Raw genomic sequence first — 101,083 nt, 5'->3', positions numbered from 1 at the left:
CCCCCCCCCCCCCCCCCCCTCCCACATTTGGATCTTCTTTGTCACTTAACCAGCACATGGCCTGACTGGTTTACTTCTCGACGAACGCACGCTCGATCAAGTAATCACCCGGCTCACGCATGCGTGGCGAAACTTTCAGGCCGAAGCTGTTCAACACTTCGCTGGTCTCGTCCAACATGCTTGGGCTGCCGCACAGCATGGCGCGGTCGTCCTCGGGGTTGATCGGTGGCAGGCCGATGTCGCTGAACAGCTTGCCGCTGCGCATCAGGTCGGTCAGGCGGCCTTCGTTTTCGAACGGCTCGCGGGTCACGGTTGGGTAGTAGATCAACTTTTCACGCAGGGCCTCGCCGAAGAATTCGTTCTGCGGCAGGTGCTCGGTGATGAATTCGCGGTAGGCGACTTCGTTGACGTAACGCACGCCGTGGCACAGGATCACTTTTTCGAAACGCTCGTAGGTCTCGGGATCCTGGATCACGCTCATAAATGGCGCCAGGCCAGTACCGGTGCTGAGCAAGTACAGGTGTTTGCCGGGCTTCAAATCGTCAAGCACCAGGGTGCCTGTCGGTTTTTTGCTGATGATGATCTCGTCGCCTTCCTTCAAATGCTGCAATTGGGAAGTCAGCGGGCCATCCGGCACCTTGATACTGAAGAACTCCAGATGCTCTTCCCAGTTCGGGCTGGCAATGGAGTAAGCGCGCATGAGCGGGCGGCCGTTAGGCTGTTGCAGGCCGATCATCACGAACTGACCGTTCTCGAAGCGCAGGCCCGGATCGCGGGTGCACTTGAAGCTGAACAGAGTGTCGTTCCAGTGATGAACACTGAGGACACGCTCGTGGTTCATGTTGCTCATGTACGGGGAACTCCTGGAAATGGGTCTGCGCCAGAGATGAAGCGCGCAATTGCACAACATTCTAATGGCGACGACAATATCTGTTAACTGGATTATTAAGATAAGGGTTATCGGTTATATCGATATGCGATTTACTCTCCGTCAACTGCAAGTCTTCGTCGCCGTCGCCCAGCAGGAAAGCGTCTCACGCGCTGCTGGCCTTCTGGCCTTATCTCAATCCGCCGCCAGTACGTCGATTACCGAACTGGAGCGCCAATCCAGCTGCCAATTGTTCGACCGCGCCGGTAAACGCCTGAGCCTCAACGCCCTCGGACATCAGCTATTACCCCAGGCCGTGGCGCTGCTGGACCAGGCCAAGGAGATCGAAGATCTGCTCAACGGCAAGTCCGGCTTCGGCTCCCTGGCGGTGGGCGCCACCCTGACCATCGGCAATTACCTGGCCACCCTGCTGATCGGCAGTTTCATGCAGCAGCACCCCGAAAGCCAAGTGAAGCTGCATGTGCAGAACACTGCCAATATCGTGCACCAGGTTGCACATTACGAAATTGACCTGGGTCTAATCGAAGGCGACTGCAGCCACCCGGACATCGAAGTACAGACCTGGGTGGAAGATGAACTGGTGGTGTTTTGCGCGCCCCAGCATCATTTGGCCAAGCGTGGCGTGGCAACGATGGAAGAGCTGACCCATGAGGCGTGGATCCTGCGCGAACAAGGCTCAGGCACGCGCCTGACCTTCGACCAGGCCATGCGCCATCACCGCAGTGCGCTGAATATCCGCCTGGAACTGGAACACACCGAGGCGATCAAGCGCGCCGTGGAGTCGGGATTGGGGATTGGTTGCATCTCGCGCCTGGCGCTGCGCGACGCGTTTCGTCGGGGCAGCCTGGTGCCGGTGGAAACCCCAGACCTGGACCTGGCGCGGCAGTTCTACTTCATCTGGCATAAACAGAAGTACCAGACCTCGGCGATGCGCGAGTTTCTGGAGTTGTGCCGCGCTTTCACCGCAGGGGTTCAGCGCAGCGACGAGATCGTGCTGCCGAGTATCGCCTGAGGCTTAGATAAGGATCACGGCCCACACCAGGGTGATCATGGTCAGCGCGACGAATTGCGCGGCGCTGCCCATGTCCTTGGCATTTTTTGACAGCGGGTGGCGGTCCAGAGAGATTCGGTCGATCGCCGCCTCCACCGCCGAGTTGAGCAACTCGACGATCAAGGCCAACAGGCAAACGGCGATCAACAAAGCCCGCTCGACCCGGCTGACGTTCAGGAAAAAACTCAGCGGGATAAGGATGACATTGAGCAGCACCAACTGACGGAAAGCCGCCTCGCCCGTGAAAGCCGCGCGCAGACCATCCAGGGAATAGCCCCCCGCATTGAAGATACGTTTGATACCGGTTTGACCCTTGAAAGGCGACATAGACGTAGGCAACTGAACCAAAGAAGTGGGGAAACTAGATCACGCCAAGTCAAAAAAGCGTGAATCGCTATCAGCTTAATGCTGTGAAATTGACTCAAGTTGTTGCAACAGCAGCGCAGCCTGGGTGCGCGTACGCACGCCCAGCTTGCGGAAGATTGCGGTCACGTGAGCTTTGATGGTCGCTTCCGACACGCTCAACTCGTAGGCAATCTGTTTGTTCAGCAGCCCTTCGCAGACCATGGTCAGCACCCGAAACTGCTGGGGTGTCAAACTGGCGAGGCCATCACGGGCAGCCTTGGCTTCATCGGACACGTTGATTTCTTCGAACGCCTGCGGCGGCCAGGACACATCGCCATCGAGCACTTTGCGCACGGCGCTCTGAATATCTTCCATGGCGCTGGACTTGGGAATGAAACCGCTGGCGCCAAACTCTTTGGAGCGCACCACCACGTCGGCTTCTTCCTGGGCCGAGACCATCACCACGGGGATCTGCGGGTATTGCCCGCGTAACAACACCAGCCCCGAGAAACCGTAAGCACCGGGCATGTTCAGGTCGAGCAGCACCAGGTCCCAGTCGGACTTTTCGGTGAGGCGGGCCTCCAGCTCGGCAATGCTGGCCACCTCGACCAAGCGGACATCCGAGCCAAGGCCCAGGGTCACCGCCTGATGCAGCGCACTGCGAAACAGCGGATGGTCATCGGCTATCAGGATTTCGTATGTGGCCATTGATTAAATGATCCTGTTTTTATGGCAGCCCCGATGGGTTCAGGGTTCGCCAGTACACACGGCAACGACCAGGCGGCCATCGCCACAGGGCAAGCTCGACGTCAAAAGCGCCTGGAACGACGTCGAAAATACGAGGTTGCGCCCCAATCGGCGCCCAGCATGCCCAGCGTAGCCTGGGGGGTCAAGCACTACGCCCGGTGGGCATTTTAGCGGCGACTGGGTTTACAGTGCCATCATGCAAACGTCGTCTGGCTATACGCTCGGTATATAGGGCGCCAGTCGAGTATGAACGACATCTGTCGGATCCAAGGGCATCTGGAACTTGGCGGCCAGGTAATGGGTGCTGAAGACGTCGAGGTAGGCATCCAGTACTTCGCTGGCGGCACCGTCGGCGGCCAATTCCAGACACAAGGCGGCGACTTCGGCGGTGCAGAAATGATCATCGCGCTTGGACCGGCGCAGCTTGTAACGCGACAGTTGCTCAGGCGCCAGACTCAGGACCGGCAAATGCTCCAGGTAAGGGCTCTTGCGAAACATCTTGCGCGCTTCACTCCAAGTGCCGTCCAGCAGGATAAACAAGGGGCGTTTGCCCTCGTTCACCATGACCTCACCCACCACCCGCTCAGGCGCCACGAACTCACCGGGGAACACGATATAAGGCTGCCATTGCGGGTCAGCGAGCAAGGTAAGCAACTGCGGATCGACTTCAGTGCGCGACCACGCGAACGCCAGGGTGTCATCGATGACATCGGCGATCAGCCAACCCGTGTTGCTGGGCTTCATCGGTTCGACATCGTGCATCAACAGGCACATGGCGGACCTGGCCTGGACCTTGGGCCGCCAGGCGCACAGGCAGTACTCGGGGATCACCCGGCAACCGGGGCAACGTTCGGCACGGGAGCCCCGGTTGACGAACGGCTTGACAGCGCGCGCCAGGCGCAGGGTGCGCAGGCGAGAAACGGCGTGGCTCATCGGGTACGCCGCGGGAAAAGGTCAATCGACACGGAAAAAACTCGTGGAGGGCTGAAGTGCTCGCAGTTTACCAGCGATACGCCTGGCTGTAGTGGCAAGGGGTCACCTATAATCGCGCGCCACTGAACGCACGGCGCAGTGGTTGGTCTATGCACCAGTAACCGAATCAGGAGAATTTCATGCTGCGTTCCATGCTGCGTCTTGTCGCCCCATCCATCGCGCTTGCGCTGGTCTTGCCTGTGGGCGCCCAGGCGGCCTCGCTGCTGGAGGCGCAAATGAACAGGAAGCTGCAAAGCGTCGCGGCTGAAAGCAACAAGGACCTGCCCCGGGAAATCGACGAAAAAACCCTGGAAGTGGCCTACACGGTTGAAGGCATGCAACTGATCGATCACCTCAGCGTGCTGCCCGACCGCGCCGAACAGATGCGCGCCAATCCCAAAGCAGTGTATTTTCAACTGGGCCGCAGCGTGTGCACCAACCCAGGCTACCGCGAACTGATGGCCAAGGGCGCAGTCATGCGCTACGAAATCACCGAGAACAAGACCAACCGTCCTGTGGCATCGGTAAAGTTCGTGGAAGCCGATTGCCCGGCGCCTGCGAAGAAGAAAAAGTAACCTCTGCCTGCCCCCGGCGCGCCGCTGTCCACTGGCGCGCCCTCCCGCGCGTCAATCCCCACCAGCGTCTTGGACTGCACCCGGCAAATCCAATAAGCGGTTGCCAGCCAAGGGTTTTTCGGCCCATGATCAAGTCATCCCAACCGCTTGTTCACAACCTTTTTCAGGTTGTTTTGTAATATTTTCAGGGCAAAAGAAGGTTGCCCCCTGCGGCAAGCAGCGACACATGCAGTGTCGTCGCCTCCGGCGAATCATTCGTCGGCTACCCGGGCCCTGCAAAAAGGAGACGCTGAATGCCTTACGAACCGAATGACAGCCTGCTCAAGCATTTTGCAGAAAAAGACGTCGATCTCACGCAACAGGTCGATACTCAACTTCAGTTGATCGCCCCCAATAGCCCGAATATTCCCCTGTATCGCGACATGATTCTCACCGTGCTGCGCATGGCCGAGGAAGACCGTGATCGCTGGAATGCCAAGATCACTCTGCGTGCCATCCGAGAACTGGACCATGCCTTTCGCGTGCTTGAACAATTCAAGGGGCGGCGCAAGGTCACCGTCTTCGGCTCGGCACGTACACCGGTGGAAAGCCCCTTGTACGCCTTGGCCCGTGAAGTGGGCGCCGCGCTGGCACGCTCGGACTTGATGGTGATCACTGGCGGTGGCGGCGGCATCATGGCTGCGGCGCACGAGGGCGCGGGCCTGGAGCACAGCCTGGGATTCAATATCACCCTGCCATTTGAACAGCACGCCAACCCGACCATTGATGGCACCGAGAACCTGCTGTCCTTTCACTTCTTCTTTACGCGCAAGCTGTTTTTCGTCAAGGAAGCGGATGCATTGGTGTTGTGCCCAGGCGGTTTCGGCACCCTGGATGAAGCACTGGAAGTGCTGACGCTGATCCAGACCGGCAAGAGTCCCTTGGTGCCTGTGGTGTTACTGGATGCTCCGGGGGGTGGCTTCTGGCAAGGCGCCCTGGACTTTATCCGCAGCCAACTGGAAGCCAATCGCTATATCTTGCCTACCGACCTCAAGTTGGTTCGACTGGTGCATAGCGCTGAAGAAGCGGTGGAAGACATCAACCAGTTTTATGCCAATTTCCATTCCACGCGCTGGTTGAAGCGTGAGTTTGTGGTACGCATGAATCACCCGCTTAGTGATCAAGCGCTTAAGCATCTACAGAGTGAATTTGCCAGCCTGCGATTGAGTGGAGAGTTCCAGCAACTTGCCTATACAGGCGAGGAACATGATGAGCCACGGTTCAGCCATTTGACACGACTGGTGTTCAACTTCAATGGGCGGGATCAGGGCCGGTTACGGGAGCTGGTGGATTACATCAACTTGCCGGCGAACTGGGCGCAGGCTCAAGGGAAGACACAGCAGCGGGTGTCGCCGCAGACGGCTTGATTTTTTGAGCGCAAAAAAAAAGACCCACTATTTTCATAGTGGGTCTTTTTTGTGGTCGGTGAGTCAGGCGAAAGGGTGATGGGACATTTGGGCCTGCTGCGCAGCCCAGCGGGAACAAGCTCCCTCGCCACAGTCAACTTAGTCGTCCACATCTCGGCCACTTAATAAGCGGCTGATCATCTCCATCGAAAAGCCGCGATAACTCAGAAAGCGGCCCTGTTTCGCTCGTTCCTTCGCATCGATAGGCAGATGGCCAGAAAATTTGCGACGCCAGGTGTCTTCCAACTGCGATTGCCAACTGATGCCGCACTCACGCAGGGCGAGGTCGATGTCGGCGCGTTGCAGGCCACGCTGGCTCAGTTCCTCACGAATGCGTGCGGGGCCATAACCGGATCGGGCTCGGTAGGAGACAAAGCTTTCTAGGTAACGGGATTCCGACAGCAGCCCTTCTTCCGTTAACCGGTCGAGGGCTGTGTCGATCATCTCGGGATCTGCGCCGCGCTGACGCAGTTTACGCGTCAGCTCGACCCGACCGTGCTCGCGACGAGCGAGCAGGTCCATCGCAGTGCGCCGAACGGCGACGAGTGTATCCAGTACAACAGTCATCGTGTGCTTCAGATGTCAGTGTCAGCTTCTTCCACTTCTTCAACCGGCTCGCGGTTGGCGGCAGCTTTCACGTCTGGCGCAGGGGTCAGCAGTTTATCGCGGATCTGCTTTTCAAGCGTGGCAGCAATGTCCGGGTTGTCTGCCAGGAACTTGGCAGAGTTCGCCTTGCCCTGACCAATTTTGCTGCCGTTGTAGGCATACCATGCACCGGATTTCTCGACGAAACCGTGCAGCACACCCAAATCGATCATTTCGCCGTTCAGGTAGATACCTTTGCCGTAGAGAATCTGGAACTCGGCCTGACGGAATGGCGGAGCCACTTTGTTCTTCACAACCTTGACGCGGGTTTCGCTACCCACCACTTCGTCACCTTCCTTCACCGCGCCGGTACGGCGGATGTCCAGGCGGACCGAAGCGTAGAACTTCAGCGCGTTACCACCGGTGGTGGTTTCCGGGCTGCCGAACATCACGCCGATCTTCATACGGATCTGGTTGATGAAGATCACCAGGCAGTTGGCGTTCTTGATGTTACCGGTGATTTTACGCAGCGCCTGGGACATCAGACGAGCTTGGAGGCCCACGTGCATATCACCCATTTCGCCTTCGATTTCAGCCTTGGGTACCAGGGCTGCCACGGAGTCGACCACGATCACGTCGATGGCATTGGAACGCACCAGCATGTCGGTGATTTCCAGGGCTTGCTCGCCGGTGTCCGGCTGGGAAACCAGCAGGTCATCAACGTTGACACCCAGCTTGCCGGCGTACTCAGGGTCCAGGGCGTGTTCAGCATCGACGAACGCACAGGTAGCGCCCATTTTTTGCGCCTGGGCAATCACCGACAGGGTCAGGGTGGTTTTACCGGAAGATTCCGGACCGTAGATTTCAACAATACGGCCTTTTGGCAGGCCGCCAATGCCGAGCGCGATGTCCAGCCCCAGAGAGCCAGTGGAAATAGCCGGGATCGCCTGACGGTCGTGATCGCCCATACGCATTACGGCACCCTTGCCGAATTGACGTTCGATCTGACCCAGGGCCGCAGCCAAGGCTTTCTTCTTGTTGTCGTCCATTAAAGTCCTCACGTAATCAATAAGGCCTGACGGCCAACACCTGTATAAGTAGACAGTATTGTTCCACAAAGATCGGAGATCGCCTACCCCTGATTTTCTATTTCTGCTGCAGCTCGTCGCAACAGACCCTCCAGCGCGGCCTTTACCGTTTGTCGGCGGACCTCGTCGCGGTTGCCGGAAAAGTGCGCAAGCTCGGCGGTGACCTCATCGCCCACGCCGAACGCGAGCCATACAGTGCCCACCGGTTTGTCCGGCGAACCGCCGTCCGGCCCCGCCACACCACTGACCGCCACGGCAAATCGCGCCAGGCTTTTTTCCTGGGCGCCACGAACCATTGCTTCCACCACTTCCCGACTGACCGCGCCCACTTTTGCAAACAAATCCTCCGGCACGTTCAACTGCCGGGTCTTCTGCCGATTGGAGTAGGTGACATACCCCGCTTCGAACCAGGCCGAACTGCCCGGTATCCGTGTAACCGCCTCGGCAATCCCGCCGCCGGTACAGGACTCGGCAGTGGTGACGTGGGCATTGAGCACCTGTAAACGTCGGCCTAATTCAGCAGCAAGTGGGGTAATGTCTTTCACGGTCGTCTCCTGGAGTGGGCGGGCGTTCGACTACCCTACAGGAGCAAATCGCTCATGCAAGCGACAGACTGGAACAAGAGATTAGCGGGCGACCGCGCGCGCATACGCCTGGCAAGCGCGCAAGGCGATCAGTCCCTGGTCGCCGGCATCGGTGATGTCGATAATTCGTTGAGCATGCGCCGGGTCAAGTCGGGCTCGCGCGGCTGCATGAACCACGCCGCCGGAGGTGGCGGTGGCTGGCATTGAACAGCCACGGGTGGGCTCGGTGGCGTCGAAAAGGACTGACAACCGCACATCAGCAGTGGCAAGACGGTCGCGCAAAGCAGCCTGATGACGCTGGACATCGCTCAACTCCCTGGCATGTTGTTGATCGCTGACATTGAGCTGCTGCTCCAGGGCCAGTCGTTTGTCCTGTTCAGCCTGCAGCTGATGCAAGCCCGCCAGGTATTGTTGGCTCAATACCTGCGCATGGGCTGAGGATTGTTGCTCAAGCTGCGCGGTATATCGCCATGCCTGCACTTGCCACACCACTGCGGCCAGCAGGCAGGCACCGATTACGCCTGGGAAGCGCATAGCACCGCCTTCGCCCGCGCCCACAACTGCAGACGATCCTCCAGACCATTAAGCCCACCATTGATGCGCCGAGTGATGGTGGTGAACCGCTCCTGGTCGGCCAGTTCGTTCAGGCCATTGCGCTGCCAGAACCAGGCAGCCGATTCACAGGCCCATTGCGGTTGCTCCAGCAAAGCCGGTTCGCGCAACAAACGATCATCGCCGAACAAGACGTGGCTGCACGCCAGGTAGTTGCGGCGGCCGGTAATCTGGATCAGCCCCCTGCCCCGGTATTTCTGGCCATCGCCGTCGGCGTCAGGGGTGTTGCCCAGGCGAGCGGCCAGCACGCCCGTGTCATATTTGCTCAAGTACGGGTCGCTGCCCAGTTCACGCACGTAGCGCAGTTCACCGGACTCGTGGCCGATTTGGGCAAGAAAGGCGGCAGCACGCGGCACGCTGTTAATTTCATGCCGCGCAAACGCCGCATTCAAGGCGTGCAAAAAGAGGCCTGCTGAAGAGCGGGCTTGCGGCATGATTTGAATCAGTTGGGACAGTGTGATGACCATCGGTTTCATCCTGAAAAACACGCAATACGGACAGCCCACCCGTCGTGATCGAACTGCGATAGCCCGTACCGTATCCCCCACATTCACCACCTTAGTAATCGACCGGAGCCCCTGCATGCAGGAAGGCCTGCTTTCCTCCAGGCTACGTCATTGATCAGGAAACTTACTCAAGCATGCCAATTCGCCAGGTCGTTCTTATTCCACCGACTAGTGACAATTGCGCCTATCAGAACGGCGAATAGCCACGCGTTTGCAGAGCTCCCAGCTCGAAGCAATGGACGTGGTGGGGTCGAAAATAAAAAAGCCCTGCACAATCGCAGGGCTTCATTTGCTACAAGATCAACTACCGATCAGGGCAGTAAGTCATAAGTTACATAAAGGCTCGAATCGCTGTTACCCGGGCCATACCAAAGACCTTGGCCGGCAGGGATCAGAATCTCAAACGGAACCTGCCCCTGAACCGCGCAAACCACCGGAGAGGTCTTGAGCGTCGCATAAACTGGCGCGACAGTACCCGTGAACAGTCGGCCACCGTTATTGATGCATGTGCGGATCACTATGCCCGTGGTGTTCTGTGCTGGCAAAATCATGGGCCGAACGTAGTCGTCGAAGCCGATGAGGTTGATGAATTTTGCGCCTGCTTTTACTTGATCCATATCTATCTACCTTGAGTCGAATGATTTATCGCGGAGAATTCCGCATTCATGTCGCTCAAAGGCGATTGCACGAGGCGCGTGGCCTTCACATGATTCAACGTCCCACATCGGGAACACTTGATCTGGAGTTCTGTAAGCCCACCCGTACGGGCGAGGAGCCTTTTGCAGTTACCGCATCTGAATTCGTTCAACATCCGCAACCCCCTTTTTTCTGAATGGCCTACTCCGTAAGCAAAAACCAGCGCGAAAGCTGGGTATCCGTGTTTTGCCGAACTTGTTGCGGATCGCTCAGGCAGTACGCCGCCGACGCGGTGACAGCAGAGAGGGAAGCGGCCGAAACCGAAGATGACGTGAATGGCAACCTACATGGACTACTTCTGCATGGGCCGATATTGGTCCGGATCGTCGATGTTTGAGACGTCCCAAGTGCAAGCAAACAGTGGTGTGCCTGTGGGATCTTCGAGCAACGACGGGCCGAGATAGAGTATTTGGGTGAAGGAAACGGTCCAGGTGTCGTAGTCAGTTTCGGCGCTGGAAAGTCCGGAGGGTGCCGCGACGACGGCCGTGGGCAAATCGCACTGATCCAACGGCAGGCCCCAGCGGTTATCCAGGGCGAGATCCATCAATTGGCTGGCCAGGTCGCACGCATCAAAAGGTGCCGCCCCGCTGGCGACCGTAGCCCTGAGTGAAACCGACAAAACATGTGCCTTGCGCCCTTCAGGGGAACGAACGCCGGGGCCGTTGCGTTCGACACTGATCAGCACGCCGGTGTGATCACCGACGCCGGCAAAGTCCTGGTGATTGCCTACCCGTAATTGTGGGAAAGCACTCTTCAGCGCCTCCCCAATCGCGACAGGCAGTTGGGATGGTTTTTCGATAAGTGTCATTTCGTTGCGTCCTTGCAGCGGCTATTGCTGATCCGGTCGGGAGGGTGGACCCTCGTTGACCCCGATGCGCTTGGCCGCCCAGCGTTCATAAAGGCCGATGGCAACGTCGGCCCCCGCCATGGCGGTGAGGCAGCCGATCGCGCCGGCGGTCCAGATCGACATGCCGGCGGCGTAGCACAGCATCAATGCCGAGACCCCGCAGACCATGCATGCCCCGGAGCGCAGCGCCAGGCGCCGTACCAGTGACCAACCCCGCGCCCCCTCTTTGTCGGCGCGCCACATTTCGCCGGATACACCGCCGATCAGCGCCAGTACGATCACCAGCCAGATAGGCATTTCCGCTAACGCTTGCTGCTCGTTTGTCATGTCACGCCTCCTGGCTGAGCAATGCCGGCAACGTGCCGGTGCCTGATTTATTCCGTTTGTCGGTAGGCATTCCAAAAAGCCCGGTCACCCAGGCTTTTCAGTAATGCGGTCCTTCGGCGCTACTGGCGCGTTACGGATTGTTCCTTGATGTTTTTCCGACCACGATCCCTGTCCGCCGGATAACTGCTTCTGGTGTTTTACGCTGCACACCCGGGTCAGTTGCCAACCCTCTGAACCATATAAGGCCGGTTCATCGCTGCCTGTTTCTGAAGCGGTATCACTAAAGAGCGTCGGCATCCTTGCCAGTGTTGCCTGGCGTCCTTGCCATCGCTCGGATGGCGTCCTTGCCAATGTTGCGTGCCTTCCTTGTCTTCCTTGGCAGCATCCTTGCCGCCTCCACCAGGCCTTGTTGGCTGGCTTGAGATGAAGAGTATTACTGGATACATATACAGTCAATGCACAAATGCATTTATTTTTTCGCGATAAAATGCACAAACGCATTTAAAGCCAGGCAGGCCTAGGGTTTGGCGATTTTTTACAGGTGAAAAAAAGCCCGCACGTTGGCGGGCTTCGTCTGACAGAAAAGAGTTAGCGAGCGTACATGCCCCACCAGAACACGTGGCCCAGGATGCTGATCTGCTCATCCTGGATGTCCTGGAAGCTGTAATCCTCATCGGGGTGTTCATCGCGGTTGAAACTGCGCAGGCGAATACCCGAAGGCAGACGGTAGAGCTGTTTGACCCGCAGTTGGCCATTGTGATTGATGGCGTACAGGTCGCCATCGACGATGTCGCCAATCGCGCTTTTGCCCGCGTTCACACCGACCGTCGCACCGTCGCGCAGCACCGGCAACATGCTGTTGCCGCGCACCGTCACACACTTGGCCTGGTCGAACTGCACACCGTTGTGCCGCAGGCTGCGCTTTCCAAAACGCAGGCTGGCCTTCTCGCTTTCCTCGATGACGAATCTTCCTGATCCAGCAGCCAATTCAACCTCACGCAGAAAGGGGATCGACACCTCGTCATCATTAACGGGCGTGTCGTCATCCCACAGGCTTATGTCCTTGAGCTCCGAATGCATGGGGTCGCGCCCCTCCTCGCGCAAGACACCCAGCGCCACGCGGCCGCGCAGTTGGTCGGTGCTGACGCGGAAATACTCGGCAACGCGGGAAATGTGCTTGTCCGACGGATCAACGATCTTGCCGCTGAGGATCCGGGACAGAGTGGATTGAGGCACGCCAGTACGTCGGTGAAGCTCCGTGGGGGAGATCCGGTCGCGGTCCAGCAGTTCTCTTAAGACGATAGAAACGTTGCGTTTTTGCATAATGGGGATAGTGACGGGAGTTTTTGGGGTTGGCAAATGCTAAATCGCATAAAAATGCATCATTTATGCATTTTACAGGCCCCAAGCGGCTCTGCGAAGAGTAAACCCTGCATGTTAACCTTGCCGTCATCGCAATAACGGCCGAGGTGGAGATGTCTGCCTCCAAATAAATGCTGCGGTAGGAAGAGCACGGATGACTCAATGGCGAACCTATAGCTTTTGGACCAAGGCATGGATGCTCGCAGTGCTTTCGCTCCTGGTCTTGGTGTCCGATGACGCAGACCCAAGCTGGCTGGGCGAAGGTCCATCCCAGCGCAAACGCGTCTTCAGTCCCGGTTTCATTGTGCTCTGCATTTTTGTCGCTGTGTGTGAGCTGATCCTGCTAAGCCACTTTTATGGTGCACGCGGCTGAGTACCCAGGCCCCCATACAAACGGGGATGCCTCAGCGCTTGCGTTGCACACAAGCAGCGAGGGACGTTTCCTTTTGCGTTTTACCCCGGCGCTTGCGACCTGCGAACCTCCGACCTCGCGTGTTAACCTTGCCGCCATCGCAAAAAATGCTGGGCCAAGCGCCCCCTTTGCCCCATCACTTTCAACGAATTTGCCTACTACCCAATGAGTAAGAACACTTCAGACCTGTCCTCCCACACCCCGATGATGCAGCAGTACTGGCGCTTGAAAAACCAGCACCCTGATCAGTTGATGTTCTATCGCATGGGCGACTTCTACGAGATCTTCTACGAAGACGCGAAGAAGGCCGCCAAGCTGCTCGACATCACGCTGACCGCGCGCGGGCAGTCGGCGGGGCAGGCGATTCCGATGTGTGGGATTCCTTACCATTCGTTGGAAGGCTACTTGGTCAAGCTGGTGAAGCTGGGCGAGTCGGTGGTGATCTGTGAGCAGATCGGCGATCCGGCCACCAGCAAAGGCCCGGTGGAGCGTCAGGTGGTGCGCATTATTACGCCGGGGACGGTCAGTGATGAGGCGCTGCTGGATGAGCGTCGCGATAACCTGATCGCGGCGGTGTTGGGCGATGAGCGCTTGTTCGGGCTTTCGGTACTGGACATCACCAGCGGTAATTTCAGTGTGCTGGAGATCAAGGGCTGGGAGAACCTGCTGGCGGAGCTGGAGCGTATCAACCCGGTGGAGTTGTTGATCCCGGATGATTGGCCCAAAGACCTGCCAGCAGAAAAACGCCGTGGGACCAAGCGTCGCGCACCGTGGGATTTCGAGCGTGACTCGGCGCTGAAAAGCCTATGCCAACAGTTCTCGGTGCAGGACCTTAAAGGCTTCGGTTGCGAAACCCTGACCCTGGCCATCGGTGCCGCCGGTTGCCTGCTCAGCTACGCCAAGGAAACCCAACGCACCGCCCTGCCGCATTTGCGCAGCCTGCGCCATGAGCGCCTGGATGACACAGTGGTGCTCGATGGCGCGAGCCGTCGCAACCTGGAACTGGACACCAACCTGTCCGGCGGGCGTGACAACACCCTGCAGTCGGTGGTCGACCGCTGCCAAACCGCCATGGGCAGCCGTTTGTTGACCCGCTGGCTGAACCGTCCGTTGCGGGATTTGACGGTGCTGCAAGCGCGTCAGACGTCGATTACCTGCCTGCTGGACGGTTATCGCTTTGAAAAGCTGCAGCCGCAGTTGAAGGAAATCGGCGATATCGAGCGTATCCTGGCGCGGATCGGCCTGCGCAATGCACGGCCCCGTGACCTGGCGCGTCTGCGCGACGCCCTTGGCGCACTGCCGCAGCTGCAAGTGGCGATGACCGAACTGGATACGCCGCACCTGCAACAACTCGCCGTCACGACCGGTACCTACCCGGAACTGGCAGCGCTGCTTGAAAAGGCCATCATCGACAACCCGCCGGCGATCATCCGCGACGGCGGCGTACTCAAGACCGGCTACGACAGCGAACTGGACGAATTGCAGTCCCTGAGCGAAAACGCCGGGCAGTTCCTGATAGACCTGGAAGCCCGCGAAAAAGCCCGCACCGGTCTGGCCAACCTGAAGGTGGGCTACAACCGCGTGCATGGCTACTTTATCGAGTTGCCGAGCAAGCAAGCCGAGTCGGCGCCCATCGACTATCAACGCCGTCAGACACTCAAAGGTGCCGAGCGCTTTATCACCCCCGAGCTGAAGGCGTTTGAAGACAAGGCGCTGTCGGCCAAGAGTCGTGCCCTGGCTCGGGAAAAGATGCTCTACGAGGCCTTGCTGGAGGACTTGATCAGCCAATTGGCGCCGCTGCAGGACACCGCCGCCGCCCTGGCGGAACTGGATGTGCTGAGCAACCTCGCCGAACGGGCGCTGAATCTTGACCTGAACTGCCCGCGTTTTGTCAGCGAGCCGTGCATGCGCATCGTGCAGGGGCGCCATCCGGTGGTGGAGCAGGTGTTGACTACGCCGTTCGTCGCCAACGACCTGTCGCTGGACGACGACACCCGCATGCTGGTGATCACCGGCCCGAACATGGGCGGTAAATCCACTTACATGCGTCAGACCGCATTGATTGTGTTGCTGGCGCATATCGGCAGCTTTGTGCCGGCGGCCAGTTGCGAGTTGTCCCTGGTCGACCGCATTTTCACCCGGATCGGCTCCAGCGATGACCTGGCGGGTGGCCGTTCGACCTTTATGGTGGAAATGAGCGAAACCGCGAACATCCTGCACAACGCCACCGAGCGCAGCCTGGTGCTAATGGACGAAGTCGGCCGCGGCACCAGCACCTTCGACGGCCTGTCGCTGGCGTGGGCGGCGGCCGAGCGTTTGGCGCACTTGCGCGCGTATACGCTGTTTGCCACGCATTACTTTGAACTGACCGTGCTGCCGGAAAGCGAGCCGCTGGTGGCCAACGTGCACCTCAATGCCACCGAGCACAACGAGCGCATCGTGTTCCTGCATCATGTGCTGCCAGGGCCGGCCAGCCAAAGCTACGGCCTGGCCGTGGCACAACTGGCCGGCGTGCCGAACGACGTAATCCTGCGCGCCCGCGAGCACCTCAGCCGCCTGGAAACCACGGCGCTACCCCACGAAACCGTGGTCGCCAGCCCCGCCAAGGCCGCCCGCAAGCCCGCCGCGCCGCATCAGAGCGATCTGTTCGCCAGCCTGCCCCACCCGGTGCTGGATGAGTTGGCAAAGCTTGACCTGGATGATTTGACGCCGCGTAAAGCGCTCGAAATGTTATATGCACTGAAGACTCGGATATAACGCTGACGCTTGCAAGCTGGTAGACTCTCGCGCGGTTTGGGATGCTGCAGGCTTTTTAGCCTGGCCTGCAGACTATCGCTCCCGAACCTCGCGAGCCCTGCCATAAAGGGTTTCGCTGCCGCCGCCTGAGGAGAAAATTAGAAATGACCTTCGTCGTCACCGACAACTGCATCAAGTGCAAGTACACCGACTGCGTAGAAGTGTGTCCGGTGGACTGCTTTTACGAAGGCCCGAATTTCCTGGTTATCCACCCGGATGAGTGCATTGACTGCGCCCTGTGTGAGCCGGAATGCCCGGCCGTTGCGATTTTCTCCGAGGACGAAGTGCCTGCGGGTATGGAACAGTTCATCCAGTTGAACGTCGAGCTGGCAGAAGTGTGGCCGAACATCACCGAGCGCAAAGATCCGATGCCGGATGCCGCTGAGTGGGATGGCAAACCCAACAAGATTGAGCAACTAGAGCGCTAAAACACCGCTGCCCAACAAAAAAGGCCTTGAGGGCCTTTTTTTGTGCTCGGAGGAACGCATTCACTTTTCTACAGGCAAAAAAAGGGGCGGTATGACCCGCCCACATTTTTTCCTTAGTCCCTGTATTCCTTTTCATCATCCTGATGAATCGCATCCTGCGACGTTCCCTGAGCCATCGTTCCTTAATGGCTGTGTCAATCCGTGGACACAGGGCTGATATTAGAGAGTTCCAAGGGAAGTTCAACGGGATGCTACCGCCGCACCGCCGGGCCTAACCCGTTACCCATTCAGAAATAATATTTATATTTCAATAGCATAGAAAACACTTGCGCAATTTCGAGACGGTCATGGCCGATAAAAACCCCAAACACTTACGAAAAAGTAAGCCAATGCTTACACGAGCAATTGCGTAAAGGGGTAACCAGCGCGCATTGACCGCCTGCCAGCCGTAAAAAAGCCCCGACACTGTCGAGGCCTTTTATCTTCAATCGTTTCAGTCGTCGCTGACGGTAATCGTCGGCATCGCCGGGGCCACGGCTTCCTGTAACACAATCCGCGCACCCACGTGGCGAGCCAGTTCCTGATAGATCATGGCGATCTGGCTGTCGGGCTCCGCCATTACCGTTGGCTTGCCGCCGTCGGCCTGTTCACGAATCAGCATCGACAGCGGCAACGAGGCCAGCAGCTCCACGCCGTACTGGGTGGCGAGCTTCTCGCCGCCGCCTTCACCGAACAGGTGCTCGGCGTGACCGCAGTTTGAACAGATATGCACGGCCATGTTTTCCACGACGCCCAGTACAGGAATGTTGACCTTGCGGAACATCTCCACGCCTTTTTTCGCGTCGAGCAGTGCCAGGTCCTGGGGAGTGGTGACGATCACCGCGCCGGCCACCGGGACTTTCTGCGCCAGGGTCAGCTGGATATCGCCGGTGCCTGGCGGCATGTCGATCACCAGATAATCCAGGTCGCCCCAGGCGGTCTGGGTGACCAGTTGCAGCAAGGCACCGGACACCATCGGCCCGCGCCACACCATCGGTGTGTTGTCGTCGGTGAGGAAGGCCATGGACATGACTTCGACACCCAGGGACTCGATCGGCACGAACCACTTCTGGTCCTTGACCTTTGGCCGCGTGCCTTCGGCGATGCCAAACATCACGCCCTGGCTGGGGCCGTAGATGTCAGCGTCGAGAATACCCACGCGCGCGCCTTCGCGGGCCAGTGCCAGCGCCAGGTTGGCCGCCGTGGTGGACTTGCCCACGCCGCCCTTGCCGGAGGCTACGGCGACCACATTCTTGACGTTGGCCAGGCCCGGGATCTGCGCCTGGGCCTTGTGCGGGGCGATCACGCACTGGATGTCGACCTTGGCCGAACGCACACCGTCCAGCCCCTCAATGGCCATCTGCAGCATTTGCGCCCAGCCATTCTTGAACAAGCCGGCGGCATAGCCCAGCTCCAGCTGGACCGACACCTGATCACCCTGGACCTCGATGGTACGCACACAACCGGCACTGACCGGGTCCTGGTTCAAATAGGGGTCGGTGTACTGGCGAAGAACGGCTTCCACCGCTGCGCGATTCACGGCGCTCATGGGCTACTCCCGAAAAAGACTGACTGAAACAGGCGGCTATCCTAACCGTTCCAGCAGCTTAACGGCATGCTTTCGAAGGTTCGGAAGATTCGGAAACAGCGCCACGGGGTGAAATAAATTCGCCGGCGCTTTATAGTGGCCGACCTCCGTTTCATCAAGTAGCCGAGCCCCATGTCCGAGCCACGCAAGATCCTCGTCACCAGCGCCCTGCCCTATGCCAATGGTTCCATCCATCTAGGCCATATGCTTGAGTACATCCAGACCGATATGTGGGTGCGCTTCCAGAAGCATCGCGGCAACCAATGCATCTATGTCTGCGCGGACGACGCCCACGGTTCGGCCATCATGTTGCGCGCCGAAAAGGAAGGCATCACCCCGGAACAACTGATCGCCAATGTGCAGGCTGAACACAGCGCCGACTTTGCCGAGTTCCTGGTGGATTTCGACAATTTCCATTCGACCCACTGCGAAGAAAACCGCGAGCTGTCGAGCCAGATCTACCTGCGATTGAAGGAAGCCGGGCACATCGACCAGCGTTCGGTGACCCAGTATTTCGACCCGGAAAAGAAAATGTTCCTGGCCGACCGCTTCATCAAGGGCACCTGCCCGAAATGCGGCACCGAAGACCAGTACGGCGACAACTGCGAAAAATGCGGCGCCACCTACGCACCGACTGACTTGAAGGATCCGAAGTCGGCGATTTCCGGCGCCACGCCGGTGCTCAAGGACTCCCAGCACTTCTTCTTCAAGCTCCCGGATTTCCAGCAGATGCTGCAAACCTGGACCCGCAGCGGCACCTTGCAGGACGCCGTGGCCAACAAACTCTCGGAATGGCTCGACAGTGGCCTGCAGCAGTGGGACATCTCCCGCGATGCGCCCTACTTCGGCTTCGAGATTCCGGGCGAGCCGGGCAAGTATTTCTATGTATGGCTGGATGCGCCGATTGGCTACATGGCCAGTTTCAAGAACCTGTGCGACCGCACACCTGAGCTGGACTTCGACGCGTTCTGGGGCAAGGACTCCACCGCCGAGTTGTACCACTTCATCGGCAAGGACATCGTCAACTTCCACGCACTGTTCTGGCCCGCGATGCTCGAAGGCTCGGGCTACCGCAAGCCGACCGGCATCAACGTACACGGCTACCTGACGGTCAACGGCCAGAAGATGTCCAAGTCCCGGGGCACCTTTATCAAGGCGCGCACCTACCTGGACCACCTGGCGCCGGAATACCTGCGCTACTACTATGCGTCCAAGCTGGGCCGTGGCGTCGATGACCTGGACCTGAACCTGGAAGATTTCGTACAGAAGGTCAACTCGGACCTGGTGGGCAAAGTCGTCAACATCGCCAGCCGTTGCGCCGGTTTTATCCACAAGGGCAATGCCGGCGTGCTGGTGGCTGAAAATGCCGCGCCGGAACTGACCGACGCCTTCCTGGCCGCTGCGCCAAGCATCGCCGACGCCTATGAAGCCCGCGATTTCGCGCGCGCCATGCGCGAGATCATGGGCCTGGCCGACCGCGCCAACGCCTGGATCGCCGACAAGGCACCCTGGTCGCTGAACAAGCAGGAAGGCAAGCAGGCTGAAGTCCAGGCGATCTGCGCCACCGGCGTCAACCTGTTCCGCCAGTTGGTGATCTTCCTCAAGCCGGTGCTGCCGTTGCTGGCCGCCGACGCCGAAGCGTTCCTCAATGTGCCGCCACTGACCTGGAACGACCACGCCACGTTGCTCAGCAATCATCAACTGAACGAGTTCAAGCCGTTGATGACCCGTATCGACCCGGTAAAAGTCCAGGCCATGACCGATGCTTCGAAAGAAGACCTGGTCGCCAGCCAGACCGATACCGGCTCGGCTGCGTCAGCGGGCAATGGTGAGTTGGCCAAGGACCCCATTTCAGCGGAAATCGACTTCGACGCCTTTGCCGCCGTGGACCTGCGCGTGGCGCTGATCGTCAAGGCCGAAGCGGTTGAAGGTGCCGACAAACTGCTGCGCCTGACTCTGGATCTGGGTGGCGAGCAACGTAACGTGTTCTCCGGGATCAAGAGCGCCTATCCGGACCCGTCCAAGCTCGACGGTCGCCTGACCATGATGATCGCCAACCTCAAGCCGCGCAAAATGAAGTTCGGTATATCCGAAGGTATGGTGATGGCAGCCGGCCCTGGCGGTGAGGAGATCTACCTGCTGAGCCCTGACACTGGCGCCAAGCCGGGCCAGCGCATCAAGTAAGCCCTGCCCGACAGCCCTGTCGTTTCGGCGACAGGGCTTTTGCGCTAGCCCCCCTCTCTTGCTTGCCGGATAATCAGCTTTCTGTTTGTTTAACCGGCCTGCCCTGGGGCTTGTCATCACACGGGTGACGCTCCTGGGTTTCAACGCAATGATCAACGCATGAACCTTATTCAACGTATCGACGCGCTGCTGCCACAGACCCAATGCGGCAAATGCGGGCATCCGGGCTGCAAGCCCTACGCCGAAGGCATTGCCGCGGGCGAGGCGATCAACAAGTGCCCGCCGGGTGGGCAGGAAACCATTATCGGCTTGTCGCAGTTACTGCGTGTGCCAGTGCTGGAACTGGACATGACTCGCGGCGAGGCGCCTGCGCAAGTGGCATATATCCGTGAGGCTGAATGCATCGGCTGCACCAAGTGCATCCAGGCATGCCCAGTGGATGCCATCGTCGGCGCGGCCAAATTGATGCACACGGTGATTAGCGACGAATGCACGGGCTGCGACCTGTGCGTCGCGCCTTGCCCGGTGGACTGCATCGAAATGCGCCCGCCCACATCAGTGCTGCCGATTGTGGGCGGCCTGGCGGCGAGCGACGAGCAGCGCCGTGAACGCAACGTCAAACGCAACCGGGCACGCCGGCGCTTCGAGCAACGTAACGGGCGCCTGCAACGGGAAGAAGCACACAGACTGGCCGAGCGCCTGGCCAGGGCCAAGCGTCCGACGGCGCTGGAGCCGGTTCAACACGATGCGGTAGAGGCGGCACAGGACGCTGCGGTGAAAAAAGCCAAGATCAACGTCGCGATGAGTCGTGCCCAGTTGCACAAATCGCTAAAGGCATTTGGACATCCACCGACGTTTGAGCAACAGTCGCAATTGATCGTGTTGCAACTGCAGTTTGAAGCGGCGGAGCAGGCGCTGGCGGCCATTGAGGCTGGCAGCACACCCGCCATGCCGCTACCAGCTCGCAACAGTGCCGAGCTCAAACGCGCCAAGATCCAGCTGGCAATGCGGCGCGCCGAACTGAAAAAAGCCCAGGACCAGCAAGCCGACACGCAGCAGTTGGCCGACGCGCTGCAACGCCTGGATGAAGCGCAACGCCAGGTAGACGCCCATGGCGCTTGAACCACGACTCGAAACGACGCTGAACGCCTGCAAGGAACCCACCGCCGTATGAACGCCGCCAAACGCCTGGAAATTTTCCGCCGGTTTCACGAAGACAATCCGGAGCCCAAGACCGAACTGGCCTATACCTCACCGTTCGAGTTGCTGATTGCGGTGATCCTGTCTGCTCAGTCCACCGACGTTGGCGTCAACAAGGCCACCGCCAAGCTGTACCCCGTGGCCAACACCCCGGAGGCCATCTATGCCCTGGGTGTGGACGGTTTGTCGGAATACATCAAGACCATCGGCCTGTACAACAGTAAGGCCAAGAATGTCATCGAAACCTGCCGCCTGTTGATCGAACAGCATGGCAGTGAAGTGCCGCAAACGCGTGAGGCGCTGGAAGCGTTGCCGGGGGTGGGCCGCAAAACCGCCAACGTGGTGCTCAATACCGCGTTTCGGCAACTGACCATGGCCGTGGACACGCACATTTTCCGGGTCAGCAATCGCACCGGCATTGCTCGCGGCAAAAACGTGGTGGAAGTGGAAAAACAGCTGATGAAGTTTGTACCCAAGCCCTATCTACTGGACTCCCACCATTGGCTCATCCTTCACGGACGCTACGTGTGCCAGGCTCGTAAGCCGCGCTGTGGCAGTTGCCGTATCGAGGACCTGTGCGAATACAAAGACAAAACTTCCGACGATTGAGGTTCCATAGCTTTTTTCGATCTCTCGATTGAAAAAATCTTTTTTACCCATCCCCGAATTATCGTTATAAGGAGCGCCAACGGCAGTCTTAGCCTGGAGTTAACCTTATGAGCACTGGCAAGGAACAACTGGAAGTAGACGACGGCGTCGAGTCGGAAGAGGATGAGGTGGTAGAGCCTGTCGTAGTGGAAGTCGCCAAAACCAATCTAAGCAAACGCCGCACCATCGACAATCTGCTGGAAGAGCGACGCTTGCAAAAACAATTGGCCGAATACGACTTCGATCTCTGATCAGTCAGTCGACGGCCGGAAGCCTCCCTCACGGAGGCTTTTTCTGCCGGGTACCCTGGATAGGCGTTGAGCGCCTCTAAACCAACCCGTTGCGCTGGGCCAGCTCGATCAGGTCCACCAGGGATCGCGCATTGAGTTTAAGCAGCAGTCGAGTCTTGTAGGTGCTCACGGTTTTGTTACTGAGGAACATACCGTCGGCGATCTCCTTGTTGGTCTTGCCCCGCGCCAATTGCTGCAACACCATCATCTCGCGACCCGAAAGACGCTCGACCATATCGGCCTCACTGGCATTGCCCATGGTGGAGCGCACTGAGTTGAGCGCCTGGTTCGGGAAGTAGCTGTAGCCCGACAGGACAGCCTTGATCGCACTCAGCAACTCCGTCAGGTCCTGTTGCTTGCACACATAGCCCGCCGCCCCCGCCTGCATGCAGCGCATGGAAAAATGTCCAGGGGCCTGGGACGTGAGCACCAGCACCTTGAACGGTGCAGGTTGCTTTGTAGACGACAACCGGCAAATAACTTCCAGACCGTCAAGTTGGGGGATCCCAATATCCAGTATGACAATATCCGGCATATGCTCCCGTGCAAGCTGCAACGCATCGACACCGTTATCAGTCTCGGCAACGACCTCATAACCATGACGTTCCATTAGCATACGCACAGCAAGACGAATGACAGGATGATCATCCACGATCAGCACTTTATTCATGAGAAAGTCCAATTTCGCTGTTCGAATTATTTAGAGCAAGCACAATAGCCTAGTCGTTTCCTAGTTGGCATAGCGCTCCCCCCCGAGCAACAGCAAGCAGAGACATGAGCCACAGAGATAAAGGAATTGCCCTACAAAAAACCGCCTGACTGGATGTATCCAGTTTTATGGGGCCTTTCAGACCTTTCCGGGACTCTACATATTTTGAGTGAAATCTATAGGTACTGAGGGGCAGCAGGTAAACGTACCGCACAGTACTTTCAGGAAATGCCCCTTGCCCACCCCTGCCGTACGTTAAGAGCGGCCATGAAAGATTGATAGTTTCAGTTCCATTTAACATATTTATTTACTTCCTTATTTCCTACAGAATTTTCACAAAACTACACACTTACTCCCCTGCATGAGTGAACTTTCTGTAAGACTAGTTCCTACATAGGTGTAAACAATTCATTCAATCCTACACATATCAATGGCTACGGATTTAAATAAACCCAATAAACGTTTATCGACTCGAAAGCCGGTGCACTGTTAAACAAACCTAAACATTGCGCATCCATCTGAATTTTCTGCAAAAAAAATGGCCCCTTGAACAAGGGGCCATTTTTTACAGCGGGTGCGGCACTCAGAACAACGAACGACCTTTGTTGGCCGCGATGCGCATGCGCAGTGCGTTCAACTTGATAAAGCCCGCTGCGTCAGCCTGGTTGTAGGCACCACCGTCTTCTTCGAAAGTAGCGATGTTGGCATCGAACAGCGAATCATCCGACTTGCGACCGGTGACGATCACGTTGCCTTTGTAGAGTTTCAGGCGCACAACGCCGTTCACGTGAGCCTGGGAGGCGTCGATCATCTGCTGCAGCATCAGACGCTCAGGGCTCCACCAGTAGCCGGTGTAGATCAGGCTGGCATACTTGGGCATCAGCTCGTCTTTGAGGTGAGCGACTTCGCGGTCCAGAGTGATGGACTCGATGGCGCGGTGAGCGCGCAGCATGATGGTGCCGCCTGGGGTTTCGTAGCAACCACGGGACTTCATGCCCACGTAACGGTTCTCGACGATGTCGAGGCGACCGATACCGTGTTCGCCGCCGATACGGTTCAGGGTCGCCAGCACGGTGGCCGGGGTCATGTCGACGCCATCCAGCGCGACGATGTCGCCGTTGCGGTAGGTCAGTTCCAGGTACTGTGGCTTGTCTGGCGCGTTCTCCGGGGAGACGGTCCATTTCCACATGTCTTCTTCGTGCTCGGTCCAGGTGTCTTCCAGCACGCCGCCTTCATAGGAGATGTGCAGCAGGTTGGCGTCCATCGAGTACGGGGACTTCTTCTTGCCATGGCGCTCGATCGGAATCGCGTGCTTCTCGGCGTAATCCATCAGTTTTTCACGGGACAGCAGGTCCCATTCACGCCAGGGCGCAATCACTTTCACGCCTGGTTTGAGGGCGTAGGCACCCAGTTCGAAACGCACCTGGTCGTTGCCTTTACCGGTCGCGCCATGGGAAATGGCGTCAGCGCCGGTTTCGTTGGCGATTTCGATCAGGCGCTTGGCGATCAGTGGACGTGCGATGGAGGTACCCAGCAGGTACTCGCCTTCGTAGACGGTGTTGGCGCGAAACATCGGGAAGACGAAATCGCGGACGAACTCTTCGCGCAGGTCATCAATGTAGATCTCTTTCACGCCCATGGCTTGCGCCTTGGCACGTGCAGGTTCGACCTCTTCGCCCTGACCCAGGTCAGCGGTGAAGGTCACCACTTCACAGTTATAAGTATCCTGCAGCCACTTGAGGATCACCGAAGTGTCCAGGCCGCCGGAATACGCGAGAACGACCTTGTTTACGTCGGCCATGCCATCACTCCACGGGGTTGTACGGAAAGGCGTCGATTCTACCGACCAAAACCGCGAATTTACAGGGGCGCGACAGCAAATGAAGATAAAGCGACAGATTATGTCGAGCGAGCGACCGATGGCCGCACGTCAGGACGTGTGCGCAGGGTTGCTCGGAACCGCGGCCCGGGGGGCCGGTTTCTCGGGGGCAGCCACACGCTCAAGCTGAATATTAACCCGGCGGTTGCGGGCCCGGTTGGCGGCATTGGTGTTGGGTACCAAGGGGTAGCTCTCGCCATGGAAACGCAGAGTGATCTGCGATTCCTGGATGCCATTGGCCTTGAAGTAGTCCATCACCGCCAACGCGCGACGGCGCGAGACATCACGGTTGCTCAGGCGATTGCCGCTGTTGTCCGAGTGGCCGTTCAACTCGATATGATTGACGGTCGGATCAGCCTTCATGAACTCGATAATCACCGCCAGTTTCTGCTTGGCGGCTGCGTCCAGCTCGATGCCACCACCGGGGAAACCGACTTCGGTCTGCTTGACCTGATCGTAATTCATCGGCAACAGCTTGGCGGTGCACAACTGATAATCGCTGTAGGCCTTGTTGAATTTGACCGGCAACAGGCGAATTTCCGAATAGCCGCCGTCACGCCCGTAATGTCGGACGGTCGGCGAGCGCCCGTCGAGCAAGCCATTGAACAGGCGCCCGGCCTGGGCCTGGGAACTGTTGAAGAGCACATCGCCGCTGCCGGCACGCACGGCCCCGAGGTTGATATCGCCACGCCCTGGCTGCCACGGCGCGGCGGCGGCCAACAAGGTGGCCGACCCGCCGCCCAGCGAGCCGTTATAGGCTTTAAGGCGAAACGTCGCCTGCTCACCGGCCCGGCGCACGAACTCACCCGAACCGAAGTCGGTGATCGGCTGGGTCAGGCGGCACTCGAATTGGTCACCTTCCACCTTCCACTCAATGTTCTCCAGACGTGTCTGGAACGTGAGTGCCATCGCAGGCAGGCTGGCGAACACACTGAGCAGGGCTAGATAATGCTGGCGCACGGGAGGCTCCACTGGTTTCTACAACACTTCAAAGCGTCATACATCGTTAAGGCATACCCACCGCTATCGGTCGCATCCTGCAAAACTTGATAGCGAGTGCCTGCAAGAGTCTTTTCCGGTAGCATTCCCACCAGATTGACCCGCCTGGAATCCCCAATGTCCGACCGCCTGACCCTGCTGCGTCCCGACGACTGGCATATTCATCTTCGCGATGGTGCTGCGTTACCCCAAACCGTGGCCGATGTTGCGCGTACGTTCGGCCGCGCCATCATCATGCCAAACCTGGTACCACCGGTCCGTAATGCCGCGCAAGCCGACGCCTATCGCCAGCGTATCCTCGCTGCGCGACCGGCCGGCAGCCGCTTCGAGCCGTTGATGGTGCTCTACCTGACCGACCGCACCCAGCCCGAAGAAATTCGTGAGGCCATGGCCAGCGGTTTCGTGCACGCCGCCAAGCTGTACCCGGCCGGCGCGACCACCAACTCCGATTCCGGCGTGACCAGTATCGACAAGATCCTGCCGGCCATCGAAGCCATGGCGCACGTTGGCATGCCGCTGTTGATCCACGGTGAAGTCACCCGTGGCGACGTGGACGTGTTCGATCGCGAGAAAATCTTCATCGACGAGCACATGCGCCGCGTGGTCGAGCTGTTTCCGACTCTCAAGGTGGTGTTCGAGCACATCACCACGGCCGATGCCGTGCAGTTCGTCACCGAGGCTTCGGCCAACGTCGGCGCGACCATCACCGCGCATCACCTGCTCTATAACCGCAACCACATGCTGGTGGGCGGGATTCGGCCGCATTTCTATTGCCTGCCGATCCTCAAGCGCAACACCCATCAGGTGGCGCTGCTGGATGCCGCAACCAGCGGCAATCCGAAGTTCTTCCTCGGTACCGATTCCGCGCCCCACGCCCAGCACGCCAAGGAAGCCGCGTGCGGTTGCGCCGGCTGCTACACCGCGTTTGCCGCCATCGAGCTGTACGCCGAAGCGTTCGAACAGCGCAACGCCCTGGACAAACTTGAAGGTTTCGCCAGCCTCAACGGCCCGCGCTTCTATGGCCTGCCGGCGAATACAGACCGCATTACCCTGGTCCGCGAAGACTGGACCGCCCCCGCCAGCCTGCCCTTTGGCGAGCTGACTGTTATCCCGCTGCGCGCCGGTGAAACACTGCGCTGGCGCCTGCTGGAGGAAAGCAAGTGAGTGAAGACCATTACGATGACGACCAGGAACACGGCGGCGGCGGCGGTGGCTCGCGCCACCCGATGGCCGAACGTTTCCGAGGCTACCTGCCTGTCGTTATCGACGTAGAAACCGGCGGCTTCAATTGCGCCACCGATGCATTGCTGGAAATTGCCGCCACGACCATTGGCATGGATGAACAGGGTTTTGTGTATCCAGAACATACCCACTTCTTCCGCGTCGAGCCGTTCGAAGGCGCCAACATCGAAGCCGCCGCCCTTGAATTCACCGGGATCAAGCTCGATCACCCGCTGCGCATGGCAGTCAGTGAAGAAACGGCTCTGACCGATATCTTCCGTGGCGTGCGCAAGGCATTGAAGGCCAATGGCTGCAAGCGCGCGATCCTGGTAGGGCACAACAGCAGCTTCGACCTGGGTTTCCTGAATGCCGCCGTGGCGCGCCTGGACATGAAACGCAACCCGTTCCACCCGTTCTCCAGCTTCGACACCGCGACCCTCGCCGGCCTCGCCTACGGTCAGACCGTACTGGCCAAAGCCTGCCAGGCAGCCGGAATCGATTTTGACGGGCGTGAGGCCCACTCGGCGCGCTACGACACCGAGAAGACCGCCGAGTTGTTCTGCGGCATCGTCAATCGCTGGAAGCAGATGGGCGGATGGGAAGATTTCGGCGACTGAGCGTCTCCTGAACGCGCCGCGCGCTCCCATAAAAAAACCGGCCCTCTCAGGCCGGTTTTTTTGTACCTCGATTCCGGCTTACAGCTTGCCGGCATTCTCGGTCAGGTAAGCCGCAACACCTTCTGGCGAAGCGTTCATGCCCTTGTCGCCTTTCTTCCAGTTGGCAGGGCAGACTTCACCGTGCTCTTCGTGGAATTGCAGCGCGTCGACCAGGCGGATCAACTCTTCCATGTTACGGCCCAGTGGCAGGTCGTTGATGATCTGCGAGCGCACAACGCCCTTGTCATCGATCAGGAACGCGCCACGGAAGGCCACGCCGCCTTCGGACTCAACGTCGTAGGCCTTGGCGATGTCGTGCTTCATGTCGGCAGCCATGGTGTATTTGACTTTGCCGATGCCGCCATCATTGATGGCGGTGTTGCGCCAGGCGTTGTGGGTGAAATGGGAGTCGATGGAAACGGCGACCACTTCAACGTTACGCGCCTTGAAATCGTCCATGCGGTGGTCCAGTGCGATCAGCTCCGAAGGGCACACGAAAGTGAAATCCAGCGGGTAGAAGAACACCAGGCCGTATTTGCCTTTGATGGCTTCGGACAGTTTGAAGCTGTCAACGATTTCGCCATTGCCGAGGACGGCAGGTACGTCGAAATCCGGGGCTTGTTTGCCGACGAGTACGCTCATTGGGTATCTCCTGATGTAAGGGTGACGATTGAAGTAAAAGGACTGGCCTTGAGTATGCCGCGTTTAAGCGACAGGCCTGTGACGCAGTCACGCTTCGTGAAGACCGATCATCATACACGGAAAAAACCGTTCGTCAGCGCGTGGGCGAGGCCGGCAAATAACGACGAATCTACTTTGACAATCATTCTCGTTAACATTAAGATCCATCGCACTTAAGCCTTAACCCGCGACGGTTCTCCCTTATGTATGTGTGCCTGTGTACTGGCGTCACCGACGGACAAATCCGCGAAGCAATCTATGAAGGTTGCTGCAGCTACAAGGAAGTGCGCGAAACCACCGGCGTTGCCAGCCAGTGCGGAAAATGCGCATGCCTCGCCAAGCAAGTGGTACGGGAAACCCTGACGCAGCTGCAGACAGCACAGGCCTCCCTTCCCTACACGACAGAATTTACACACGCCTGAATAGGCATGTTTTAAAGAACCGGACTTCGTGTCCGGTTTTTTTATGCCTTTAATTCAATTAGTTAGCGCCAAGACGCGGAACACAAACATTCTTATTCCGATTAATTTTCATTTATTATTCAATAACTTAGGTTTGACACTGGAGTTTTCGCCGCTCAAACTCCGCCCTATACACAGCGATTACAGGGCAGGACCCCAGTCATGAAAGGCGACATCTCAGTCATCCAGCAACTCAACAAAATCCTTGCCAATGAACTGGTCGCGATCAATCAGTACTTCCTGCATGCGCGCATGTACGACGATTGGGGCCTGGAAAAGCTCGGCAAGCGTGAATACAAGGAATCGATCAAGGCCATGAAGGACGCGGATGCGCTGATCAAGCGCATCCTGTTCCTGGAAGGCCTGCCGAACGTACAGGACCTGGGCAAGCTGAACATCGGCGAGCACACCCAGGAAATGATCGGCAGCGATCTGGGCTTTGAACGCAAGAGCCATAGCGACCTCAAGGCCGCCATCGCTCACTGCGAAGCCCAGGGCGACTTCGGCAGCCGCGAGCTGCTGGAAGATATCCTGGAAGACCAGGAAGAGCACATCGACTGGCTGGAAACCCAACTGGGCCTGATCGACAAGGTCAGCCTGGAAAACTACCTGCAGTCGCAGATGGGCGAATAACCCCTCGCCAACAAGTACAAAAAAGCCCCGCTCTCTTATGAGAAGCGGGGCTTTTTATTGCATGGCCTTTTACAAAAGCATCACGCTTCGGTCTTGGCTGCCGCTTTTTCCGCTGCTTCTTTGATCAGCGCCTGCAACGAACCATCAGCCGCCATTTCGGTGATGATGTCGCTGCCACCAATCAGCTCACCGGCCACCCACAGTTGCGGGAAAGTCGGCCAGTTGGCGTACTTGGGCAGGTTGGCGCGGATTTCAGGGTTTTGCAGGATATCCACGTAAGCGAACTTCTCGCCGCACGCCATCACCGCTTGGGACGCCTTCGCGGAGAAACCGCACTGAGGCGCGTTAGGAGCGCCCTTCATGTAAAGCAGAATGGTGTTGTTGGCAATCTGCTCTTTGATCGTTTCGATGATATCCATGGAACACCTCTGCAGGAACTTTTGCGACTCACAGGTCGGCACGGTGGCGCATTGTAACGCAAAATTCCAGCACCGTGCTGGCGCCCTAAGCTGCAGCCACCTGCACCGGCACGCCGTTCAACGCGGCGTTGCCGGATAACTCATCCAATTGCCGTTCGTCGGTCAAGTCATTGGCGCTCGCCCCCGGCTGCCCGCTGGCAATCGCCATCTGCACACCCGGGCGGCTATGGCCCCAACCGTGGGGCAGGCTGACCACGCCGGGCATCATGTCCAAACTTGCCGATACTTCCACCTCGACCATGCCGATGCGCGAGCTGACACGCACCCGCTGGCCATCGCTCAACTGGCGGCTGGCGAGGTCGTCGGGGTGCATCAGCAATTGATGCCGCGGCTTGCCTTTCACCAAGCGGTGATAGTTATGCATCCAGGAATTGTTGCTGCGCACGTGGCGCCGGCCAATCAGCAGCAACTCATCGGCCACCGGCACCGGCTGTGCCGCAAACCGCGCCAGGTCGGCCAGAATCACCGTCGGCGCCGCCTGCACCTTGCCATCTTGCGTTTTCAAACGCGCAGCGAGGTTGGGACGCAGTGGCCCCAGGTCCACGCCATGAGGATGATCAGCCAGCATGGCGACCGACAACTTGTGATCGGAGGCGTCACCGTAAGCCCCGGCCCGCAGCCCGAAGTCGATCATCTGCGCCGGCGGCAGGGTTGGCTTGAGCGCCACCCCGGTCTGCGTCGCGAAGGCGCGGGCCAGGCCGACGAAAATCTCCCAGTCATGCAGCGCGCCCTCGGGTTTGGGCAGGATTGCGCGATTGAAGCGCGTGACATTGCGCACCGCAAACATGTTGAAGGTGGTGTCGTAGTGATCGTTTTCCAGCGCCGAGGTGGACGGCAAAATCAGATCGGCATAACGCGTTGTTTCATTGATGTAGAGGTCGACACTGACCATGAACTCCAACCCATCCAGAGCCTGCTCTAACTGCCGACCGTTCGGCGTGGACAGCACCGGGTTGCCCGCCACCGTCACCAGCGCGCGGATCTGCCCTTCGCCTTCGGTGAGCATTTCTTCAGCCAGCGCCGACACCGGCAACTCGCCGCCGTACTCGGGGCGTCCGGACACACGGCTTTGCCAGCGATTGAAATGCCCGCCGCCGGTCGAAGCCACGAGGTCAACGGCCGGAGAGGTGCACAATGCACCGCCAACCCGATCCAGATTCCCGGTGACCAGGTTGATCAACTGCACCAGCCAATGGCACAAGGTGCCGAACGCCTGCGTCGAGACGCCCATGCGCCCGTAGCACACGGCCTTGTCCGCTGCGGCAAAGTCCCGCGCCAATTGGCGTATCTGCTCGGCCGGCACCGCGCACTGGCGGCTCATCTTCTCGGCGGTAAAGCCGGCGATCGCACGGCGTACAGCGTCCAGCCCGTCGACAGGCAAATGACTCTCACGCGTCAGGTTTTCGCTGAATAAGGTGTTGAGCAACCCGAACAACAGCGCCGCGTCGCCCCCTGGGCGCACAAAAAGATGCTGGTCGGCGATCGCTGCCGTTTCACTGCGCCGAGGATCAACCACCACCACCTTGCCGCCCCGCGCCTGGATGGCCTTGAGGCGCTTTTCCACATCCGGCACGGTCATGATGCTGCCGTTGGACGCCAGCGGGTTGCCGCCCAGGATCAGCATGAAGTCGGTGTGGTCGATGTCCGGAATCGGCAACAACAGGCCATGTCCATACATCAAATGACTGGTGAGGTGATGAGGCAACTGGTCCACGGAAGTCGCAGAAAACCGACTGCGCGTCTTGAGCAGGCCGAGGAAGTAGTTGCTGTGGGTCATCAGCCCGTAGTTGTGCACGCTGGGGTTGCCTTGATACACCGCCACTGCATTCTGCCCGTGTCGGGACTGAATGCCCGCCAGCCGCTCGGCCACCAGGGCAAACGCCTCGTCCCAGGGAATGGGCTGCCATTCACTGCCCACCCGCAGCATGGGCTGCTGCAGGCGGTCCGGGTCGTTCTGAATATCCTGCAGCGCTACCGCCTTTGGGCAGATGTGACCACGGCTGAACGTGTCCAGAGGGTCACCCTTGATCGAGGTGATCGCCAGACGGCCGTCTTCGTCCTGGGTGGTTTCCAGGGTCAGGCCACAGATGGCTTCGCACAGATGGCAGGCACGGTGGTGGAGAGTCTTGGTCATGGCCAGTCTCTTATAGGGGCTTTGATCTCACTATGGGCCGCGCCCCTGAAAGGCACCACCAACGTTCGTCGCGTGAATCGACCGGCATCAGGCCAGGCCATGGGCCAAGCGTGAGCAAATGTTACAGAACCCTGCGCACGGCCTTTGAAACCGACACAGCCTGGCGCAGGACCGCCGCCGCACATTGCAAAAGGTTGCAGCGCCAGTGTACAAATGGGCCGCTGCTGTCCGGAAATCGTCTGCAAAAGCGTTCTAGCGCCTGTCTGAAATCCCTTAAAAACCGTAGCCCTATTGGTAAGACGCGACATTTAATTATAAGATCGCGCCTTCCCCTATTTCGTCGCCCCGTGCGGCTTTCGCCGCAGGTCTCGCCCGTTGTCACAATAAACAAGGCTTTGAGTATCTGCGGTCTGTTGCAAAAGGTAGTTAATGATGAGCGCAAGGCACTTTCTCTCCCTGATGGATTGCACGCCCGAAGAGCTGGTCAGCGTGATCCGTCGAGGCATTGAGCTTAAAGACCTGCGTAACCGCGGCGTACTGTTCGAGCCTTTGAAAAACCGCGTACTCGGGATGATTTTCGAGAAGTCCTCGACACGCACGCGCCTGTCCTTTGAAGCCGGCATGATCCAGCTCGGCGGCCAGGCCATCTTCCTGTCGCCGCGGGACACCCAACTGGGCCGTGGTGAACCGATCAGCGATTGCGCCATCGTCATGTCGCGCATGCTTGACGCGGTGATGATCCGTACCTTCGCCCACAGCACCCTCACCGAATTTGCCGCCAACTCGCGTGTGCCGGTGATCAACGGCCTGTCCGATGACCTGCACCCATGCCAGTTGCTGGCCGACATGCAAACCTTCCTAGAACACCGTGGCTCCATCCAGGGCAAGACCGTGGCCTGGATCGGCGATGGCAACAATATGTGCAACAGCTATATAGAAGCGGCGATCCAGTTCGACTTCCACCTGCGCATCGCCTGCCCTGAAGGCTACGAGCCAAGCGCCGAATTCCTCGCCAAGGCCGATGGCCGCGTGCAGTTGCTGCGCGATCCAAAAGACGCCGTGGTCGGTGCGCACCTGGTGAGCACCGATGTGTGGACCTCCATGGGCCAGGAAGACGAAACCGCCAAGCGCCTGGCACTGTTCGCGCCCTACCAGGTGACCCGCGCCTTGCTCGATACAGCCGCGCCGGATGTGCTGTTCATGCACTGCCTGCCCGCCCACCGTGGCGAAGAAATCAGCCTCGACCTGCTCGACGACCCGCGTTCTGTTGCGTGGGACCAGGCCGAAAACCGCCTGCACGCGCAAAAGGCCCTGCTCGAGTTCCTCGTCGAACCGGCCTACCACCACGCATGAGCCATCCACTACTGCTGAACCTGCGCAATCTGGCATGCGGTTATCAAGATCAACGCGTGGTGCAAAACCTCAATCTGCATCTCAACGCGGGCGATATCGGTTGCCTGCTCGGGTCTTCAGGCTGTGGCAAGACCACCACCCTGCGCGCGATCGCCGGCTTCGAGCCGGTACACGAAGGCGAAATCAGCCTGGCGGGCGAAGTGATCTCCAGCGCCGGTTTTACCCTGGCTCCCGAGAAGCGTCGCATCGGCATGGTGTTCCAGGACTACGCGCTGTTTCCCCACCTCAGCGTGGCCGACAACATCGCGTTCGGCATCCGCAAGCATCCGCAAAAGGACCGCGTGGTCGCCGAGTTGCTGGAGCTGGTCAACCTGAAGAACCTGGGCAAGCGCTTCCCCCATGAACTCTCGGGCGGCCAGCAACAACGTGTCGCCCTCGCCCGTGCCCTGGCGCCGGAACCACAACTGCTGCTGCTCGATGAGCCGTTCTCCAACCTCGACGGTGAACTGCGGCGCAAGCTCAGCCATGAAGTGCGCGACATTCTCAAGGCGCGCGGCACCAGTGCGATCCTGGTCACCCACGATCAGGAAGAAGCGTTCGCGGTCAGCGATCAGGTGGGTGTCTTCAAGGAAGGCCGGCTGGAACAGTGGGACACTCCCTACAACCTCTATCACGAACCGCAGACGCCTTACGTCGCCAGTTTTATCGGGCAGGGCTACTTCATTCGTGGGCAGTTGAGCTCGCCCGAGTCGGTCAGCACCGAACTGGGCGACCTGCGCGGCAACCGCGCCTACACCTGGCCAATCGGCGGTGCCGTGGATGTGCTGCTGCGCCCGGATGACATCGTTTATGCGCCGGACAGTACCTTGAAAGCGCGGATCGTCGGCAAGACCTTCCTTGGCGCATCGACCTTGTACCGCTTGCAGCTGGCGACAGGTGCGCAACTGGAATCGATCTTCCCCAGCCATGCCGATCACCAGGTGGGCGCCGATGTCGGGATTCGCGTGGCGGCTGAACATCTGGTGCTGTTCCAGGCGTCAGGCAGCGTCGCGGCACAAGTGCCTCGATCCGAGTCAGGCGTACGCCGCTACAGCCCGGCCAGTTGAGTATTTGAAGAATAATGTGGGAGCGGGCTTGCTCCCTCCCACATTGGATTTCACTCAGGTCGAAGTCGATTTCAAACCCGGCCAATCGGCGCGAATTGAGCCCGGGTATGTTCAGCCAGCACCTGCGCCGACAGCTCCACTTCCAACCCCCTTCTCCCCGCGCTCACAAAAATCGTCGCAAACGGCTCTGCCGTCACATCGATAAACGTGCGCAACCGCTTCTTCTGTCCCAACGGACTGATCCCGCCCAGCAGGTAACCGGTCGAACGTTGCGCCGCCGCAGGGTCTGCCATTTCGACTTTTTTTACGCCCGCCGCATGAGCCAGCGCTTTCAAATCCAGACTTCCGACGACCGGCACTACAGCCACCAACAATTCGCCCTTCTCACTGCTCGCCAGCAGCGTCTTGAACACCTGTGCAGGGTCGAGGCCCAATTTTTCCGCGGCCTCCAAGCCATAAGAGGCCGCCTTGGGGTCATGTTCGTAACTGTGGATACGATGTTCGGCGCGAACTTTCTTCAACAAATCCAATGCAGGTGTCATGAGGGCTCCCAGGCGTGGCAGACAGACCGCCAATTCTAGGCCAAGCCCACGTAAAACGCTCTAGTGCGGCGTTCTATCCCATTCCGCCGGTTGACGAAAAGCATGATCATTCATCAAACCAATAGTTTGAAAGTGACCGACAGTTCACTTTCGACCTTTGACAGCCGCCATTCTTGTCTATATTTTTTCGTTTCCGAATACTGTAGGAATATATCCACAGCATTCCAGCAGTAAGCCGTGGCGCGGATGGGGATCTTCGTCACGGTGAAAATCGCGCAACCGCCCATTGAGGCAGTGCGCCAGACAAGAACAACAACTGAGGTTTTCCATGACAACTGCTCTTCAACAGCCTTCACTTTCGAGCCAATGCATGGCCGAATTCCTGGGGACTGCGCTGCTGATCTTTTTCGGTACAGGATGCGTGGCTGCGCTCAAGGTCGCGGGTGCCAGCTTTGGCTTATGGGAAATCAGCATCATCTGGGGGGTGGGCGTCAGCATGGCGATCTACCTGAGCGCCGGCATTTCCGGGGCTCACCTCAACCCTGCCGTCAGTATCGCGCTGTGCCTCTTCGCCGATTTCGACAAACGCAAACTGCCCTTCTATATCCTCGCCCAGGTCGCCGGCGCCTTCTGCTCGGCGGCCCTGGTGTATACCCTCTACAGCAACCTATTTTTCGATTACGAACAAACTCATCACATGGTTCGCGGCACCCAGGCCAGCCTGGAGTTGGCTTCGGTGTTCTCCACCTACCCTCACGCGTTGCTGAGCACCGCTCAGGCGTTCCTGGTGGAAATGATCATCACGGCGATCCTGATGGGCGTGATCATGGCCTTGACCGATGACAACAACGGCCTGCCACGCGGCCCATTGGCCCCACTGCTGATCGGTCTGTTGATCGCGGTGATTGGCAGCGCCATGGGCCCACTGACCGGCTTTGCGATGAACCCGGCGCGGGATTTCGGTCCCAAGCTGATGACCTTTTTCGCCGGTTGGGGTGAAATGGCCTTTACTGGTGGCCGCGATATTCCTTACTTCCTGGTACCGATTTTCGCACCGATCCTGGGCGCATGCCTCGGTGCTGCCGCCTATCGCGGGCTGATTGCCCGTCATCTGCCCAGCGCCGCACCGGCTATCGCTGAAACACCTGACACGGCTGTCAACGGTAATACCCGTATTTCCTGATCGCGCCAGCCTGGTCGCCCTGCCCCTTGAGGCCCAGGCTGATTTCTGACTTCCTTATTTTCGTGCAAGGCAATCGACATGACCGACCTTCAGAATAAGAACTACATCATCGCCCTCGACCAAGGCACCACCAGTTCCCGGGCGATCATCTTTGATCGTGACGCCAACGTGGTGTGCACCGCCCAGCGCGAGTTCGCCCAGCATTACCCGCAGGCAGGCTGGGTCGAGCACGATCCCATGGAAATCTTCGCCACCCAGAGCGCGGTGATGGTCGAAGCCCTGGCCCAGGCCGGCCTGCACCATGACCAGGTCGCCGCCATCGGCATCACCAACCAGCGTGAAACCACCGTGGTATGGGACAAGGTCACTGGCCGCCCGATCTACAACGCGATTGTCTGGCAGTGCCGCCGCAGCACCGAGATCTGCCAGCAGCTCAAGCGTGACGGCCATGAACAGTACATCAGCGACACCACCGGCCTGGTCACCGACCCGTACTTCTCCGGGACCAAGCTCAAGTGGATCCTCGACAACGTCGAAGGCAGCCGCGAGCGCGCGCGCAACGGCGAGCTGCTGTTCGGCACCGTCGACAGCTGGTTGATCTGGAAATTTACCGGCGGCAAGACCCACGTCACCGATTACACCAACGCCTCGCGCACCATGCTCTTCAACATCCACACCCTGGAGTGGGATACGAAGATGCTGGAGATCCTCGACATTCCGCGGGAAATGCTGCCGCAAGTGAAGTCCTCCTCGGAAATTTACGGCCGCACCAAAAGCGGCATTGCCATCGGCGGTATCGCCGGTGATCAGCAAGCGGCGCTGTTCGGCCAGATGTGCGTGGAAGCCGGCCAAGCCAAGAACACCTACGGCACCGGCTGCTTCCTGCTGATGAACACCGGTGACAAAGCGGTGAAATCCAAGCACGGTATGCTCACCACCATCGCCTGCGGCCCGCGCGGCGAAGTGGCCTATGCCCTGGAAGGCGCGGTGTTCAACGGCGGTTCCACCGTGCAGTGGTTGCGCGACGAGCTGAAGATCATCAACGACGCCCACGACACCGAGTACTTTGCCAGCAAGGTCAAGGACAGTAACGGTGTGTATCTGGTCCCGGCCTTCACCGGACTGGGCGCTCCGTACTGGGACCCCTACGCCCGTGGCGCACTGTTCGGCCTGACCCGTGGTGTACGCGTGGATCACATTATTCGCGCAGCCCTGGAGTCGATTGCCTACCAGACCCGCGACGTGCTCGACGCCATGCAACAGGATTCCGGCGAACGCCTCAAAGCCCTGCGCGTGGACGGTGGCGCGGTGGCCAACAACTTCCTGATGCAATTCCAGGCCGACATCCTTGGCACCCAGGTCGAGCGTCCGCAAATGCGCGAAACCACCGCACTCGGCGCCGCCTACCTGGCCGGCCTGGCCTGCGGCTTCTGGGGCAGCCTGGATGAACTGCGCGGCAAGGCGGTGATCGAGCGCGAATTCGAACCGCAACTGGATGAAGCCGCCAAAGAAAAACTCTACGCCGGCTGGCAGAAAGCAGTCAGCCGCACCCGCGACTGGGAGCCCCACGAAGGCGCTGAATAAGCCAAGCGCAAAACACGCTTAGGGTTGTAACTGGCAGGGAGTCGATTCGTACGTCATCATGGGCCACTTTTGTATGGCAGCCCAAAGGACGCCCCATGAATCTGCCTCCCCGCCAGCAACAAATCCTCGAGCTGGTCCGCGAACGCGGCTATGTCAGCATCGAGGAAATGGCGCAGCTGTTCGTTGTCACCCCGCAAACCATCCGCCGCGATATCAACCAACTGGCGGATGCCAATCTGCTGCGCCGCTACCATGGCGGCGCCGCCTATGACTCCAGTGTCGAAAACACCGCGTATGCCATGCGGGCCGACCAGATGCGCGACGAGAAACAGCGCATCGGCGAAGCCATTGCCGCGCAGATCCCCGATCACGCCTCGCTGTTCATCAATATCGGTACGACCACCGAGTCCATTGCGCGCGCGTTGCTGAATCACCACCACCTGAAAATCATCACCAACAACCTCAATGTCGCCAGCATGCTCAGTGCCAAGGATGACTTCGACGTGCTGCTCACCGGCGGTAATGTGCGGCGTGACGGTGGCGTGGTGGGCCAGGCCAGTGTCGACTTCATCAACCAGTTCAAGGTCGACTTTGCCCTGGTGGGCATCAGCGGCATCGACGAAGACGGCAGCCTGCTCGACTTCGACTATCAGGAAGTGCGGGTTTCCCAGGCCATTATCGCCAACGCGCGCAAGGTGATTCTGGCGGCGGACTCGAGCAAATTCGGGCGCAATGCCATGATTCGCCTGGGGCCGATCAGTCTGGTGGATTGCCTGGTGACTGATCAGGAGCCGGTGCCGGCGTTGGTGCAGTTGCTCAATGAGCATAAGGTTCGGCTGGAAGTCGTATAGCGTCTGCAATGACGCCATCGGGGGCAAGCCCCCGATCGCGATTTATCCAGCGCCTTTTTCTCAAGCCTTCCCCAGGCTCATGTTCACAATTCTTCCTTTTCCCGCCCTTCGATGAGTTTTTTCAATCGAATTCGAGTGGCTGTGTCTGCGTTTATCAGCTACCATTTTCGCAAATGAACATTAATGTTCGAATTCCAATACGAAAAAGATCGCGAGGCCAGCCGATGAACCCTTCTACCTTGCCTGCTCCACCGCTTGCCGAAGTCTATGACGTCGCCGTTATCGGCGGCGGGATCAATGGCGTCGGCATTGCAGCAGACGCAGCCGGGCGCGGTTTGTCGGTATTCCTTTGCGAAAAGGATGACCTGGCCAGCCACACATCCTCCGCCAGCAGCAAGCTGATCCACGGCGGCCTGCGCTACCTGGAACATTACGAATTCCGCCTGGTGCGCGAAGCCCTGGCCGAACGTGAAGTGTTACTGGCCAAGGCCCCGCACATCGTCAAACAGATGCGTTTTGTATTGCCGCACCGCCCGCACCTGCGTCCGGCGTGGATGATTCGCGCCGGCCTGTTCCTGTACGACCACTTGGGCAAGCGTGAAAAGCTCGCCGGGTCCAAAAGCCTCAAGTTCGGTGCCGACAGCCCGCTGAAAAGCGAAATCACCAAAGGCTTCGAATACTCCGATTGCTGGGTCGATGACGCCCGCCTGGTGGTACTCAATGCCATGGCGGCCCGCGAAAAAGGCGCGCACATCCACACGCAGACCCGCTGCATCAGCGCACACCGCAGCAATGGCCTGTGGGAAATGAACATGGAACGCACCGACGGCAGCCTGTTTTCGATCCGTGCCCGCGCGCTGGTAAACGCGGCGGGCCCGTGGGTCGCCAAGTTCATCAAGGACGACCTCAAGCTGGACTCGCCCTACGGCATCCGCCTGATCCAGGGCAGCCACCTGATCGTGCCGAAGCTGTACGAAGGCGCCCACGCGCACATTCTGCAAAACGAAGACCAGCGCATCGTGTTCACCATCCCGTACCTGAACCACCTGACCATCATCGGCACCACCGACCGCGAATACACCGGCGACCCGGCGAAAGTGGCAATTACCGAAGGTGAAACCGACTACATGCTCAACGTGGTCAATGCGCACTTCAAGAAGCAACTGAGCCGCGACGACATCGTCCACACCTATTCCGGCGTACGCCCACTGTGCAACGACGAGTCGGACAACCCCTCGGCGATCACCCGTGACTACACGCTGTCGCTGTCCGGAGGCACGGGCGAGGCGCCGATCCTGTCGGTGTTCGGTGGCAAGCTGACGACCTACCGCAAGCTCGCCGAGTCGGCGATGGCGCAACTGGCACCGTATTTCACCCAGATGCGCCCGAGCTGGACCGCCAAGGCCAGCCTGCCGGGCGGCGAAGACATGACCACGCCAGAGGCCCTGGCCGACGCCATTCGCAGCAAATTCGACTGGCTGCCGAGCGAAATCGCACGCCGCTGGTCCACCACCTACGGCAGCCGCACCTGGCGCCTGCTCGAAGGCGTGCAGTCGCTCGCCGACCTGGGCGATCACCTGGGTGGCGGCCTGTACACCCGCGAAGTCGACTACCTGTGCGCCGAAGAATGGGTCACTCAACCTCAAGATGTACTGTGGCGGCGTACCAAGCTGGGCCTGTTCACCACCGCGCAGGAACAGGACAACCTGCAACGCTACCTGTCCAAGGTTGAACAAAACCGCAGCAAGACCCAGGCGGCCTGACAGCCCCGTCCTGCAAAAGCCCCTGCGCCGTGAGGCCCAGGGGCTTTTTTATGCCCGGCTGAATATTCGGTTTTCCGAACGCGATGCCTCAACCTATTCGGTTTGCCGGACTATCAGGTTGATTATTTCTCGTCATATAAAGTTAATTATCATATAAATCATACGTTTAATCTTTTATCACTGGCCTGGCACGACTCATGCTCTACACTCTTCGACGATTGCCTGAGGACGCCTCAGGAGCCGTCATGGCATTCGCTGTACAAGAGAGCCGCTCAGCCGGCTTCATAAAAAAAACAAATGTCGAGGAAGTATTGATGCGCATCGTTCCCCATATCCTGGGCGCAGCTATCGCTGCCGCTTTGATCAGCACGCCAGTCTTTGCCGCCGAACTCACCGGCACACTGAAGAAAATCAATGACTCCGGCACCATCACCCTCGCTCACCGCGACAGCTCCATTCCGTTTTCCTACATCGCGGATGGTTCGGGCAAACCGGTTGGCTACTCCCACGACATTCAAGTGGCTGTCGTCGACCAACTGAAAAAAGACCTGAACAAGCCCGACCTGAAGGTCAAGTACAACCTGGTGACCTCGCAAACGCGTATTCCGCTGATCCAGAACGGCACCGCGGACCTGGAATGCGGCTCCACCACCAACAACGCCGAACGCGCCCAGCAAGTCGACTTCACCACCAACATCTTCGAAATCGGCACACGTCTGCTGGTCAAGAAAGACAAGGATGGCAAGCCAAGCTACGCTGACTTCGCCGACCTGAAAGGCAAAAACGTCGTGACCACCGCCGGCACCACGTCCGAGCGCATCATCAAGGCGATGAACGCTGACAAGCAGATGGGCATGAACGTCATCTCCGCCAAGGACCACGGCGAGTCCTTCCAGATGCTCGAAAGCGGCCGCGCCGTTGCGTTCATGATGGACGACGCCCTGCTGGCCGGCGAAGAAGCCAAGGCCAAGAAGCCGGATGACTGGGTCATCACCGGTACTCCGCAGTCCTTCGAAGCGTACGCGTGCATGGTTCGCAAAGGCGATCCGGACTTCAAGAAAGCCGTGGATGACGCCATCGTCGCCCTGTACAAATCCGGCGAGATCAACAAGATCTACAGCAAATGGTTCGAAAGCCCGATCCCACCGAAAGGCCTGAACCTGAACTTCCCGATGAGCGACAAGGTCAAGGAACTGATCAAGAACCCGACCGACAAGCCGGCTCCGGAAGTAAAAATCTGATTCCTGACTAACCTTATCTCCTGGGGGAGCTCACCCTCCCCCAGGCGTCTGTTACTACCTGCTGGCTATAACTTGGAACACTCGACCTGGCGGTTTTCGAGCCGATCGTGTGTGCCTGACGTTCTCCGTCAGGCGGGAATGGATGTTCCCCAAGCGGGTGCTTGTACATCGATCGATCTCGAGGGGAGACCCTAATGAATTACAACTGGGACTGGGGCGTGTTCTTCAAGTCCACCGGCGTGGGCAGCGAGACTTATCTCGACTGGTACATCGCCGGCCTGGGCTGGACCATCGCCATCGCTGTCGTGGCATGGATTATCGCCTTGCTGCTGGGCTCCATTCTGGGGGTCATGCGCACCGTGCCAAACCGTCTCGTATCGGGTATCGCGACCTGCTACGTGGAACTGTTTCGTAACGTGCCGCTGCTGGTTCAGCTGTTCATCTGGTATTTCCTGATACCCGACCTGCTGCCGCAGAACCTGCAGGACTGGTACAAACAAGACCTGAACCCGACCACCTCGGCCTACCTGAGCGTTGTCGTGTGCCTGGGCCTGTTCACCGCCGCTCGTGTGTGCGAACAAGTGCGTACCGGTATCCAGGCGCTGCCACGTGGCCAGGAATCCGCGGCGCGCGCCATGGGCTTCAAGCTGCCGCAGATCTACTGGAACGTGCTGCTGCCCCAGGCCTACCGCATCATCATTCCGCCGCTCACCTCGGAATTCCTCAACGTGTTCAAGAACTCCTCCGTGGCGTCCTTGATCGGCTTGATGGAACTGCTGGCGCAAACCAAGCAGACCGCCGAGTTCTCGGCCAACCTGTTTGAAGCCTTCACCCTGGCCACGCTGATCTACTTCACCCTGAACATGAGCCTGATGCTGCTGATGCGCGTGGTCGAGAAGAAAGTCGCCGTGCCCGGCCTGATCTCCGTGGGGGGTAAATAATGGACTTCGATTTCAGCGGCATCATCCCCGCGATCCCAGGCCTGTGGAACGGCATGGTCATGACCTTGCAGTTGATGGTCATGGGCGTGGTCGGCGGCATCATCCTCGGCACCATCCTGGCCCTGATGCGCCTGTCGTCCAGCAAACTGCTGTCGCGCGTGGCCGGCGCCTACGTGAACTACTTCCGCTCGATCCCGCTGCTGCTGGTGATCACCTGGTTCTACCTGGCGGTGCCGTTCGTGCTGCGCTGGATCACCGGCGAAGACACCCCGATCGGTGCGTTCACCTCCTGCGTCGTGGCCTTCATGATGTTCGAAGCCGCGTACTTCTGCGAAATCGTGCGGGCCGGCGTGCAGTCGATCCCCAAGGGCCAGATGAGCGCAGCACAGGCGATGGGCATGACCTATGGCCAGACCATGCGTCTGATCATCCTGCCCCAGGCGTTCCGCAAGATGACCCCGTTGCTGCTGCAACAGAGCATCATCCTGTTCCAGGACACCTCGCTGGTCTACACCGTGGGCCTGGTGGACTTCCTCAACTCCGCCCGCTCCAACGGCGACATCATCGGCCGCTCCAATGAGTTCCTGATCTTTGCCGGTGTCGTCTACTTCATCATCAGCTTTTCCGCCTCGCTGCTGGTCAAGCGTCTGCAAAAAAGGTTTGCCGTATGATCTCTATCAAGAACATCAACAAGTGGTATGGCGACTTCCAGGTGCTGACCGATTGCAGCACTGATGTCAAAAAAGGCGAAGTGATCGTGGTGTGCGGGCCGTCGGGCTCGGGCAAGTCCACCCTGATCAAGTGCGTCAACGCGCTGGAACCGTTCCAGAAGGGCGACATCGTGGTCGACGGCACCTCCATCGCCGACCCGAAGACCAACCTGCCGAAACTGCGTTCGCGCGTGGGCATGGTGTTCCAGCACTTCGAGCTGTTCCCGCACCTGACCATCACTGAAAACCTGACCATCGCGCAGATCAAGGTGCTGGGCCGCAGCAAGGAAGAAGCCACCCAGAAAGGCCTGCAGCTGCTCGAGCGCGTGGGCCTCTCGGCACATGCCCACAAGCACCCCGGCCAACTCTCCGGCGGCCAGCAACAACGTGTGGCCATCGCCCGCGCCCTGGCCATGGACCCGATCGTCATGCTGTTCGACGAACCGACCTCGGCCCTGGACCCGGAAATGGTCAACGAAGTACTGGACGTGATGGTGCAACTGGCCCAGGAAGGCATGACCATGATGTGCGTGACCCACGAAATGGGCTTTGCCCGCAAAGTGGCCGACCGCGTGATCTTCATGGACGCCGGCAAGATCATCGAAGACTGCCCGAAAGAAGAGTTCTTCGGCGACATCAGCGCCCGCTCCGAACGCGCGCAGCACTTCCTTGAGAAAATCCTGCAGCACTAAGTACTACGCAGCTCCTACTGTGGAAACCGGGTCAATGTGGGAGGGGGCTTGCTCCCTCCCACACCGGACCGCACAGGCCGGCAGCTCTGGTTGACCCAAGGCATCTGTGATGAAATGCGACCCCAACCAATTTCGCGCCGCACCGCCATCACTTGCCGTGAAACCTCGTCTGATTCGCCAACTGTTCCTGCCGCCGTTGACCATCGCACTGATGATCGGCCTGGGTTATATCGGCTTCTGGATCAGCGAGTACTACGGTATCCGCACCCTCAGCGACACCGGCGAACGCCAGTTGGAGCTGCATGCCCGCACGGTCGAAAGCGAACTGAGCAAATACACTTACCTGCCCAGCCTGCTGGAGCTGGAGTCCAGCGTCTCGAAGCTGTTGGCCGATCCAAACCAGGAAACCCGCAAGACCGTCAACGATTACCTCGAAGGCCTGAACCGACGCAGTCGCAGCCGGGCCATCTACGTGATGGACACCACCGGTCGGGTACTGGCCACCAGTAACTGGCGCGATGCCGACAGTTACCAGGGTGAAGACCTGTCCTTTCGCGCCTATTTCCAGAACGCCGTACGCGGCCAGCCCGGACGCTTCTACGGCATCGGCAGCACCAATGGCGAACCCGGCTATTACCTGGCCCATGGCCTGGAAGAACACGGCAAAATCATCGGCGTCGCCGTGGTCAAGGTGCGCCTCGAAGCCCTCGAAGAACGCTGGCAGCGCGCGCGCCTGGAAGCCTTCGTCAGCGACGAGAACGGCATCATCATCCTCTCCAGCGACCCGGCCCGGCGCCTCAAGGCCGTGCGGCCATTGAGCAACGAGACCAAGGAGCGACTGGCCCACAGTCTGCAATATTACTGGGCCACACTGAACGAACTGGAACCCCTGGCCCGTGAGCGGCTCAACGAAGGCACCGAGAAACTGACCTTCCCGGCCAACAGCGAAGTGGTCAACGACGAGCACGCCGTCAGCTACCTGGCGCAAACCCGACCGCTCAATGACACGCCGTGGAATTTCACCCTGCTCACCCCGCTCAACGACCTGCGCCGCGCTGCGATCAACCAGGGCATCCTGGTGGCCGTGGCATTTGGCCTGGTGGCGTTTTTGCTGATCGCCTGGAACGAGCGGCGCAAGGTCATCGCCACCCGTCTCGCCGCACGGGAAGCCTTGCAGGAAGCCAACAGTCAGCTGGAGCGACGGATTGCCGAACGCACCGCCGACCTGCGCGCCAGCAATGAACGGCTCAAGGGCCAGATCCGCGAACGGCGCCAGGCCGAAGAAACCCTGCGCCGTGCCCAGGATGAACTGGTGCAGGCCGGCAAACTCGCCGCTATCGGCCAGATGTCCACCAGCATCGCCCATGAACTGAACCAGCCGTTGGCGGCGCTACGCACCTTGTCCGGCAACACCGTACGTTTCCTTGAGCGCGGCGCTCTGGACACCGCCAGCGCCAACCTCAAGACCATCAACGAACTGATCGACCGCATGGGCCGCATCACCGCCAGCCTGCGCTCCTTTGCCCGGCGCGGTGATGACCAGGGCGAGGCCAGCCTCGCCAAAGCGGTGGACGCCGCGTTCCAGGTACTCGGTGCCCGCCTGGACAGCCTGCCATTGACCGTGCACCGCGACTTTGCCAACGCTGACTTGCAGATTGACCAGACGCGCCTGGAGCAGATCCTGGTCAACCTGATCGGCAACGCCCTCGACGCCATGCAGGCGCAACCGGCTCCCGAGCTGTGGCTGGAAGGCAGCAGCGGCGAAGGCAAATACCGCCTGCAGGTGCGCGACAATGGGCATGGCATCGACGCCGAGACGCGCAAACATCTGTTCGAACCGTTTTTTACCACCAAACCCGGCGAGCAAGGCCTGGGGCTGGGCCTCACGCTATCCGCCAGCCTCGCGGCGGCGACCGGCGGCAACCTCGCCGTGGAACACCCGGCCGGCGGTGGTACTGCCTTTGTCCTGAGCCTGCCGTTGGCGGGCACTCAACCAGCTGAGTCGACATGAATATTGATCCCCAAGACCTCACCGTGCTGATCGTCGAAGACGACCCCCATGTGCTGCTCGGCTGCCAGCAAGCCCTGGCGCTGGAAGACATCCCCAGCGTGGGCGTGGGCAGCGCCGAAGAGGCGTTGACGCGCGTCGGCGAAAACTTCGCGGGCATTGTGATCAGCGACATCCGCCTGCCGGGCATCGACGGCCTGGAGCTGCTCACCCGACTCAAGGCCCTGGATAAAAGCCTGCCGGTGGTACTGATCACCGGGCATGGCGATATCTCCATGGCCGTCGGCGCCATGCGCAACGGCGCCTACGATTTCATGGAGAAACCCTTCTCCCCCGAACGCCTGGTGGACGTCGCCCGCCGCGCCCTGGAACAACGCGGGCTGGCGCGGGAAGTCTGGTCGCTGCGCCGCCAGCTGGCAGAGCGCGACTCCCTGGAAGGCCGCATCATCGGCCGCTCCCCGGCCATGCAGAACCTGCGCGAGCTGATCGCCAACGTCGCCGACACCTCCGCCAACGTGCTGATCGAAGGCGAAACCGGCACCGGCAAGGAACTGGTCGCGCGTTGCCTGCATGATTTCAGCCGGCGCCACGCCCACCAGTTCGTCGCGCTGAACTGCGGCGGCCTGCCGGAGAACCTCTTCGAAAGCGAGATTTTCGGCCACGAGGCCAACGCCTTCACCGGCGCCGGCAAGCGGCGTATCGGCAAGATCGAACACGCCCACGAAGGCACGCTGTTCCTTGATGAAGTGGAAAGCATGCCGATCAACCTGCAGATCAAACTGCTGCGGGTGTTGCAGGAGCGTACATTGGAACGCCTGGGTTCGAACCAGAGCGTGGCAGTGGATTGCCGGGTGATCGCCGCCACCAAGTCCGACCTCGACGAGCTGAGCCGTGCCAGCCAATTCCGCAGCGACCTGTACTATCGCCTCAACGTGGTCACCCTGGAACTGCCACCGCTGCGCGAACGCCGCGAAGACATCCTGCAACTGTTCGAGCATTTCCTGCAGCAGTCATCGCTACGCTTCGACCGCGCCGTGCCGGAGCTGGACAACCAGACCTTGTCGAGCCTGATGAGCCACGACTGGCCGGGCAACGTGCGCGAGCTGCGCAATGTCGCCGAACGCTTCGCCCTCGGCCTGCCCGCCTTCAAGAAAAGCGGCGCCGGCAGCGGCAACCAGGGCGTGGCCTTCACCGAGGCGGTGGAAGCGTTTGAGCGCAACCTGCTCAGCGACGCCCTGCAACGCAGCGGCGGCAACCTGACCCAGGCCAGCCAGGAGCTGGGGATGGCCAAGACCACACTGTTCGACAAGGTCAAGAAATACGGGTTGAGTCACTGATGGATCTGTTCCTGAAGGCCGCCCTTGGCGCGGCGGTGGTACTGATCCTGGCCGCGCTGGCCAAGACCAGAAACTACTACATCGCGGGGTTGGTGCCGCTGTTCCCGACCTTTGCGCTGATCGCCCATTACATCGTCGGCAAGGGCCGTTCGCTGGACGATTTGAAGACCACCATCCTGTTCGGGATGTGGTCGATCATTCCGTACTTTGTGTACCTGGCGACGTTGTACGTGATGGTGGATCGGATGCGGCTGGAGGCCTCTTTAGCCGTAGCAGCGGTAGCGTGGTTGATGGCGGCGACGATCCTGGTGAGTATCTGGGTACGCATCCATACCTGACACTCCACATTTTTATCCCGGTTGAGTCAGCGGACTATCTTGTCGACCTGGATACCCAGCTTTTTCAGGCGATACCAGAAACTGCGTTCAGAGATCCCGATCTTCGCCGCCGCCGCCGCCTGCACCCCATTGCTCTCGTGCAAGGCGGCCAGGATATAGGCCTTCTCCACCTCCGCCAGCGCCGCATCCAGGTCCTGGGGAATGCCCGGTCCGTCGCTGAGGATCGCCGCGACCCCGCCCTCCCCGCTCGGCTTGGACGCAAACAGGTAACCCGGCAAGTCGATATCTTCGATCACCGGTGACGCCGCCACGATGGTCGCGCGCTCCACGCAGTTTTGCAGCTCGCGGATATTGCCCGGCCAGTGATACGCCGCCATGGCCTGCAACGCCTCAGGGCTGAAACCGGTGATGCGTTTGCCGGCGGTGGCGCTGAGCGTCTGGGCGAAGTGACGAGCCAGCGGCGCAATGTCTTCCACGCGCTCGCGCAAGGGCGGCAACGGGATCGGGAACACGTTGAGGCGGTAATACAGGTCTTCGCGAAACTCCTTGTCGGCCACGGCGTCGAGCAGGTTTTTGTTGGTGGCGGCAATCACCCGCACATCCACCTTGCGTTCTCGCGGGTCGCCCACCGGCTCGATCACCCGCTCCTGCAAGGCACGCAGGATCTTGGCCTGCAACGCCAACGGCATGTCACCGACTTCATCGAGAAACAGTGTGCCCTTGTCGGCCTGCATAAAGCGCCCGACCCGGTCGGCCACGGCGCCGGTAAACGCACCCTTGCGATGGCCGAACATCTCGCTTTCCAGCAGCCCTTCGGGGATGGCCGCGCAGTTGACCGCCACGAAGGGCTGGTCGGCACGGCTGCCATGCTTGTGGATGGCACGGGCGACCATTTCCTTGCCGGTGCCGCTTTCGCCGGTCAGCAGGATAGTGGCGCTGCTGTCGCGTACCGAATCCACCGCGTGCAGCACCTTGCGAAACGCCGGGCTGTCGCCCACCAGGCTGTCGAATTGCGCGTGCTCATCCAATTCGGCGCGCAGACGTGCGTTGTCGCGCAGAATGTCGCGAAACTGCAGGGCCTTGGCCACAGTGATGTCCAGTTCGTCGATATCGAACGGCTTGGCGATGTAGTCATAGGCGCCGTTGCGCATCGACTGCACGGCGTTCTTCACCGTGCTGTAGGCGGTCATCACGATCACCGGCACATGGGGGTAGCGCACCTTGATCTCGGCCAGCAGCGCCGGGCCGTCCATGCCCGGCATGCGCCAGTCACTGATCACCAGGTCGATGTCTTCCTGTTCCAGCACCTTGAGCGCGTGCAGGCCGTTGCCGGCGATAAACACCTGGATGCCGTTCTGGCCCAGGGCCGATGCCAGCAGGTCGCACAGCTTGGGTTCGTCGTCGACTACCAGAATGTTATGCGTCATGAGTGTCCTCGTCGTCTTCGCCCATCGCTGGAATGTACAGGCTGAAGGTGGCGCCGGCATCTTTCTCGCTGGCGCATTCAATGCTGCCGTCGTGACTTTCCATGATCGAATAGACCTTGGCCAGGCCCAGCCCGGTGCCCGAGGCCTTGGTGGTGACGAAAGGCGTAAAGATGCGCTCGATCATGTCGGCCGCAATGCCTTGGCCGGAGTCGGCAATGCTGATAACCGTGTTGCCGTCCGCCGTGCGAATCCCCACGGTCAGCCGCCCACCGTCGGGCATCGCATCGATGGCGTTGAGAATCAGGTTGAGGCACGCCTGCTTGAGCTGCTTGGCGTCCGCGTAGATCGTCGCGCCCGGCGCCTGGTCGTCGATCTGCGCATCGATGTTATGTGTCGCCAGCTCCGGCGCGCAGAAGCCCAGGATCTCCTCCACCAGTGGGCGCGCCGGCTGCAACGCGCGCAGCGGCGGGTTGGGCTTGGCGAAATCGAGGAACTCGGTGATCAGGTCGTTGATGCGGCTGACTTCGCTGATCACGTATTCCAAGTGGCGCTTGTCGGTGTCCGGCAGGTCGGCGCGGCGGTGCAACAACTGGGTGGCGGTCTTGATGATGCCCAGCGGGTTGCGGATCTCGTGGGCCAGGCCCATGGCGACTTCACCCAGCGCATGCAGGCGGTCACGTCGGCGCAGCTGGGCCTCGAGGTGATGCAACTCGCCCAGGCGCTCGGTCATATGGTTGAAGGTGCTGCTCAACTGCGCCAGCTCATCGCCGCCGCTGACCGCCACGCGGTGCGTGTAATTGCCCGAGATCACCGCCCCCACGCCTTCGGACAAATCCCGCAGCGGCCGGGTCAGGCGCCGCGACACCAGTACCCCCGCCGCGAGCGACAGCGCCGAGCTGACCAGAAAAATCAGCACGAACAGGTTGCTCTGGTTGACCAGCCCCATCAGGCTGCTATGGCGCAGCAGGCCGCTGAAGATCACGCCTTGCAAGTCACCGGCATCGTTGAAGATCGGCCAGTACAAGCCGCTGTAGTTATTGGTGAACTGCTCGCTGGGCTGGCGAGTGGCGCGCATGGCGGTTTCGACAGTCTTGGGGATGCGCGAGGGGTGATCCTCGAAGCGCTGGGTCGAGAAGATTTCCGAGAACCCGTCCGGGTTGGCCAGGTACAGGCGCAGGTCGAGGGAATGCACATCGGCCACGCTGGTCAGGAAACTGCTGTCCAGGTAGGTACCGACCAGCAGCAGGTAGTCGACACCGTCCCGGCTGGTCTCGAAAGTGGAGACCACGATACCGGTGGTGGCCCCGCCCACCTTGACCGTTTGCAGCACCGTATTCTTGGCCAGGCTGATCTGTTGCACGATGTCATCGGCGGCGGTGGTGAACACCACTTTTCGATCACTGGCGCGAATCAGCGCCACCACGTCGATGTCCGTGGCATCGGCGATGTCGGCCGTCAGCCGGTCATGGCGGGCGGCTTGCTTGTTGTCCGGCGGGCTGATGTAGCGCAGGAACAGCTTGGCCATGCGCGCGTTGTCGTGAAGGATGTCGCCGATCTCGTCCTTGACGATCTTGGTCGACTCTTGCAGCCAGATGCGCACGTTGCTGTCGAAAATCTGCGACAGCGTGCTAGCGGCCAACTCCGCCGCAATCATGGTGGGAATCACACTCACCAACCAGAACGCCAGCACCAGCTTGCGCTGGACGCTCCAGCGCGAAATGGCAAAGGGGCGGGCTTTCTGGCGGGTCTTGGTGATCATCAGGTTTCGCTTATCGCAGCAGCCATGGCAGGGTCGGAACGATCCGGTCGAATAAACAGTTTTACCAACTTGAGCAGGCCGTTGACCAGCCGGTTGCGATGCCGGAAGAACACGCTGTTGCCCTGGAACTCGCAGCCCAGGCGCAGCTTACTGGCATACCCGGCCTGGCCGCACTCGTATAACGCAATATTGTGCCGAATACAGTACTCGACGTTGGTCAGCCAACTGCGAAAGTACAGGTTGTAGTCACGGGTAAACGCCACGTCATGCCCGAAAAACTTGTCCACCAGCCGCTGTTCGTCGACCAGCATCAGGTTGAACGCCACCAAGTGCTCGTCCACCCAGTAAAGCGCACACACCGCACGCGACTCCAGGCGTTCGAGCACACCGGTAAAGTAGCTGGCGGGCAGGCGCTCGAACTGCAACTCGGCGCGGGTCAGCGTGGCTTCGTACAGGCGCATGACCTCAGGCAGCACGTCGTCGATATTGCGCCGCCATTCCACCCGAGGGCCGGGCGCGCGCAGTTTGCGGCGCAGGTCCTTGCGCGTGGATTTACCCAGCGAGCCGAGGTAAGCGTCCACCGAACCGTAGGGCAACGGCAATACACCTGTGGGCAAACTCGGCATCGTCTGGAAACCGGCGGCACGGCAACTGTCGACCCAGTGCGGATCGTTGCTCGGTGCGTCCTTGACCGCCAACAGGCCGATGCCGAAATCATCGGCGTCGTGGCGCGCGGCGTGCAGCACATGCTTGAGCAACAGCGGGCGGCGCGACTCGGGCACGTGGCTGGCAAATCCGGCATCACAGCGCTCGGCCACCGGCGAGCCGATGGCGTACAGCCCCAGTTGCAACACGCCCGGCCACAGCCGCTCCAGGCGTTCGGTCAAGCGCTTGCCGGCGCCGGACACCGTGGTGTCGAGGCGGTAATGGGTGATGAACGCGGGCGCGACCGCCACCAGGGTTCCATCTTCGTAAACCGCCAGGTAGCGCCACTGGAAATCAGCGATGGCGGCGTTTTCCACGGCGACGTAATAGTCCCAGTCCTCCAGGGCACCCGGAAAACAATCGTTCCAGGCACTGCGCTGGAGGGCCCGGATGGTGGCGAAGGCTTGGGTGGTGATCACGTCTACTTCCAGTTGGAGTTGTTGTGGTGAAAAGGATGTTTGTGGTGAGCGGGCTTGTCGAATCGTCGCACCGCCCGCGCCGGGTGGCGAAGCCACCCCATTCCAGGCACGAAATATCTCCAGCTAGATCGCGATGGCGGGTTTTGGGGCGGCTTCGCCACCCAGCGCGGGACAAGCCTGCTCACCACAACAGCACTGCTCACCACAGGAAACTTGCCGGCTGATGAAGTCGGCACTCAACTCGATCACCCGCCGGTATTGCAGGTCGACGGTGATCATGTGGTAGCAGTTGTCCAGCAGGACCTTGGTCACCGGCCCGCCGAGGTGGCGCTCCACGTAATCGGCGTTCCAGCGGCTGGTGATGTCGTCCTCGATGGAGTGCAGCACCAGGGCCGGGACCTTGATCCGGGGCATGCGTTTCTTGACCACCGCGTTCATCCAGTGCAACTCGCGCACGGTGACGCCTTCCATGGTCAACAACCCCGCTTCGCTGCTCTGGCCCTCCTTCATCTGCCGCTCGACGATCGCCCGCAGCCGTTCATTCTTGATGCCGTACGGCGGCTTCTCGGTGAAGCGGAACAAGCGCACGCCGAAAGGAATGCGGATCAGCAACGGCGTGATAAACGCCATTTTGCTGATGCTCCAACCGTCGTACCTCAAGGTGGTGGAATACATCAGCAAGCCGGCGACCTGGCCCGGATGCTCGGAGGCCAGGTACATCGACATCACCGCGCCCATGGACAAGCCACCGACAAACACCTGCGCGTGCCGCCGCTTGATCTGCACGAAGGTCTTGCGCACGCCTTCGTACCAGTCCAGCCAACCGGTGGCCTGCAGGTCGCTGTTGTCACCGCAGTGCCCGGCCAGGGTGGGCACATACACCGTGCAATTGCCCACCTTGGCCAGGCCCTTGGCGACCTGGCGCAGTTCGGTCGGGGTGCCGGTCAGGCCGTGGATCAACAGGATCCCGACCGGACCCTCACCGAGAACGAAGCCGGCATCACCTTCACCGAGGTCGATCTCTGCACTGTTCACCGGTTGGTTGCCCGCACCAGCAATTGTTCCAGCAGCTTCAGGCCCAGCTCGATTTCCGGGTAGCTGATTTCCAGGGACGGGGCCAGGGTGATCACGTTCTTGTAGTAACCGCCCACGTCGAGGATCAGGCCGAGTTTGCGGCCATCGACCACCATGTCGCCCTTCATGCCTTCTTCGACCATGTAGTCCAGGGTCGCCTTATCCGGCGTGAAACCATCCGGTCCGCAGATTTCGCAGCGCAGGGCCAGGCCCAGGCCGTCGACGTCGCCGATGATCGGGAAGCGTTTTTGCAGGTCCTGCAGGCCTTCGAGGAAGAATTTGCCCTTGGCCATGACCATCGCGCCGTAGTCGACTTCGTTGGTCATCTTGAACATTTCCAGGCCCACCGCGGTGCCCAACGGGTTGGAAGCGAAGGTGGAATGGGTGGAGCCTGGCGGGAAGACCTTAGGGTTGATCAACTCTTCACGGGCCCAGATACCGCCCAGTGGGTTGAGGCCGTTGGTCAGCGCCTTGCCGAAAACGATCACATCCGGCTGCACGTCGAAATGCTCGATCGACCAGAGTTTGCCGGTGCGGTAGAAGCCCATCTGGATTTCATCGGACACCATCAGGATGCCGTGCTGATCCAATACCTGCTTGAGTTCACGGTAGAAGTTCATCGGCGGGATCACGTAGCCGCCGGTGCCCTGGATCGGCTCGACGTAGAACGCGGCGTATTCACTCTGGCCGACTTTCGGGTCCCACACGCCGTTGTATTCGGTCTCGAACAGGCGGGCGAATTGCTGCACGCAATGGCTGCCGTATTCCTCTTTCGTCATGCCCTTGGGGCCACGGAAGTGATAGGGGAACGGGATGAATTGCGCACGCTCACCGAAGTGACCGTAGCGACGACGGTAGCGGTAGCTGGAGGTGATCGACGAGGCGCCGAGGGTCCGCCCGTGGTAGCCGCCTTCGAACGCGAACATCAGGCTCTTGCCGTTGGTGGCGTTGCGCACCACCTTCAAGGAGTCTTCGATCGATTGCGAACCGCCGACGTTGAAGTGCACGCGACCGTCGAGGCCGAACTTGTTCTTGGCATCCACCGCGATCATTTCCGACAGCTCGATCTTGCCCTTGTGCAGGTACTGGCTGGCGATTTGCGGCAGGGTGTCGATCTGCTGTTTCAGCGCATTATTCAGGCGCGGGTTGGCGTAGCCGAAGTTGACCGCCGAGTACCACATTTGCAGGTCGAGGTAGGCCTGGTCTTCGGTGTCCCATACATAGGAGCCTTCGCAACGGCTGAAGATACGCGGCGGCTCGATGTAATGGACGGTGTCGCCGTAGGAGCAGTACTTGGCTTCCTTATCCAGAAGGACCTGGTCTTCGGCGGTGGCGATGCGGATATCAGACATGATGGAAGAGTTCCTGGTTGTCAGTCGTAAAGGAGGTGGCGTTGGCGGCGACGCTTTGCGGCAGCTGCGCGAGCAGCGCAGGCACTTGGGCGAAGCAGTCGAAGCGCGCATGGGGAATCTGGTGGGCGACGCAGTACTCGGCGAGGCTGCCCTTGGCGAACACGAAGTCGGCGGTGGAGGCCACGCACATATCGGACTTGCCGTCGCCGATCACCAGCACGCGCTTGTTGCTCGGCGTGGACTTGCATTTGCAGTTGCCCGACGCCGCGCGGCAGGCATCGCTTGAATAGGGGAAGTCGATGCGCCAGCTGTTCTGGTCAACCTGCCGCAGGCGATTGGCGAGAATCGGCAGCAGGGTCACGTAGTTGCGCGACAGAATCCGCGCGATGCCTTGTTCGATGCCGTCGCTGACCACTTCGAGGGACGCGCCCAGGCCGATCACGTGATCGACGAAATCCGGGAAGTCCGGGTCGATCTCGACGCTGTCGAAATACGCCAGCAACTCGGCGGGCGTGGCCTTGATCAGCGCCAATTGGCGGCTCAGGCATTCGCGTGAACCGATGTGTCCATCCAGCCATAGCTGTTCGATGGTTTCCCATTCGGGGCCGGCGAAGCGTTGGAGGACGTTGTCGATGACGTCGGTGGGGGTGATGGTCCCGTCGAAGTCGCACACGATATGCCAGTCGATCATTGCGGTTACCTTGATGGAGTGCGCTGTCTGCGCTTGCACCAGGGGTAGAGCAGGGACTGTGCCAATTGGCCATAACCCAATGGAACCGGGGCTTTGCTCGGTGTGTGCGGGGGATTTGTGTCGTGCAAGCTACAATTTTTGTAGCTTGCTACAAACAAGATGAGTGCTTGCACAGGCGCGCAGGTTTGCGCGTTCATGCGCGTGTATTCACTCAAGGAACTGTGACCATGTTGCGGATCACATGCGCTGCACTGGCCGGCTTATTGAGCCTCACCGCCCAGGCTCAAGGCATCACCGGTGACGTCGGCGCAGGCGTCAGCTACCAACCCCATGACCCCACCGGCAGTCGCTATGAAACCCGGCCGGTGCCGTATCTCGACCTGGACTGGGGCTCCGTGAGCCTGGGCACCGACGACGGCCTGACGTGGAGCGCGCTGGACACCCACGGTTTTACGGCCGGCCCGTATATCAATTATTTGCAGGGACGCACCTCCAACGGCTCGCTGCAAGGCCTGCGCAATGTGTCGGACATGGCCGAGGTCGGGGGTTTCATCCAATACGCGCCGGCCGACTTCTGGCGCGTCTATGCGCAACTGGGCCAGGCCGTCGGCGGCGGCCACGCGCAGAGCGGCGCGCTGGGCAAGGTCGGTGGCGAACTGGGCTACCCGCTGGGCGGCGGGATCATCGGCAGCAGCGGCCTGGTGGCGCACTTCGCCGACGCGCGCCAGACCCAGACGTTTTTCGGCGTGGATGCCAACGAAGCGGCAGCTACGGGTTTCAAGGCCTACAACGCCAGTGGCGGTTTCCAGAACGTGACGTTGAACCAGAGTTTTCAGTTTCCGCTGGCCCCCAACTGGTCACTGCTGACCAGCGCCAGCTGGGTACACCTGGTGGGTTCGGCGGCGGGCAGCAGCATCGTCCGGCAGACCGGCGAGGTGAACCAGGGACAGGTGCAGACGGCGATCAGCTACACCTTCGACTAACTCACACGGGTTAAAAATGTGGGAGCAAGCCCCTCCCACATTAGTCCTCATTCCATAGCGATATTTTTCAGTTCTCTTCACCTTCGGCCAACAGCGCAATCCCGCCAATAATCACCGCCACTCCCACCCAGTGCAGCGGGCTGATATGTTCACCCAGCCCCAGCCACGACCCCAGCAACACCACCACAAACACCAGCGAACTCAGTGGAAACGCCAGCGACAGACTGCTGCGTCGCAGGATCAGCATCCACACGAAAAACGCACCGATGTAGCAGGCAATCGCCGCCAGGATCCCGGGATTACGCGCCACCTCGACCAGCCACTGCCAATTGAAGTCCATCTGCCCCAACTGATCGCCCGCGACTTTGGTGAACAACTGCCCGGCGCTCTCGGTGCAGATCAGCAAGGCCCACAGCACAACCGTGCCGAACCGCCCGTGCAACCACGTCTGCGTATTCATGTCTGACTCCCGCCAACGGCCACCAACATCACCCCCAGGGTGATCACCAACGTACCCAGCCAGCGCCGGCGGCTGACGGTTTCCCCCAGTACCACCTTGCCCACCAGGACCACCCCGCAATAGGCCAGCGCCGCCGCCGGGAACAACAGGCTCAACGGCGCGCGGGACAGGGCTTCGAGCCACACGAAAAATTCGATGACATAGGCGCCGATCCCGGCCCACAGCAACGGCGCATTGAACACCTGGCCCCAGAACGCATTCAGGCGAAAACCGCCTTCCAGTTCCGGCAAACGATCGAGACCCAGCTTGAAACACAGCTGGCCGATTACATCGAGGACGATGGAAAACGCCACCAGCAACACCACGGTCAGGCTCACGGGAACAACTCCTCAAAGAGCTCGATCAAGGCTTCATTGGTCGCGGCATTGCGCTGCAGATCCTCAGGCCTCCAACGCTGCGGCGGCGGCTGGTCGGACTTGGCCTCCCAGCGCTTGAACGCGTTGCTGAACGCCGGCGTGGCGAACTCGCCGCATACATCGATGCCAATGATGCGCTTGCGCGCGGCCAACGCGCGCAGGGCTTGCAGCAAGTGGCTCAGACGCATGCCGCCCTGGTCCCAGTTGGTGGCCGCGTCTTCGCTGGCCAGCACGTCTTTGTCGATGGTGATCCAGATCGCCTCGGTGGGCAGGCTGGTGATCATCTGTTCAAGAAACGCCGTCCAATCCAGCTGCGCCAGGTTGCGCCAATGCAGGTGGTTCTCCTGCTGCTGGTGACCGGCGCCATCGCCCACCCTGCCCCACACTTTCGACGGCGGATGCTGCCAGGGAAACAGCTGTAATTGCCCGCGCTTGAGGGCGCCGAGGTTGCCGCCGCGCAGTTGCGGGTTGTGCAGGTCATCGCTGCACGGGCCGAGGGTGACGATGCGTTTGATCGCCGGCATCTTCAACGCGCGGTTGACCCATGAGCCACAGTGACGCTTGGGCGCAAAGCGCACCCAGTCGGGGTGGTTGTCGAAGTGGATCAGGCTGATGGGCTCCTTGAGGTCGGCCAGAAACGCCGGGGTCAGGTGGTGATAATCGCCGGAGCCGACAAACAGGATGTCCGGCCGCGCATCCGTGGGCCTGGGCCGTTTGGCCAAGCGTTCGGCAAAGCGCTTCCAGGTTTTTTCGGTGGACCACAGACGCAGCTTGGGGCCCAGGTCCAGCAGGTCGATGCGGGTGGCACGGCCACTGGCCAAGCGCCGGGCAATCGGCGCTTGGGCCGTGAGGCTGTGATCGAGGTCAAGAATATTCAAGGCAGTGTTCCCCTAAGGCTTTAGGGGGGTCAATGCAAGGGACGGGCCAGCGGGTGAACGAGCGAACTCTTGAAGACTGCGGTGAACTCATGTGGGAGGGAGCAAGCCCCCTCCCACATTTTGATTTGTGTTCGGCTTCAGGATCGGGATTCGTTGATGATCTGGCGAATCGCGCCCACGAACGCTTCAGCCGGCTGGCCACCGCTCACCGCATATTGGTCGTTGAACACAATAGTCGGCACCGAGCTCACGCCACGGGAGATCCATAGCTGCTCCTGCTCGCGCACGTCGGCGGCGTATTCATCCGAAGCCAGGATCGCGGCGGCGCGCTGGATATCCAGGCCGACGCTTTCGGCGATGATCGCCAGGGTGGCGTGGTCGGACGGGTCCTGGCCATCGCTGAAGTAGGCCTTGAACAGCGCCTCCTTGAGGTTGTACTGCAAACCTTCCAAACCGGCCCAATGCAGCAGGCGGTGCGCGTCGAAGGTGTTGTAGATGCGGCTTTGGCCGTCGGTGCGGAACGCAAAGCCCAGCGCGGCGCCCATGTCGCGGATGCGCGCACGGTTGGCCTGGGACTCTTCGGCGCTGGAGCCGTATTTCTCGGTGATGTGTTCGACGATGTTTTGACCGATGGCGGGCATGTTCGGGTTCAGTTCGAACGGCTGGAAATGAATCTCGGCCTGCACCTCGGCGCCCAACTGGTCGAGGGCTTCGGTCAGGCCGCGCAGGCCGATGATGCACCAGGGGCAGGACACGTCGCTGACGAAATCGATTTTCAGGGGAGTACTCATGACAGGCAACCTCGTAGGCAAAATGTGCCGCAAAGGTTGCACCATACACCACCTCACAACAGCTTCGCAGGCGCCACCTGATCAATCTGAGCCCAATGCGCGGCATCTTCACGATGGGCTTGCAGGTACGGCAACACCGCCATCAACAACGGTGCCTTGAACGCTTCCTGGAAACGATGGGCCATGCCGGGAATCAACTTCAACTGGCTGCCCTGGATATGCGCGGCCAGGTGCACGCCGTGCATCACCGGCAACAGCGGGTCGGCGGTGCCGTGCACCACCAGGGTCGGCACGCGCAGTTGGTTGAGCAGCGGCACACGGCTGGGCTCGGCGAGGATCGCCATGATCTGGCGCTTCACACCGTCCGGGTTGAAGGCGCGGTCGTAGGACAGCGCCGCCTGATGCAGCAACGCCTGGCGGTCGTCCTTTACCGTCGGGCTGCCGAGTGCGGCGAGCAAATCGGCCTGTTGTTCCAGAGCCACCTCACGGTTCGGCGCGCCGCGTCGGGACAGCAACTGCACCAGCGCCGCACTCGGTGCCGGCAGGCCTTCGGCGCCGGAGCTGGTCATGACCAGGGTAAGGCTCTCCACCCGCTGCGGCGCCATGGCCGCCAGGTGCTGGGCGATCATGCCGCCCATGCTCGCACCGAGCACATGGAACTGCCGGATCTGCAGCGCATCCATCAACCCCAAGGCATCATCGGCCATATCGGTCAGGGTGTAGGGCGCCGCCACCGGCAGGCCGAGCTTGTAGCGCAGCACTTCAAAGGTGAGATTGGCAGTGGCCGGGGCCTGGCGCCAGGTGGACAGGCCGACGTCGCGGTTGTCGTAGCGGATCACCCGAAAACCCTGCTGGCACAGGGCAACCACCACCTCATCCGGCCAGTGGATCAACTGCCCGCCCAGGCCCATCACCAGCAGCAAGGCCGGATCGGACGCACGGCCGATGCTCTGGTAGGCGATGCTCACCGTTTCCAGGTCGACCGTTTGGGTCGGGACATTGACATCACATCGAGACGCCGCAAAAGACGGCAGGCCGAACACAAGAGCGGCCAACAAAAGCAACACACGCATGAAAAACACCGAAACGCAGAACCCCAGTAGAACGCGAGTCTGATGAAGTTTGTTCAAGCGCGCTGCCACAGTTCCATGACAGTTTGATGAAGTGTGCCCGGCGGTCATGGTCGACAGGCTTTGCAACATGAGACAAACTCACGCTATCCGTTTTCATCACAAATTGTCTTCATGGAGAGCCCGTGCTCGAGATCCGTCACCTCAAGACCCTGCATGCCCTGCGCGAAGCCGACAGCCTGGTGGAAGCCGCCGAGCGCCTGCACCTGACGCAATCGGCACTGTCCCACCAGTTCAAGGAATTGGAAGAACGCCTGGGCATGCCGTTGTTCGTGCGCAAGACCAAGCCGCTGCGCTTCACCAGCGCCGGTTTGCGCCTGCTGCAACTGGCCGACGCTACCCTGCCGCTGCTGCGCGGTGCCGAGCGCGATATCGCGCGCCTGGCCGGCGGCACCGCCGGGCGTTTGCACATGGCCATCGAGTGCCACAGCTGTTTCCAATGGTTGATGCCCACCATCGACCAGTTCCGCGATGCCTGGCCCGAAGTCGAACTGGACCTGGCCTCGGGTTTTGCCTTCGCCCCGCTGCCGGCCCTGGCCCGAGGCGACCTCGACCTGGTGGTGACCTCCGACCCGCTGGAACTGCCGGGCATCACCTATGTGCCGCTGTTTACCTACGAAGCCATGCTGGCCGTGGCCAACCAGCACGCACTGGCGCACAAGGCGTATATCGTGCCCGAGGATCTGCTCACCGAAACCCTGATCACCTACCCGGTGGAGCGTGACCGCCTGGACATCTTCACGCGTTTTCTGGAACCGGCCGATGTGGAACCCGCGCAGGTGCGCACCTCGGAACTGACAGTGATGATGATGCAACTGGTGGCCAGCGGTCGCGGCGTATGCGGCATGCCGCATTGGGCGCTGCATGAATACAGCTCGCGCGGCTACGTGAAGGCCAAGCGCTTGGGCGAGAAAGGGCTGTTTGCGACGTTGTATGCAGGGATTCGCGCGGACATGCTGGATGCGCCGTACATGCGCGACTTTTTGCTGACGGCCAAGGACACATCGTTTTCGACATTGGATGGGGTGAGTGCGGTGCGCTGATCAACACAATGTCTGAATCAACGAGGACAAAATGTGGGAGGGCACAAGCCCCTCCCCCATTGCAGCTCAGTCGGCCTTGAGCTCGCGCCACATGTGGATCTTGTCGAAGTAATCCACCCCCACCCGCACCGCCAGCGGCTCCAGGCCGTACTGGATAAACCCGCAACGCCGATAGAGCGCAAACGCTGCGTCGTTGCCGGCGGTGACGGTCAGTTGAATCACCTTCAGGCGCGCCTGTTGACGCGCTTCATCGAGCGCCGCCTCGACCAATTGGCGCCCGAGGCCCAGGCGCTGATACGCCGCATTTACGTACATGCCGAACAAGGTCACCTTGTGCCGCGCCTTTTCGCGGGGTTCGAAGGCCAGACCGACGATACCCGCCAGCTCATCACCGGCAAACGCGCCGAGCAGCCGGTCCAGCGGGTTGTCCAGGCGTTTTTCCCACCAGCTCAACGGCATCGACGCGCGCTCGGCCACGCTGGAGGTGAAGGCCTGGGGATAGCGCGCGTAGGCTTCGAGCATCAATGCCCGATAGGCCTCGGCGTCACTGGCCACCAGCGCGCGGATGAACATCGGCGGCGAGGGCATCAGGCGCGGGCAACCAGCGACGCACGGTAAAACGGCAGGACCAGGTCACGCGTCAACGGCGCCAAGTGCAAACCGCCGTCACCCGTAGGGTCGATCCAGCGTAGCTCTTCGATCTCGGCAGCCGCGCTTACCGGCACGTTGACGTGCACCTGGAACAACTCGGCCTGCACGGTGAAGCCCGGCTCGTTGGCCGCCGGCGCCGAAAACTGCCCGAGGTACGCGGCCTGTTCCAGGTCGATATGCAGGTTCAGCTCCTCGTACAGTTCACGCGCGAGGGCCTGGGCAGGCTGTTCACCGGCATCGATCTTGCCGCCCGGCTGCATGAAAGCCTGGGTACCGCGCTTGCGCACCAGCAACGTCTCGCCGAGGTCGTTGATCAGGACAGCGGCGGCGATGCGGATGGTCATGGACATCGAATGAAACCTCGGGGGAAAGCGCGAAGGATCACATGCTCATCGCCATCAGGCAATTTTTCCCGACATACATGCACCGCAATGCCGATCATCGCCAACCCTACACTCAAGACTCATCTTTAGCCGGGCACGCCGCTCCCGCGGCGACGCTGCCCCTCGCATACGAGTCATCCATGCACATTTCACCCACACCCGCGCAGCCGCCGCAGCCGCCGCAGCCGCCGCAGCCGCCGCAGCCGCGCCAGGCCGACAGCGTCCCGCCCACCAGCGTGCAACCCATGACACTGCCCGTCGTGCCGATTGCGAACCAACCTGTCGAAAAACAACAGGCGCAGCTTATTCGCGAACTTGCCAGGCTCAACGCCCAAACCGGCGACCTGCTCCTTGAGCAACCGAGCCTGGAGAGCCTCTATCAACAACAATTGGCGGCACTGTTTCCCGACTTGCACGGCATCATCGATCCGAACCAGATCTTTTACAGTCGCTACCGTGAAGACGAACAGGGCCAAAACCACCTGCTGAGCAGTGAGCCTCTCGGCACACTGCTCAGCAGGCTACGGTTGCCGGACGCGCACGACTATCTGGCGCAAGCGCCAGGCGCCTTCTATCGGGAGGGGCGAACGCTGGAGCCGGACAAGCGCCTGTCCACCTCCCATCCGCCGCAAGCGTTGGCGCGCGTGCTAGAAAGGGCCTGTACCACCGAACTGAGAGCATTCTGGCGGCAGCGGGAGAACGGGCAACCCGACACAGAGCACCAGTTGATCGCCGTGCGTCGCCAGATGCTCGCTCATCAGTTGGCATTACGCAGTCTTGATGGAACGCTGTCGCCCGCTGGACGAACGCTGGCGGACACCGTGCTCAAGTACCCGGACGCAGCGACGCGTGAACGCATACTGCCTGCCGACGGCCGCTGCGGCGTCTACCGGTTGACGCTGGACGGTGGCAGTCAATTTGCCGGGGCATTCATCTTCAGCGCCACGCCGCAAACGCCGCCCGTGGGCAGCGTACTGCTCTATACCCCTGGGGAAGGGTTTGAGGAATATGAAAACCTGGACCGGTTAAACTCAGCCGTGGCGGCGCGCCTGCGCAAGCGTGACCCGGCCAGCGAGCTGCTGGCTGCCAGCCTGCCGACCAAGGCTCGCGCCGAGCTCGGTGACTCGCCCTTGATGGCCGCAGCCCCGTCGAAAATAGCCACCGATGTGATTGCCAGCAGCGTGCGCTCACTGCGCACCTGGCAACACCACAATGTCCGCGAGGCGCTGCGCGGAGACACGATGCCGGTGACGCAGGAGCTTGATCGGGTCGCGGACTTAGCACCGCAATTGGATGTCTGCTGGGCCCTCGCGGCACGCAATCTACGCCTGGTTCAAGCCCGCGAAGCCGATTGGTTGAGCACCGCCGAACCCTCGGACCAGGCCCTGTACCGCCAGCGGCTACAAGCGATGATCGAGAGCAGCGAGACGCTCCTTCCCTTGCTTGAAAAGATGCCGACACTGACCTCTTTCGCCGAAAACGAAGCCGACCAGACATTGAAGAAACTGAAGCCGGAATATGCCGATGTGGACGTGGCCCCCTACAAGAGCCTGGTCAAGCTGCGCGTGACATCGTCGTTGCCCGTTACGGTGTCGGGTTATCGCGACGAACACTTCGACACGGTCTATATCAGTGACGATCCGGGCATCGACATCCCGCAGTTCTTACACACTCGACAGTTGACAAAGGGCACCTGGCAGACCAAATCCGTTGTGGACCTGCGCACCCTGGGCAGTTATGCCCGGCGCAATATCGAACCTCTGACCATTCATGCACTGCACAGAACGATCACTGCCAGCGCCGACATCATCGATACCTCGGGACACAACCAGGGCCGACTCGACGATGCAGCGTTGCGCGCCCTCGCCCAGGAGGCCGACATCGGCAAAAAGTATGCTGAATACCTCCGATCAGCCTTCTCGCAAAACGGCGAAGGTCGCGAGTTTTCCAGGGCCTGGCAGCGCGCCAATGCGGCAAAAATGAACAAGGATGCCCTTGAGAGCCAGCTGAACCCGGCTATCCAGGACCTGTTCACCTTCAAGACGCCCGGTAGTGGCTTTGATTGGATACAGACGATCACGCACTACCCCGACTCGGTAACCCGCCCACAGGTCGGCACCTTCGATATAGAGGCGAACCTTTTGGTGATGGGCAGCGGGCTTGAAAGGGGCCGGGGCGGACAGGTCATCAATGGCGTTCTGGTGATTCAGCGAAAAGGCACCAGGGCTGACGGCGCCTGCGTCCTGTATACCCCGGATGCTCCTGATAACGCGCCGTTCAGGGAACTTGCCCTGGGTCTTGTGCAATTGGACACATTGAAATCAACACCCGAATGGCGCGCCTATTTCACACGACGAATGGCTACCAGCGACACGCAAGAACGTGAGCGGATCTTCACGGACACACGCGGTGTGCACCGTTATACCTTGACCCTCATCAGCGGTGATCTTCACGCCTACCTGTATTCGGTGCAGCTTGGCTTTCAACTGGCGCACGCCGATTACCGCTCCAAGAGTAACGCCGACATATCACAAGAATCGGCGGTGAATGCCTTTATGTTTGGTGCTGAGGTTGTCGATGCATTGGCCGATCTGTTGCCGGCCAAGAAAGCCTTGTCGTTTTTGTCGCGGGGCATCGCCAGAGGCTCGCGCAGGGCCCGACAACTGGGGCGTGGCGCCCCAGCGCTGGTCAAGAAAGTCGACGGCGAGCGCAAAATCGACTTCGACGTAGCCGAGCATTCGATCCGACCGCTGGAGCCGGCCTGGGTCGATGTCACCGCGTATCGATTGCCTAAACATATTGATCCGCTCTTTGACGTCGAGGCATTTGCCGCAACGAACCATTACACGCTGTCGCGCAGCATGGGCGCACCGAGTTTTATTGACGGGCGCAACCATCAATTTATCGCCATTCGGGAGACGGGCGGTCGCTATTATCTGTATGCGTCTTATGTTGAAAAGGGCGCGCGCTATGTCAAACATCCGACCGCAAGTAAACCGGACTTTATGGTGGTGCCAGGAGACGCGAAAAGTTGGAAGCCGCGCTTTGACAGAACGACGCGGGGAGGAGGACAGGCGCTGGGCGCGCTGCGCCCGCTTAGCGCCGAAGAGCAGGTGGATGAAGACTTGATCACGGCACTGCACGTTTATTTGTCGGACGAACGGATGCGGCATTATGGAGAGGAAGTCAAAACGCTCCCTTTCACACAAAAACAACGACTGCTTGCTCACGCTCGACAGCTCATGGGGCCTCATGTGGATGAAGCCACCTTTAGAAGCATGGTCGCACGCCAGGAAGGTTTGAGACGCCAGCCGCCCGGGCCGTTACGCGACGCATTGTTGACGTTGAAGGCCGATGTGGATGTTCATCTGCACATTCACAACACCACTCTGTTCATGGGACTGTTACCCATAGAGAAAGACAGTATCTTTGTCAGAATCAAAAGAATGATCGGAAGAGACAACTACCTTTTAAAAAGCATACAAAGATCCATTAGAATTACTGACCCTGACACCAACGCACACTTTGTAGGCTATGCCATTACCAACAAACAACTGAGGAGCCTGCAGGATTTTGAAAAAAAGTACGAAGTCTCAAGTATTTATCAAGATAATCTCAATGCATTTCTCGATGAAAAAGGACGACGGCAAATTGTTAGCAAAATTGCCTCGGACAATAACATTACACAGGAGAAGGCCCTGGAGCGGCTTTTATCTGATAGCAGCGTTGAAGAGTCATTCAGAACATTTAGCACTGTAAGGTTTAGGGAAAAGTTGAAGCGACTTGGCGTAGAGTCCTATTCGGATGATTTTAAAAAATCCGGTATACCTTATATCGCGATATCACACATCAGACGAACAGGCAGCCCCACCAACGTCAAAATGGTCGACAGCCTGACCGTCGCTGATTTTGAAAAAAACATTCCACATTTTTCAACGCCTCTTGAACTGACCAGTCCCCAGGCCCGAACCAAAAAAGTCGAAAAACCATCACCAGCGCCCGCCTCCCCGGCACCTGCGCAACCCCTCGTGTCCCTGGAGGCGGCGCCCAACATCGTACATATCGACGAACTGGCGGCCGCCCAAATATCTCTTTTGCCGGACAGTGCAAAAACCAAACTTGAGGAAATCATTCAGGATATCGAAGCCGGTCGCGTGAGCCGCAAGAAGATTGGTAATTTTACCTATGTCGATTTGCCGCAACTGGACCCCGGTTCCGGCCGGGGTCGATGGCGAGCGGCCTTCGAGAAAACCGGAAAAGAAGATGAAAAGGATATCTTCATCCTGCGCGGCATCATCGACTATCACGCCAGCAAGCTGAAAGCCTGGGGACTCTAGACGGCACGGGCGACCAGACCGTTACCGCTACGGATGAGCCGGCAGCTCGTCCGGTTCCTTGATGAACACGCTGTACTTGGCCCCTTCCATCGCCTCGAACGCGATCAGCTTGTCCACCAGTGGCAGGTTCAGCACCTTGCCGGCGTTGAGCAGCAACATGCCGTTGTCGGCATTGAGGTTGCGCGCCAGGACCATGCCGTCTTCCAGTTCGCGGGTGGTCAGCACTTTGACGGTCGGGTCGCCCAGGGTGACATCGCTGAGGAACGTGGCGCAGGCCAGGATGAAGTCCTCGACCAGGTCCGGGTCGTATAAACGACCGGCATATTTGCGGATATACAACAGCGCTTCGTCGCTGTTCATATGCCGCTCGAGGATCAGCCCTTTCTGCAGCTCGATGAAGTCCACCGCCAGTTTCAGCAGGCGCGAACCGAATGGAATCGCATCGCCCTTGAGATGGTCGGGAAACCCGCTGCCGTCCCAGCGTTCCTGGTGATGGCGAATGATCCGCGCGGCATCCTTCATCGGCTCCAGGGTCATCAACAACGACTCGCTCTGGGCCGGATAGCCGCGGTACCGCTCGCGATCGGTGCTGTACAGTTTGTCGGCCGGCTCGATCAACATGCTGTCGCTCCAGCTCAGCTTGCCGATGTTATACAGCGCAGCGGCCATCGCCAGGTCACGCGAACTGGCCTCGTCGACGTACTGGGCGGCGCAGTACACGCGCACCAGTTCGATCAGCGCGCGGTTGGTCTGTTTGTTCTTGGGCAGGCGCAGGTTGGCCAGCAACGAAAACACTTCGGTGCCAGTCACGTAGCTGCGTTTGAGCTCTTCGTAGGCCAGGTCGAGCATGTCGGCGGTTTGCTGCAGCTCCGAGGTGCGCGCGGCCACGCGCTTTTCCAGGGTGGCATTGAGCAGCTTGAGCTGATCGTTCTGGGCATGGGTCAAGCGTTCCAGGCGCTGGTGTTCGAGGGCCTGTTGCAGGATCAGCTTGAGCTCGTCGTCGTTCCAGGGCTTGCCGATATAGCGGTGGATCTGCCCTTCGTTGATCGCCTTGATGATCATCGGCAGGTCGGCGTAACCGGTCAGCAGGATGCGACTGGTACCGGGATACAGCCGGTGGACCTCGGCCAGCAGTTGCGCGCCGTCCATGCCGGGCATGCGCGCGTCGCTCATCACCAGGTCGATCGGCTGGGCCGCCATGATCTCAAGGGCCTGTGCGCCGCCGCCGGCCAATACCACATCAAAGGGTTGGCCGCGCAACAGGCGACGCAGGCTGTTGAGGATCGATTCTTCATCGTCGACCAGCAAAATCGTGGGTTTGGTAGCGAGTTGTTCATCCATGCCTGCTGCGCCTTCACATTGAACTGAATTGAACTAAATTGAACCCTTGTGCCAAGCGGTATTCCCTTGCTTTTGGCGCGGGGTTGATTTGACGCCAACTGGCCGTCGATTTCAAGGTTGCTGGACTATGCTGTCAAAGCAGGCCGCTCGCCCAGCTCAAATTTGGAACCAGGGAAGGACTCGTTATGCTGTCGAACCTTTTGCCGTCAGGGGTTGCACCATGAACTCGAGCTCGGCGCGGGCCAACCGGCGCATCCTGATTGTCGATGACACAGCCTCCATTCATCAGGACTTTCGCAAGATCCTCTGTGCCGATGCACAGGGTGAACCGTCCCTGGACAGTCTGGAGGAAGCGCTGTTCGGCACCGCCACCAAAGTGCGCCAGGCGTTCCAGCTCGATTCCGCCTACCAGGGCCAGGAAGCCCTGGCCCTTGTAAACAAAGCCCTGGCCGACAATGCGCCGTATGCCATGGTGTTTATCGACATGCGCATGCCGCCGGGCTGGGATGGCCTGCAAACCATCGAGCAACTGTGGAACGTCGACCCCAACCTGCAGATTGCGCTGTGCACCGCCTATTCGGACTATTCCTTCGAAGCCATCGAAGCACGGCTTAAATACAATGACCAGTTGCTGATCCTGAAAAAACCCTTCGACCATCTGGAGATCCGCCAGATGGCCAGCGCCCTGACCTGGAAGTGGCAGTTGGCTCAGGACGTCGCCCTCAAGGTGATCGGCCTTGAGCACACCATCGAAGAACGCGTGCAGGAACTGCTCAAGGTCTCGCACCTGCTGCAATACGACACACTCACCGAGTTGCCCAACAGCACCCTGCTGGGCGACCGGCTGACCCAGGCCATTGCCATCGGTCGGCGGCACGACACCCAGCTGGCGGTGATGTTTATCGGGCTCGACCGCTTCAAGCGCATCAACAACGCCCTGGGTTACCCGGTGGGCGACGAGCTGCTGCAACAGGTCAGCCTGAGCCTGGTGGCGGCGGTACGCAGCTCGGATTCGGTGTTTCGCTACGGCTCCGACGAGTTTGTGATTCTGCTCAATGACGTGCAGCACCCGCAGCAATCCCAGCACATCGCCCACAAACTCCTGCGGGCCATCAGCGCCACTCGCCATGTCGCCGGGCATGACCTGAGCGTCACCGCCAGCCTGGGCATCAGCATCTACCCCAATGACAGCGCTAATGCGGTGGAGCTGATCAAGCACGCCGAAACTGCGATGCACACCAGCAAGGAACGTGGCCCGGACGATTTCAGTTTTTATACCGAAGACATGAACCTGCGCGCCCAACACCAGCAAAACCTGGAAAGCGCGATCCGCCAGGCGCTGGAGCGGGATGAGTTCGTGCTGCATTACCAACCCAAGCTGGACCTGATATCCGGGCGCATTGTCGGCGCCGAAGCGTTGATACGCTGGTTCCAGCCGCGTTCGGGCTGGGTCAGCCCGGTGGACTTCATTCCGGTGGCCGAAGACAGCGGGCTGATCGTGCCCTTGACCCAATGGGTGCTGCGCCAGGCCTGCGAGCAAGCACAAGCCTGGCGCGTGATGGGCCTGCCGGAGTTGCGCATGTCCGCCAATATTTCGGCCATCGACTTTCGTCAGCGTGAGTTTGTCGGCAACCTGGCGACGATCCTGAAGGAAACCGGGCTGCCCCCGACCCTGCTGGAACTGGAAATCACCGAAAGCGTGCTGATGCAGAACGTCGACGAAACCGTGGAGCTCCTGCACAAGATCAAGGCCATGGGCGTACGCCTGGCGCTGGATGATTTCGGCACCGGCTATTCCAGCCTCAGCTACCTGCGACGCTTTCCCATTGATGTGTTGAAGATCGACCAATCCTTTGTGCGCGGCCTGAACGTGAATAACCAGGACGCGCAATTGATCAGCGCAATGATCGGCATGGGCAAGAGCCTGGAGTTGAACATCATCGCCGAAGGGGTGGAAACCATTGAACAGCTGGAGTTCCTCAAAGCGCAGGAGTGCGAAGAGGGCCAGGGTTTTCTGTTCAGCAAGGCCGTGCCGGCAAAAGATTTCGCACAGTTGCTGCAGGTAGGCAGCGTCATGCCGATAACCCGTCCATAACCCCACGCTTGCAAGGAGTGCTCGCTTGAGACACCTCTCAACCTACGGTTCAGGTCTGGCCCTGCTGCTGGGGCTCGGCCTGCCGGTGATCGCCGCGCCGTTGGACGAAGCGCTCAAACCTTTGCCGCCGGTGCCGGTGCCGGTGCTGGACGCGGCCAAGGTCGAACTGGGCCGCCGACTGTTCAACGAGCCGCGCCTGTCGGTGAACAACACGCTGTCCTGCGCCAGCTGCCACCGACTGGAAAGCGGCGGCGCCGACAACACGCCGTTCTCCCTGGGGTTCGACGGCAAACCGGTCGCGATCAATACCCCCTCGGTGTTCAACGCCAGCCTGAATTTCAAACAGTTCTGGAATGGCCGGGTCGACACGCTGGAGGCGCAGATCGAACAAGTGGTCATCAGCCCGGTGGAGATGGGCAGCGACTGGAAGACCGTGGTGCAAAACCTCACCGACCTGCCCCTCTACCAGCGCGCCTTCAGCCAGGCCTACCCCGACGGTGTCACCGCCGCCAATGTGCAAAACGCCCTGGCCACCTATGAGCGCACGCTGCTCACGCCCAATTCACGCTTTGACCAATACCTGCTGGGCAACACCGAGATTCTCACGACCCAGGAAAAATACGGCTACCAGCGCTTCAAGGAATACGGCTGCATCGCCTGCCATCAAGGCATCAACATCGGCGGCAATATGTTCCAGAAGTTCGGGGTGATGGGCGACTACTTCAAGGCGCGTGGCAACCCGGTCGAAGCGGACCTGGGGCGCTACCTGTTGACCAAGGACGAAGAAGACCGTCATGTGTTCAAGGTGCCCAGCCTGCGCAATGTGGCCGTCACCGCACCGTACTTCCACGACGCCTCGGCCAAGACCCTGGAGGAAGCGGTTGACGTGATGTTCAAGTACCAACTGGGACGCAACCCGTCCCGGGAAGACAAAGATTTTATTATCCAGTTTCTCAAGACCCTGACCGGCGAATGGGCGGGCAAGCCTTTATGAGTACACCGTCATGACCCTCACCCGCCGTAGTACCAGCCAGGTATTGCTCGGTCTGATCACCCTGCTGCTGGCCTCGATGCTGGTGTTTCTATACCTCAAATCGTCCCGCGATCAGACGGCCAGCTACACCCAGTCGCGAGACTTGATCCGCCAGCTGCAACAGCTCAACGCGCAGTGGGACAGCGAGGTGCTCAAGGCGCGCATTGCGATTACCCATAACTACGACCCGCTGGTGACACCGCTGGCGGAAATGACCCGGCTATGGGACGACCTCAACAATCGGAGCACGTACCACAACCCGCAAGATCTGGCCCGTTGGCAGTCCGGCCAGGCGGCTTACCAGGCCGCGATCCAGGAAAAAGCCCGGTTGGTGGACCAGTTCAAATCCCACAACGCGGTGCTGCGCAACTCGCTGGCCTTTTTACCGACCGCCGAGGACGACATCCAGGCGGAATTCAATCGCATTGATGAAGAAGACCGTCTGCGATTGCAAGGCGTGGCCACCGACACCTACGACTTGTTGCTCAGCAGCCTGGAGTTCGCCCAAGTCACCAGCGACGAGCGCGCCGCCGATATCCTGGTGGGCCTGGGCAAACTGGAGATCAACAAAGACAGCTTGCCCGATGAATTCCAGGCCCCGGTGGAGATCCTCAGCAACCACATTGCGTTGATCCTGCGCGAACAGCCGTTGGTCAACACCCTGCTCGACCGGATAGCCGCTGTGCCCGTGGCGCAGAGCCTGGACGACCTGACCACCCACCTCGACCAGGACCAGCAAGCCGCCGACCTGGTCGACCATCGATACCACCGCTATCTGCTGATCTTCGCCACCTTGCTGGTGGTGCTGTTGCTGTACCTGGCGGTGCGTCTGTTGCGCAGCTTCGCCGAGATCAACCGCGTCAACCGTGCCCTGCAGGCAGCCAACGAAACCCTGGAACAACGTGTGGAACGGCGCACCCAACAGCTCAAGGATGCCCAGAGCGAACTGCTCGACAGCGCCCGCCAGGCCGGCATGGCCGAGATCGCCACCAATGTGCTGCACAACGTCGGCAACGTGCTTAACAGCGTGAATATTTCCGCCGACATCGTCACCCGCAAACTGCGCGGCAGCAAGGCGCTGGGCCTGGGCAAGGCCATGCAGTTGATCAACGAGCACAAGGCTGACCTGGGCACCTTCCTAACCGACGATGCAAAGGGCAAGCTGCTGCCCGACTACCTCAACCAACTGGTGGACGCCATTGCCGTCGAGCAGCAAGGCATGACTGATGAGCTGGGGCAATTGAGCAAAAGCGTCGATCACATCAAGGATATCGTCGCCACCCAGCAATCCTATGCCGGCGCGTCCACACTGCTGGAGCCGGTGCACATCAGCGCCCTGATGGAAGACGCCCTGCGCATGAACGCCGGCGCGCTGAGTCGCCACAACGTCACGGTGGTCAAGGAATACGGGCAGGTACCGGAAGTCATGGCGGACAAACATCGCTTGCTGTTGATCATGGTCAACCTGATCAGCAACGCCAAATACGCCATGTCCAACCTCACCGACCGCGCACGGCAGATGACCCTGGAGGTCAAGCAACTGGAGGACAACACCTTGCAGATCAGCGTGAAGGACGAAGGCGAAGGCATTCCCGCCGAGAACATGACCCGCATCTTTACCCACGGTTTCACCACCCGCAAGGAAGGACATGGCTTCGGTTTGCACAGCTGCGCCCTGGCCGCCGTGGAAATGCATGGCCAGCTCAGCGCCCACAGCGACGGGCCTGGCCTGGGCGCAGTGTTTACCCTGACGATCCCTCTTAACCCTGCCGGAAGCCCCCTATGAATCAGCCCCCTAACCGGCGCATTTTGCTGATCGACGATACCCCGTCGATCCACGATGACTTCCGCAAAATCCTGATGCCCGCCGTGGAGGCCAACCAGGCACTGGACGACATGGAGTCGGCGCTGTTCGGCGATACCAGCACACCTCAGGCGCAAGCCTTCGAACTGCACTCGGCCTATGGCGGCGAAGAAGGCCTGCAGTTGCTCACCACGGCAATGACGGAGAAACGCCCCTATGCGCTGGCGTTTGTCGACATGCGCATGCCCCAGGGCTGGGACGGGGCCAAGACCATCGAGGAATTGTGGAAAGTCGATCCCGGCCTGCAAGTGGTGGTATGCACGGCGTATTCGGATTACTCCTGGGATGAACTGCTGCATCGCCTGAACGGCCATGACCGTCTGCTGATCCTGAAAAAACCGTTCGACAACATCGAAGTGCAGCAGATGGCCAACACCCTGGCCAATAAATGGGACATGGCCCGCCGCGCCTCGCTGAAAAACAGTCATCTGGAACAATTGGTGGAGCAACGCACCCAGGCGCTGCAGGTGGAAATCAACGAGCGCAAGCTGCTGGAAAGCCAACTGGTGCAGTCGGAAAAACTCGCCTCACTGGGCCAGCTCGCAGCGGGCGTGGCCCATGAAATCAATAACCCGGTGGGCTTTATCTCATCCAACCTCAGTACGCTCGACGGCTACTTCAGCCAGTTGCAACAGATGCTGGATGCTTACCGCCAGGCCGAGGAAAGCCTGGCGCCGGGTGAACAACGCGATCAACTCAAGACGTTGCGCAACGACCTGGAACTGGACTTTCTCAAGGAAGACATCCCGATCCTCATCAGGGAGTCCAAGGAGGGCATTGGCCGGGTGGTGCAGATCGTCAAGGACCTGAAAAACTTCTCGCGCGTCGACAGTGACCAGAGCTGGCAATTCGCGAACCTGCTACAGGGCATCGACTCCACACTGAACATCGTCGCCAGCGAACTCAAGTACAAAGCTGACGTCATCAAGCAATACGCCCCCCTGCCGGAAATCGAATGCCTGGCCTCGCAGATCAACCAGGTGGTGATGAACCTGGTGGTCAATGCGGCGCAAGCCATGGGACCCGAACGCGGCACCATTACCATCAGCAATGGCGTGGAAGGCGAGAACATCTGGCTGGAAGTGGCGGACAACGGCTGCGGAATTGCCCCGGAAACCGTACAGAAAATCTTCGATCCCTTCTTCACCACCAAACCGGTGGGCGAAGGCACGGGGTTGGGCTTGTCGCTCTCCTACGGCATCGTCAAGAAACACCGCGGCGATATTTCCGTGAGCAGCGAACTGGGCAAGGGCACGACATTTCGCGTGGTGTTACCGATTCGGCAGACAGCGGCGTAGGAACTCGGACTACACGCCAGAGCCTTCTGTCCTTGTTCCTGATTTGAGTACAGGCGCAGAATGCCGCACCGACCTGAGAGTCCGACCCCAAGGAAACCGTATGAGCCTGTCCTTGCTTAGCCGTTACGCCTTCTTTGCCGTGTGCGTCATCTTCACCCTCGCCAGCCTCCCCTTTATCCAGCACGAATGGCTGTGGCCCATCACCATCGTCACCGGTGTATTGAGCCTGATCGGGATTTTCGACCTGTTGCAAAGCCCCCACGCGGTGCGCCGCAACTACCCGATCCTGGGCAATATCCGTTATCTGGTGGAGGCCATCCGCCCGGAAATCCGCCAGTACCTGCTCGAATCCGACAGCGACGCCCTGCCCTTCTCTCGGGCCCAACGTTCACTGGTCTATTCACGCGCCAAGAATGAAACCGCCGACAAACCCTTCGGCACCTTGATCGACGTGTACCAGTCGGGCTTCGAATTTATCGGTCATTCCATGCGCCCCGCGCCCTTGAGCGACCCGAGTGCGTTCCGCGTGATGGTCGGCGGCCCGCAATGTACCCAGCCGTATTCGGCGTCGGTGTTCAATATCTCGGCGATGAGCTTCGGCTCGCTGAGCGCCAACGCGATCCGCGCGCTGAACCAGGGCGCCAAGCTCGGCAACTTTGCCCACGACACCGGCGAAGGCAGCATCAGCCCGTACCACCGCGAGCACGGCGGCGACCTGACCTGGGAACTGGGCAGCGGTTATTTTGGTTGCCGCACCAGCGACGGCCGCTTCGACCCGGAGCGCTTCGCCGTACAGGCGCAGAACCCGCAGGTGCGCATGATCGAAATCAAGATGAGCCAGGGCGCCAAACCCGGCCATGGCGGGATTTTGCCCAAGCACAAAGTGACTAAAGAAATTGCCGACACCCGCGGGATCATGATGGGCGAGGACTGCGTCTCACCGTCGCGCCACAGCGCGTTTTCCACGCCGATCGAATTGATGCACTTCATCGCCCAACTGCGTGAACTGTCCGGCGGCAAACCGGTGGGTTTCAAGTTCTGCCTGGGCCACCCGTGGGAATTCATGGGCATCGCCAAGGCCATGCTCGAAACCGGCATCCTCCCCGACTTTATCGTGGTCGATGGCAAGGAAGGCGGCACCGGCGCCGCACCGGTGGAGTTCACCGACCATATCGGCGTGCCGCTGCGTGACGGTTTGCTGTTTGTGCACAACACCCTGGTGGGCCTGAACCTGCGTGACAAGATCAAGCTCGGCGCCAGCGGCAAGATCGTCAGCGCGTTCGACATCGCCAGCGTCCTGGCCATTGGCGCCGACTGGGCCAACTCGGCGCGCGGCTTCATGTTTGCCATCGGTTGCATTCAGTCGCAAAGCTGCCACACCAACAAATGCCCGACCGGCGTCGCCACCCAGGACCCATTGCGCCAGCGTGCGCTGGTGGTGCCGGACAAAGCCCAGCGAGTGTTCAACTTTCACCGCAATACGCTTAAAGCGCTGGCGGAGATGCTGGCGGCGGCCGGGCTGGATCATCCGTCGCAGTTGGCGGCCAAGCATCTGGTGCGGCGGATGTCGGCGACGGAGATCAAATTATTTTCGCAGTTGCATGTGTTTCTCAAGCCTGGGGAGCTGCTCACTGGGGAAGTGAACGGCTTGTTCTATTCACGGATGTGGCAGATGGCGCGGGCGGATAGTTTTGAGCCCCATGAAATTGCTGCTGCCTGAAGGAGGCCTGCCATGTTGAAAGTCATCGCCGAAGATTTCATCAAGCACGAACACTTAAACACCGTGCTCCCGTGGTACACCGAGCTGGTGGAAAAAACCCGCCAGGAACCACTGTGCATCGCCTACGACCTGTTCGTTGATCAAAAAGACCCAGGCCACTTCATTTTTATCGAACAATGGCCCAATCAGGAGGCGCTGGATGCGCACTGCCAGACCGAGCACTTCACTCGGTTGGTACCACAAATTAATGCATATCAGGCCAAACCATGCCGGGTACTGCTGATGGATGCTTTCTGAGAATACCCATTGCGCGCTGAACCAGACCAACGACGGCATCGTTGAACACAACGAAATTTACATGCCGTTATTGGTCTTCGCCGCCATTGCCGCGCAATTGTCCGAGCGCTGGAAACTCATTGCCGAGGCTCGCGAAACACCACCCAGCGCGACAGCAAAAAACCGCAGACCAGGCTGACCATGCAGAGCATAAACAGCGCGTAACGCGGGACTGAGATCGGCACGCTAAAGGTGTACAGCGCATTGACGTAAAAGGAAAAGGACGCCGCTATACAGAAAGCCAATAAATTGCTGACGGCCTGGCTCAGCTCGAACGCGGCCCTGAACACAAAAAACAGCTGCCAATGGATCACCGTATTGGCGACGCCAACCACCGTGTAGCTGGAGAAGCCCTTCCACAGTCTGCTCATACCGTCGTCCTGTTGCGGCTGTGCTCAGCAAGCCACGACGACCGGCACCCGTCTACTGTCAGAATTACAGGTACCCCACCCGGCCAACTGAGACATTCAGTAATACCCAGCTTTTGCAATTACTTACAAATCCCGCCAACCTGCGCCCGCCAGACGTGCGGCGTAGGACACTACGACCCTGCGCCCGCCCTCACTCAACTATTTGTTCAAGAGCCCGCTGCCATGCTGAACGGACGCGACCCGCGCATCGATTTTTTTCGGGGCCTGGCGTTGATTTTCATTTTCTGGGACCACGTCCCCCATAACCCCCTCGGTCAAATCACCTTGCGCAACCTGGGCTTCAGCGATGCAGCCGAAGTGTTTGTGTTCCTGGCCGGCTATGCCTCGGTGCTGGCCTACGGCAAGGTCTTGCAGCGCGAAGGCTATTGGATGGCCGGCTTGAAGATCCTGCGGCGTACCTGGGTGTTGTATGTGGTGCACATCTTTTTGCTGGCGGTGATGATGGGCATCGTGTTTTTCGCCAACAGCCATGTGGAAACGCGCGACCTGGTGGAGGAAATGGGCATGACGCATTTCATCACCCACCCTCAGCAAGCCCTGACCGATGAGTTGCTGCTGCGCTTCAAGCCCAACCTGATGGACCCGCTGCCGCTGTATATCGTGCTGTTGGGCGGATTGTCGTTGGTGTTGCCGTTCCTGCTGCGCCAGACCTGGGCGGTGGTGGCGGTGTCGCTCGCGGTGTACCTGATGGCGCCGTGGATGGGCTGGAACCTGCGGGCGATTGCCGATGGCGTGTGGTACTTCAACCCGGTCACCTGGCAACTGCTGTTTGTGCTGGGCGGCGCGGCGGCGATTCATGCCAGCCGGCCGCGCCTCGCCGAGACGCGCGGGCTGTTCCGGCAGCCGTTGTTTATGGCCGCAGCGCTCTATGTGCTGGCGGCGGCGGTGATCACCCTGTCCTGGCGCTGGCCCGAGGTCCACGACGCGTGGATGCCGTCCGCACTCAGCGAGCTGTTGTACCCGATCAGCAAGACCGACCTGTCGCCGGTGCGGCTTGTGCATTTCCTGGCCCTGGCCTACGTCACCGCCAAATTGTTGCCCGGCCGTGCATGGACGCAACACTGGCTGGCCCGGCAAACCTGCCGTATGGGGCGCTTTTCCCTGGAGGTGTTTTGCCTGGGGGTGTTGCTGGCACCGCTGGCGGACATGGTCAACGCACTGGCGGGCGATACCTTCGCCGTGCAGGTATTCACGGCGCTGGTGGGGGTCGGGTTGATGGCCCTGCTGGGGGCCTGGCTGGCGTTCAATAAGCGTCTGCATCAGCAACCCAAACTCGTCCAGGCCTGAACAAGCAAAAAGCCCCATCACGGGGCTTTTTGCTGTGCATACGTCAGGCCATCAGGCGGCTGACCGCACCGCCCCATCGCTCGGCTGCAACTTGAATACATAAAACAGCACGGTCAACAGCACCAGGAATACCGGGCCGACATACAGCGCGACACGTGTGTCCGGGAAGTACGCCATCAGCCCCACCACCAGCACCAGGAAGGCCAGGGCCAGGTAGGAACTGACCGGGTACAGCCACATGCGGTACTTGAGCCCGGCGCGTTCGGCCGGGCTCAGACCCTGGCGAAACTTGAGCTGCGCCAGCAGGATCATGACCCAGGTCCAGATCGCGCCAAAGGTGGCGATGGAGGTGACCCACACAAACACTTTTTCCGGCACCAGGTAATTGAGCAACACGCCCAACAGCAAGGCCGCAATCGACAGCAACAGCGCGCGGCGCGGTACGCCGTTGCTGGAGGTGGTGGCGAAGGTCGCCGGCGCCTGGCCGTTCTGCGCCAGGCTGTAGAGCATGCGCCCAGTGCTGAAGATGCCGCCGTTGCACGAAGACAACGCCGCCGTGATCACCACGAAGTTGATGATACCGGCGGCGGTCTTGATGCCCAGCCGCTCGAACGTCATCACGAACGGGCTGCCCTGGGTACCGATTTCGTTCCACGGGTAGATCGACAGGATCACGAACAAAGCGCCGACGTAGAACAGCAGGATGCGCCAGAACACCGAGCCGATGGCGTTGGGGATGGTCTTCTGCGGGTTCTTCGCTTCACCGGCGGTGAGGCCGATCATCTCCACGCCGAGGTAGGCGAACATCACCATTTGCAGCGACATCAACACGCCCTGGATGCCATTGGGCAGGAAGCCGCCATGGGCCCACAGGTTGGAGATCCCCAAGGCCACGCCGTCATTGCCGAAGCCGAAGGCAATGATGCCGACGCCGCCGATGACCATGGCGATGATGGTGACGATCTTGATCAGCGCGAACCAGAACTCGAACTCGCCAAACGCCTTGACCGCGATCAGGTTGATCGTGCCCATGCTCAGCAGCGCCGCCAGGGCCCAGATCCAGCGCGGAACATCGGGGAACCACACGCCCATGTACACCGCCACGGCGGTGATTTCGGCGACGCAGGTCACCAGCCACAGGAACCAATAGTTCCAGCCGGTGAGGAAGCCCGCCAGCGGGCCGAGGTAATCCTGGGCGTAGCGGCTGAACGAACCGGCGACGGGGTTGTGCACCGCCATTTCGCCCAGGGCGCGCATGATCACCAGGATCGCCAGGCCGCCAATGATGTAGGAGAGCATGATCGCGGGGCCGGCCATCTCGATGGCCTTGGCCGAGCCGAGGAACAGGCCGACGCCGATGCAGGCGCCAAGGGCCATGAGGCGAATATGCCGTTCGCCCAGTTCACGTTTCAGCGGGCCGCCTTGAGCGGTCTCGCCATGGGGCAGGTGATTGCCTGTCGGCATAAGGTACAACCTCGTCTTGTTATTGGATGACCCACTGAGCGACGAGCCGCGAGGCCGTCGGGTCAGTGGATGCGCAGTATAAAAACCCGAACGAGGGGGCTTTCACTCTATAAACGATTAAATTCAGCGTTAAGTCCGGGAAAATACGCTACCCGCGAGAAATATTCACCTGCCTAAGCGTGAAACACAGGCGCCACCGAGGCCGTTGGCAAGGCTCTGACGCCCCGCCCTACAAATTCCTCACGCCGCGCCGGCAGCGACTAAGCTTCAACCAGGTCCGATCAATCTGCGTAAATGGATCAATCGACTATGGGCGCTTTATGGCAAACCGATTCGACCCAGGCTGTGGTCCCCACCGACAGTCCGGATCATCCGCCATTGCCACAAAGCCCCCGCACGCGAAGGTTGTGGTGGCGGCTGGTGTGGCTGGTACTGTTGATCGCACTGCTGGGCCTGGGCTGGGCCGCCAGCCGGGAAATGCGCACCTCGCGCCTGCAGGCCGAACACCTGAGCGCGCTTGCGGCATCACTGAGCTACCGCGTCGAACCTGGCCCCAGCGACGCCATTGTTTACCCCGGCGATGGCCCGTTCGACCGGCGCCTGGGTTACAGCGGCCTCAATGATTTTTTGCCGCGCCTGCTCAAGCGCAACTACCGCATCGAGGCGCAGGCGCGGTTCTCCCCGGCACTGATGCACTACGCCGAGCGCGGACTATTCGTACCCTACGCGGAAAAGGTCCAGGCCGGCCTGACCCTCACCGACTGCCGCGGCGCCCCCCTGTACACCTTCACCTACCCGCAGCAACTCTATGCAGACTTCGCCGCGATCCCGCCGCTGGTGGTGCAAAGCCTGTTGTTCATCGAAGACCGCGACCTGCTGGACCCGAAGCAACCGCTGGCCAACCCGGCGGTGGACTGGCCGCGCTTCGCCAAGGCGGCCTGGTCGCAGGTGGCAAAGCTGCTGCATCTGCCGGGCCAGACCGCCGGCGGCAGTACCCTGGCCACGCAGTTGGAGAAGTATCGTCATTCGCCCGATGGCCTGACCCTGTCGGGCGGCGAGAAAATCCGCCAAATGATTTCCGCAAGCGTCAGGGCCTACCAACCGGGCCCGCAGACCCTGGACAGTCGGCAGCGTATCGTGCGCGACTACCTCAACAGCGTGCCGCTGTCGGCGGTACCGGGGCACGGCGAAGTGCACGGCATGGCTGAAGGCTTGCGCGTGTGGTTCGGCGCTGACTTCAACGCGGTCAACCAGGCGTTGAGTGACCACGCGCAGGACCCGGCGAGCCTGGCCAAACGCGGCCTGGCCTTGCGCCAGGTGCTGTCGTTGATGATCGCCCAGCGGCGCCCCTCGCATTATCTGAACAAAGGCCGCGACGAGCTGACGCAATTGACCGACAGCCATATCCGCCTGCTCGCGCAGAGTAACGTCATCACGCCAGCCTTATCCGCCGCCGCCCTCGCCAACCACGTCACCTACCGCGACTGGCAGCGCCAGCCCACGCTGCAACCGATCGAAGGCAACCGGGCCATCAGCGTCGCCCGCAGCCGCCTGGCCAGCCTGCTTGATCGCCCGCTGTATGACCTTGATCGTCTTGACCTGTCGGCCACCAGCACCCTGCAATACGACCTGCAAACCCAGGCCACCGCGTACCTCAAGCGCCTGGCGGACCCCGCGTTCGCCGCCCAGACGGGCCTGCTCGGACCGCGTCTGCTCACGCCACAAAGCACGCCCCAGGTGCGCTACAGCTTTACGCTGTTCGAGCTGACGCCGGATGGCGCGCGGGTGCGGGTGCAAACCGACAACACCGACCAACCCTTCGATATCAACGAAGGCAGCAAGCTCGAACTGGGCTCCACCGCCAAGCTGCGGGTGCTGACCACCTACCTGCAAATCATCGCCGAGCTGCACGAGCGCTATGCAGCGCGATCGCCGGCCGCACTGAAGACCGTCGAGGTACCGGAGCAGGATCCGTTATCGCGCTGGGCTGTGGACTATTTGATGCGCAACAGCGACCGCGACCTGGCGAAGATGCTCGACGCGGCCCTCGACCGCACCTACTCGGCCAGCCCCGGCGAGGCGTTTTTCACCGGGGGCGGCTTGCACCGCTTCCATAACTTTCGCAATGAAGACAACGGCCGCAACCCGACCCTGCGCGATGCCCTGCGCGAGTCGATCAACCTGCCCTTCATTCGCCTGATGCGCGACCTGGTGCGCTACACCACCTACTCAGGCGCAGACAACAGCGCGCGCCTGCTCAAGGACGACAACGACCCACGCCGCCAGGAATACCTGGCCCGGTTCGCCGACCACGAAGGCACTGCGTTCCTGCTCAAGTTCTGGAAAAAATACCGCAACAAGGATACCCAGGCGCGCCTCGACACGTTCATGGACAGCCTGCACCCCACCGCCATTCGCCTGGCCGCCGTGCACCGTTATTTGCTGCCCCAGGCCAGCCAGCAAAGCTTCAACAGCTTCGTGCGCTCGCACCTCTTGGGCATCAAGACCCCCGACAAACTCAGCGACGAACGCCTGGCCACGCTTTACCAGAACTACGGCCCCGGCGCCTACGACCTGCCCGACCAAGGCTATATCGCCAAGGTGCACCCGCTGGACCTGTGGCTGCTGGGTTACCTGCTCAACCACCCCCAGGCGACGTTCAGCGAGGTGGTCAAGGCCAGCGAATTCGAGCGCCAGGAAGTCTACAGCTGGCTGTTCAAGAGCCGCCATCAAAGCGCCCGCGACAGCCGTATCCGCACCATGCTGGAGATCGAAGCCTTCCTCGACATTCACCAACGCTGGAAAGCCGTGGGCTACCCGTTCGACCACCTGGTACCGTCACTGGCCACCGCCATCGGCAGCTCCGGCGACCGCCCCGCCGCCCTCGCCGAACTGATGGGGATCATCCTCAACGACGGCGTGCGCGTACCGGCGCTGCGTATCGACAGCCTGCATTTCGCCAGCGGCACGCCCTATGAAACACGGGTGGTCAACGACCCCAATCGCGGCAAGCGGGTGATGCCCAGCGCAGTGGCCACGGCCTTGCGCGGCGCACTGTCGCAAGTGGTGGATGCCGGTACGGCGAAACGCGTGGCCGGCAGCTTCAAACTGGCCGACGGCACACCGCTGTCGATGGGCGGCAAGACCGGCACCGGCGATAACCGCATCGAAGCCATGGGCGCCGGCGGCCGCATCCTCAGCTCCAAGTCGATCAACCGCACCGCGACCTTCGTGTTCTACATCGGCGAGCAGCACTTCGGCACGCTGACCGCATTTGTCCCCGGTGTTTCGGCCGAACACTTCACCTTTACCTCGGCGCTGCCGGTGCAGGTGCTCAAGGGCATGGCGCCGATTCTCACGCCGTACCTGCAACCGGGCAGCCACACTCAGTGCGTAAAAACCAAATAGCTACCGCCCGTGCAAAGGGGTGCTACGTCGCTATATCCCGTGTTCGATTAACCGCTTAATTCATACATAACCTTATGTTTATAAAGCAGTATTTCAAGCTTAAAGCACGGCCCGCGCCCGCCTAGACTGCCTGTTCATTATTTGCACAAGGCAACTCGACCATGACAGCTGAACCTGCCATCCCCGCGACCGTACCCATCACCCGTTCCGCCCATTTCACGTTGATCAAACAGGCATTGCCGACGTGGCTCACCCAAGCATCAGCGGCACGCGTGGCGGCGCTGGGGAGCGCAGCCAAAACCGCCCCGAGCGCCTTCGCATCGGCGTCACCCGTCGCTTGGCAGCGCTTGAAAATCGCTGTGGCCGAGCAATGGACCGCGCAGAACGCAGTCGATAAGCACCTCCAACACCTGCAAGACGTCGAGGCCTTCGCCGAGCCCCTGTTAAAACAGGCACTGCTTGAGCAATACGGTCTGGATGAAGACGTGCGCGAGACCCATCTGAGGTTGTACGCACCGGCCAACCTGCCGTGGTGGGTGCATGACGTCACCGGTGGCGTGCGCAGCCGAACCGTGTCGCTGCTGCACGCCGCGCTGCACAACTTTGCCGCCCCCGAAACCTTTACCGCCGACTCGACGTTTATTACCCGCCCTGACCCCCAGGGCCTGTTCGATATCAAACACATCAAGCATCGGATCACGATCGGTCAATTCAAGAACCTGGTGCGTGAACTCGATATCGGCAGGCGTTACCAGCAGCATCTCGAAGAACAGTTGGGGTTCAAGCAGCCGCTGGCCAAGGCGGTGCTACAAGCCAGGGTCATCCGCCATGGCAAGGCTGCGTTCAAGACTGCCGCGCAGAGCGCGCTGATGCTGCAACAGATCGACCTGAACACCCACGACCTGATGCTGCGCCTGGTCGAAAGCCGCCAGGGGCTGATGCTCAACGGCGCGCCGCTGTGCTGTCACGATCTGACATTGATGGACACCCCGCTGACCGGCATCGTGGTCATCGCCCCGGACCTGACTCAAGGCCGTCAGCCGCTGCCCGTCTTGGTCTATGTGCCCGACGATCCGGAGCATCCGCTCAAGTACTATCCTGACGGCACGACCTTTGTAAAAGAAATGACCCGCCAACTGCGCCAGCCCGCCTACCAACGCTTTTTCTGTCGTTTCGTGCCCCAGGCCCAGCGCGGCGTGTTCCTGGCCCGGCTCCATGAGCGCCTGGGTCATGTCACCTGGCACGCCGGGCGCTCACAAGACCCTCTGCCCAACTGGCGCGACACGCCGGTGGACAAGCCCTACCTGCACATCGGCACGCGCCGGGTGCAGACCGATCTGTGGGAGCACCTCTACCAGCGTCAACTGGACAAGATCCTCGATGACGCGCGCGAGATCGCCGTGTCCACGGCCTATGCCGACCGCATGGCGCGCTGGGCCTGGTGGGACAACCTGGAGCACATCCTGTCCGACGTACTGAACGCGGCCTTGCTGGTCGCCACACCATTCATGCCGGTGCTGGGCCAGTTGATGCTCGCCTACAGTGCCTGGCAACTTGCCGATGAGGTCTTCGAAGGCCTGCTGGACTGGACGCAGGGACGCCGTGTAGACGCCATCGAACATGCCGTGGGTATCGCGCAGAGCGTGGTGCAACTGGGGATCTTCGGCGCCGGTGCGTCGTTGGGGGCGCTGGCCAGGGTGAAAGCCTCGGCCTTTGTCGAGGGGTTGAAACCGGTGCAATTGGCCGATGGACGCCAACGTCTGTGGCACCCCGACCTTGCGCCCTACCGACAACCCGAGCTGGCGCCGGTCGCCGGCGCCAAGCCTGACGCCGAAGGGTTTCATCACCGGCAGGAGCAGAAGGTCATGCGCCTGGACAGCCATCACTACGCGGTCGCCCAAAACCCCGGTACCGGCCGGTATCGCATCCTCCATCCCAAGCGGCCCGACGCCTATCAACCCGAGGTCTTCAGCAACGGCGCCGGTACGCTGGTGCATGAAGGCGAGGAGCCCATGACCTGGGACAGCACCCGCCTGATGCAGCGCCTCACGCCCACCACCGCCGACCTCACGCCCGCCGAGCTGGCGCGCATGCGCGATATCAGCGGTACCGCCACCCAAGAGCTGCAGCGCATCTATGTCGAATGTACCGCGCTGCCGCCCCTGCTCGCCGACACCCTGGAACGTTTTGAACTGCGCCGCGCAGTCGATGGTTTCGGCGACCTGGTGCGCAAGGGCGCGCCAACCGGCGAAACGGATGACTGGACTGCGCAATCGCTCACGGAACTGCCGGGATGGCCGGTCGAGCGGGCCATTGAGGTGTTCGATGCGGCGGACCTGAGCGGTGCCTCAATGAAATACGGCGACTGCGAGGCGGGGGCCGCGCAGACCTTGAGAATCAGCCGGCAGGCCGTGCAGGCCGGGCGACTGCCGGAACAGATCGTGGGTTATCTAAGTGAAATGGAACTTGAGGGATTGCTCGGTGCCCCCTTACCCGCCGCCCCGGCAAGGGTGCAGGCGTTACGCAATCGTCTGGGTGACTATCTCGACACACAACAAGCCGCGATTTTCGAACACCGTTATCGTCTCGCGCAGGCGTCTGATGACACGAGCGCCCGCCTGGTGCAGCAAACATGCCCGCAACTGCCCGACGCGTTGGTGCAACGCTTGCTCAGCCACGCCCCCCCTGAAGAGCGCCGCATGATGGCCGAGCAACAACGCTTGCCGCTGCGCCTCAGGCGCCTGGCCGAGGCGCTGCAACTGGAAGTACAGGCCGCCCACGCCTATGAAGGTCTCTACCCGGACGTACCGCTCGGCGTCGATACCGAACGGCTGTTGCTCAATGCCTTGCGGCTTTACACCGACACCTTCGCCGACCTGCGGATCAGCGTGCATGAGCACACCCCGGACGGCCTCTTGCGCTGCAGCGTCGGCCCCGAGGATGCGCGCACCGCCAAGGTGCTGCTGCGCAGTGCGAATGGCCGCTATGCATTGCCCGAAGCACGTACGCTCACCTACGACCTGTACGAAGCCACGCTGCGCCTGTTGCCCGAGGCGCACCTCAAGGCCCTGGGCTATAAGCCCGGCCAGGGCCCGGCTCTCAAGCAATGGCTGCAGACAAAATTGCTGCCACCGGCCGAACGCAGGATCGCGCTGGCGCAGCCGCCCATCGCGCCGGTGATTCAGCGCGACACTCTGCGGTTGTTGAAGTGGCCCGATTTCAAGGCGCTGCGGCAATTGTTCGGCCTGGAACGCTCGGTGCAGGCGCGGATTACCCGCCTCTACCCCACGATGACGCCCGATGAGGCGCGCAGTGTCGCCGTGTTGTTGGATACGCCGGAGGGGCTACGCACACTGGACGCATTCGAAACTGAAAAACACCGGTTGATGCAGGACCTGCACAACTGGCTGCTCACGCCCACGGCGTCGGCAAATCGCGCGCTGGCCGACCAGGAACGCCTGGACCGGGTGAACATCGGCGCCATCCTGCGCCACTGCTGGGAACAACGCCCCCACGACTATCGCAGCGAATATGGCGACCCGTTGTTCGGCCGTGCCCTGGATTTCAGTGGCTACGCCTTACGGGGCGCACTCAGGGATTTCCCCCGGCTGCAGGCGGATTTCGGACATGTCACCAACCTCACCATGACGGGCGCGGGAATGCTCGACAGCGATGCGGTTTTTTTGCACAACTTTCCCCAGTTGCGCACCCTGGACCTGACGGGTAACCAGCTCACCGAGCTGCCCGGCGCAGTAAGCCAGATGCCGCGTCTGAACGGTTTGAAACTGGGCGGCAATCCCCTCCAGTGGACCGAACAGAGCCTGGCGCAGCTCAAGCAGCTTCAGCATTTGAAGATCCTGGAGCTTTCACACAACACACATCTGTCGCACGCGCCGGATATCAGCCGCATGCCGCTCTTGCAAATGCTGATGCTCAATAACACCGGTATCAGCCGTTGGCCGTCGGGGCTGTTCGAACTCCCGCGCCCCGCGACCTTTGTCCTCGACCTGCGCAATACCGCTGTCCGCCAGTTGCCCCCGGTCGAGCCCGGCTCGTGGGAGGCGGAACTGGTGGTACGCACGCGCCTGGATCGACAGCGGCTTGATTTCGACAGCGAAAACCTGATGGTCGATCTCCGGAGGGCCGCCGGGCTGGACCCCTGGCGCACCTATCCGGCGCGGGGCGAAATCGACAGCGCGTTCTGGCTGGAAAATCGTCGAGGCGCCCGCCGAGAACACTTGCAACGCCTTTGGGATGATCTGGAAGCCGAACAGGGTTCCCAGGGCTTTTTTGAAGTGATCAGGAGTCTACAAGTCGAGGACATCACCTTCCAGACGCCTGAAGACGCCGGTCGTTACCAGCTCAACCGCACGCAGTTGAGCCTGAATGTCTGGCGCATGCTGCAAGCCATGCACAGCGACGATGGGTTGCGTGAACGTCTGTTCATGATGGCCAGGGAGCCGTTCAATTGCGCCGACGCCGGGGCCGAAATTTTCAACGCGATGGGCATTGAAGTGTTGGTGTTCGAAGCGTATCGCGACGCATCGCCCAGCACCTTGGGCCCGGCGCTGGCCCGGCTGGCCAGACAGAAAGCACGGCTGCACCAGGTCAACCGTATTGCCCAGGCCGACGTAAAGCAACGGCTCGCGCCGTTGGACGCCGGCGGACTGGGCCTGCGCCTCAATACCGAGGTGGTCGAGGGACAGCGCGGCACGGTCGATGAAGTGGAGGTTTACGTCGCTTATCAGACGGGGCTCAAAGAACGCCTTGACTTGCCCTGGCTCTCAAGCCACATGGCCTACCGAACCACCTCCGGGGTCAGCACCGAGCAACTGACTACCGCCGCTAATACCGTACTGGAGCTGGAACAGGGCGATGGGCTGATAAACCAGATGCTCGAACAGGATTTTTGGAACAACTACCTGATGGACACCTACCCACAAGCGTTCCGGGACAATCAATGCCTGCATCGCGACAGCACCGCAGGGGTCGACGACTTGCGCTCGGCCCAGGACGACTGGGCACATTACCTGCGCAAACCGGCGGACCGGCAGGACGCGTTGGTCGCCGAGCAACTGCGCCAGCAGTTGACCACGCTGGCCGATAAAATGGACGTGCCGCACAGCGTGGTGCTGACCGGCGACCCCATGAGCGATGCCATCTACCTGCGCATTCTCGGCGACAGTTTTTACGATGAAAACGAGTTGGGCAGACGGCTGACCCGCGCGGTTCTAAGCCAGCAAGTTCACACTTCCGAATCCCAGATCACGGTGACGTTTCCGGCGTAGGTGCGTGAACTGCCGCTAAGCATTTCCTCGACATAATCGCGGGCGATCTCAAAGTGCAGGGTGGCAGGCTTGCGCTCCACATAGAACCCCGGTTGGAACAACTCGGTGCCGCTGCCATCGCGTCGCAGCAAACGTCTATTGACGCGTTGACCTTCGGCATCGGTCAGGCCATGGGGCAGGCTTACGCTGATGTTGACCGGTACCGCATGGCCCACGTTCGGCTCCCACAATGCGCAGGTGTTGGCGCCGACACCATATTGGCATTCAAGCAACATTTTGAAGCGTGAAGACGTATAGATATGAAAGGTCTGGTCGCGAAATAAGCGGGTCGGTTTGCGTCCCTGGGTCAACCAGGCTTGCCAGCCGCCCTGGGGCTCCAACTGGACACGATTACCGCCAGGAGGCACTTCGATCTTCAGGGTGTGCTGGACCTCGAGATTGAAATCCAAGGTTAGCTGCGCCTCGTTGGCGACCATGACAGTGCCCATGTCGAAATCCTGTCCTGGGCCGATGCGATACGTCAGCGAACCGGTGTAATGCCCGACCGACATCTTCAACGGATTGGGCGTGCGCAGTTCGTAGGCAAAGTCCAAATAGTTGTAGGCCAACTGAGGGATCAGATAACGGGCACGTTTTGAGCAACTGGCTTCTACTGGGGTTTGCCAGAGAAACGCGTACTGCGAACTGCTGTACGCTCCTACACCGCTATATCGACAGGGGGCGGGTGAGTTCACCCAACTGGACCCCCACAGCATCCCATGTGCAACACCGGTGCCCACGCCTCCGCCGACCAGGTTTACGGCGCTATCAGGCAGCGCATATTGCGACCCGATGGCGCGCACGCGAACTTCCACAATCTCACTTTCCCCCGAGTCGGCGTTGGTGACACTGATCTCACGCCACTCTGCGGGCACTTTGAACGTTGCGCCTTGCTGCGGATCTTCGTGATTGGGCTGAATTGGCCCGTTCGAAGCGAAACGTATGGGCAAGCGAATACTGAACATCCCCGCCTGCCCGCATTGGGCCGGGTACGATGCGCAGTAGCCACTGGTCGGCGTGGTATTGATGAACTTGTTATCGCTGGGCTTGGCCGGATCAGGCCTGAAGACTGCGGTGATATCCCTGTTCAAGGCGTGAGACTCGGCTGCCGCCACCAGTAAAAACGTAACTCCCAACACCATCGTCCAACATCTCATCCCTACACCTCGCGTGTTGAATCAAGCCAGCCCCTGGATCTGAGCAGGACGCTGCCGCCAGAGACTTCGAAGCCGCCGAATGATCAACTGTTTTGTCGCGCAAATAAGCAAGGCGCTTCCTGGAAGCCCGTAGTCACTTCGCCTTATGTGAAAGTAAAAAATGACGGCTTTTTCAGAAATTCAATCAGCGACTGCCAGAATTTTCCTACACAAGCCGTTCATCGCCCCGAAGAAAAAAACAGCTGCGAAGCCTAAAGATATATCTTAAGTTATATCTTGAAACGCACATGGAGAACGCAGATGAGAGACCACCATCACCGTGATCACGCCGATCACGACAGCTTCGACAGACGCCCACCCGGCCGCGAACGCGGCGGCCGTGGCCCGCGCGTATTCGCCCCCGGCGACCTGAAATTACTGCTACTGGCCTTGATTGCCGAGCAACCGTGCCATGGCTACGACCTGATCCGCCGCATCGAAAGCATGTTCGACGGCGCCTACAGCCCCAGCCCCGGAGTGATCTATCCGACCCTGACGTTTCTTGAAGAAAGCGAAATGATCAGCGGCGATGCCGACGCCGGCAAAAAACGCTACAGCGTGACCGACGCCGGACGTCTCTCCATTGAGGACCAGGCCGTGGCGCTGGAGGGCGTGCGCATGCGCATCGAGGTGAGCAAGCGCTCACTGCGCGGGCATGATCGCCCGGCACAGATCCATGAGGCGGTGCACAACCTGCGCCATGCGTTGCAGTTGCATCACGGGCGCTGGAGCGCGGAAGAAATCCTGCGAGTCAGCACGCTGCTCAACGACACCGCCAAGGCCATTGTCGACGGCCCTCTCGCGCAATCCTTACCGGAGCAAACCGAATGAACACATCAAGTACATTGGGAATCCACCGCGTCACCCACGAAATCAAGCGCCGTCGCCTGGACGTGCTGCGGGTGGTCGACATCACCCCACGCATGCGCCGCATCACCGTGGGCGGGCCGCAACTGGCCGGGTTCGTCAGCCTGGGCAGTGACGACCACATCAAGCTGCTGTTCCCACAGACCGCCGCGCAAAAGGCCGCGTTGGAAAGCCCGACGTTCGATATCAAGACCGATGGCGCACAATTGGCGATGCGCGACTACACCCCGCGCCGATTCGACCTGGCGGTCTTGGAGCTGGACATCGACTTTGTGCTGCACGGCGATGGCCCTGCCTCCACCTGGGCAGAGCAGGTCACAGTCGGCCAGCACCTGTACATCGGCGGCCCGCGCGGCTCGATGATCGTGCCGGACATCTTCGACAGCTACCTGCTGATTGGCGATGAAACCGCGCTGCCGGCCATCGGTCGACGCCTGGAAGAACTGCCGGCGGGACGCAAGGTTGTGGCGGTGATTGAAATCGCCGATGCGGCAGAGCAGCAAGCGCTGGAAAGTGCCGCCGATGTCGACATCATCTGGGTGGTACGTGGCCGGGATGACCTGCTCGACACCGTGCGCAACCTGACGTTGCCGGCGGGCAAGCTGTACAGCTTCGTCGCCACCGAGACCAAACTGTCGCGTCAGGTACGCCGCGTGCTGCTGGATACCCATAAGGTCGACGAAGCGTTTCTCAAAGCCGTGGGTTACTGGCGTGCCGACGGTAGCGACGACGAGTAGGCTCAACGCGATCGAAGTGGGCAGGCTTGTCGAATCGTCGCACCACTGCGATTGCCATAGGACACAACTGCCTGCTCTTGCGCTGTTGCTGTTGCTGTTGCTGTTGCTGTTGCTGTTGCTGTTGCTGTGGCTTTTGATCTTGATCTAAGGCGCCCCGTCAAACACGCTGGCCGCAATTCGATATTGATTTGGGGGGTAAACCGGCAGGGATGCCGGTTTAGCCGCCCCGCGCCATGGATGGCGCGTGGCGGCGGCCCCCCAAATCAATGTCGGATTACGGGCACACCGAGCCTAAGCGAGGTGCCGAGTGTTGGGGCGAGGACCTTTTGGTTACTTTTGGGTCCACCATGTCTCCGGTCCGTACAGGTCCTTCCAAAGGTGACCCGCTGTCAGGGCGGAACCCTAAGTAGCCGTTACCGCAGAAATGGATATGTACTCGGTAAGATCCAAAAAAATAGTCGCCTAATACGCAGCCATCGGGAGCAAGTCGAATCGTCGCACCGCCCCTCCCACATTTGATCGCGGGCGCATCAGGTAGATATCTCACAGCTGTCAGACCGTCACGGGAGCAAGCTCCCTCGCCACAGGTTCAGGACCGCGCCAAAATGGTCCCCATGGCTATCGCACACAAGCCAACTCCCACAGCTTTTTACCCTGCGCGCTTTAGAGATTTATCCAGCCCTACAATGACCAACGCAACCAGCACAAACCCCACCAATATCCCCCCGGCATTCACAAACACCTGTGGATAACCCAGGGTGCCGACATCAATGAACGGGTACTGGTACTGCCCGAGCAAATCCCCTCGCAACAGGGCGTAGGCAAAATACACCAGTGGGTAAATCACCCACAGGCCAATGTGCTTCACGCGCAACGTCCCCTTGGGCACACACCGCCACCAGTAGATAAAGAACAGCATCGGCATCACGTCGTGCAGCAGTTCGTCGGCGATGAACTGGAAGCCCTCGGGCTGCCACAAATGCCGCAGCAACAGGTTGTACGCCACGCCCACCACCACGATGCTCACCGCGATCGCGCTGCTGACCTTCGGTGCAAGGAAAAACCGCTTCGCCGACGAGTGTCGATTGACCAGGGCATAGCTCAACACCACGACCGCCAGGGTATTGGTGAGCACGGTGAAGAAACTGAAAAAATTGATCAGCCCGCCCAACAGGCTCGCGCCGCTGAACCAGCGCGAGTAAAAGATCAGGTACTGCTGGATCGCCAGGCCACTCCAACCGGCGAGTGCCGCCGCCGCAATAAACCGCTTCATTGCCTCAGTCCAACGGACGTTTGGTGCGCATCAGCTTGACGTACAACCCTTCGACTTTCTCGCGCGCCCACGGCGTCTTGCGCAGGAACGTCAGGCTCGACTTGATGCTCGGGTCGCTCTTGAAACAGCGGATATCAATGCGCTCGGCGAGGCCTTCCCATTCGTAGTGTTCCACCAGTGTGGTGAGGACGTGTTGCAGGGTCACACCGTGCAGTGGGTCCTGCGGTCGAGAGGGGGGTTGAGCGGTCATACCAGGCCTTTTTGACGAAGGAGGAAAACGAGCTGCGCACCTTAGCCGAGGGAGTCTTCGGGTGGAAGTGCCACGTTCACTATGGCGCAAAAACCCTGCCTATGTCGGCCTATAACTGTGTAGCACCTCCCCGCACGCTCGGTAGACACAATAATGCCTTTCACACAAGGAATGTGCCATGACCACTTCAAGTAACACGCCTTTCTTTTTCGAGCGACTCAAGAACAGCCTTAACCAAATCGCTCAATCGACGGGGCTTTTGGAAAATAATGGTCATGCGCTGGAAAGCCTGCCCCTGGAATTCGGTCGATTGAAAAGATGCAACGAAGAATTGCTACTCGATAACCGCCAGGTTTCCGGCGCGGCAAAGCTGACCTACCAGAATTTGGCTGGCCTGAATTTGAAGGGGGCAGTAGGGAAGTTACTCAGAGAGAGCACTCACGCAGCGCTCAACGCCAGGCTGGCCGAGATGGAGCGACAGGTGGGGGCACACCGCAAATCTCGCAAAAACCGCCTCATGGACATAGCCGTCGAAGCCCTGCTGGACGAGGCAAAACTGAAAGTCAAAAACAATCTGCTGGCTCCCAGCGATCAGGCGCTCGTCGAACGCGCCGTGGGCTTTCTGCCGCCCGCGTCAAGGCCGGGCACGTATGCCCTGACCTTTGACTACCGCGCGCAGAACATCGAGTTTGCCGGAGCCTTTGTTCTGACCACTCTGCGCGAACCAGTCCGCTCACTGGACACGGATGTCGATGTCGGCCCGGTGCTCCTGTTCACGCCGACCCGAGGCTTGGAGTCGTTCGATTCGCTCAGGCATCTGGACAAGACGTTGCTGCAGTGCATGCAATCCCTCTCTTCACGCAATGAAGTGCTGGGGTGCCTGCCACGCCAGTATCAACACCTGCACACCGCCGCCATCTGGCCAATCGAGCTGTCGGCGATCAGCCCTGAGAAGGTGGCCGAACACACCTATAACGCCCTGCACGCCAAACGGACGCAAGACATCGCGTATGCACTGAGCAGCGAGCGAACCCCGGAGTTGTCCCCTCAGCAACTGATTGATGAACTCGATTGGGCGATGGCCTCCTCCCAACTGGACCTGAGCTTACGCTTGGACCTGTACACCAGAAGCCTGCAGGAACGAACGCTGCTGCTCGCGGCACCGGACTGGTATCGCAGAGCCAGCACCGCACAACGCCAACAGCTGGCGCATCACTTCAGCGAGTACGACGCCAGCCATCAGGAAACCCTGGCCCTGTTCGGCAAGGGCGTCTGCCCGCAAGCCTGCGCACGCCTGCAACTGCTCGAACGTCTGGAACGAGATCATGATTATGACGACCTGCACCCTGATCAACTGATCATTACTACCCGCCGCCAAGTGGCGGGGGTCGGCACCTATCAGGATTCGCACACACTGGTGGAACTGGTCCTGCGAGGGTTGCATGTCGACGACGACAAACCGGGGTCGGATTTCCTGAACCGCAGCGTACTGTCCTACCAGGGCCAGTCGCTGCCACAAAAGTACGAAGAGCTTTCAATTCGCTACCTGATCACCCTCACCCAGTCTCTGAGTCCACGCCTGGATTTTGCCGACGAACAGCGCAAGGCGCACAGTCAACCGGCATTGAAACAGCACTTGCAGACGATGCTGGACCGACGTACCGAGACATCGACTTATCTGGCGCTGTTGCAGGGGCACATCACCGCCGATGAGCATCAATGGCTTTCCGATCGCCAGCAGAACGATCATCCCCTGAAAGCCAAAATCGTGAAGGTTAACAGCGCGCAACTCAAGGACGTCGTGGTGCTCTGCCGCACCAATGCGCGCGGTGAAATCACTCGGGTGTTGCTCTACACGCCGGGGGCACCTCGAGACGAACAACTCAAGGGTTTCAACAGCGAACAGGCGTGTAAGGACCACATCTACGTCTGGTTTCCATCTCCCGGAATGCCAGGCCCCAACCCTATGGCCGATTACCTGTTCGAGCAGGTCCTGTCCAGATTCCGCCAGCCGCTGAGAAAAGCCCTGCATCACTACGTCCAAAGTCATACCAAGCCTGACGACATCATCACATTCGAAACAATGTCGAGTTATGCCGATTGCCTGAAACAAGTGGTCGACTTCATGCTGGTCACACAGGAGGAAGAAGAAACCCTGACAACCCCGTCCTGGTTGCGAAGCTGCTCATCCGCTGATCGGCAGTTACGCCTGACGCTGGCGGCCAACGCACACGGGGCCGAGCAGACCTACCAGAGCGAGTTCAAGGAACACGTTCGGTTTCCGGACTTCGACAGCTTTTTACTGACCACGGCAAAGGCTCATCTGAATGCCTTGCTGGGTAATCCCGCGGGCGACGTCGACCCAAGGGATGTGTGGTTCTACCCCTCTCGAAGACCCACCGATCTGCTGACCGACATCAAGAGTTTCTCGTACCTGGAGCTATTTCGAGACGGGTATGACGCATTTGGTCTGAAGCACCTGATCCCCCTCTACCACCTCTTCGACTCCATCAACAAAAACACAGTCATCAAAGCGCCCGCAGGCGTCAACCTCAAGGACCTGACCCTTGAGAAAGCCGTGGAGTCAGCAAAAGGCATTTGGATCGGCGAACGTTATGTCGAGGCCATCAAGCACCTGTTGATCAACCCCGACGATCCCCGCTACAGCAAGCGACGCACAGCGGTGCTGAGCGTTCAGCAATTGCAGATGAAAAGCAGTGCCTTGGAAAGCCGCCTGTGCGGCCATATAGCGACGGCCGAGCAGAACTGGCTGGTGCGCAGCATCGAAAGCCTGGGAGACAACGCCCCCACCACACGTCAGCGCTTCAAAGTGTATCCGCTACAAATCGACAGCCATGTCATCGATGGCTGCTACGTGTTCACCTACCCGAATGAATACACGTTGCTCTATACCCCCAACGCACCGGACGGCGTCACCTTCAGGCGGGCCAGATTGTTCAATTACATGTTGAAAAACGTCAGTGGGATAATCGATTACTATTGCACGCGTTGCCTGCTACGCAACCAGCCGACGTTGCGCAATTTCCTGGAGTCCTCCAAAAACAGTCTTCCTGCTCAGGACCCGACCACGCCCGCTCGCCCGTTGTATGACGCACCGGAACACGCAGGCACGGCATTGCCGTTATTGAACGAGCCGACTTTTGCGTTTTACAACAACAAACTCCAGTTCATCATCGACAATGTCAAAGCGACGACCACCAGCCGTCTCGACGCGGTGATGAATGTGGTCTGGTCCTGTGTCGATGTACTGGAAATCGTGCTCGCCGTGGTGACTATTCCCTTTGCGCCACTGAGCCTGGCGGTTGGCGCGGCATTCATGCTCAAGGACTCGATGTTGGCGTTGATCGCCTACACCCAGGGTGACAAGGAAGCAGCGTTCGGCTATTACCTGGCCGCACTGGCGAATGCCGCAGGCGGGTTGTTGACTGACCTCAGGCCAACCTTGAGGGCACTGGGGAAATTCAATAAGTTGCCCGCGCGACCTATTTACCGAACCGTGGAAAACAGCAACCTTATAGACGCTGTCCAGCAACTCCCGCCGCCGAACCCGGCACGCCCGAAGCCTTCATTTGCCGCAGCCGACATGCAACCGGTGGTATACAACGGTGAGACACTCTGGGCACCACTCACAGCCGACCCACTCGGACGTTTTCTGTTGTACCGGTACGATGCCGCCACCCAGTCGTTACAGTCCACGACATGGCTGGTAAACCAGAACGTCGAGGGTAAATGGGTGCGCTCAGGCGTCAGCGGAGGGGCTCCCACCAGACCGATCATTGCAGATAGCCCTCTAAATCGTTATGAAATGCCCGAGCAGCATCGCAGGAAGATGACCCAGGTCCTGAATCCCAACTACAAAAGTGATCTGACCGGCTACTCAGAAGCGCTTGAGCTGAATATCTCGCCGTCTCTCATCAGGGACGAAATCGAATCACTACGCCCAGTTCGTGAACGCTACCTGCTCCAGGTGGACCAGCTCACTCGCGATGCCAACCAGTACTTTAAGGACCTGAAGCCTACCGTTCCAAGAGCGGACGTGCTTACCTTCGAATCTACCGCGTCCCATACCCATATCATTGAGCAGCTTTTCAAGGAGTCAAACGGCCTGATAATCGGCGAAACACACGGTTCGATCGCAAGTAAGCAATTTTTGATCGACAACATGCCGGCCCTCAGCAAACAAGGGGTCAAAACACTCTATATGGAACATCTGCCTCGGGACGTGTTCCAGGGCAAACTCGACCAATACAACACCACGGGGTCTTCCCGTAATGTCACCGACCGACTAAATGCGGTCGATAAAAGTTTAGGGTCAGGTAAGCACGCCAAATACAGCTACAGCAAATTGGTAACTGCCGCACGTGCCCAGAAGATTCAAGTCAAAGGCTTGGACGCATCCACCAGTTATGACCTCGACCGCGCGATGGATCTGCCCGATAACCCATCATTTGCCCATCGTTCCAACACCCTCACCAATTTCTACTCTCACAAAGTGATCGGCATCGACACCGCACAAAAAACCGATGACCGATGGATAGCGCTTGTAGAGCAAAAACGCACGAACACCTACAACGGCGTCCCCGGGATCGCTGATCTGGAAAAAACCGTAAGCCTGCGTATCGTTGACGTTCCTGCCGGCGACCCCGTCGGCATCGGCCCGGACATCGCCGGCGACATTGCAGGAGACCCGTTGGCCAAGGCCGACTTCCGCCTGAAGCTTGAGAGCGACTACAAAGTGCCTGAAGAGCCTGGGCCCTCGCAGACGCGCCCCATCCCGGCCCAGGCCTACAGCCAGTTTGATCTGCCCGCGCAATACGCCGCCATCTACCGCGAACACATGGCCACGGCAATGGGCAAGAGAACCTTCTTTGCAACGGATTACGCTGAAACCGTTGCGCCCAAAAGCCTGGCGCAGAGTGCGTTCAAGAGAGCCCGGACCCAGCTGGCCACTGAAGCAGAGGCGTTTTTCAAAAACCTCACTCTCACACCACGTACTTCTTTGCCAGAGGTGCGGGACACCGTCACCCAGACCGAGTTTCTCGATGCTGTCTTCAGTAAAACCAACGGCTTTGTCGTCGGTGAAAGCCATGCGGCGACATCCAGCAAACGCTTCCTGATGGACAATATGAAGCACTTGGCCAAGGAATCCGGCGTCAAGACGTTGTATCTGGAACACCTGACAACCGATCTTCATCAGGCATCACTGGACACGTTGTACCTCACGGGAAGCATGTCCAAACCCCTGAAAGAGTATTTGAAACAGCTGGACGTCGGCCATGGCGTGGCGGCAGGCAGTCAGTACTCCTTCAGGGCACTGGTGGAGCGCGCCAATAAATATGGGATCCGGATCAGGGCGATTGATTGCGTGGCCAGCTTGCGTCAGGACGGCAGCCCATTCTCTCGCACCGAAGTCATGAACTATTTCGCAATGCGCACCATCCAGGCCGACCAGGTGAAACACGGTGCCCACCGCTGGGTCTCCCTGGTAGGTAGCGGGCATACCAATTGGTTCCAAGGCGTGCCCGGCATGGTCGACCTGATGGACGCTGTCAGCCTGCATATTCACGATGTCGCGCCTGTGCAAGCCAAGGGCATCTCACGGGCCAGCCGTGAACTGCATTCCGAAGGTTCCACACTGGACGCCGACTTCCGACTGGACGTCGCCACCCCGGGACGCAATCCCGAGCCGGCTTTCGTCGCGTTCGACAGGGCGCGTCTACGCAATATTGGCGATTACGCGGTAGAACAGACTTCGCCGACCGACGTGCGTATCCTGCATCACTCCAACTCCGGCGAGATCCTGGAAACTGCGGTGCAGTTCGATGACAAAGGCTTTTTATTCATTGACCGCTGGAATCTCAAAGAGCACCGGGCCCTCAATCTGGCCTACCTCCTGGCCGCTCTTCCTCGGGGGATGAAACGCGTGACCTGACCTCGCTCGCCAAGCCTCGCACTGTCCATGGCAGGCGAGGCGTTAAGCGACGTTTTGTCACTGTTACCGGATTGGAAATGATGCATATCGCGATTGGCCCTTTCTCTCGACGCCCTCTCCCTTTATCCTTCGCAACAACCTGAAACGTTTCATCTCCCCGGTCGACCCCATCTTGCTGATTATTCCCGCCCACAAAGACAGCGCTGTCTTACACCCAACCGCGCCTGGGGATAAATCGCCGGCCTGTGGATAACCGAGCCGCTCCACGGAAAAACCCAAATAACGCTGAACCAAGCCCGCGCCGAATCGTCATCTACAGTGAATGAAGCACGGGGTTACACCTTTATTCCAACGTCACGGAGAAACACACTATGAGCACTGATGGTGCTTCAAGCCCAAGCCGCCTGCTGCCCAGGCTGCTAGGCGTCTTGCTGCTGATCATGGGCCTGGCCTTGCTGGCCGGCGGTATCAAGCTGACGATGCTCGGCGGGTCGCTGTACTACCTGCTGGCCGGTATCGGCATTACCTTGACCGGCATCCTGCTGCTGGCCACCCGTCGCACCGCGCTGGGCCTGTACGCACTGGTACTGTTCGCCAGTACGGTGTGGGCATTGTGGGAAGTCGGCCTGGACTGGTGGCAGTTGGTGCCGCGCCTGGCACTGCTGTTCGCCCTGGGCATCGTTATGTTGCTGCCGTGGTTTCGCCGTCCGTTGCTGCGTGGCCAACCGGCCCCGTTGGGCACCGGCGCACTGAGCGTGGCGGTGGTGTTGGCCGGCGCTGCCGCCCTCGCCAGCCAATTCACCAACCCCGGTGAGATCAAAGGCCAACTGGACCGCGACGCGGTACCGGGCATGGCCAATGCCGCGCCGTCCCAGGCCGATGGCGACTGGAACTCCTACGGCCGCTCCTCGTTCGGTGATCGTTACTCGCCGCTGGCGCAGATCACCCCGCAGAACGCGCACAAGCTGGTACCGGCGTGGACCTTCCGTACCGGCGACATCCCTGGCGCAGGCGATCCGGGCGAGACCACCGCGGAAAACACCCCGCTGAAAGTCAACGGCATGCTCTACGTGTGCACCCCGCACAGCCAAGTGATCGCGCTGGACCCGGACACCGGCAAGGAAATCTGGCGTTTCGACCCGAAGATCAGCACCCAGGGTGCCGAGAACTTCAAGGGCTGGGCGCACATGACCTGCCGTGGCGTGTCGTATCACGATGACGCCGCCTACGCCTCCGAACAGAGCCCGACCGGCAGCGCCAGCCCGGCCGCCGCGCCGAATGCCTGCCCCAAGCGTATCTTCGTGCCGACCGCCGACACCCGTCTGATCGCCCTGAACGCCGACACCGGCAAAATGTGCGAAGACTTCGGCGACAAAGGCCAGGTCGACCTGCGTGCCAATATCGGCAGCTTCGCCCCGGGCGGTTACTACTCCACTTCGCCACCGGCCGTGACCAGGAACCTGGTGGTGATCGGCGGTCACGTCACCGATAACGTCTCGGTCGACGAGCCCAGCGGTGTGATCCGTGCGTTCGACGTGCACACCGGCAAGCTGGTGTGGAACTGGGACAGCGGCAACCCGGACGACACCACCCCGTTGGCCGAGGGCAAAACCTATACGCGCAACTCGCCGAACATGTGGTCCATGTTCGCCGTGGATGAAAAACTCGGCATGCTCTACCTGCCGATGGGCAACCAGATGCCCGACCAGTACGGCGGCGACCGTACCGACGACTCCGAGAAATACGCCGCCGGCCTGACCGCGCTGGACATCGACACCGGCCACGTGAAGTGGACGTTCCAGTTCACCCACCATGACCTGTGGGACATGGACGTGGGCGGCCAGCCGTCGCTGATCGACATCAAGACCGACGCCGGCGTGAAGCAGGCGGTGATGGCGTCGACCAAGCAAGGCAGCATCTACGTGCTGGACCGCGCGACCGGCCAGCCGGTGGTGCCGATCCACGAAGTGGCGGTACCGCAGGGCGCAGTGGCGGGCGACCGCACCTCCCCGACCCAACCCAAGTCCGAGCTGAACTTCATGCCGCCGCCGCTCAAAGAGCGCGACATGTGGGGCGTGACACCATTTGACCAGATGCTGTGCCGCATCGATTTCAAATCCATGCGCTACGACGGCGCGTTTACTCCGCCATCGCTGCAGGGTTCGATCGTGTACCCAGGCAACTTCGGCGTGTTCGACTGGGGCGGTATTTCCGTCGACCCGGTGCGTCAGATCGCATTCGTGAACCCCAGCTTCATGGCGTTCAAATCGAAACTGATCCCGGCCGCCGACATCGCCAAGCAAGGCCCGCGCGTCAGCGAAACCCAAGGCGTGCAGCCGAACAAAGGCGCGCCGTACGGTGTGATCCTCGAAGCGTTGCTGTCGCCAATGGGCCTGCCGTGCCAGGCACCGGCGTGGGGTTATGTGGCGGCGGTCGACCTGACCACCCACAAAACCATCTGGATGCACAAGAACGGTACCGTGCGTGACAGCTCGCCGGTTCCGATCCCCCTGAGCATGGGCGTACCGAGCCTGGGCGGCACCTTCACCACCGCCGGTGGCGTGGCGTTCCTCAGCGGTACCCTCGACCAGTACCTGCGTGCCTACGACGTGAAAAACGGCAAGCAACTGTGGGAAGGCCGCCTGCCGGCCGGCGCGCAAACCACCCCGATGACCTACACCGGCAAGGACGGCAAGCAGTACGTGCTGGTCGTGGCCGGGGGTCATGGTTCCCTGGGCACCAAGCAGGGTGACTATGTGATGGCGTTCAAACTGCCGGATTAAGCAGGACCAGCGGTAAAAACAAAGGCGGCTACCCTCACAGGTAGCCGCCTTTTTCATAAACAACACAGATCAATATGTGGGAGGGGGCAAGCCCTAATGCCAGTCAGTTAAGGGACAACACTGTATTTGTGGCGAGGGAGCTTGCTCCCGTTGGGCCGCGAAGCGGCCCCTCTCTTTGTTTACACAGAATGGGACTGCTGCGCA

Annotated in this window: 84 protein-coding genes; 43 read left to right on the top strand and 41 right to left on the bottom strand. The window is 60.1% G+C overall.

The features are described 5' to 3' along the window. Positions 1-70: 70 nt before the first annotated feature. Positions 71-850, bottom strand: coding sequence for a ferredoxin-NADP reductase (fpr, locus tag V6M90_RS25815; RefSeq protein WP_003172178.1), 780 nt, complete (start codon positions 848-850; stop codon positions 71-73). Between the two features lie 124 nt (positions 851-974). On the opposite strand from fpr, the gene V6M90_RS25810 reads away from it, so the two are divergent. After that, positions 975-1,901, top strand: a complete 927-nt coding sequence (locus V6M90_RS25810; RefSeq protein WP_042944277.1) for a LysR family transcriptional regulator — start codon at positions 975-977, stop codon at positions 1,899-1,901. A gap of 3 nt (positions 1,902-1,904) precedes the next feature. Here the strand turns inward: V6M90_RS25810 and V6M90_RS25805 are convergent, their stop codons facing one another. The 3 genes from V6M90_RS25805 to V6M90_RS25795 form a co-directional block, all read right to left on the bottom strand. Further along, positions 1,905-2,267, bottom strand: coding sequence for a diacylglycerol kinase (locus tag V6M90_RS25805; protein ID WP_003172176.1), 363 nt, complete (start codon positions 2,265-2,267; stop codon positions 1,905-1,907). Positions 2,268-2,342: 75 nt separating this feature from the next. Beyond that, positions 2,343-2,993, bottom strand: coding sequence for a response regulator transcription factor ErdR (gene erdR / locus V6M90_RS25800; RefSeq protein WP_003172174.1), 651 nt, complete (start codon positions 2,991-2,993; stop codon positions 2,343-2,345). 252 nt (positions 2,994-3,245) lie between these two features. Beyond that, positions 3,246-3,965, bottom strand: a complete 720-nt coding sequence (locus V6M90_RS25795; RefSeq protein ID WP_003172173.1) for a tRNA-uridine aminocarboxypropyltransferase — start codon at positions 3,963-3,965, stop codon at positions 3,246-3,248. A 179-nt stretch (positions 3,966-4,144) separates the two neighbouring features. Here V6M90_RS25795 and V6M90_RS25790 point away from each other — a divergent pair, with 179 nt between their 5' ends. Continuing rightward, a complete protein-coding gene (locus V6M90_RS25790; RefSeq protein ID WP_003172172.1) occupies positions 4,145-4,579 on the top strand; it encodes a PA3611 family quorum-sensing-regulated virulence factor in 435 nt (144 codons plus the stop codon). Between the two features lie 293 nt (positions 4,580-4,872). Then, positions 4,873-5,985, top strand: coding sequence for an LOG family protein (locus V6M90_RS25785; protein ID WP_332847324.1), 1,113 nt, complete (start codon positions 4,873-4,875; stop codon positions 5,983-5,985). Positions 5,986-6,123: 138 nt separating this feature from the next. On the opposite strand, the gene recX is transcribed toward V6M90_RS25785, so the two are convergent. The 10 genes from recX to V6M90_RS25735 all read right to left on the bottom strand — a co-directional run bounded on the left by recX (position 6,124) and on the right by V6M90_RS25735 (position 12,592). After that, on the bottom strand, positions 6,124-6,591 hold the full coding sequence (recX, locus tag V6M90_RS25780; protein WP_003172170.1) for a recombination regulator RecX: 468 nt from the start codon (positions 6,589-6,591) through the stop codon (positions 6,124-6,126). An 8-nt stretch (positions 6,592-6,599) separates the two neighbouring features. Further along, positions 6,600-7,658, bottom strand: coding sequence for a recombinase RecA (gene recA, locus V6M90_RS25775; protein ID WP_048720087.1), 1,059 nt, complete (start codon positions 7,656-7,658; stop codon positions 6,600-6,602). 83 nt (positions 7,659-7,741) lie between these two features. Continuing rightward, positions 7,742-8,242 (bottom strand): CinA family protein, encoded by a 501-nt coding sequence (locus V6M90_RS25770; RefSeq protein ID WP_305428596.1) that lies wholly within the window; start codon positions 8,240-8,242, stop codon positions 7,742-7,744. Positions 8,243-8,323: 81 nt separating this feature from the next. Then, positions 8,324-8,815 carry a lysis system i-spanin subunit Rz gene (locus V6M90_RS25765; RefSeq protein ID WP_332847323.1) on the bottom strand — a complete coding sequence of 164 codons (492 nt, stop codon included), beginning with the start codon at positions 8,813-8,815 and terminating at the stop codon, positions 8,324-8,326. Continuing rightward, on the bottom strand, positions 8,797-9,360 hold the full coding sequence (locus tag V6M90_RS25760; protein ID WP_003172166.1) for a glycoside hydrolase family 19 protein: 564 nt from the start codon (positions 9,358-9,360) through the stop codon (positions 8,797-8,799). The genes V6M90_RS25765 and V6M90_RS25760 overlap by 19 nt, the downstream gene beginning before the upstream one ends. Before the next feature lie 350 nt (positions 9,361-9,710). Beyond that, positions 9,711-10,016, bottom strand: coding sequence for a hypothetical protein (locus V6M90_RS25755; RefSeq protein ID WP_305428595.1), 306 nt, complete (start codon positions 10,014-10,016; stop codon positions 9,711-9,713). Between the two features lie 2 nt (positions 10,017-10,018). Then, the gene (locus V6M90_RS25750) at positions 10,019-10,210 is read right to left on the bottom strand and encodes a zinc finger domain-containing protein (RefSeq protein ID WP_332847322.1); all 192 of its coding nucleotides are present in this window, start codon (positions 10,208-10,210) and stop codon (positions 10,019-10,021) included. Between the two features lie 177 nt (positions 10,211-10,387). Beyond that, positions 10,388-10,903: a hypothetical protein gene (locus V6M90_RS25745; protein WP_141064103.1), complete on the bottom strand. Its 516-nt coding sequence runs from the start codon at positions 10,901-10,903 to the stop codon at positions 10,388-10,390. 21 nt (positions 10,904-10,924) lie between these two features. Next, on the bottom strand, positions 10,925-11,269 hold the full coding sequence (locus tag V6M90_RS25740) for a phage holin family protein (protein WP_003172163.1): 345 nt from the start codon (positions 11,267-11,269) through the stop codon (positions 10,925-10,927). 588 nt (positions 11,270-11,857) lie between these two features. Further along, positions 11,858-12,592, bottom strand: coding sequence for a LexA family transcriptional regulator (locus V6M90_RS25735; RefSeq protein WP_332847321.1), 735 nt, complete (start codon positions 12,590-12,592; stop codon positions 11,858-11,860). A gap of 193 nt (positions 12,593-12,785) precedes the next feature. Here V6M90_RS25735 and V6M90_RS30285 point away from each other — a divergent pair, with 193 nt between their 5' ends. The 3 genes from V6M90_RS30285 to fdxA all read left to right on the top strand — a co-directional run bounded on the left by V6M90_RS30285 (position 12,786) and on the right by fdxA (position 16,267). Beyond that, positions 12,786-13,004, top strand: a complete 219-nt coding sequence (locus tag V6M90_RS30285; RefSeq protein ID WP_003172159.1) for a hypothetical protein — start codon at positions 12,786-12,788, stop codon at positions 13,002-13,004. 204 nt (positions 13,005-13,208) lie between these two features. Beyond that, positions 13,209-15,800, top strand: coding sequence for a DNA mismatch repair protein MutS (gene mutS, locus V6M90_RS25730; protein ID WP_332847320.1), 2,592 nt, complete (start codon positions 13,209-13,211; stop codon positions 15,798-15,800). Between the two features lie 143 nt (positions 15,801-15,943). After that, positions 15,944-16,267, top strand: a complete 324-nt coding sequence (fdxA, locus tag V6M90_RS25725; protein ID WP_003172109.1) for a ferredoxin FdxA — start codon at positions 15,944-15,946, stop codon at positions 16,265-16,267. 493 nt (positions 16,268-16,760) lie between these two features. Here fdxA and apbC read toward each other — a convergent pair whose 3' ends face one another. Then, positions 16,761-17,855 carry an iron-sulfur cluster carrier protein ApbC gene (gene apbC / locus V6M90_RS25720; protein WP_332847319.1) on the bottom strand — a complete coding sequence of 365 codons (1,095 nt, stop codon included), beginning with the start codon at positions 17,853-17,855 and terminating at the stop codon, positions 16,761-16,763. 171 nt (positions 17,856-18,026) lie between these two features. On the opposite strand from apbC, the gene metG reads away from it, so the two are divergent. From metG to V6M90_RS25700, 4 genes are all read left to right on the top strand, one after another. Then, positions 18,027-20,078 carry a methionine--tRNA ligase gene (gene metG, locus V6M90_RS25715; protein WP_332847318.1) on the top strand — a complete coding sequence of 684 codons (2,052 nt, stop codon included), beginning with the start codon at positions 18,027-18,029 and terminating at the stop codon, positions 20,076-20,078. A gap of 159 nt (positions 20,079-20,237) precedes the next feature. Continuing rightward, positions 20,238-21,200, top strand: coding sequence for an electron transport complex subunit RsxB (gene rsxB / locus V6M90_RS25710; RefSeq protein ID WP_332847317.1), 963 nt, complete (start codon positions 20,238-20,240; stop codon positions 21,198-21,200). Between the two features lie 48 nt (positions 21,201-21,248). After that, positions 21,249-21,887, top strand: coding sequence for an endonuclease III (nth, locus tag V6M90_RS25705; RefSeq protein WP_003172105.1), 639 nt, complete (start codon positions 21,249-21,251; stop codon positions 21,885-21,887). A 107-nt stretch (positions 21,888-21,994) separates the two neighbouring features. Next, positions 21,995-22,177: a PA3496 family putative envelope integrity protein gene (locus tag V6M90_RS25700; RefSeq protein WP_003172104.1), complete on the top strand. Its 183-nt coding sequence runs from the start codon at positions 21,995-21,997 to the stop codon at positions 22,175-22,177. 76 nt (positions 22,178-22,253) lie between these two features. On the opposite strand, the gene V6M90_RS25695 is transcribed toward V6M90_RS25700, so the two are convergent. The 3 genes from V6M90_RS25695 to V6M90_RS25685 all read right to left on the bottom strand — a co-directional run bounded on the left by V6M90_RS25695 (position 22,254) and on the right by V6M90_RS25685 (position 25,764). Beyond that, positions 22,254-22,886 carry a response regulator transcription factor gene (locus V6M90_RS25695; protein WP_003172102.1) on the bottom strand — a complete coding sequence of 211 codons (633 nt, stop codon included), beginning with the start codon at positions 22,884-22,886 and terminating at the stop codon, positions 22,254-22,256. A gap of 622 nt (positions 22,887-23,508) precedes the next feature. Continuing rightward, positions 23,509-24,726, bottom strand: coding sequence for an argininosuccinate synthase (locus V6M90_RS25690; protein ID WP_003172101.1), 1,218 nt, complete (start codon positions 24,724-24,726; stop codon positions 23,509-23,511). 129 nt (positions 24,727-24,855) lie between these two features. Then, complete coding sequence (locus V6M90_RS25685) at positions 24,856-25,764, bottom strand: flagellar protein MotY (RefSeq protein WP_003172100.1); 909 nt, start codon at positions 25,762-25,764, stop codon at positions 24,856-24,858. Positions 25,765-25,920: 156 nt separating this feature from the next. Between V6M90_RS25685 and pyrC the strand changes: the two genes are divergently transcribed. Both pyrC and rnt read left to right on the top strand, forming a co-directional pair. Beyond that, positions 25,921-26,967 carry a dihydroorotase gene (pyrC, locus tag V6M90_RS25680; RefSeq protein WP_003172099.1) on the top strand — a complete coding sequence of 349 codons (1,047 nt, stop codon included), beginning with the start codon at positions 25,921-25,923 and terminating at the stop codon, positions 26,965-26,967. Next, on the top strand, positions 26,964-27,641 hold the full coding sequence (rnt, locus tag V6M90_RS25675; RefSeq protein WP_003172098.1) for a ribonuclease T: 678 nt from the start codon (positions 26,964-26,966) through the stop codon (positions 27,639-27,641). The genes pyrC and rnt overlap by 4 nt, the downstream gene beginning before the upstream one ends. Positions 27,642-27,719: 78 nt before the next feature. Here the strand turns inward: rnt and V6M90_RS25670 are convergent, their stop codons facing one another. Beyond that, on the bottom strand, positions 27,720-28,322 hold the full coding sequence (locus tag V6M90_RS25670) for a peroxiredoxin (RefSeq protein ID WP_003172097.1): 603 nt from the start codon (positions 28,320-28,322) through the stop codon (positions 27,720-27,722). A gap of 242 nt (positions 28,323-28,564) precedes the next feature. Between V6M90_RS25670 and V6M90_RS25665 the strand changes: the two genes are divergently transcribed. Both V6M90_RS25665 and bfr read left to right on the top strand, forming a co-directional pair. Then, complete coding sequence (locus tag V6M90_RS25665) at positions 28,565-28,783, top strand: bacterioferritin-associated ferredoxin (RefSeq protein WP_003172094.1); 219 nt, start codon at positions 28,565-28,567, stop codon at positions 28,781-28,783. A 201-nt stretch (positions 28,784-28,984) separates the two neighbouring features. Continuing rightward, the gene (gene bfr / locus V6M90_RS25660; protein ID WP_003172093.1) at positions 28,985-29,455 is read left to right on the top strand and encodes a bacterioferritin; all 471 of its coding nucleotides are present in this window, start codon (positions 28,985-28,987) and stop codon (positions 29,453-29,455) included. 80 nt (positions 29,456-29,535) lie between these two features. Here bfr and grxD read toward each other — a convergent pair whose 3' ends face one another. Then, positions 29,536-29,874, bottom strand: coding sequence for a Grx4 family monothiol glutaredoxin (gene grxD / locus V6M90_RS25655; RefSeq protein WP_003172092.1), 339 nt, complete (start codon positions 29,872-29,874; stop codon positions 29,536-29,538). Between the two features lie 85 nt (positions 29,875-29,959). Continuing rightward, positions 29,960-32,068, bottom strand: a complete 2,109-nt coding sequence (locus V6M90_RS25650) for a molybdopterin oxidoreductase family protein (RefSeq protein WP_332847316.1) — start codon at positions 32,066-32,068, stop codon at positions 29,960-29,962. A 432-nt stretch (positions 32,069-32,500) separates the two neighbouring features. Here V6M90_RS25650 and argF point away from each other — a divergent pair, with 432 nt between their 5' ends. Together argF and V6M90_RS25640 are read left to right on the top strand one after the other, a co-directional pair. Beyond that, complete coding sequence (gene argF, locus V6M90_RS25645) at positions 32,501-33,421, top strand: ornithine carbamoyltransferase (protein ID WP_003172090.1); 921 nt, start codon at positions 32,501-32,503, stop codon at positions 33,419-33,421. Next, the gene (locus V6M90_RS25640) at positions 33,418-34,527 is read left to right on the top strand and encodes an ABC transporter ATP-binding protein (RefSeq protein WP_332847315.1); all 1,110 of its coding nucleotides are present in this window, start codon (positions 33,418-33,420) and stop codon (positions 34,525-34,527) included. Before argF ends, V6M90_RS25640 begins: the two co-directional genes overlap by 4 nt. A 71-nt stretch (positions 34,528-34,598) precedes the next feature. Here V6M90_RS25640 and ybaK read toward each other — a convergent pair whose 3' ends face one another. Then, on the bottom strand, positions 34,599-35,069 hold the full coding sequence (gene ybaK, locus V6M90_RS25635; protein WP_003172088.1) for a Cys-tRNA(Pro) deacylase: 471 nt from the start codon (positions 35,067-35,069) through the stop codon (positions 34,599-34,601). A gap of 328 nt (positions 35,070-35,397) precedes the next feature. On the opposite strand from ybaK, the gene V6M90_RS25630 reads away from it, so the two are divergent. The 11 genes from V6M90_RS25630 (at position 35,398) to V6M90_RS25580 (ending at position 47,717) form a co-directional block, all read left to right on the top strand. Continuing rightward, a complete protein-coding gene (locus tag V6M90_RS25630; RefSeq protein ID WP_003172087.1) occupies positions 35,398-36,252 on the top strand; it encodes an MIP/aquaporin family protein in 855 nt (284 codons plus the stop codon). Positions 36,253-36,330: 78 nt separating this feature from the next. Then, complete coding sequence (glpK, locus tag V6M90_RS25625; RefSeq protein ID WP_003172086.1) at positions 36,331-37,836, top strand: glycerol kinase GlpK; 1,506 nt, start codon at positions 36,331-36,333, stop codon at positions 37,834-37,836. A gap of 95 nt (positions 37,837-37,931) precedes the next feature. Further along, the gene (locus V6M90_RS25620) at positions 37,932-38,687 is read left to right on the top strand and encodes a DeoR/GlpR family transcriptional regulator (RefSeq protein ID WP_003172085.1); all 756 of its coding nucleotides are present in this window, start codon (positions 37,932-37,934) and stop codon (positions 38,685-38,687) included. A 224-nt stretch (positions 38,688-38,911) separates the two neighbouring features. Continuing rightward, positions 38,912-40,450 carry a glycerol-3-phosphate dehydrogenase gene (gene glpD, locus V6M90_RS25615; RefSeq protein ID WP_003172084.1) on the top strand — a complete coding sequence of 513 codons (1,539 nt, stop codon included), beginning with the start codon at positions 38,912-38,914 and terminating at the stop codon, positions 40,448-40,450. Between the two features lie 314 nt (positions 40,451-40,764). Beyond that, on the top strand, positions 40,765-41,691 hold the full coding sequence (locus V6M90_RS25610) for a glutamate/aspartate ABC transporter substrate-binding protein (RefSeq protein WP_042945595.1): 927 nt from the start codon (positions 40,765-40,767) through the stop codon (positions 41,689-41,691). A gap of 194 nt (positions 41,692-41,885) precedes the next feature. Then, positions 41,886-42,632: an amino acid ABC transporter permease gene (locus V6M90_RS25605; protein WP_032891809.1), complete on the top strand. Its 747-nt coding sequence runs from the start codon at positions 41,886-41,888 to the stop codon at positions 42,630-42,632. After that, positions 42,632-43,303: an amino acid ABC transporter permease gene (locus V6M90_RS25600; protein ID WP_078823438.1), complete on the top strand. Its 672-nt coding sequence runs from the start codon at positions 42,632-42,634 to the stop codon at positions 43,301-43,303. Before V6M90_RS25605 ends, V6M90_RS25600 begins: the two co-directional genes overlap by 1 nt. Then, entirely contained in the window at positions 43,300-44,034 is a 735-nt protein-coding gene (locus tag V6M90_RS25595; protein ID WP_003172079.1) for an amino acid ABC transporter ATP-binding protein, read from the top strand. Before V6M90_RS25600 ends, V6M90_RS25595 begins: the two co-directional genes overlap by 4 nt. A gap of 109 nt (positions 44,035-44,143) precedes the next feature. Next, positions 44,144-46,045, top strand: a complete 1,902-nt coding sequence (gene aauS, locus V6M90_RS25590; RefSeq protein WP_141064096.1) for a two-component sensor histidine kinase AauS — start codon at positions 44,144-44,146, stop codon at positions 46,043-46,045. Continuing rightward, entirely contained in the window at positions 46,042-47,379 is a 1,338-nt protein-coding gene (gene aauR, locus V6M90_RS25585; protein ID WP_078731779.1) for a two-component response regulator AauR, read from the top strand. Before aauS ends, aauR begins: the two co-directional genes overlap by 4 nt. Next, entirely contained in the window at positions 47,379-47,717 is a 339-nt protein-coding gene (locus V6M90_RS25580) for a GlpM family protein (RefSeq protein WP_003172076.1), read from the top strand. The genes aauR and V6M90_RS25580 overlap by 1 nt, the downstream gene beginning before the upstream one ends. Before the next feature lie 26 nt (positions 47,718-47,743). Here V6M90_RS25580 and V6M90_RS25575 read toward each other — a convergent pair whose 3' ends face one another. The 6 genes from V6M90_RS25575 to V6M90_RS25550 all read right to left on the bottom strand — a co-directional run bounded on the left by V6M90_RS25575 (position 47,744) and on the right by V6M90_RS25550 (position 55,144). Then, positions 47,744-49,144, bottom strand: a complete 1,401-nt coding sequence (locus tag V6M90_RS25575) for a sigma-54-dependent transcriptional regulator (RefSeq protein WP_141064095.1) — start codon at positions 49,142-49,144, stop codon at positions 47,744-47,746. Next, positions 49,134-50,903, bottom strand: a complete 1,770-nt coding sequence (locus V6M90_RS25570; protein ID WP_141064094.1) for a sensor histidine kinase — start codon at positions 50,901-50,903, stop codon at positions 49,134-49,136. Before V6M90_RS25570 ends, V6M90_RS25575 begins: the two co-directional genes overlap by 11 nt. Further along, positions 50,903-52,027, bottom strand: coding sequence for a GNAT family N-acetyltransferase (locus V6M90_RS25565; protein WP_042944239.1), 1,125 nt, complete (start codon positions 52,025-52,027; stop codon positions 50,903-50,905). The genes V6M90_RS25570 and V6M90_RS25565 overlap by 1 nt, the downstream gene beginning before the upstream one ends. A gap of 123 nt (positions 52,028-52,150) precedes the next feature. Then, positions 52,151-53,062, bottom strand: a complete 912-nt coding sequence (locus V6M90_RS25560) for an alpha/beta hydrolase (protein ID WP_141064093.1) — start codon at positions 53,060-53,062, stop codon at positions 52,151-52,153. Then, the gene (locus V6M90_RS25555; RefSeq protein ID WP_003172069.1) at positions 53,059-54,453 is read right to left on the bottom strand and encodes an aspartate aminotransferase family protein; all 1,395 of its coding nucleotides are present in this window, start codon (positions 54,451-54,453) and stop codon (positions 53,059-53,061) included. The genes V6M90_RS25560 and V6M90_RS25555 overlap by 4 nt, the downstream gene beginning before the upstream one ends. Further along, positions 54,446-55,144 (bottom strand): HAD-IB family phosphatase, encoded by a 699-nt coding sequence (locus tag V6M90_RS25550; protein ID WP_141064092.1) that lies wholly within the window; start codon positions 55,142-55,144, stop codon positions 54,446-54,448. Before V6M90_RS25550 ends, V6M90_RS25555 begins: the two co-directional genes overlap by 8 nt. Before the next feature lie 227 nt (positions 55,145-55,371). Between V6M90_RS25550 and V6M90_RS25545 the strand changes: the two genes are divergently transcribed. Beyond that, positions 55,372-56,127 (top strand): MipA/OmpV family protein, encoded by a 756-nt coding sequence (locus V6M90_RS25545; RefSeq protein WP_078823430.1) that lies wholly within the window; start codon positions 55,372-55,374, stop codon positions 56,125-56,127. Positions 56,128-56,194: 67 nt separating this feature from the next. Here the strand turns inward: V6M90_RS25545 and V6M90_RS25540 are convergent, their stop codons facing one another. The 5 genes from V6M90_RS25540 to V6M90_RS25520 all read right to left on the bottom strand — a co-directional run bounded on the left by V6M90_RS25540 (position 56,195) and on the right by V6M90_RS25520 (position 59,745). After that, complete coding sequence (locus tag V6M90_RS25540; RefSeq protein WP_003172065.1) at positions 56,195-56,587, bottom strand: DMT family transporter; 393 nt, start codon at positions 56,585-56,587, stop codon at positions 56,195-56,197. Next, positions 56,584-56,964, bottom strand: coding sequence for a DMT family transporter (locus tag V6M90_RS25535; protein WP_003172064.1), 381 nt, complete (start codon positions 56,962-56,964; stop codon positions 56,584-56,586). The genes V6M90_RS25540 and V6M90_RS25535 overlap by 4 nt, the downstream gene beginning before the upstream one ends. Next, on the bottom strand, positions 56,961-57,881 hold the full coding sequence (locus tag V6M90_RS25530) for an arginase family protein (RefSeq protein ID WP_003172062.1): 921 nt from the start codon (positions 57,879-57,881) through the stop codon (positions 56,961-56,963). The genes V6M90_RS25535 and V6M90_RS25530 overlap by 4 nt, the downstream gene beginning before the upstream one ends. Positions 57,882-58,018: 137 nt before the next feature. Beyond that, positions 58,019-58,672 carry a DsbA family oxidoreductase gene (locus V6M90_RS25525; protein ID WP_042944234.1) on the bottom strand — a complete coding sequence of 218 codons (654 nt, stop codon included), beginning with the start codon at positions 58,670-58,672 and terminating at the stop codon, positions 58,019-58,021. A gap of 53 nt (positions 58,673-58,725) precedes the next feature. Continuing rightward, positions 58,726-59,745, bottom strand: coding sequence for an alpha/beta fold hydrolase (locus V6M90_RS25520; RefSeq protein ID WP_042944232.1), 1,020 nt, complete (start codon positions 59,743-59,745; stop codon positions 58,726-58,728). Between the two features lie 182 nt (positions 59,746-59,927). Here V6M90_RS25520 and metR point away from each other — a divergent pair, with 182 nt between their 5' ends. Continuing rightward, positions 59,928-60,845, top strand: a complete 918-nt coding sequence (metR, locus tag V6M90_RS25515; protein WP_003172058.1) for a transcriptional regulator MetR — start codon at positions 59,928-59,930, stop codon at positions 60,843-60,845. Between the two features lie 66 nt (positions 60,846-60,911). On the opposite strand, the gene V6M90_RS25510 is transcribed toward metR, so the two are convergent. Together V6M90_RS25510 and V6M90_RS25505 are read right to left on the bottom strand one after the other, a co-directional pair. Beyond that, positions 60,912-61,418 (bottom strand): GNAT family N-acetyltransferase, encoded by a 507-nt coding sequence (locus V6M90_RS25510; RefSeq protein ID WP_141064111.1) that lies wholly within the window; start codon positions 61,416-61,418, stop codon positions 60,912-60,914. A 14-nt stretch (positions 61,419-61,432) separates the two neighbouring features. Beyond that, a complete protein-coding gene (locus V6M90_RS25505; RefSeq protein ID WP_003172056.1) occupies positions 61,433-61,846 on the bottom strand; it encodes an NUDIX hydrolase in 414 nt (137 codons plus the stop codon). Between the two features lie 35 nt (positions 61,847-61,881). Here V6M90_RS25505 and V6M90_RS25500 point away from each other — a divergent pair, with 35 nt between their 5' ends. After that, positions 61,882-66,216, top strand: a complete 4,335-nt coding sequence (locus tag V6M90_RS25500; RefSeq protein WP_332847314.1) for a dermonecrotic toxin domain-containing protein — start codon at positions 61,882-61,884, stop codon at positions 66,214-66,216. Between the two features lie 27 nt (positions 66,217-66,243). Here V6M90_RS25500 and V6M90_RS25495 read toward each other — a convergent pair whose 3' ends face one another. Continuing rightward, positions 66,244-67,557, bottom strand: a complete 1,314-nt coding sequence (locus tag V6M90_RS25495; RefSeq protein WP_003172053.1) for an HD domain-containing phosphohydrolase — start codon at positions 67,555-67,557, stop codon at positions 66,244-66,246. Between the two features lie 220 nt (positions 67,558-67,777). Here V6M90_RS25495 and V6M90_RS25490 point away from each other — a divergent pair, with 220 nt between their 5' ends. From V6M90_RS25490 to V6M90_RS25465, 6 genes are all read left to right on the top strand, one after another. Continuing rightward, complete coding sequence (locus V6M90_RS25490) at positions 67,778-69,652, top strand: putative bifunctional diguanylate cyclase/phosphodiesterase (RefSeq protein ID WP_003172052.1); 1,875 nt, start codon at positions 67,778-67,780, stop codon at positions 69,650-69,652. A 25-nt stretch (positions 69,653-69,677) separates the two neighbouring features. Continuing rightward, positions 69,678-70,646, top strand: coding sequence for a cytochrome-c peroxidase (locus V6M90_RS25485; RefSeq protein ID WP_003172051.1), 969 nt, complete (start codon positions 69,678-69,680; stop codon positions 70,644-70,646). Positions 70,647-70,656: 10 nt separating this feature from the next. Beyond that, positions 70,657-72,471, top strand: a complete 1,815-nt coding sequence (locus V6M90_RS25480) for a DAHL domain-containing protein (RefSeq protein WP_332847313.1) — start codon at positions 70,657-70,659, stop codon at positions 72,469-72,471. After that, positions 72,468-73,847, top strand: coding sequence for an ATP-binding protein (locus V6M90_RS25475; RefSeq protein WP_003172049.1), 1,380 nt, complete (start codon positions 72,468-72,470; stop codon positions 73,845-73,847). Before V6M90_RS25480 ends, V6M90_RS25475 begins: the two co-directional genes overlap by 4 nt. 100 nt (positions 73,848-73,947) lie before the next feature. Continuing rightward, on the top strand, positions 73,948-75,567 hold the full coding sequence (locus tag V6M90_RS25470) for an FMN-binding glutamate synthase family protein (RefSeq protein WP_003172048.1): 1,620 nt from the start codon (positions 73,948-73,950) through the stop codon (positions 75,565-75,567). A 12-nt stretch (positions 75,568-75,579) separates the two neighbouring features. Beyond that, on the top strand, positions 75,580-75,864 hold the full coding sequence (locus V6M90_RS25465; protein WP_141064086.1) for a putative quinol monooxygenase: 285 nt from the start codon (positions 75,580-75,582) through the stop codon (positions 75,862-75,864). A gap of 116 nt (positions 75,865-75,980) precedes the next feature. On the opposite strand, the gene V6M90_RS25460 is transcribed toward V6M90_RS25465, so the two are convergent. Beyond that, on the bottom strand, positions 75,981-76,274 hold the full coding sequence (locus V6M90_RS25460; RefSeq protein WP_003172045.1) for a GtrA family protein: 294 nt from the start codon (positions 76,272-76,274) through the stop codon (positions 75,981-75,983). Between the two features lie 222 nt (positions 76,275-76,496). Here V6M90_RS25460 and V6M90_RS25455 point away from each other — a divergent pair, with 222 nt between their 5' ends. After that, positions 76,497-77,621 (top strand): OpgC family protein, encoded by a 1,125-nt coding sequence (locus V6M90_RS25455; RefSeq protein ID WP_003172044.1) that lies wholly within the window; start codon positions 76,497-76,499, stop codon positions 77,619-77,621. A 51-nt stretch (positions 77,622-77,672) separates the two neighbouring features. On the opposite strand, the gene V6M90_RS25450 is transcribed toward V6M90_RS25455, so the two are convergent. Further along, positions 77,673-79,085 (bottom strand): amino acid permease, encoded by a 1,413-nt coding sequence (locus tag V6M90_RS25450; RefSeq protein WP_205489670.1) that lies wholly within the window; start codon positions 79,083-79,085, stop codon positions 77,673-77,675. A gap of 309 nt (positions 79,086-79,394) precedes the next feature. Between V6M90_RS25450 and V6M90_RS25445 the strand changes: the two genes are divergently transcribed. After that, positions 79,395-82,493 carry a transglycosylase domain-containing protein gene (locus V6M90_RS25445; RefSeq protein ID WP_332847312.1) on the top strand — a complete coding sequence of 1,033 codons (3,099 nt, stop codon included), beginning with the start codon at positions 79,395-79,397 and terminating at the stop codon, positions 82,491-82,493. Positions 82,494-82,654: 161 nt separating this feature from the next. Further along, entirely contained in the window at positions 82,655-87,781 is a 5,127-nt protein-coding gene (locus V6M90_RS25440; RefSeq protein ID WP_332847311.1) for a dermonecrotic toxin domain-containing protein, read from the top strand. On the opposite strand, the gene V6M90_RS25435 is transcribed toward V6M90_RS25440, so the two are convergent. Next, positions 87,739-88,977 carry a hypothetical protein gene (locus V6M90_RS25435; RefSeq protein ID WP_332847310.1) on the bottom strand — a complete coding sequence of 413 codons (1,239 nt, stop codon included), beginning with the start codon at positions 88,975-88,977 and terminating at the stop codon, positions 87,739-87,741. The two genes, V6M90_RS25440 and V6M90_RS25435, sit on opposite strands and share 43 nt — an antisense overlap. Positions 88,978-89,277: 300 nt before the next feature. Between V6M90_RS25435 and V6M90_RS25430 the strand changes: the two genes are divergently transcribed. Further along, a complete protein-coding gene (locus V6M90_RS25430) occupies positions 89,278-89,847 on the top strand; it encodes a PadR family transcriptional regulator (RefSeq protein ID WP_332847309.1) in 570 nt (189 codons plus the stop codon). Then, positions 89,844-90,620 carry a siderophore-interacting protein gene (locus V6M90_RS25425; RefSeq protein WP_332847308.1) on the top strand — a complete coding sequence of 259 codons (777 nt, stop codon included), beginning with the start codon at positions 89,844-89,846 and terminating at the stop codon, positions 90,618-90,620. The genes V6M90_RS25430 and V6M90_RS25425 overlap by 4 nt, the downstream gene beginning before the upstream one ends. A gap of 649 nt (positions 90,621-91,269) precedes the next feature. Here the strand turns inward: V6M90_RS25425 and V6M90_RS25420 are convergent. Together V6M90_RS25420 and V6M90_RS25415 are read right to left on the bottom strand one after the other, a co-directional pair. After that, entirely contained in the window at positions 91,270-91,893 is a 624-nt protein-coding gene (locus V6M90_RS25420; RefSeq protein ID WP_332847307.1) for a Pr6Pr family membrane protein, read from the bottom strand. Between the two features lie 4 nt (positions 91,894-91,897). Continuing rightward, on the bottom strand, positions 91,898-92,143 hold the full coding sequence (locus V6M90_RS25415) for a VF530 family protein (protein WP_003172035.1): 246 nt from the start codon (positions 92,141-92,143) through the stop codon (positions 91,898-91,900). A 178-nt stretch (positions 92,144-92,321) separates the two neighbouring features. Between V6M90_RS25415 and V6M90_RS25410 the strand changes: the two genes are divergently transcribed. Next, positions 92,322-98,096 (top strand): membrane-targeted effector domain-containing toxin, encoded by a 5,775-nt coding sequence (locus V6M90_RS25410; protein WP_332847306.1) that lies wholly within the window; start codon positions 92,322-92,324, stop codon positions 98,094-98,096. A 371-nt stretch (positions 98,097-98,467) separates the two neighbouring features. Then, the gene (locus tag V6M90_RS25405; protein WP_003172032.1) at positions 98,468-100,879 is read left to right on the top strand and encodes a glucose/quinate/shikimate family membrane-bound PQQ-dependent dehydrogenase; all 2,412 of its coding nucleotides are present in this window, start codon (positions 98,468-98,470) and stop codon (positions 100,877-100,879) included. Positions 100,880-101,083 lie beyond the last annotated feature (204 nt).

This window comes from Pseudomonas lactucae (assembly GCF_036688725.1).
Classification (GTDB): domain Bacteria; phylum Pseudomonadota; class Gammaproteobacteria; order Pseudomonadales; family Pseudomonadaceae; genus Aquipseudomonas; species Aquipseudomonas lactucae.
Note: the sequence above shows the minus strand (reverse complement) of the source record. Positions and strands in the feature narration are given on the sequence as shown.

Coding starts and splice junctions, on each gene's coding strand:
- fpr (WP_003172178.1), bottom strand. CDS start 850: ATGAGCAACATGAACCACGAGCGTGTCCTCAGTGTTCATCACTGGAAC.
- V6M90_RS25810 (WP_042944277.1), top strand. CDS start 975: ATGCGATTTACTCTCCGTCAACTGCAAGTCTTCGTCGCCGTCGCCCAG.
- V6M90_RS25805 (WP_003172176.1), bottom strand. CDS start 2,267: ATGTCGCCTTTCAAGGGTCAAACCGGTATCAAACGTATCTTCAATGCG.
- erdR (WP_003172174.1), bottom strand. CDS start 2,993: ATGGCCACATACGAAATCCTGATAGCCGATGACCATCCGCTGTTTCGC.
- V6M90_RS25795 (WP_003172173.1), bottom strand. CDS start 3,965: ATGAGCCACGCCGTTTCTCGCCTGCGCACCCTGCGCCTGGCGCGCGCT.
- V6M90_RS25790 (WP_003172172.1), top strand. CDS start 4,145: ATGCTGCGTTCCATGCTGCGTCTTGTCGCCCCATCCATCGCGCTTGCG.
- V6M90_RS25785 (WP_332847324.1), top strand. CDS start 4,873: ATGCCTTACGAACCGAATGACAGCCTGCTCAAGCATTTTGCAGAAAAA.
- recX (WP_003172170.1), bottom strand. CDS start 6,591: ATGACTGTTGTACTGGATACACTCGTCGCCGTTCGGCGCACTGCGATG.
- recA (WP_048720087.1), bottom strand. CDS start 7,658: ATGGACGACAACAAGAAGAAAGCCTTGGCTGCGGCCCTGGGTCAGATC.
- V6M90_RS25765 (WP_332847323.1), bottom strand. CDS start 8,815: ATGCGCTTCCCAGGCGTAATCGGTGCCTGCCTGCTGGCCGCAGTGGTG.
- V6M90_RS25760 (WP_003172166.1), bottom strand. CDS start 9,360: ATGGTCATCACACTGTCCCAACTGATTCAAATCATGCCGCAAGCCCGC.
- V6M90_RS25755 (WP_305428595.1), bottom strand. CDS start 10,016: ATGGATCAAGTAAAAGCAGGCGCAAAATTCATCAACCTCATCGGCTTC.
- V6M90_RS25750 (WP_332847322.1), bottom strand. CDS start 10,210: ATGTTGAACGAATTCAGATGCGGTAACTGCAAAAGGCTCCTCGCCCGT.
- V6M90_RS25745 (WP_141064103.1), bottom strand. CDS start 10,903: ATGACACTTATCGAAAAACCATCCCAACTGCCTGTCGCGATTGGGGAG.
- V6M90_RS25740 (WP_003172163.1), bottom strand. CDS start 11,269: ATGACAAACGAGCAGCAAGCGTTAGCGGAAATGCCTATCTGGCTGGTG.
- V6M90_RS25735 (WP_332847321.1), bottom strand. CDS start 12,592: ATGCAAAAACGCAACGTTTCTATCGTCTTAAGAGAACTGCTGGACCGC.
- V6M90_RS30285 (WP_003172159.1), top strand. CDS start 12,786: ATGACTCAATGGCGAACCTATAGCTTTTGGACCAAGGCATGGATGCTC.
- mutS (WP_332847320.1), top strand. CDS start 13,209: ATGAGTAAGAACACTTCAGACCTGTCCTCCCACACCCCGATGATGCAG.
- fdxA (WP_003172109.1), top strand. CDS start 15,944: ATGACCTTCGTCGTCACCGACAACTGCATCAAGTGCAAGTACACCGAC.
- apbC (WP_332847319.1), bottom strand. CDS start 17,855: ATGAGCGCCGTGAATCGCGCAGCGGTGGAAGCCGTTCTTCGCCAGTAC.
- metG (WP_332847318.1), top strand. CDS start 18,027: ATGTCCGAGCCACGCAAGATCCTCGTCACCAGCGCCCTGCCCTATGCC.
- rsxB (WP_332847317.1), top strand. CDS start 20,238: ATGAACCTTATTCAACGTATCGACGCGCTGCTGCCACAGACCCAATGC.
- nth (WP_003172105.1), top strand. CDS start 21,249: ATGAACGCCGCCAAACGCCTGGAAATTTTCCGCCGGTTTCACGAAGAC.
- V6M90_RS25700 (WP_003172104.1), top strand. CDS start 21,995: ATGAGCACTGGCAAGGAACAACTGGAAGTAGACGACGGCGTCGAGTCG.
- V6M90_RS25695 (WP_003172102.1), bottom strand. CDS start 22,886: ATGAATAAAGTGCTGATCGTGGATGATCATCCTGTCATTCGTCTTGCT.
- V6M90_RS25690 (WP_003172101.1), bottom strand. CDS start 24,726: ATGGCCGACGTAAACAAGGTCGTTCTCGCGTATTCCGGCGGCCTGGAC.
- pyrC (WP_003172099.1), top strand. CDS start 25,921: ATGTCCGACCGCCTGACCCTGCTGCGTCCCGACGACTGGCATATTCAT.
- V6M90_RS25670 (WP_003172097.1), bottom strand. CDS start 28,322: ATGAGCGTACTCGTCGGCAAACAAGCCCCGGATTTCGACGTACCTGCC.
- V6M90_RS25665 (WP_003172094.1), top strand. CDS start 28,565: ATGTATGTGTGCCTGTGTACTGGCGTCACCGACGGACAAATCCGCGAA.
- bfr (WP_003172093.1), top strand. CDS start 28,985: ATGAAAGGCGACATCTCAGTCATCCAGCAACTCAACAAAATCCTTGCC.
- grxD (WP_003172092.1), bottom strand. CDS start 29,874: ATGGATATCATCGAAACGATCAAAGAGCAGATTGCCAACAACACCATT.
- V6M90_RS25650 (WP_332847316.1), bottom strand. CDS start 32,068: ATGACCAAGACTCTCCACCACCGTGCCTGCCATCTGTGCGAAGCCATC.
- argF (WP_003172090.1), top strand. CDS start 32,501: ATGAGCGCAAGGCACTTTCTCTCCCTGATGGATTGCACGCCCGAAGAG.
- V6M90_RS25640 (WP_332847315.1), top strand. CDS start 33,418: ATGAGCCATCCACTACTGCTGAACCTGCGCAATCTGGCATGCGGTTAT.
- ybaK (WP_003172088.1), bottom strand. CDS start 35,069: ATGACACCTGCATTGGATTTGTTGAAGAAAGTTCGCGCCGAACATCGT.
- V6M90_RS25630 (WP_003172087.1), top strand. CDS start 35,398: ATGACAACTGCTCTTCAACAGCCTTCACTTTCGAGCCAATGCATGGCC.
- glpK (WP_003172086.1), top strand. CDS start 36,331: ATGACCGACCTTCAGAATAAGAACTACATCATCGCCCTCGACCAAGGC.
- V6M90_RS25620 (WP_003172085.1), top strand. CDS start 37,932: ATGAATCTGCCTCCCCGCCAGCAACAAATCCTCGAGCTGGTCCGCGAA.
- glpD (WP_003172084.1), top strand. CDS start 38,912: ATGAACCCTTCTACCTTGCCTGCTCCACCGCTTGCCGAAGTCTATGAC.
- V6M90_RS25610 (WP_042945595.1), top strand. CDS start 40,765: ATGCGCATCGTTCCCCATATCCTGGGCGCAGCTATCGCTGCCGCTTTG.
- V6M90_RS25605 (WP_032891809.1), top strand. CDS start 41,886: ATGAATTACAACTGGGACTGGGGCGTGTTCTTCAAGTCCACCGGCGTG.
- V6M90_RS25600 (WP_078823438.1), top strand. CDS start 42,632: ATGGACTTCGATTTCAGCGGCATCATCCCCGCGATCCCAGGCCTGTGG.
- V6M90_RS25595 (WP_003172079.1), top strand. CDS start 43,300: ATGATCTCTATCAAGAACATCAACAAGTGGTATGGCGACTTCCAGGTG.
- aauS (WP_141064096.1), top strand. CDS start 44,144: ATGAAATGCGACCCCAACCAATTTCGCGCCGCACCGCCATCACTTGCC.
- aauR (WP_078731779.1), top strand. CDS start 46,042: ATGAATATTGATCCCCAAGACCTCACCGTGCTGATCGTCGAAGACGAC.
- V6M90_RS25580 (WP_003172076.1), top strand. CDS start 47,379: ATGGATCTGTTCCTGAAGGCCGCCCTTGGCGCGGCGGTGGTACTGATC.
- V6M90_RS25575 (WP_141064095.1), bottom strand. CDS start 49,144: ATGACGCATAACATTCTGGTAGTCGACGACGAACCCAAGCTGTGCGAC.
- V6M90_RS25570 (WP_141064094.1), bottom strand. CDS start 50,903: ATGATCACCAAGACCCGCCAGAAAGCCCGCCCCTTTGCCATTTCGCGC.
- V6M90_RS25555 (WP_003172069.1), bottom strand. CDS start 54,453: ATGTCTGATATCCGCATCGCCACCGCCGAAGACCAGGTCCTTCTGGAT.
- V6M90_RS25550 (WP_141064092.1), bottom strand. CDS start 55,144: ATGATCGACTGGCATATCGTGTGCGACTTCGACGGGACCATCACCCCC.
- V6M90_RS25545 (WP_078823430.1), top strand. CDS start 55,372: ATGTTGCGGATCACATGCGCTGCACTGGCCGGCTTATTGAGCCTCACC.
- V6M90_RS25540 (WP_003172065.1), bottom strand. CDS start 56,587: ATGAATACGCAGACGTGGTTGCACGGGCGGTTCGGCACGGTTGTGCTG.
- V6M90_RS25525 (WP_042944234.1), bottom strand. CDS start 58,672: ATGAGTACTCCCCTGAAAATCGATTTCGTCAGCGACGTGTCCTGCCCC.
- V6M90_RS25520 (WP_042944232.1), bottom strand. CDS start 59,745: ATGCGTGTGTTGCTTTTGTTGGCCGCTCTTGTGTTCGGCCTGCCGTCT.
- V6M90_RS25510 (WP_141064111.1), bottom strand. CDS start 61,418: ATGTTCATCCGCGCGCTGGTGGCCAGTGACGCCGAGGCCTATCGGGCA.
- V6M90_RS25505 (WP_003172056.1), bottom strand. CDS start 61,846: ATGTCCATGACCATCCGCATCGCCGCCGCTGTCCTGATCAACGACCTC.
- V6M90_RS25500 (WP_332847314.1), top strand. CDS start 61,882: ATGCTCATCGCCATCAGGCAATTTTTCCCGACATACATGCACCGCAAT.
- V6M90_RS25495 (WP_003172053.1), bottom strand. CDS start 67,557: ATGGATGAACAACTCGCTACCAAACCCACGATTTTGCTGGTCGACGAT.
- V6M90_RS25490 (WP_003172052.1), top strand. CDS start 67,778: ATGAACTCGAGCTCGGCGCGGGCCAACCGGCGCATCCTGATTGTCGAT.
- V6M90_RS25480 (WP_332847313.1), top strand. CDS start 70,657: ATGACCCTCACCCGCCGTAGTACCAGCCAGGTATTGCTCGGTCTGATC.
- V6M90_RS25475 (WP_003172049.1), top strand. CDS start 72,468: ATGAATCAGCCCCCTAACCGGCGCATTTTGCTGATCGACGATACCCCG.
- V6M90_RS25470 (WP_003172048.1), top strand. CDS start 73,948: ATGAGCCTGTCCTTGCTTAGCCGTTACGCCTTCTTTGCCGTGTGCGTC.
- V6M90_RS25465 (WP_141064086.1), top strand. CDS start 75,580: ATGTTGAAAGTCATCGCCGAAGATTTCATCAAGCACGAACACTTAAAC.
- V6M90_RS25460 (WP_003172045.1), bottom strand. CDS start 76,274: ATGAGCAGACTGTGGAAGGGCTTCTCCAGCTACACGGTGGTTGGCGTC.
- V6M90_RS25455 (WP_003172044.1), top strand. CDS start 76,497: ATGCTGAACGGACGCGACCCGCGCATCGATTTTTTTCGGGGCCTGGCG.
- V6M90_RS25450 (WP_205489670.1), bottom strand. CDS start 79,085: ATGCCGACAGGCAATCACCTGCCCCATGGCGAGACCGCTCAAGGCGGC.
- V6M90_RS25445 (WP_332847312.1), top strand. CDS start 79,395: ATGGGCGCTTTATGGCAAACCGATTCGACCCAGGCTGTGGTCCCCACC.
- V6M90_RS25440 (WP_332847311.1), top strand. CDS start 82,655: ATGACAGCTGAACCTGCCATCCCCGCGACCGTACCCATCACCCGTTCC.
- V6M90_RS25435 (WP_332847310.1), bottom strand. CDS start 88,977: ATGAGATGTTGGACGATGGTGTTGGGAGTTACGTTTTTACTGGTGGCG.
- V6M90_RS25430 (WP_332847309.1), top strand. CDS start 89,278: ATGAGAGACCACCATCACCGTGATCACGCCGATCACGACAGCTTCGAC.
- V6M90_RS25425 (WP_332847308.1), top strand. CDS start 89,844: ATGAACACATCAAGTACATTGGGAATCCACCGCGTCACCCACGAAATC.
- V6M90_RS25420 (WP_332847307.1), bottom strand. CDS start 91,893: ATGAAGCGGTTTATTGCGGCGGCGGCACTCGCCGGTTGGAGTGGCCTG.
- V6M90_RS25415 (WP_003172035.1), bottom strand. CDS start 92,143: ATGACCGCTCAACCCCCCTCTCGACCGCAGGACCCACTGCACGGTGTG.
- V6M90_RS25410 (WP_332847306.1), top strand. CDS start 92,322: ATGACCACTTCAAGTAACACGCCTTTCTTTTTCGAGCGACTCAAGAAC.
- V6M90_RS25405 (WP_003172032.1), top strand. CDS start 98,468: ATGAGCACTGATGGTGCTTCAAGCCCAAGCCGCCTGCTGCCCAGGCTG.